The following is a 115,343-nucleotide window of genomic DNA, read 5'->3' as shown; positions in this document are numbered from 1 at the left end:
GTGGTCGACCTCCACGAGAACCCCGGGTCGACGCAGGCCGCGCTGGTAGAGCGCATGGGAATCGAGCAGCCCACGATCGCCAAGACCATCAGCCGAATGGAGCGTTCCGGCTTCGTGGAGCGGACCCACGACGATTCCGACCGGCGAGTCATTCGACTGCGCCTGTCCACAAAAGGAGAACAGGCAGTCGAGCCGGTGCGAGCCGCGTGGCGCGACGCCGAAACCGTGATAACGGGTCGGCTCAGCGCGGCCGAACGCCGGCAACTCATGAATCTGCTGCAAGGGATCGGTGAACCGTGATCACGGGAGAGCGTGGTCAGAACGGGGCGTCAGCGAATCGCATCAGCCGTCCAGGCGGGCCACCAAAGTCTTGGGCGCAACAGTGCGATAGGCCTCGATGACGATTTCGCCGATCTCCGACCAGTCGACCGGGACATCCAGATACACACCCAGCCAGCCACGGTGCCCGACATACGGCGGACGGAAGAACCGGTCCGGTTCGGCCGCGACCATCGCCTCCTGCGCCCCCGGCGGGGCCGCGCACCAGAAACCCAGCCGATCGTCGTGATGATGGTCGGAGTAGGTGACAAAGGTTTTCTTACCGCGAATGAACCAGGTGGGCTCACCGTGGCTGAGCCGTTCGGAGGTCTCCGGCAGTGCGGTGCACAACCGGCGCAATTGCGGCAGCGGATCCTGGGCCATACGGTCACGGTAGCGCGCAGAACCTCTTCGAGCGCCCGGCCGAGTACGGTGCGCCGGGGGCGGCCATGACACCTTCTCCGGGGTCCGTCCGATGCCCCAGCATTCGACCCGGACCGAGCCGGACGGAGACCGTCGTCTACTCCCCGGTGGCCGTAGCTATCGGAGAAGACTGCTCACCGATCGCTGAATCGCGAATGTTCCTTGCCTCCATCAACGCATCGAGTTGCCGTTCGGCGCGTTCGGCGCGCATCAGGATCTGGGCGCGCGCTTGATCGAGTGCTTCGATACGCTCCGCCGCCTCCGTACGTGCCTTATCCACCCGGGAATCCGCCTCGGTGCGGGCGGACACCAGGTCCGCGGCTGCCGACTGCCGGGTTTCGGCGAGTTCGCTGCGTATGGAGTCGTAGTCGGTTCGTAGCCGTTGCAGTTCCGACCGTGCCTCGCGGGCGGTCTCCGCGCGTTCCGCTGCCGACCGTTCAGCTCGCTCCAGGGCACGTTCGGTATCGGCCGCACGCTGCAGGGCCAGATCACGATCGGCAACGGCCGCCTTCACCTGTTGCGCGCAATCGCGTTCGGCCCGTTCTATATCGGACTGCGCGGCGCGGCGCGCACCGGCGATCTCCTCGGTGCACTGGGCGCGAATCCGTTCGATTTCCTCGGTGGTTTCACGCCGCGCGGAACGGATCTCTTCGTCGGCCGCGCACCGGGCCGCGAACACCTCGTCCGCGGCCCGGGTGGTGATCTTCTCCACCTCGCGCAATGCGTCGTCGCGCGCGGCTTCCGCGGTGGCGGTGTCCGCCTGGGCCTCCGCGATCCGGGCATCCGCGGTTTCCGCGGTTGCCACCGCGTCGTCCGCGGCTTCCTCCGCGCGCAGTCGCGCCTCCTGTGCCTCGCGACGAGCCTGTTCCGCGGCGGCGGCAGCCATTTCGGCTTCGGCGATCCGGCGTGCGGCGTCTGCTTGAACGGCCTGGACCTGTGCCTCGGCGACCGAGGGGTCGGCGAGGGTGGACATTTCACCTACCGCCGCGGTGAGCGTGGTACCCAGTTGCTCCGCCAAACTGCGGAATTGAGTGAGAAGTTCGTCCGCACGGAGCCGTGCCGCTGTTACCGGGCCGGTCTGCGTCACGGTGACGGAATCCGCCGGGGGTTCGGAGTCCTGCTGTAGCCGTTGCCGTTCCCGCCAGGCGCGCCACCGAGTGTGGTCGGGGCGTTCGCAGTATTCCGACGGCCGGCCCGGGCCCGTGGGGCGTGGGATCGGTTGAGTGCATCCGGGGTAGTTACAAGTGCTCGGCACCCGAGAATCGTAGCGTTGGTTTCGTCGTTTCAAACGTAACGACACGAAACGAAAAGGCGGGGTGGGTATTTACCTATCGGTGCCGGCACCGGATTTCTAACCTCCGATAAGTGAACATTATCGGAGGTTAGGGAAGTAGGCTGGCGGTAGATACGTTCCGGAACAATACGTTTCGTTACGTCGCGCCAAACCAAACGAATTGTGTGACTTAATTACCGAGGAGAGCGCCCGTGGCCGAACGCACCGTGGATCTGCCCGACACCGTCCGCACCGAACTCCGCCGCGGCGTCACCAGCGTCCTCGTCGACACCGCCGCCCTGCGCAGCGTGCGCGAACGGTTCGACAGCGAACAAGCCACCGCACTCGGCCGCTACCTCACCGCCTCCCAATCCCCCAACACACTGCGCGCCTACCGAACCGACTGGATCGCCTGGGCAGCCTGGTGCGCCGGCGAACACCGCCAGGCCCTCCCCGCCGACCCCCTCGACGTCGCCGTCTACCTCGCGGCCGCCGCCGACGCCCGCACCGCCGACGGACGCCACGCCTACAGCCCCGCCACCCTGGAACGTAAATCCGCAGCCATAGCCGCCGTCCACGCCGCCAACGGACTCCCGGCGCCCACTCGCAGCGACGTCGTCCGGCTCACCCTCCGCGGTATCCGCCGCACCCGCCGCACCAGGCCCGAACGGAAACGACCGATCCTGCTGCACACCCTCGGCGAATTACTCACCGGCCTACCCGCACCCGGCTGGCCCGGCGAACCCGCCCGCCGCCGCGACACCCTGCTGCTCCTGCTCGGATTCGCCGGCGCACTGCGCCGCAGCGAACTCGCCGGGCTGCGCATCACCGATATCCAATTCGGCACCGACCACAGCACCGGCGAGCCACTACTGCTCGTCCAATTACCCACCACCAAAACCGACCCGACCGGCATAACCGAACAACACGTCGCACTCCCCCGCGGCAAACAAGCACACACCTGCCCCGTCTGCGCCTGCGCCGAGTGGCTGCGGCTGCTGGCAGCACACACCGAGAACCCGCGCAACATCCGCGCCTGGATCGACGAAATCCCCCGGGGCGACACCCATATCCATCGCTGCCACGGCTACCTCCCGGACCCCCGGCTCGACCCGGACCAGCCCTTGTTCCCCGCGATCAACCGGCACGGCGGACTCGGCGATACCGCCCTGTCCGGGCGGGCCGTCGCCGAAATCGTCAAACGCTACGCCGCCCGGGCCGGACTCGACCCGGCACTGTTCTCCGGCCACTCCCTGCGCGCCGGGTTCGCCACCCAGGCCGCGCTCGGCGGCGCCGCGGACCGGGAGATCATGCGCCAGGGCCGGTGGAGCAACCCCCGCACGGTCCACCGCTACATCAGAACCGCCGACCCCCTCGCCGATAACGCCGTCACCAAACTCGGCCTCTGAATCAACCCCGTCCCGACGGACACGCTGAGTACGCCCTACTTCGGTGCCTGGAAGCCGCCGATCTTCTGCTCGAGCAGTTCGGCCAGCCGCAGCGGAGTGCGGTCCTCGAACATCGGACCGATGAGCTGCACTCCCACCGGCAGCCCCTCGGACGACCGGCCCGCGGGGACAGCGGTGGCAGGCAAACCGGGCATCGTGGCCACACCGGCCCAGACCAGCTGGTCGAAGTACGGGTACTCGACGCCGTCGATGTCGATATGCCGATCATCCAGACCGCCGCTGTGGTCGTGCGGGAAGGCGGGAGTGGGCGTGATGGGGCACACCACGGCATCGAACTCGGCGAAAAGCCGCCGCCAGCCGCGGCGGTGGAGTTCACGACGGTTGTTCGCCTCGACCCAGTCGCGGTGGCGCAGCACCATGCCGCGCAGCCGTGCCGCATCCAGACCCCCGTCGTCCGCACTCAGGGCGGCGGCCTGGACCCGCAGTTGTTCGTATACGTCGACGGGAAGACTTGCGGCGGCGTTCGACAACATCAGCAGCATGTACAGCGTCGCCGCTTCGGCAGGATCGGGCAGCAGCGGACTGCGCCGTTCGACGCGGGCGCCCTCGTCGACGAGCGCCTCGGCGACCCGGTTCACGCCCGCCCGCACCGCCGAACCGGTCGGAATGAGCGGATGGTCCTCCATGATCAGGACACGGAAGTCCGCCAGCCGCTCATGGCGCGCGGGCGGCAGTGCGATGTCGTAGGCGACGCCGTGGGTCAGCGGGTCCGGTCCGGCCATCACGTCCAGCAGCAGCGTGAGGTCGCGGGCGGTGCGCGCCATCGGACCGGCAACAGCGAGATCGAGGTCGACCGGCAACGCCGGTGCGGGCGGCGCGACCATACCGCGGGTCGGCGCCAGCCCGAGTGTCGGTTTATGCGCGTAGACACCGCAGAAATGCGCGGGCGTGCGCAGCGAGCCGGCGAGATCGGAGCCGATGGACAGCGCACCGAATCCGGACGCCAGGGCCGCCGCCGAACCGCCGGACGACCCACCCGACGTGCGGCCATGATCCCACGGATTGCTGGTGGTGCCGTAGATCTCGTTGAAACTCTGGATATCTCGCAGCATCAACGGCACATTGGTCTTACCCAGCACCACCGCGCCGGCCGCCTTCAGCCGCGACACCTGTACCGCGTCCTCGGCGGGCACATAGTCCCGCTGCGCCGGCATGCCCCAGGTGGTGGGCAGCCCGGCGATATCGTAGGACTCCTTGACCGTCACCGGAATGCCGAGCAGTGGCCGGTCCTCGCCGCGGGCGCGCGCCCGGTCGGCAGCGCGCGCGGCGACTCGCGCATTATCGAAGTCCGGCACACATATCGCGTTGATCGCCTTATCGTCCCGCTCGATACGGGCAATCGCCTCGTCGGTCAGTTCCACCGAGGTCACCGCACCGGCACGTAAGGCAGCTACGAGCCCTTCGGCCGACTCGAAATTCCACTCCATGAATTCGACGCTATTGACCTGCCGCAGAGGACATAAAATGCCGCGCTGCACAACGGGAAAGTCGGACCGACCACCGCACCGGTCAAGTCACGCACTCGTTCTGCCATCGAGGACGGATCGCCCCAGGTCACAGCGTCAGCAATGGGCCAACTCCCTCAGCACAGGACACGAAACACCGCGTCGCGCAACGGGACAGATATCTCAATCCTCAGCATGCTTTCGCCATGGTCGGCACAGCGAACTCCCGACAGTCGATTACGCGAGCTCACCAGTCCCCGGGTCATGCCGGTTCGAGGATGCCGAGTGTGCCCGGCAAGCGTGACGGTGCGATCTCGATCCGGCATCGCCCGGCACCGGGGGCGCACCCATCGGCCGCCCCCGCGCCGTGGTCGAGTCCGATAACCGCGAGTGGCGGCCCGACCAGCGGATATTCCGCCGAAAGCAGCCGAAATCCGAGGGGTTCACCGCGGCCGGATTGTGCGAGGATATGAGCGCTCCACGAGTCAGTCCGTTTCAAACCCCCCTTTGGAAGGATGCTCAGATGGCGCAAGACACCAGTACTGCTGCTACCCGCACCAGCAACGGCAGCAGTCAGGAAGTCCAGAGCTTCGAGATGTTGCGACGAGGCCTGGACGAGATCCGGCAAGAAGCACAGAGCTCACGGCAGTACGCCCAACAGGCACAGAACCTCGCCCGGCAGGTGCAACAGCAGGCCCGGCAGGTCCAGCACCAGTCCCAGGTTGCGCAGAGCCAGGCCAACCAGGCCGCCCAGCAGGCCCAACAGGCCCGCCAGCAGGCAATGCAAGCCCAGAACCAAGCTCAGCAGGCCCAGAGCGAAGCCGACCGGGCCCAGAGCCAGGCCCAGCAGGCGCAGAGCGAAGCCAACCAGGCCAACCAGCGCTGTCAGTCGGCGCAGGACCAGTCCGATCAGGCCGCTCAGCTCGCCCAGCAGGCCGAGGAACAGTCCAACCGGGCCCAGGACCGCGCGATGCAGTGGGAACTGCAACTGCACCAGGTGCGCCAGCAGGTGCGCCAGATGTAGTCGTAGCGAGCATTCGCGGGGCCGCGACCCCGCACGCTCCCGCGGGGCCCGGATGAACTCGTAAGAGTCACCGGGCCCCGCACCTATGTGAATACGAACCGAATACTCCGGAACGCCGACCGCGACAGAGATAAGCAGAGGCCGCCAGTTCTGGGAACTGGGCGGTGAACCGGTGCGCCGCCACCCCGATACCGTTACCGGGCCGCGGCATCGCCCCCCGCCATCGGGTCATGTTGCGCCGGTATGGACAAAACAAGCTGGTCTGCAGAGGCCACTCTATGTGCTCATGTGACGACCGGCGTCCGCGCAAGCTCACAGCCGCAGCCGCGCCGCGGATTCCGCTACGGACAATCCACGCAGCTCACAATTGCTCATTTGGTAATTGCCGCGTGTCGCGGTCGACCCCGGTCCTGCCGACGCCCAACCGTCCGGCGAACTACACTCGCCCAATGTACTTCCCTCAGATCTACCGCTGACACAGGCCGGCACCACACCCGACCGAAACCTGTCCGCCCGAGCCCACACCGCATACGGGCCGCGAGCCACTCGCCGTAGACCTGAAACGAGGCACCCATGTCCACTCGCCCAGCCCATATCGCGATGGCCGGAGTCCCCGCCGTCAGCCATATCCTGCCCAGCCTCGAGATCATCCGCGAACTCGTGGCCCGCGGCCACCGGGTCACCTACGCCAACACACCCGCCGTCGCCGACCTCATCACCGCCACCGGCGCCGAACTCGTCCCCTGTGATTCCACCCTGCCCACCGAGGACAACACCTGGCCCGACGACCCCATCGCCGCCATGAGCCTGTTCCTGGACAACGCGATACAGGCTTTACCGCAACTCCGGGCCGCATACGACCACGACCCTGCCGACCTCTACCTGTACGACATAGGCGCCTACGCCGCACGCGCCCTCGCCGAAACCCAGAACCGGCCCCTCCTGCAACTGTCCCCGACCTACGTCGCCTGGTCCGGCTACGACAGCGAAATCGCCGCACAACTATGGCAACTACCCGGCGCCGACACCTACCGCGAACGCTTCGCCCAATGGCTGACCGACACCGGCGCTACGACCACCGACGTCGATACCTTCTCCGGCAGACCCGCCCGCGTACTGGCCCTCATACCCCGCGCGATGCAACCACACGCCGAACAGGTCGACACCGGCGCCGTCACCTTCGTCGGACCCTGCTTCGGCGAACGTGCCGCCCGAGACACCTGGACCCGGCCCGACGGCGCCGGCAACGTGCTCCTCATCTCCCTCGGCTCCGCCTACACCCGGCAGCCCGAGTTCTACCGCCGCTGCCTGGCAGCATTCGGAAACCTTCCCGGCTGGCACGTGGTGCTCCAGATCGGGAAATACACCGACCGTGCGGAACTGGGCGATATCCCGGACAACGTCGAGGTGCACTCCTGGGTGCCGCAACTCGCGATCCTCGAACAGGCCGACGCGTTCGTCACCCACGCCGGCATGGGTGGTAGCAGCGAAGGACTGTTCACCGGTATGCCGATGATCGCCGTCCCGCAAGCCGCGGAACAGTTCGGCAACGCCGACCGGCTCGTCGAACTCGGTGTCGCCCAGCGCATCGACACCGGCGACGCAACACCCGAAACCCTGCGCACCGCGTTACTCGAGCTGGTATCCGACCCCGAAGTCGCCGCGAGGTCGGCACGGCTGCGCGCCGACGCCCGCGCCGAGGGCGGAACGCAGCGCGCCGCCGACCTCATCGAAGAAATGCTCACTGACCCGCACACGGGGTCCGGTCACGAGATCACGGCGAGCCGATACGCCCGAGAATGATTTGTGCCAGCGATTCCGGCGCTTCCTCCGGAATCCAGTGGCTCACGCCTTCCAGAACGACCAGGCGGTAGTCCGCGGTCACATGCTCCGCGGTGGCATCGACCCCCGACCGCGCGACGGCCAGATCCGCATCACTCCACACAAAAGTCGTCGGCACCCGCACATCGGGTACCGCACTCCAGGAGTCCCCGGCGGCCCGATACCAGTTCAAGGCCGCCGTCATCGCCCCCGGCTCGCTCAGCCGGGCGATATGCCGCGCAACCAGATCGGCCGGTATCGCGTCCCCGAAGCCCGCACGTAAACCCGCGCATCCGTCGGCCAGCAGCAACTCCTCCGGCGCGTCCGGCTGCTGGAAGAACGACATATATCCCGATCTCTCCGCCTGTACGGGATCGTGTTCCCGCGCCCAGGCGAAAGCCGCCGGATGCGGCACGGAAACCGCGGTCAGCGACGCCACTCGGGCTGGATACCGGGCCGCGACATCCCAGGCCACGATCGCGCCCCAATCGTGGCCGACCAGGTGGACCCGGTCCAACCCCAGCGCATCGCAGAGACCGACTATATCGGCGCGGAGTTCGGGGAGACGATACGACGCGATATCGCCCGGGCGAGCCCCCGGTGAATACCCGCGCTGTTCGGGAGCGAAGGAACGCACTCCGTGTGCGCCCAGCCGGTCCGATACCAATTCCCAGGACGCCGCGCTCTGCGGAAATCCGTGCAGCAAAAGCACATCGGCACCGCCCACAGTCCTGCCCGGGTGAACCCGCACCTCGAAATCGAACTCCCCGACGCGCGCTGTGTACACCTCGACCTCCGGCATGGCTGCATGCTAGCCAATCCCGAAGGAAGGTGCTAGACAGCCGTATAGATAAGTGTCCGGGCCGGCTCGGCCCGGACGAGTCCAATCACGGAGGAATCGATATGAGCACATCCACACAGGTCGCGGTCATCATCGGAGGCGCCTCCGGAATCGGCTGGGCCACCGCCCAGCTCATGGCGGACCGCGGCGATACGGTGATCATCGCCGACCTCGACGGCGCCGCCGCGAACGCCCGCGCCGCCGAACTCGGCGCACCGGCCACCGGCTACCGGGTGCAGGTCACCGACGAGATCGCGATGCGCACGCTCTTCGACACGATCAACGCCGAGTACGGCCCGATCGGCGCTGTAGTCGACTGCGCCGGCATCTCCCGCCCCGGAACCATTGCCGAGCTCTCGCTCGCCGACTGGCAAGCCACCGTGGACGTCTGCCTAACCGGAGCGTTCCTCTCGGTCAAGGAGGCCGCGCGGAGCCTGCGTGACGGCGGTTCCATCGTGTTGGTCGCCTCGCTCAACGGACGCCAGCCCGGTGTGGCGATGAGCGCGTACTGCTCCGCGAAAGCCGGGGTCCTCATGCTCGCCGAGGTCGCGGCCATGGAACTGGCGCCACGCGGGATCCGCGTCAACGCGGTCAATCCGGGCTTCGTACACACGCCTCTCACTCAGGGCGCGACACTCGTTCCGGGGCTCGTCGACGAATATGTCGAGAACACACCATTGGGCCGCGCGGGAACACCCGAGGACATCGGGCAGACGATCGCCTTCCTGACCTCCGACGCCGCCGGTTGGATGACCGGAGCCGCGATCGATCTCAACGGCGGAGCCCATACGATGCGGTACCCGAATATCGTCCAGCGGATAGCCGATATGACGACCACGAGTACTACGAACGAGGGGTGAAGGGAGGCGGATCCCTCCTTCTTTGCTGGTATTTGGGCTCTTGGGTGATGGGTCAGTGTGAGGGAGTTGAATATATTTAGATGCGCATATGACCGTAAGGCCATTACTTTCATTCAGGAACCGGGCCGGCCATCACATGCTCGGCGCGCCACCTACCGGGCCGAGGTTCGCTGCGCACCCATCGCTTCCCTTCTCGTCATAACCGCCCCCTGACTGCGGCCGCTCCCCTACCCCAGCGCACCGGACGTCTCGGGATTCCGTTCGGTACCGGCTCGCGGAGACCCCCTCCCCCGCACCTAGCGGTAGATGGTTTTGCGTGAGACGCCCGAGGTTCCGGCGATCTGGGCGACGTCGTCGGCGCCCTGGGATGTCTGGTCGTGATCGGCTGTGGATGCGATGTCGCGGGCGTGGTGCAGAAATGCGTCCAGGGCCGGCGAATCGGTTTCCGGTAGCCAAGCAAGGACCGAGGTGGTCGGTTCGGCGTCCGAGACGGGCAGACAGGGCAGGCTGCGTGGGATCTGACCCGCAGCGGAGGCGGGAAGTAGCGCTATTGCGCGGCGGGTGGCGGTGAGGTGGGTGAACTGGCCTATATCGCGGATCAAGGGTCTGTTATCGGTTCCCGGTCCGGAAGCTGTTTCCGGCCAGCGGGCGATCGGTTCGCCGATAAGGTCGGACATGGACAGGGCAGCCCGCGATGCCAGCGGATGGTCGGGTGCGAGGACCGCGATCTGAGTTTCGGTGATCAGGTCGAGGGTCTGTAGCCCGGTGAGGTCGTTGTTCGGGCGGTGCAGCAGCGCCACGTCGGCGCGACCGTCGCGCAGCATGACGATCCGCTGGTCGACACTGTGAACAACCTCGACAGGCACCGCGGCCGGATCGGAACGGAAGCCGCACAGGATCCGGTCGATCAACCCAGCATCGGTTCCAGCCTTCATGGCCACCACCAAGCGTGCGTCTACGCCGGCGCGCCGAGTGCGCAATGCGGCACCGGCTACCGCATCGAGCGCGCGGGCTCCCTCCCGCCACAGCGTTTTTCCGGCCGCGGTGAGTTCGACCTTCCGGCTGGTGCGGTACAGCAGGGTCACCCCTAGGCGCCGTTCCAGGCGCGCGATCGCGCGGGACAACGCCGGCTGGGCGATTCCCACTTTCTGGGCGGCCCTCCCGAAATGCAGCTCCTCGGCGACGGCCACAAAATAGACCAGGTCCCGAGTCTCGAGCAGATCCATTCCTTCAGGGTATCGACCCAGAACAACTCGGTCCTGGTGTCAACGGCCATCCGGTGCTGAGCTGGGGACATGGACACAGAACGTGCATCGATCGCACTGATCACCGGTGCCAATCGCGGAATCGGATACGAGATCGCTGGTGGACTGGGACGCCTCGGCATGACGGTCGTGGTGGGTACTCGCGACCTCGACCAGGGTAAACACGCTGCCGCCCGGTTGTGTGACGATGGCATCGACGCGCAAGCTGTCCAGCTGGATGTCACCAGCGGTGATGATCCGGCTGCGGCGGCCGCGTGGATCGATGCGGAGTACGGCCGCTTGGACGTGCTGGTGAACAACGCCGGCATTTCCGGCGCCCGCCTGGGCCAGCTGCCTGGATCGGTCGATCTCGACTCCCTTCGTGCAGTGTTCGCCACCAACGTCTTCGGCGCCGTCGCCGTCACCGAGGCGATACTGCCCCTACTGCGCCGTTCTCCACGGGCTCGCATCGTCAATGTCACATCCGGTCTCGGCTCGATGACCCGCATGACCGACCCGCAGGACTACTTCACCGGACTGCAAGCCAATCTCGGCTACGCGCCGTCGAAGTCTGCTCTCAACCACATCACCGTCCAATACGCCAAACACCTCGCCCCCGAAGCCATCCTGGTCAACGCTGCCGATCCCGGCCCCTGTGCGACCGACTTCACCAAGGATCTCCCCGGTGTGACCCGCACTGCCGCGGATGGCGCTCGCATCGTCGTGCACCTGGCCACCCTCGAGGAGAACGGGCCCACCGGCGGATACTTCAACGAGACCGGCCCGGTGCCGTGGTGAACACCGCCGAGACCGATTGCGGTGCTGGACGAATCACCTCGGCCGACAACAATTACTCACCCGCCGGCCGGAACAGCAGCGTCGGCGAATCGTGCTCCATCGCCCGTGCCGGCCGCTGCGCGTCTGCGACACCCTCTTCTGACCTCGGGCGCCGCCACCGCGGGAGCTCTGCGCGGTCGATCACGGACCGTGGCGAGGTCCTCCAGGCGGGTCAGGCGCTGGTCGAGCGTGCTCATCACAGGCTCGCCGCCGAGGGTCGGCGGGTCGTATCGTCTACCTGTGCCAGGGCTTGGGTCAGCGCCGTGGCAGGGTCTTCGGGGACCGCGACCTCGCGCCAGGCGATGTAGCCGTCGGGGCGAACCAGCGAGGCCCCGGTGCCGGAGAGTCCGTAGGCGGTGTCGAAGACGTCCGATTCCACTGTTTTGACATCGGTGCCGATCTCGACGAACCCGACCGTGGCATCGAGCTGCTGGGAGGCGGTGGCGGCGGCCGCGCGCCAACGGGCGTCCTCGGACACCACGACCCATCCACGGCCGAACAGGTCCAGCGTCGAGCTGCGGTCGCCCTCGGTGAGGGCCAGGTGCGGTGCACGGGTGCCGGGCTGACCGGCCCACTCGTCGGGTCGCCGTGCCGGCGGCAGGTCGGCGTCCGCGCCGAGGACCGCGGCCGAGCGGTAGAGCTGGCCGAGTTCGATCGCAGCGTCGTCGAGTACCGGTACGTCGGTGGTGGGGGCCGCCAGGTAGGCCTTGTAGTCGGCGCGGGCGAAGAGCTGATCATGGCGCAGGTCCGCAATCGGCCGTCGTTCGGCGTCGTAGGTGTCCAGCAGCGCCGGGCGGGATTCACCCGAGAGCACCGCGGCGAGTTTCCAGGCCAGGTTGTGCACGTCGTCGATACCGGTGTTGGCGCCGAAACCGCCACGGTTGGGCGGCAATTGGTGGGCGGCGTCGCCGGCGAGGAACACCCGGCCGTCGGAGAAACGGTCGGCGATCAGCCCGGCCAGGTCCCAGCGGCCGGTGGTCACCAACTCGATGGGGATGTCGGTGCGTCCGATCGCCTGCTGCACCACCCGGATCTGCTCATCGGTGTCGCGGTCGATATCGTCGCTGAGCATCAGCACCCACCGGCCGTCCGAATAGGTGGTCAGGAATGCCGTCAGGTCGGGCTGCTCGATCTCGAACTGGACCACGCCGTGCTTCAGGTACTCGTCCAAGGGGGCGCGGAACAGGATGCTGCGCTGCACCGACAGTGGACCCGCGCCGTGGCGGCCGATGCCCAACACCTCGCGCACCGCACTGGTGGCGCCGTCCGCGGCCACCATGTACCGGGCGCGCAGACGGTATTCGTGGCCGTCGTCGCGGTGGCGCAGTGTGGCGGTCACGCCGTCGTCGTCCTGTGCGAAGTCGAGTAGTTCGGTGCCCAGTCGCAGGTCCGCGCCCAACTCGGCGGCCCGGTCACGCAGGAGGGGTTCGAGCCGGTCCTGGGTGATCGCGATCGCGTGCACGGGTGAGTCCTCGGCTCCGTAGGAGCCCTTCCCGCCCGGAGTCCACGGGTATTCCTCGATCCACCTGCCGGTCAGGCTCTCCACTCGCGCCCGCCGCGGTGGCTTCATGCCCTGCAGCGATGGCGGAACCTCGATCCCGACCTGCCGGAAGTGTTCCACCGTGCGGGTGGTGAAGCCGATCGCCCGGGGATGCGGCGAGCTGCCGCGATGCTTGTCGACGACCACGACGGGCACACCGCGCCAAGCCGAAAACACCGCTGCGGACAGACCCGCCAGGCTGCCGCCGATGATGAGAACAGGGATCGAGTCGGGGGGGGTGGTTTCGTTGACGGTGTTCATGATCGCTCTCCTTCGCTGGTGTCGATTTCGGATGGTGAAGCAGGAGCCGGCACCGGTAGCGCGGTGGCCAGGATCCCGTTGAGCAAGACCGAAAGGGCCCAGCGCATGCGAGTGGTGCCGGTCCCGGACAGCAGCAGCTGTCCCAGGTCGCGGATCTGCGGGTAGCGCCCCACGTCGGCATTCTCGATTGCGGCGACCAGTGCGTCCCATTCGTCGCCGTCACGGGGGCTCTCTCGGCGAGTGGCCTGTTCAGCACCCGTGGCGGTGGCGACCTGCATCAGCAGATCCACCGCCCAGGCCGCCTTGTCCGCTTCGACGCCGCCTTCACGCAGCAGCGTCACCAGCGCCTCCACGAGGTCGAGATAGCAGGGCCCCGACGGGCGGGTCAGCAGGGCCGACCGGGCCAACGGCGGGTGCTGCATCAGGAGATCGACATAGGAAGACAGGACCGCTTCGAGGCGGTCACGCCAATCCCCGGGTGCGCTGACCGGACCGAGATCGACACCGGCGAGCAATTCGTCCAGCACCGCCGCATGCAGATCGGCCACGTTGCGGAAATACACATACAGCGACGCCGGGCCGGTATCGAGCTCGGTCGCCAGCCGACGCAGAGTCAGTTTCTCCAAGCCCTCCGATTCCATCACCGCCACCGCAGCGGCGACAACACGATCACGGGTCAACGCCGGCTTGCTGGGGCGCTCCCGGCGACTACGGACAACTCGATGCTCACTCACAAATCCAAGCGTAACGAACACGTTCGTTACGAACAAGTTCCTGACGAATATGTTCGTTATGCGATGCGACACTGACCAGCAGCTACGCCATATCCGCCCGAAATTCGGCCGATACTACGGCGACCCCGAGAGGCGCGACCGCACGCTCAGTTCACGGCAGCCCCGAACCACCTCGACAGCCCCCTCACCAGATCCTGCTGACTGTCGCCGACCCACGCCATGTAGCCGTCCGGACGCAACAGCACCGCGGGCACGTCCAGTTCCGCACTGACGTCGACGACGTGATCGACTCGGTCCGTCCAGCCCGCCACCGAGAGCCGGCCGGTCCGGTCGAGCAACAGACCACGGCCGCCGTGCATGAGCTCGTAGAGTCGCCCCCGCGTCAGCCCGATGTCCCGCAGTCTGCGGCCGACCATTTCGTGGTTCTCGCCGAGGTCGTACCGGACCCCGATTGCGGTGATCTTCTCGGTCAGATACCGGTTCACCTCTTCGAGGTCCATCAGTTCCGATAACAGCCGGCGCACGGACCGGGGGCCCGGCTCGGTGGATATCAGCTCGGATTGCACGCGGGTGTTGTTCAGCACTTCGTCGGCTACCGGGTGCCGTTCGGTGTGGTAGCTGTCCAGCAGACCCTCCGGCGCCCAGCCGTTGACCTCGGCGGCCAGCTTCCAGCCCAGATTGAACGCGTCCTGGATCCCGAGGTTGAGCCCCTGTCCACCCAGCGGTGGGTGCACATGTGCCGAGTCGCCGGCCAGCAACACCCGGCCGACCCGGTAGCGTTCGGCCAGCCTGGTGGCGTCACCGAATCGGGAAAGCCAACGCGGTGAGTGCACACCGAAATCGGTGCCGGCAAACGCCCGCAGCTGCTGCTTGAACTCCTCCAGGGTCGGCGGGACCACCCTGTCCTCGGTTAGCCCCGCGGCGGGGACTACCACGCGGTACAGCCCGTCCCCGGAGGGCCCGGCACCGAACCCTTTGTGCGTCTCGCGGACCTCCGCCACGACGGCGGCCAGTGTCTCCGGCGCGGCGGTTACCTCCATCTCGCCCAGCAGCGATTCGACCCGAGCAGGCTCGCCGGGGAAGCCGACACCCGACAGCTTGCGCACTGTGCTGCGGCCGCCGTCGCAACCGACGAGGTAGCGCGAGTTCAGCCGTGTGCCGTCGGCCAGTTCGGCAGTCACACTGTCCGCGTTCTGGCTCAGTCCGATCAGTTCGCAGCCACGCCTGATCTCGACGCCCAGTTCGATGGCGTGCTCGGTCAGCAGACGTTCGGTGACCGGTTGCGGGATACCGAGGATGTACGGATGCGCGGTGTCCAGCCCACCTGGCCGCGGCTTGCTGATACCGGCGAAGACACCGCCCAGCGGGTACTGCTTGCCGAGCGCTAGAAACCGCTCCAGCAGACCGCGCTGATCCATCACCTCGATACTGCGCACGTGCAGGCCGAGCGACCGGACATGCCCGGTCGGCTGGTTCTCCTTCTCCAGCACGAGCGTCTCCACGCCGTGCAGCCGCAATTCACTGGCCAGCATCATTCCGGTCGGTCCACCGCCGGCGACGATCACGTCGATCATGAAACCCTCTCGTCTGCCAAGGCCCACTTCCGGCCGCCGCTCCACCAGCAGGTTCTGGTGTCGGCTGGAGATTCTGCGGCATGACCCGGGTCTTGCCGCAAGGCCCCCGGTCCGCGATACATTGAATATGGAAGGGTCGGCCCGCAGCTATCTCATCGGTGGCCGGTCCTATGACCGACTCTTCGATCACTCCTTCGCAGACAAGAACGAGCCCAACTCGTCGAACCGGACCCGCACAAGATCGGCGTCCTGACTTTCGGCACCGAAACGGTCGCAGGTGCGGACGGCACCATCGCCGGACTGCTCGGCGCCTCCCCGGTGCCTCCACGGCCCCGGCGATCATGACCGACCTGGTGGCCCGCTGCTTCCCGCAGCACATCAACCGATGGCAGCCCGCGCCGAGCAGGCTTATGCCTGCCCTTGTTGTTCCGGTGGACACCGACCGGGGAACTGTGGATGACAACATCGTCCGGACCGGCCGAATGCTGGGATTGAACATACATGGTTAGATGCGCATATCAACGTATCAGCGTTATTCACATTCGCTCTGCGGTCGATCCTTCGGTGAGAACTGATCTCAATCGTCCGGGTTTCCCGTTGCCGATATCCGAAGTTGTCTGTTTCCGAGGGCTTTTCACCGATCTCCCCCGGCGTGCCGCCGTCTGCGCACCGGCTGTGCGTGCCCTGCTGAGGGGTTGCTGCCGTTAGGCTGTTGCGTCGGACCGGCACCGTTTCGGGCCGGCCGTGGCTGTGCAGAGACAGGAGGCCGAGTCGATGGGTCCGCTGAACCGTCGCAGATTTCTGACCACCAGCGCGCTGGCCACCGGCGCTCTCGCGCTGAGACCGGCCACGGCCGCCGCTCGCCCCGCTCCCCCACTGGAGGTCGCATCCCTCGGACGCGAATTCCTGTGGGGCGTCGCCTCCTCCGGATTCCAATCCGAAGGAGGGGCACCCGACAGCAACTGGAGCCGATACATTGCCGCGGGAAAAACCGAAGATCCCTACCGCGACTCCGTCGAGTTCTACTCGCGGTACCGATCCGATATCGCGCTCGCCGCGGAACTCGGTGTACGGGTGTACCGGATAGGTATCGAGTGGGCGCGGATCCAGCCTCGGCCGGATACCTGGGACGAGAACGGGCTCCGGTTCTACGACAATGTGATCGAGGCTATCCGCGCGGCGGGTATGCGGCCGATGCTGACCCTCGATCATTGGGTGTATCCGGGATGGCAGGTCGATCGCGGTGGGTGGCGGCGGGCCGGGATGGTCGACGACTGGCTGGCGAACGCCCGGACGGTTGTCGACCGGTACGCGGCCGCCGATCCGCTGTGGATCACCTTCAACGAGCCCGCGGCCTACCTGATGAACGAAGTGCGCCACGGCGGTATCGGGCCGGCCGATCTTCCGGCGATGCAGGAACGGATGGCGCTCGCCCACGATGCCGTCTACGACCATATCCACCGGGTGCAGCCAGGGGCGATGGTCAGCAGCAACGTCGCGTACATCCCGGCCGCCGAAGATGCCGTCAACGGCGCGTTCGTCGACCGCGTCGGCGCGAGACTCGACTATGTCGGGATCGATTACTACTACGGGTTCTCCCCGCACAGCGTGCTCACCCAGTTCCCCGACCCCGGCAAGCTGTGGACCCTGTCCCTGCAGTCCGAGGGGATCTATTACGCGCTCGACCACTACTCGCGCCGTTTTCCGGGGAAACCGCTGTACATCGTGGAGAACGGGATGCCGACCGAGAACGGCCGGCCAAGAGCCGACGGCTACACCCGTGCCGATCTGCTCCGCGACACCGTCTATTGGCTGCAACGCGCCGCGGCCGACGGGATGAACGTCATGGGCTACAACTATTGGAGCCTGACGGACAATTACGAATGGGGTTCCTACACCCCGCGATTCGGGCTCTACACCGTCGACGTACTCGGCGATCCGTCCCTCACCCGGCGGCCCACCGACGCGGTCGCCGCCTACGCCGCGATCACGCGTCACGGGGGTGTGCCCGGAAACTACCGCCCGACCCGGATGCCTGCCGCGTGCTCGATCGTGGACGGCACCTCCAGTTGCACCGATCCGGTGACTGTGCCGCGCTGACCCGCCACCACCGAACGTCCGCCGGGCCGGTGCACTGCTGGAGGGGGCGGGCCGTGCGAGACTGGCCGGGTGAACGGGGAGAAAGAGATCCGCGACGACAGCGCCGGCATATCCACGACCCCCCGGCTGGACCGGGGAGACGTGATGGGCTCCGGGGTCCTGTGGCTGGCGAAATGGGCACTGTGCGTAGTGGCCATCGCGGCCGGGGCATGGGTTCTGGGGTTCCTGGCGGCGAGATTGTGGGTGGTGCTGCTGCCGGTGCTGTTGGCGATCGTCGTCGCCACCGTGCTGTGGCCGCCCACCGGGTTGCTGATGAAAGTGGGTCTACCGCCGGCAGCCGCGGCGTCGTTGACCCTGATCGGCTTCATCGGGGTGCTGTCGGGCGGGATCGCGTTGATCGTGCCCTCGGTGGTGGATCAGGTGCCCGAACTCTCCGACAAAGCCACCACCGGTATCAACACCGTGCGGGACTGGCTGCAGGGGCCGCCGCTGAATATCCGCGACGAACAGCTGGATTCGGCGGTGGACGCGGTGGTCTCCCGGGTGCAGTCCAGCGCCGAGCAGATCGCCACCGGGGTGTTCACCGGAGTCAGCACGGCGACCTCGGTGCTGATCACCATCTTCCTGGTACTGGTGCTCTCGTTCTTCTTCATCAAGGACGGCCCCAAATTCCTGCCGTGGCTGCACAAGTTCGTGGGCGGGCGCAGCGGGCAGCATTTCGAGGAAGTGCTGGTGCGGGTGTGGCAGGTTCTCGGCGGGTTCATCCGCACCCAGGCGGTGGTCAGTTTCATCGACGCCTTCTTCATCGGCCTCGGGCTGGTGATTCTCGGGGTGCCGCTGTGGGGCGTGCTGACCGCATTGACTTTCCTCGGTGGTTTCATCCCGATGGTGGGCGCCTTCGTCGCCGGGGCGCTGGCGGTTCTGGTGGCGCTGGTCGGGAACGGATTCACCACAGCGCTGATCGTGCTCGCGATCATCATCGCGGTCCAGCAGCTCGAGGGCAATGTGCTGCAGCCGGTACTGCAGAGCCGGACCATGAAACTACACGCGGTGGTGGTGCTGCTGGCCGTCACCGGAGGCGGCACGCTGTATGGGATCACCGGTGCGTTCCTGGCGGTTCCGGTGGTCGCAGTGATGGCGGTGGTGGTCCGGTACATCAGCGAACAGATCGATGTGACCGTCGCCCGGTCGGGCGGGGATCCGGAAGACGGTGACGAACCACTGGACGTCGACAAGGATGCCGAGACCGCCGAGAAGTAGGTGCCGCTCAGCACCCGAGAAGCGACTCCAGGGCCGCGATATGCGCTTCGAACACCTGCGCCCGGTCGGTGAAGGTGCCGGCGCCGTACATATCGAAGACGTCGAAACTCACGGCACCGAACAGGGCACACCAGACGGTCAGTGCCCGGGCGAGGGCCCAATCCGGTAGCTCGAGGCCGAGTTCGTCGCGGATACGGGTGAAATCGCCGGCCAGGGCGGGCGGTACCGGGGGTTCCACGGCAGGGCGCGTCAGTAGCTGCCGCCGGTACGCCTCGGCGATGATCCGGACCAGGGTGACGATCACCCGTGTTCCCGGGGTGACGGTACGGTCGGCCGGCGCGGCGTAACCGGGTACCGGGGTGCCGAACAGTAGTCCGTACCAGGCCGGTTCGGCCAGTGCCCAGGTGCGTACGGCCCGGGCGGTGATCCGCAGCCGGTCGATCGGATCGTCGTCCGCCTCGGCCAGCGCGGTGTCGACGGCGTCGCCGAGGGCGTCGTACCCCTCGACCACGAGCAGGGTCAGCAGTTCGTCACGACTGCGGACGTAGCGGTACACGGCCGAGGAGACAACTCCGAGATCGCGTGCCACGGCGCGGAGTGAGAGGGCGGACGCACCGTCGGTGGCAAGATGTTCGCGCGCGATACGAACGATATCGGACATGGTCTGGGCGCGGGCGCGGGCACGAGGTGTTGTCACCGGCCCAGCCTGACCAGTTTCGAGAGCAGTGTCAACAACAGAGATCACCGCTTCCGCAACCCTGTGTTAATGTTACCGCGAGTCACTGCTGACCTTCCGAACCAAGGAGTAGGCCCATGTCCGAGGCGGCCACGGATTTCGATGTACTCGTCGTCGGCTCCGGATTCGGTGGCAGTGTCACCGCGCTGCGGCTGGTCGAGAAGGGCTACAGCGTCGGAGTGCTCGAGGCGGGCCGCCGATATACCGACGACCAACTCCCCAAGACCAGCTGGGACCTCCGCAAGTTCCTGTGGGCCCCGAAACTGGGCTGCTACGGAATCCAGCGCATCCACCCGTTGCGCAATGTGCTCATTCTCGGCGGTGCGGGAGTCGGCGGCGGATCGCTCAACTATGCGAACACCCTCTACGTCCCGCCGGAGCCTTTCTTCCAGGATCCGCAGTGGCGCGATATCACCGATTGGCGCGCCGAGCTCACGCCCTACTACGAGCAGGCGAAGCGAATGCTCGGGGTGGTGCAGAACCCCCATATGACCCCCGCGGACGAGGTGTTCCGTCAGGTCGCCGAGGATATGGGCGTGGGCGATACCTTCGTCCGAACACCGGTCGGGGTGTTCTTCGGCGAAGCCGGGGAAACGGTGGACGACCCGTATTTCGGCGGTGCCGGGCCCGCCCGCACCGGCTGCGTCGAATGTGGCGACTGTATGGTCGGCTGCAAATACGGTGCGAAGAACACACTGGTCAAGAACTATCTGTACCTCGCCGAACAGGCCGGGGCACACGTCGTGCCGATGACCACGGTCACCGAACTGCGCCCGCAGGCCGACGGGAGCTGGGTCGTCTCGGCCGAACGGACCGGCGCGTGGGTTCGTAAACAGCGCACCACCTACACCGCACGTCAGGTAGTGGTCGCCGCGGGAACACTGGGGACCCAGCGGCTGCTGCACGCCATGCGGGATCGCCGGGTGCTGCCGGAGCTGTCCGACCGGCTCGGACTGCTCACCCGGACCAACTCCGAATCGATTGTCGGCGCCGCCACCAAGAAACTCGCCCCGGGGCAGGATTTCACCCGCGGCGTCGCGATCACCTCATCGATCCACCCGACCCCCGACACCCATATCGAACCCGTCCGCTACGGCAAGGGGTCGAACGCGATGGGTCTGCTGCAGACGCTCATGGTCGACGGTGGTGGCCGGATCCCCCGCTGGCTGCGGTTTCTGGGGACCGCGCTGCGCCACCCGCTCCTGCTGATCAGTTTCCTCAGCGTCCGCAATTGGAGCGAGCGCACCATCATCTCGCTCGTGATGCAGCATCTCGACAACTCCATCACCACCTACACCACACGGGGTGTGTTCGGCCGGAAGCTGACCAGCCGGCAGGGGCACGGGCAACCGAATCCGACGTGGATCCCGGCCGGTAACGAGGCCACCCGCCGGGTCGCCGAACAGATCGGCGGAACCGCGGGCGGGACCTGGGGCGAAGTCTTCAATATCCCGCTCACCGCACATTTCCTCGGCGGAGCCGCCATCGGCGCCGACTCCGAATCCGGCGTGATCGACGCCTACCATCGGGTTTTCGGCTACCCGACCTTGAGTGTGGTCGACGGCGCGGCAGTATCGGCGAATCTGGGCGTGAATCCTTCGCTGACCATCACCGCTCAAGCCGAACGAGCCGCCGCCTACTGGCCGAACAAGGGCGAGCGCGATACCCGGCCCCCGCAGGACACACCGTATCGCCGGATCGCTCCGGTGGCCCCGAAAGCCCCGGTGGTACCGGAGTCCGCGCCGGCGGCACTACGGCTGCCGATCATCGCCGTCACCGACCCGGCCGCCGGCTGAACCGGCCGCCGGGACGTACCCTCAGCCCTTGAAGTAGACGAGCTGATGACTCGTCGCCAGCAGCGTCCCGTCGTGACCCCAGAGATGGGCGTTCTGGTCGAAATGGCCGTGTGCGAAACGGTTCGCGCGGGCGCTGCCCAGCAGATACTCCGAGCCCTGGGCGGCCAGTTCGGCTGTTGTGGCGTGGTAGTACACGCTGAGTGAGATGGTTCCCGCGGGGACGTACTGACCCCGGCGCAGGAAAACACGCGGATAGAAAGCATCCGACATCGCGGTGAGCGACGCGAAATCCAGGGGTCGCGCCGGCCGGTCGCGTAGCCACAGGGTGCTCACCGAATCCGGATTGCCGGGCTGCGGTTCGGCCGGCGCGACGTCCGGGACAGCACCGGCGACGAAACGCAGGTCGTAATTGCGACCCCAGGCGATGAAATCCGGGAACTCCTGCGGTTCGGCCTGTTCGGGGCCCGGCACCGCCGGCATCGTGAGTTCCAGATCCGACCAGGTATCGCGGCGGATCCCGAATACGGCCGTCGCGGTGGTGGTGATCACCCCGTCCTGCACGAGTTGCAGCTGCCAATGCTGATTCGTGCGGTTGGTACGTACGGGTCGCGCGGTGATCTCGAACGGCCCGTCAGCTATCGGACCCGCGTAGTTGACGGTGAGCGCCAGCGGGTCACCCAGCCGCTCCGGATGCTCTTCGACCGCCCGCAGCAACGCCGCCGCGGTGACACCGCCGAACGGGCCGACCATATTCGCGTAATCGGGGCAGGTCCGGCCGGTGAGACGATGCGCATCGACGTACTCGGTCGCGATGGCGGTATCGAACGGATGAGGTGGCGCGTCGATCCCGGTCACGGGTCCTCCTGCGAATTGTGCCGATGTTCGGGTGGTGAGACGAATATAAGTATGACAACATACATAGGAATGAGAGGCAACATGGAGTGCTGCGATGCCACGACGTAAGGATCCGGACGGGCCGCGCGCGGCGATGATCCGCAGCGCGATCTCGCTCATCCGCCGCAGGGGCGTCGCGGCGGTCTCGTTCGCCGATGTGCTCAACGCCAGCGGCGCGCCCCGCGGCTCGGTCTACCACCACTTCCCCGGCGGCCGGGCGCAACTGATCACCGAAGCCACGCAGGTCGCCGGGGAACGGATCACCGGCGAGCTCACCCGAGCGCTGGACACCCCGGAGACCGCGGCGGCACTGCGGGCCCTCGCCGACGCCCTCGCCCGCGGGCTCGACCGGGGCGATTACGCGGTCGGCTGCCCTATCGCCGCGGCGGCGCTGGGCAACGAACCCGGTGCCGTCACCGCCGCGGGGGTCGCCTTCGATACGTGGCGCGACCTGGTTACCAGGAAACTCGTCCAAGACGGCGCCACCCCGCGACGCGCCCGCTCGGTCGCCCTACTCGTGGTCAGCGCTTTGGAGGGCGCCCTCATCGTCGCGCGGACCGAACGCAATCCCGCCGCGCTGGACACGGTGGTCGAGGAACTGAACGTGCTGTGCCGCTCCGCGATCGACGCGGACCGCACCCGGCGGCCGGTTACCGCACCGGACGTGTCTTGATCGCGTCCCGGGATATGTAGACGTCGTACTCCCCCGGCATCGCGATCACCGCGTTGCCGTACGCGGAACGGACGAACGGTGAGGTGAACCAGCGGTCTTCGGTCATTTCCCGGAAGAAATCGCGATCACCGCCGTTGAGGAATATGTGGTTCTGCCGGGTGGCGACGCCGTCGAGGCGCTGACCGTACAGGCGTGACACCTTGTAGCCCGAATGGAAGCCGAGCGCGTTCACCCAGGGTTCCAGTTCGACGATCTGCGCTTGGAGCACCCACAGGTCGCCCTCCACCCGATGGGTACTGCGTTCGGTGGTGCCACCCTCGTCGTCGTACAGGGTCAATTCGACCTCGAGCTGGTGCTCCGCATCGGCGACCTCGGATACCACCACGTGAGCGGCACGGACTTCCCCCGTCAGACCCAGATAGGTCTGCACGAGGGTTGCGGTCCACAACACCAGCGCCGCCGCGAGCAGCAGTACGAAGCCGCTCCCACCACGTGCGATCGATGCCCGCGGCCCCTTCTTGCGCAGCGCGGCCAGCGCCGAGATCAGCAGGGCCACACCGAGAATGATCGCGACGATCGCACCGGCCTGCAGCACCCCGAGGTCCACCGGGTAACTCATGGGCCGGTTATACCCCGTCCTCGATCCACCGGCAGCGCGAATCACAATTCCCTCGTCGACACCCGAACTCCTCCGCGGGACCGGACCCGCTCCGGGCCGCCGCCACCAACACGCCCCACGCCTGGTCCGACTCTCGTATGTTTGCCGGACACGATGTCGAAAGGTGCGAAGGTGACAGAAGTCAGTGCGGACTACGTAATAGTCGGGTCGGGTTCGGCGGGCGCGGTGCTCGCCGACCGGCTCAGCGCGGATCCGGGACGTTCGGTGCTCCTGCTGGAGGCCGGCCCGGCCGATAAGGACAAGTTCATCCGGATCCCGGCCGGCTTCTCGAAACTCTTCCGCGGCCCCTACGACTGGGACTATCTGACCGAACCACAACCCGAACTCGGCAACCGGCAGATCTACTGGCCGCGCGGTAAGACCTTCGGCGGATCGTCCTCGCTCAACGCCCAGATGTGGGTCCGCGGTTTCCGGGCCGATTACGAGGAGTGGGCCGCGGCCGCCGGGCCCGAATGGGGTTTCGCCAGGGCAGTCGAACAGTTCCGCACCATCGAGGACGTCGAGGGTCCGGCGGGCGAGGATCACGGCACGGGCGGGCCACTGCATATCTCCCGTCAGCGCAGTCCGCGCGCGTCCACAGCCACCTACCTGCGGGCGGTCGCCGAACGCGGATTCCCTGTCGAAACCGCCAATCTCCCGGAACCGCAGGGATTCACCCAGACCATGGTGACGCAGCACCGGGGGCGCCGCTGGAGCACGGCGGACGCCTACCTGCGTCCCGCGATGAAACGCCGCAACCTCAGTGTGTACGCCGAAGCCACCGCCACCCGGGTGTTGTTCGACGGCGACCGCGCCGTGGGCGTCGAGTTCTCCCGGGCCGGACGCCTCGAGCAGGTGAAGGCCACCAAGGAAGTGATCCTCTGCGGTGGGGCGATCAACACCCCGCAGTTGCTCATGCTGTCCGGGATCGGCGATCGCGGCGAACTCGAACGGCACGGCATCGAGGTGCACCACCATGCCCCCGAAGTAGGTGCCAACCTGCAGGACCATCTCGTCGCGGGGCTCGGCTACTCCGTCGCCGCCGATTCCCTGTTCGACGCCGAGAAGCTGGGCCAGCTGGCCAACTATCTCCTGCGGCACCGCGGGATGCTCACCTCGAACGTCGGCGAAGCCTACGGTTTCGTGCGCAGCGCCCCCGAGCTCGAATACCCGGACCTCGAACTCGTCTACGCGCCCGCGCCCTTCTACCATGAGGGCCTGGTCGACCCGACCGCGCACGGTGTCATCCTGGCGACTGTCCTGCTGCGCCCGCAAAGCCGCGGCACTGTCACTCTGGCCTCGAAGGATCCGCTCGCCAAAGCCGTGATCGACCCGAAGTATCTCTCCGACCCCGGCGGCGCCGACCGCACCGCGATGATGGCCGGATTGCGTTACTGCGCCGAAATCGCGGATACCGAAGCCATGAAGGACGTCCTCGGCGCCCTGTGCTATCCACCGGACGCGCCCGGGGACGGATCATCGGAGCAGACCCGCACCGCGGCGCTCGACGGGTATTCGCACACGCTCTACCATCCCGCCGGCACGTGCCGGATGGGCTCGGACGACCGGAGCGTGGTGGACCCGCAACTGCGGGTACGCGGTGTCCAGGGGCTGCGGGTGGCGGACGCGTCGATCATGCCCGTACTGGTGCGCGGCCACACTCATGCGCCGAGCGTGTTCATCGGGGCCCAGGCCGCCGATTTCGTAACCCGAACCTGATGTGCGGGACTGCCGGCCCGGACGCGGTTCGGTGCCGGCAGTCCCGATAGGGCGCCACGCGCTCGCCCCGTGAACCCACCGGTGGCGGATGTGCGGTGACGCCACACGGTGGGCTCACTGCCGCCGGGCCGGTACGAACAGGACCAGATCTCCCGAACGCCGGATCAGCGACCGTGCGCGTACTGAGCGAAACAGCGGAGTCGGACTGTCCCACCGCGTACGCGCCCGCCTGCTACCGGATCACAGCTTCCCGCCGCATCCGGCCGGCCCGAGATGGTCGAATCATCCGGGACCCTTCCTACCGAAAATTGCCTTCCGATTCCCGTGCCGCGAAGTATGTTTCGCGGCACGGAAAGCTGTACCGAGGGTAGGACGCCGTATCGGTTTTCCGATGATTCACTCCGCAGAACTGGAGAGATCACCAAGCCCCGAAAAAGCCCCTGGTTCCGGTCACAGCGGTATCAGGATCTCGGATTCATAAAGTTCGTGCCGCCACGCCGGACCGCATCGTGCATGCACCAACAAGCCCTGCAAAACTCCGTGGATTATCCAGTAGATCAACAGATCACGAATCGATCACGCATTTCTGGCGGAATATGTAGTTGCCGATCTTCGACACCCGGCCGATTCGGCCCCACACCCTTCGGAGCACCGATGCCCGATTCCTATTCCGGCCACACCCGTCCCCATAGACGCCACCGTCGTAACAGCCGAACCCGGTCGCTACGCACGGGACTCACCACCGCCCTCACCGCCGCCGTGATCACCGCGGGCCTCTGCGGACAGGCCGGTGCCGCGCCCCCTCCCCCGGACCAGGTGGCCGCCGGCCTCACCGACCTCTTGTCCAGCCCGCTGGTCCGGGTCCACGGGCCCGGAACCGCTATCGTGATCCTCGGCTACGGACTCCTCCCCGATGGCTCCATGCGTCCCGAACTGGTCGATCGGCTGCGCGCCGGTTACGTGCAAGCGCTGGTCGCACCGCAGTCGCCGGTTATCGTCACCGGCGGTAACCCACGAAACGGCATCACCGAGGCCGCCGCGATGGCCGACTGGCTCATCGGCCACGGGCTCCCGGCGTATCGGGTACATCAGGAACCCGCGGCCGCCGATACCGTGCAGAACGCCCAGCGCAGCGCACCACTCATCCATTCCCTGGGCGCCCGCGACGTCGTGGTGGTCACGTCCGAGAACCATATCGGCCGCGCGGCAGCCAGTTTCGCCGCCGCGGGGGTGCCGGTGACGGCGACGCTCACCCCCGGCCAGATACCGGGATTCGTCACGGTATTCGGGCCGTGACGAACTGAATTGCCCGAGCACACGGGGTAATAGGGACAGCCCTGCCCTTGTGCCGCAAAATCCTTCGCAGGCGCGGTCTTCCACATTCTTACGGTCTGCATACCTCACGACTCCCGGGAATTACCCTGGCGCCGTATTCCATTGTGAGAAAATCCAGAGCCGGTCAGGGTATTCCCGTAATTTCGAGAGCTCTGCTGAGCGTCGGCCAGCTACGGTGTAATTGCACCTCGAAATCGGGCCACGAATGCATACCCTCGGGCAGATAATCGACCACCGCGGGAATATCCAAATCGGTCAGCCGGGTGGCGAGCCGCTCCGTACACAGCCGTGCGCCCTGCTCGAGTAACGATCCACCGCCGAGTAGCACGGCCATGATCTCCGGGCTGTCGCCGATCGACATCAACGCGGCACCACTCGGCGTACCGTTGGCCACCGATAGGTAGATCTCGGTCCCGCGCAACCGCTCCGCGCCCAGCAGGCTGTCGTGCTCGAGCCATTCCGGTGAGGCCGGCGGCCCGAACAGGTTCTCCGGATTGCCACCCCGCGAGGCCACTGTCATCACGGTGACCGCTCGGCCGAGCTGATCAGCGGTGGAATAGCATCCGCTCATCCCGGCGACGCCCCGATAGAAACCCTGATGCCGCTGGGTCAGCATCATCGCCGCCTGCGCGCCCATGGATACACCGGCAATGGCCCGTACCCCGGTGGATCCCAGGTACTTTTCGACGATAGGCGGCAGTTCCTCGGTGAGGAATGTTTCCCATCGGTTGAGTCCGAGGGCGGCGTCCGTCCGGATCCAGTCCGCGTACATACTCGCCGTACCGCCGGTGGTGAGCACGACATCGACCGGTTTGTCGGCGAAGAATTCCGCCGCGCCGCCCTCGGTCAGCCAGCCCGAGGTGGGGCCGCCGTCCACCCCGTCCAGCAGATACAGAGTGGGCCGCGGCGCCGGACCGGTGCCGATCAGCGTGTCGATCGCGATTTCCCGGCGCATCGCCACCGAGCGGATATGTAACCGGATCCGGCGATCCCCGACGACTTCCACCCGCAGCAGCCGCGGACCTGCCTGCTGAGTATCGCTTGTCGCCGGCGGGGCCGGAGCGCCGGGCGTCACACCGGGTGGCGCCGCACTCGCCGGAGTGGTGGTGGCAGCGATGCCCATCACTGCCAGTGCGGTCAGAACAGTCAGCCGGGATCTCATGTCACACCTCGCCGAAACGCTCGTATCCACCGTCACGCGGCCCCCGGTTTGCCCGGACGTGATCGCATCCCGGGGGCCACCAGCGGCAGCCGCCGCAGCCGCATCGCATCTGCCGCGAAACCGTCCGGCTCGAGTGCCGCGCCCTCGCTGATCCGGTACAGGCCGGGTGGCCGGCCGCCCGCGCACAGGCGGTCCAGCACCTCGTGCGCGCGGCCGGCCAGTTCCGGGATCTTCGCGGTCGGACCCGCGGCAACGGCCGCGGTCGGCGGAACCTCCGCGGCCTCGGCCACCAGTTGCAGGACGTCCGCGCTCATCACCCCGGCGCCGGGGCCGGCCCCGCTCTCGTGCGCCGATTCCAACGGAATCAGCACCGTGCCACCGTCGGCACGCAGCAGTGACAGTGAGCGGGACCCGAGCGGCTGCCCGAGCGCCGCCTGTACCCGGCGCAGTTTCCGGCGGGCGGCCGAGACCGCATCGGGGCCACCCCCGTATTCCTCCGAATTCGGTGGGATGGCCAGTGCCACCACCTGATACGCGGGAGCGACCCGGAGACCGGACTTCCTGGCGAGCGCACTGACTCCGTGCCCACTCAGCAGTGCCGCGACCAAAGTCTGCGCCGAGGTCTGATGCTCGCGCGCGACGACCCGATGCTCATCCAGGTACGCAGTAGCCGCCGCTGTGGTCACGACCTCCACGACCCGTACCAGCAGCCGGGCGGCATCGGCCACCGCCTCTCCCCGCGCGACCGCTTCGGCCGTTCGCGCGGCGAGATATTCGAAAGCGCCCCGCGCGCTGTCGTGACAGGCCGCGAGCACCGACTCCAGTGCGATACCTTCACGTGCCCACCGCGCGGCCGCGGCACTGATCGCGGCCTGCGCCGCGGCGGGCCGCGTGCCGAGATCCTGTACTGCCGCCGAGAAACAGTGCCGGACGGTGGTGACCATATCGGCCGCTTCCGAATCCGGTCCGGGGCACCGGAAATGTGCCACGAGCTCGGCCTCCAGGTCTGCGCTCCCGGAACCGGCTGCCTTACTGACCACCATAACTACTGGACAGTAACCTCGAGTTCGGGCGCGATGGCCCCTTCCACGGTTAGTCCGGACAGTTCATCAGGAGACCGACTACCTATTGGGTTCGATCACAAAGAGGTAACGGCACGGGGAACACTCGGGTCCGACGACGTGCCGGGCTGCACCGCTACGCCTCCACGGCGGCACGATCCACGGGATTCAGTGACCGCCGCGACCGGACTCGCGGCGCAGCGGCTGGTCCAGGATCCGCGGCTGCCGGCGCCGCAGCGCCGCGAGCAGGCCCGGCGTGTGTTCGGGCGGCGCGGCATGCACCGACAATTGGTTCGCCACCGACCGATAAGCGTCCAGATCGGCCTGTTTGTCCAGGTACAGGGCGCCGGTGAGCTGTTGCAGATAGACGATATCGGGCAGATCCGCCTCCGCGAACCGCAGATAGGTAAAGGCGCCGTCGGCCAATGCCGGACCACCGACATGGTCGGCCAGCACCTGCACCGTGACATGCGGCTGCCGGGCCGTGGCCAGCAACTGGTCGATCTGTGCCGACCAGATTCGCGAACCGCCGATCCGGCGGGTCAGCGCCGCCTCCTCGACGATCAGCCAGAGATGTGGGGGGTGCGCCCGGGTCAGAATATGCTGCCGGCGCATCCGCAACGCCACCCGCCGTTCGATGGCCTCCTCGGCTTCCGCCGGATGCGCGAGAGTCAGCAGCGCCCGCGCATAATCCGGGGTCTGTAGCAGTTCGGGTACCGTGCGCGGTTCGTAACAGCGGATCACCTGCGCGGCCTGCTCGAGGCCCAAGTACATATCGAACCACTTCGGGAGCCAATCGTTGTCCCGATGCCACCACCCCGAGGTGTTGGCCTGCCGGGCCAACTCCTGGAACGCCGCGAGTTCCTCGGGATCGGTGACCCCGTAGAGCCCGAGCAGATCGACCAGATCACGTTCGCGAATACTGGTGCGCCCGAGTTCCAGTCGGCTGATCTTCGAATCCGATCCGCGGATATGGTCACCCGCCTGCTCCCGGGAGAGCCCGCTGGCTTCCCGCAACCGGCGCAACCGGCCCCCGAGCACCATCCGCAGCACCGTCGGGCCTCCTTCCACCCCGGCACGTGCCGGGAACCCCGATCCGGTCGAGGCAGCCGTCTCCAACGCCGATCGCATCCCAGAAGCACCCATTATTCGAGTTTCGCATGGGAGCGGCACAGGGGACCAAACGAATCACCTGTGGCGTGAACGAGATTCGCGTATCCGTGCAGCTCAGCGTTACCACTGCGGCAACGGTCCGGCCACGTGCCGGTCATACAACACAAACGTGACTGCCGGCACCCACGCGGCCGCCCCCTCATTCGTGACCCAGCCCGAGACGATCGACGGCGGGCTGTGAATCGCCCAGACCCGATTCCGGAACATGTTCTCACCCATGGTGCGGACTTAGAGTTACACACAACGGCGTCAACGGTGACGCTGCCCGGAAGGAGGCTCGACAGTGGACGCCACGACATCGCCCACGGCCGATCGCGACAACAGTACTCGCGAGAACCTCACACGCCGGGTAACGGTCTACTTCGACGGACCCGCCCCGGACAATTCCCTCGTCCTGGAGTACGCGGCAACCAATACCGAAGCCTGGGAGTTCACCTCGGCGGCAGTCTACGCCGGACTCACGGTGACAGTGGACAGCAAGATCAGGCCCGGCCTGCGGCGGCTGCCGTGTCACAGCCTGTGGCGCTGATCGGAGCCACACCCCCCACTGCATCCCCCCAGCGGCGCCACACGCACCCGGGCAGCCGCACGATATCGACCGTTCCCTCTAAGCTCGGGGTAACCGGCACCGCCCCAGGTCGCCGGAACCCGACGCAGGAGCGTGTATGCCGACCGAATCCGCATCCCGTGCGGCCGGTGCGCTCGCCCTCCTGTCCGCGGTACTGATCGCCGGTTGCGGCACAGCCGATCCACCGGCACCGGATACATCGGCGGAACCCGGCACAACGGCGGATCTCCCGGTCACATCCTCCCTGCGGACGACCACGAGCCCCGTCACCCCGGTAATCGACCCGTATGCCGGTGTGCCGTTGATAGACCATCTGGAATGGACATCCAATATCGACGGTCCGCGTCTCATGGTTCATCCCACCCGCGCCGGCCGCGACACCACATTCCCCCGAGCAGACCTGCGCGCATGGCAGGAGATCCGCACCCTGGATCCGGCGGCCGAAACACCCGGAATGTGGGACCAGTTCCGCTGCCACTGGGAGTGGGCACGGCTCATCGCACCCGATAAACCGACCTGGAACCTGGAACCCTGGCGACCGCCCGTGGGCTACGACGCGACCGTCGACGCTGCCTGCAATCCCGGCGGACCCGAACGCTGAGAAACGAGAGGAGCCCGATATGCGTATCGTCATCGCCGGCGGACACGGCAAGATCGCCCTGCTGCTCGCCGCACAGCTCACCGGCCGTGGACACAGCGCCATTGCCCTGATCCGTAACCCGGCACACGCGCCCGAGGTCTACGCCACCGGCGCCGAACCCGTGGTCCTCGACCTGGAACAGGCAGTGGTGACCGACCTCGCCGCGACCGTCCAGGGCTCGGACGCAGTGGTTTTCGCGGCCGGAGCCGGTCCGGGTAGCGGCGCGACCCGGAAGTACACCGTCGATCGTGACGGGTCGGTACTACTCGCCGAGGCGGCCGAACGGGTGGGAACCCGCCGCTTCCTGCAGATCTCGGCCATGGGCACCGGCTTACCCCCGGCACCGGGTACCGATGAAGTCTGGGCCGCCTATATAGAGGCCAAAACGCAGGCCGAGGACGATCTGCGCAGCCGCGACCTGGACTGGACCATCCTCCGTCCGGGCCGCCTGACCGACGAACCCGGCACCGGATCGGTCACGCTCGCACCACCGCGGCTGGACCGCGGCGAAATCCCCCGCACCGATGTGGCCGCCGTGACTCTCGCACTACTCGACGCGCCACACACCGCTGCTCGGACGCTGGAACTCGTCTCGGGCAGTACGCCGATCGAAGCCGCGGTTGCCGCCCTGAGGACCTGACGAGACCGCCCGAAAACCGTTCGGACACAAAGAATCGATCGTGCAGATGTACTTGCATTTGAAAGCACTCCCGACCTAGACTCATCCCACACCGCTATACAGGGGATAACAAGGGGAGGCCGCGTGAGTGAGCCGACGACAACATTCGCCAGTGGTTTACTGCCACAGCTGCGGGACAGCCCAGCGGATCCGAACAGATTCGGTAGTAGTTCAGCCCGAATGGATCCCGCCCCGATCGGCAAGCCGGCGAACGGTATTGATATGAGTACATTCGGCGTCCGCGGCAGCCACCCGCGCACCGGTTCGACGCGTGAGACCGCGGTCGAATTCGTCATCGACGCAATCGAATCCACCGGCGCCGCAACACGTGACGATTTCGATATCGACCAGATCGTCACCACGGTCCACGCACTGGCCGACGACTGGGATTTCCGCGCGCTGCAACCGGATACGTTCTGGCGCGTGGCCTCGACCTTCATCAAGGCCTGACGCGGCGAATTCCACCGTCTCGGCGGCTCGGCGCCGGGGCGGTGTGATCTCTCTCGAATTCCAAATAATTCGGATCCGCACTGTTCGGATCCACGCTACGGGCCTGCTACGACAGACCCTTCGTGTAGTCGGCGATAATCGCCCGCGATGCCTCCGGAGTAGCGGCCTGCACACTCAATCGGTCCATCACCGAGAGGTACAGCGCCAAATCCTCACGCCGATCCAGATACAGCGCACTCGTAAGCTGTTCCAGATAGACGATATCGGGCAATTCCGCCTCGGCGAACCGGAGAATGGTGAATGAGCTTCCCGCCGCGGGATGTTCACCGGCGGAGAACGGGACCACCTGAATGGTCACATTGGGAAGCCGGGTCAGCTCGAGCAGATGTTCCATCTGCGCGCGGTGTACTTCGGCGCCTCCGACGGGCCGATGCAGAGCCGCCTCATCGATAACCGCCCAGACAATGGGCGGATCCGCCCGGTGCAGAATCTCTTGGCGGCGCTGCCGGAAGGCCACTCGCCGATCGGTATCGGCGTCCTCGTAGCCGAGAGTCACCACGGCCCGCGCGTAGTCCGGGGTCTGCAGAAGACCGGGGACCAAATGGGATTCGTAGGTGCGAATCTTGCTCGCGGCCTGTTCCAGGCCCAGATACGTACCGAACCAGGAGGGCAACAGATCGCCGAAGCGATGCCACCATCCCGGTTCGTTGGCTTTACGCGCGAGATCGAGGAAACTCTCTCTTTCCTCGGGGTCGGTGACGCCGTAGAGCGTCAGCAGATCCCGGATATCCCGCTCTTTGAAGCTTGTGCGGCCCAGCTCGAGCCGACTGATCTTGGCATGGGAACCGCGGATCGCGTCACCCGCGGCCTCGCGGGTGATCCTTTTGCTCTCACGCAGTTTACGTAACTGCCCACCCAATGCGATACGTAGAACAGTGGGGCCACGTTCCGCCTCGACGGATTGCCTGCCGCCACGATTCCCGGGCTCTGCGATCATGGAGTCGTCTCCGCTTTCGGGTTAACCCACGGTGCGCCACAGTGAATTCCGCGGCGCACCACGCCGACGGCCCATGCTACCTCTCAGACGGCCAGATCGTCGAACTCTCCCGCTTTCGCGCCCCGCAGGAACGCCTCGATCTCGGGGCGCGTATAGAAGAGGACACCCCCGTCGGGGAAGCGCGAATTACGCACGGCCACCTGGTTACCGGCGGCTTCGGCGAACTCGACACAGTTCCCGCTCGGATTGCTGAAGGTGCTCTTCCGCCAATCTCCGATCACCTGATTGATCATTTCCGACATAGGACCCACTCCTTGCTCATGGTCACTGACACCACAGTCGCATACGCCGGTCCTTACAGATGCACTCGCAGGTGTTCTTGCATCTGCACCGACATCAGGACGATAGCACGAAGTTCGCCGATGCGCGTTCACGGATTCCGCATACCACGCCGGAGCCCCGGCGACCCGGATTGCCGCGCCGGTTCGGGCCACACCGCGGGCGATAACCGCCTGTCGGCCCGGGCCGCGCGTCGCCCCGAGTGCGGACCGGCGAGTCTTGTACCGTCACAAGACGAGATCGGTTCCACCACGCCCCGGGAGCCGGCCGCGGCGCACCTCCGGCACGCTTCCGACCACGCACCGCCGAGGAGCCCGCCGTGTCCGATGATCACCATCGCGCCATCCGAACCGATATCCCCCACTACGCGCGCATCTGGAACTACTGGATGGGCGGTACCGATTACTACGAAGCCGACCGGATCGCCGGTGACGCGGGTATCGCCATCTACCCCGGGATCACCGCTATGGCCACCCAGTCACGGCGGTTCCTCATCCGGGCCGTCCGATTTCTGGCGGAGACGGAGGGAATCCGCCAGTTCCTCGATATCGGCACCGGTTTGCCCACCATGCAGAACACGCACGAGGTCGCACAGGGCGTCGCACCCGAATCCAAGATCGTCTATGTCGACAACGACCCTCTCGTACTCGCGCATGCCCGTATGCTGCTGACCAGCAGTACCGACGAGGGCGTCACCACCTATATCGACTCCGACTACCGGCACCCGGAACTCGTAGTCGCCGACGCCCGCCACATCCTGGATTTCACCCGGCCGCTGGCGGTGATGTTCATGGGCGTCCTCGGCCACGCACAGTCCTCCGACGAGATGCTGCGGATCGTGCACACCGTCCTGCGTGCGACACCCGCCGGGAGTTATCTGATCCTCTGGGACGGAACCGATGACACCGACGCCTATGTCCGGCTGTGCGCCGGTTACAGCGATACCGGCGGCGGTCCGTATACGCCCCGGCCACAAGCCGAGATTCGGGCCGTCTTCGACGGACTCGAACTGCTGGAGCCCGGCTTCGTATCGGTGCCCCGGTGGCGACCCGAAACCTCCGGCGCCGAAGACATCCAGCCGATCCCGGCATACGGAGGTGTGGCACGAAAGCCGTGACCGGGAATCGGCAGGTGCCGCGTGTCCGGCCCGGCCGGCCCGAGAAACCCAGTGCCACTGCGACGGCCGGGAGAGCCGGGCGCGTAACGCCACAGATGTTTTTTCGTCTGTTGTTTACAGATGTACTTGCATTTGCAAGCTACGGCAGCCTAGACTCGGACCACCGTAAGGAGCGATACGCAATGCTTTCCCAGTCGATTTCAGGGACTGGACCATCGCTCCCCGCAATATCGCACGTGAGGGGCAATCGAATGATCCAGCCATTCCGAAGTCCCCCCCGGAACGCCGTCGGCAGCGTCCCCGGCCCCCGCCCCCTGGGACTTCACGCGGAACCACCACACCGGGTCGCGGCACCCGAGGCCGGCTCCGATTGCAGCGCGGAACCACCGGTACTCACCTACCGCCAGGCCCGCGCCATCCTGCACATCCATGATGTACACGGGCCGCAGTGCCGGCAGTGGCTCGCGGCCGCCGCCTACCTTTCCGCGGGACTCGACGACGAATGACCGGCGAGCGGCCGGTGTTGCCCGAGCCGATATTCCGGTGCTCGGTCGATGCCGATTCGTGCTGGTATTCGGGGGTCGAACGCGGGATTCTGTAATCCCGCGCTCATGTGGATGGTGACCATGCGAATCGCCGAGATCCTCAATACCAAGGGCAGCGCCGTCGTGACCGTCGCGCAGGACACGGATATCCGTGCCCTGCTGGCACTATTGGCGGAACAGAACATCGGTGCCGCCGTCGTCTCACCCGACGGCAACGAAATCGCCGGAATCGTCTCCGAACGCGATATCGTCCGCGCCCTGCACCGGTACGGCACCTCCCTGCTCGAATCGCCCGTCGCACGGATAATGACGACCACGGTCCGGACCTGCACACCGGACGATCGCGTCGACGGGCTCCGCGGGATCATGACCGAACACCGGGTGCGCCATCTCCCGGTGGTCGACAACGGACGCCTGGCCGGCATCGTCAGCATCGGCGATGTGGTCAAGAGCGCGCTGTCGGAGCTCACGACCGAGCGCGAGCAGCTGGTGGGATACCTGCAGCGCGGGTACTGAACCCGATCAGCCCAGATCCGCCGAGAGCCATCGTTGCGGGCGCATGGAAACCATGACGTGCTCACCGAGTTCGGCAGCGGCATAGGCGAGGTAGCCCTCTATCTGTTCCGCCGGGAGATAGCGTGCGACCATCTCGCGATGCCGGGCATCCGATACCGGTCCGATACCGGTGACCGGCCCTTCCACGCTCACATAGCGAACCGACGGCTGTACCCGCTCCACCATCAGGCTGAATCGCCCCGCCGACCGGATCCGCCGCATTTTCTCCGATTCCGGGCCGGTGAGCACCCACAACTCGCCGCCCGGTGTGTACTGATACCAGATCGGCACGGTGAGCGGCCCACGGTCCAGGCCCGCGGATACCGACAGCGCACCGATATGCGGTTCGGCCAGAAACGACTGACGTTCTTCCGGAGTGAGGGGCATACGGGCACCGTAATACAACCCACCGACATATCCGGGGAACCTCGGCATGCGATCCGGGCGGTGGCCAAACTGATTGTGGGCCAAGCACACTGGGCGGGAGCCCGGACGATGGGTATCGTTGTCCGCAGTCCGGCGAATCGGCGGAAGGAGCGGTCACGATGGAATTCTCGCCATCTCGGCCGGACCACCCGGCTCCGGTGGTCACCCGATCGCCGGAATTCCCACCGGCCGGTCTGTTCCCGCCGCAGGTACGCGATTCCTTTCCCGCACTTGCCGAGGCCGGGGAGGTCTACCTCGACAGTGCGGCCACCACCCAGAAACCCCGGTCGGTGATCGATACCGTACGGAATTACCACGCGTCCGCGACGGCCAATGCCGCCCGCGGCACCTACCCGTGGGCCACGGCACTCACACAGCAGATCGCCGCGGTACGCGCCCGGACCGCGCGCTTCATCGGCGCCGGCGACCCCGGGGAAATAGTCTTCACCGCCGGGGCGACCGCCGCACTCAACGCCGTCGCGCTCTCCTGGGGTCTCACGGCGCTCCGCGACGGCGACGAGATTCTGTACAGTCCGGCGGATCACGCCGCGAATGTTCTCCCCTGGTACCTGTTACGGGATACGCTCGCCCGATTCGGCCGCAGGATCGAACTCGTCCCCTACCGGATGACACCGTCCGGCCGGGCCGACAGCGCCGATATCGCCGATAAGATCGGGCCGCGCACCAGACTCCTCACCGTCAGCCATCTACACCATGTTTTCGGCGGCCTGACCGCGCTGGACGATCTCCGCGACCGGATACCCGACCGGGTGCTGGTCTGCTACGACTGCAGCCAGAGCGGTGGCCACCTACCCGTCGACGTCGCGGCACTGGGCGCCGATTTCGCGGTTTTCGCGGGGCACAAAATGTTCGCGGCACCCGGCACCGGCGTCCTCTACTGCCATCGCCGCGTGCACCCCGACCTACGTCCGTTCCTGCCGGGCGGAGCGACCGATGCTCGGCTCACCACCGACGGCTTCGAAACCGGGCGGATGCCGGGGCTGCTGGAGGGCGGAACCCCGAACATCCCGGGCATCCTCGCGCTCGGCACGGCCCTCGAGGCCCTCGACTCCTACGGTATGCCCGCGGTCGCCGCCCACAACCGGATACTCACTCGGCGGCTGCTCGATGGACTACGCGATGTGCCCGGTGTGGATTTCCTACCCGGCCCCGGCCACGGCGCCGGCGATACGGGATACGGGATCGTCTCGTTCACGCTCGACGGAATCTCGGCGGCCGACCTGGGTTTCGTTCTCGCCGAATACGGCTTCCTGGTCCGCACCGGAACACATTGCGTTCCGGCCGCGGCTGACGCCGAAACCGGATCGGTGCGGGTAAGTACGCATATCTACACCGGTCTCGCCGATATCGACCACTTCACCGACCGCGTCCGTGCCCTGGCCGAGGAGTTCGTATGACCGCCGAGACCGGAACCACCGCCGAGGGCGCCCCCACAGCCCGCTACGACCGGCGGGCCACCGCGCAGATCCTGTCCCGGCTCGCCCGGCCCGGCCTGTTCGGTACCTCTCTACCGCGCCAGGTCCGGTGTTTCGAATACACGGCGACCGAACTGCGTCCTGAACCGGACAGCCACCTCACCGTCTCCCAGCGCCTGTATCTGGAACAGTTCATGCGTCCCTGCCGAGCCGATGAGGTCACCTCCGCCACCCACCGCATGACCTGGACCGACAGCGCCGGAATTCCCAACACCGGTTTCTATCGAGCGGACGGACTCGGCCCGCTGGTGCCGATCGCCACCCGGGAATCCGTGCTCCTGCTCTGGGAGGAGCTCGCAGCCGAAGAAGGTCTGGCCGAACGTATCGCCGGCCTCGGGCCCGGTGCACGCGCGGTGCTGGCAGCGACCACCACCGATCACGAGCCGATCGATATCTTCCGGGTCGGTATCGAATCCGCCGGACGGGCGCTGGCCCAGCACGCCCTGCTCGCGGGCCGGACCCCGTATCGGACCGCGTCCGAATTCGCTCGCGGGCTCCGCGATTCCGGAATCTTCACCGCAGTCGCGACCCGCTGGTTCTGGGAACTGCAGGCCTCCACCTACCGGCGCGGCATGATCCCGGTGACGCTGCGGGTGACCGACGCGGGCGCGATCCGGTATTCGGCCCGGACAATCGCGACCCTGCGTGCGATGAAGGACGCGACCATTACCGACGCCCACCGGATCATGCGGCGGGCAACCACCGAGGAGGGCTTGTCGGTCCCGGAAGCCATTGCCCATTATCACGACGACCTCGACCTGATATCCCGCCAGTACGCGTTGCTTCCCACGGGCGAACGACCGTCGTGCCCGGCCACGGCCTCGTATCGGTCCGGCGGTGTGAATTACAGCCTGCTGCCGCTGGTGGTCCAGCGGTTCGTCGAGGCGTTCACCGATTTCACGAGCCGGTGCGAAGCGGTGGCCGCGCCGGCACACGCCGACGGCCCCAGCGACGGACCCGTCGCCGCCGAGGACCGGGTTTTCTATGTACCCGATATGACCTGCAAGCACTGTGTTCGCACAATCGGCGGGGTGCTGGAATCCATGGCGATCCCGGTGGCCGATATCGATCTGGACAGCAAACGGGTGGTGGCGGAATTCCGGAGCCCGCGCAATCGGGTCCGGGCGTTCGAAGCGCTGCGCGACGGCGGGTACAACCCGATGAGCGAACGACCCGATCCCCCCGGCACGAGGCCGGCGCGATGAGCGCGGGGCGATATCCTCCGATCGCCACCGGCCGGGCCACTCCCACGGGAGCCGGTGAGCCGCCCGGGTTGCCGGCGCGCTGGGACCCGACGGTCCGCGCCTTCCTGGCCGACCGGACAGCGCTCGAGCACGTCGTCGACCGGTTCGGGACTCCGCTGCATATGCTGTTTCCGGAGGTGTTCGGCAGCAATCTCACCCGGTTGACCGGTGTTCTCGATGCGGCGCGGGTGGAGTATCGAATCTGCTACGCACACAAGGTCAATCGTTCCCAGGCGTTCGTCCGCACCGCCGCGGCCCTGGGTGCATCCGTGGACGTGGCGTCGGCCGGCGAGCTGGAGTCGGCCCGCCGGGCCGGGTTCCCGCCCGGCCGGATAGAGGTGACGGGCCCGAAAGGGGAGGCGTTCCTGCGCGTTCTGGCGGGCAGCGGCGTCACGGTCAATGTCGACAATCAATGGGAACTGCAGACCTTGGCCGGGCTCACCGAGGACGCGCGGATCCCGGTGCTGCTGCGGGTCAGCGGTTTCCCCGGATCCCAGGTCAGCCGATTCGGAATTCCGGTGGACGCGGTGGATCAGGCGTTCGCTGTGCTCGGCGACCACCGTGACCGGCTCGATTTCCGCGGTCTGGCCTTTCATCTCGATACCGGTGATACAGCGGAACGTGTACGCGCGGCCGATATCTGCTTCGAACTTCTCGAACAGGCCTACGCCCGGGATCTTCTGCCCTCGGTACTGAATATCGGTGGCGGGCTGCGGCAGGTTTTCACCGCCGACGCGGACCGATTCGACGACTATGTACAACGGCTGCGGGACGGGCTCGTCGGACGCGGTCCCCGGATGAGCTGGGGAACCAATACCTTCGGATACCACGTGGACGGCGCCTCGGTGCGCGGCACACCGGTATTCCACAAGTACGCCGACACCGTCGCGGCCGACGAGATGCTGGCGGAACTGCTCGCCGCTCCCCTCGAGCGCCAGGACGGGCGCAGTATCGGCCGGGTAGCCACGGACAACCTGCTGGAGATCTGGCTCGAACCCGGCAAGGCTCTGACCGATAACGCCGGGATCACCCTCGCCCGGGTGGAATTCGTGAAGGAGGCCGCGGACGGCAGTGTGCTCGTCCATCTCGATCTCAGCCGGGATACGGTGACACCGGCCGATCAAGAGGTGATGGCCGATCCGTTGCTGCTGCCGGGGCCCCGGCCGGCACCACCGGGCGACCCGATCGGTGTCTATCTGGCCGGCCGGCTCTGTCTCGAACGCGATCTCGTCACGGCCCACAAGATATGGCTACCGTGGTGCCCTCGGCCCGGCGATCTGATCGTGTTCCCGAACACCGCCGGTTATCACATGGACCTATCGGCCGGTCCGGCCGCGATGCATCCCCCGGCGCAAAAGGTGGCGATCGACTTCCGCGACGGATGTTTCCCGGCCGTCCCGGACGACGACTACCGCCCGATTCTTCCCGCTACCCGATCAGCATCCCCCGAGGTTCCGTGACGATCTACCAGCACATCACCGAACTGATCGGTGACACTCCCCTACTGCGCCTGGATCCGGCCGCGCACGGGCTCGACGGCGTCGATCTGTACGCGAAACTGGAATCGCACAATCCCTTCGGCTCGGTGAAGGACCGGGTCGCGTGGGGGATGTTGCGCGACGAGCTCGACACCCTGCGCGCCCAGGACCGGACCCTCATCGAGGCGTCCAGCGGAAACACGGCCAAGGCGCTGCGCATACTCGGGGCCGTACACGGGATCGGCCTGCGGGCCATGACCAACCGGATCAAGGTCGGGGAGGTACGCGATCTGCTGCGCCTGTTCGGTACCGATATCGTCGAGCTGCCCGGGCTGTCCGAGTGCCCCGATCCGACGACTCCGAACGATGTCTACTCCGCGATCGAACGCGCGCTGGCCGCCGAGCCGGACCGATTCCGGCATCTCTCGCAGTACACGAGCGAGAAGAATATCGACGCGCACCACGACGGCACCGGCCGGGAGATACATGAGGACCTCGCAGTGGCCGGAATCGACCGTATCGACTACTTGTTCGGCGGTTTGGGCACCACCGGGTCCAGCCGGGGCGCGGGCAGCTACCTGCGCAAATACCATCCCGACCTGCGGACAGTGGCGGTTGTTTCCGAACGGGGTGATTTCATCCCCGGTATCCGCTCCGAACGGGAGATGTGGGAGGTGGGACTTTTCCAGCCGGATTTCTACGACGAGATCGTCACCGTCGAATCCGGGTCCGCGATCGACGCCACATTGGAGCTCGCCACCGGTTGCGGGATTCTGGCCGGGCCCACCAGCGGCGCCGCCTACGCCGCCGCGCGCGAAGTCCTCGCGCGCCCACGCCACGACGGATCGCCACTCGTCGCGGTGGTCATCGTCTGCGATCGGCTGGAGCCCTACCTGTCGTACATCAAACAGCGGCGTCCCGAACTGTTCGGCCGTGATACCGCGAGCCGGGCACCGAGCCCCGCGGAAATCGCCGCGGCGGCGCTGATCGGCCCGGGCGAGCTCGCCGAGATGACCCGGGCGCAGCGTCCTGTCATCGTCGATACGCGCGGCGCGATGGCGTACCGCGTCGGGCATGTACCGGGCGCGATCAATATTCCCGACGACCGGCTCACGGATCTGTTCGCGCACGGAACACCGTTCTCCCGGGCGCACCCGGTGGTCTTCACCTGCCCGACCGGAGATATCTCGCGGCAGTTCGCCGCCACAGCCCAGCGGACGGGGCATACCGCGTACAGCCTCGACGGCGGGGTCGCAGGGTGGCGCGCGGCGGGCTTGGCGCTGGAACGGGATACCTGAGGCAGATCAGCCCAGCGAGGCGCCCGACGTGGCGGAGGCCGCCGGATGCGCAGCTTCCGCGGGTGACCGCCCTGCCTTCCACGCACCAGGGCCGCCCAGCCGGCGGCGTATCAGCACACCGAGAACCACCAGCAGTGCGCCGAGTGCCCAGCCGGCGAGTACATCCGTGGTCCAGTGCACACCGAGGTAGATCCGGGACAACCCCACCGAGGTCACGAACAAGACCGCGCACACCCCGCAGATCCGGGCCGCGATCCGGTGACGGGACCGCAGGTAGAAGAGCACGGCGAGCACACCGACCACGGCCGCCGCGCCGGCGCTGTGCCCGGAGGGGAACGCAGGCTCGCCGACCTCGACCAACCGGTCACCGACCGGTGGCCGCGGCCTGCCGACCAGATGTTTGAACACCCGAACCAGGACCGCCGAGGACAGGCCCACACCCGCGACGAGGGCCAGATCCCCCGTTTCACGACGCCACGCCAGTAGTCCGCATGCCAGTAACGCCAGCACCCACATCATCAGCGAGCCCCCGGCGTGGGTGATCACCGTCGCGGTGGTTGTGAAGGGCTCCTCCCGCCGGTCGAGCACCCATTCGTATACGGGCCGGTCCAACCCGGTCAGGGCATCACCGGCGAGCACGAATCCGGTCACCGTGGCGAACCCAGCGACCAGCAGCGCAGCGAGCAGGACCATACGGTTCACGATAGCCGCCACCGATTTGCCGGACTCGGGTCGATACGCGGCGCCCGGCCCCGGCCCAAAGTCCCGCCACCGTTCCGATGCGGCGGCCCGCGCCGGTCGGGCGCCGAGTCCGTGGCAGACCGCTATCGTGAATTCGTGGAACTACTCTTCCTCGGTGCCCCGGCTTTTATGCTGCTGCTCGGTGCCGCGGCGGCGATACGGTGGGTCCATTCGCGCTTCCCGAAAACCGGGCAGGCTCGAGCGACCCGGACGTCGACCCGGCTCGCCGCGGCCGGAGTCGAGGAGATCACCGCGTTCTGGTACGGAACCAAGCGCCGCGAACTGGATGATCGCGCGGCCCGGTCGATGCTCCGCGACGAGGACAGCGACGGTGCGCCACCCCGGGATCGGATCGATCTCGACCGCAGCCGTGCGGTCCTGATCGCCCGGCGGCCGGAAAGCGCGACCGGCCCCTGACCGCCCGGCCGGGCGCGGCCCCACCACCGGCGCGGTGGTGCGGACCCGGCCACTACTGTGGACGAGTGCGTGCGAACCAGCGATCGGATGACGGCGGGCCCCGGATCTGGGGTGGTACCACGCTTTCGGAGCGCAAGCAGGCCCGGCGCGGTGCCCTGCTCGAAGCCGCGCTGGACCTCATCGGTGAAGCCGGTGCGGCCGGAGTCACCATGCGCGCGGTATGCCGCCGGGCGAACCTGACCGACCGGTACTTCTACGAAAGTTTCGCCAGTCGCGACGAATTGCTCGATGTGCTGTACCGGCAGACCGCCGACGATTTCCTGGAGCCGATGACCGCTTTCGCGGTCGCCGACGATTCCTCCCGGGACCGGGCGCTCTCGGAGGCACTGGTGGACAAGGTGCTCGCCGATCCCCGGAAATCACGCCTGTTCCTGGTCGAACCCTATTCCAGCACCGGTCTCGGCCAGACCACGATATCGGTGATGCCCGCCTTCACCAGGCTCATCCAGGATCATCTGTTCGCCCGGATCGACGATCCGGTGCAGCGCCGCCTCGCGGCAGTCACCATGGCCAGCGGGAACGCGGGGATGTTCTCCGCGTGGTTGAACGGTTCGCTGCGGGCCACTCGCGAGGAGATCGTCGATCACCTGGTCGCCATGCTGGGCGCGTACCGCACGCTGTACCGGTAGCTCGCGCCGGCGGAAGCCGTGGCCGGGCAAGGAGGTTCGGGAAATTGCACGACGAAGTGGTCGGGTCGACGGGTAAGCTGAGCTCGCCGATCCGCGGCCCCGGAACGCTGGGAGAGGTTCTGGTGGCCGTACGAGGGGGAACCGAGGGGTACATCGCACGCGCTGCCGAAGCCATCCCGGCCGGTAGCACCGTGCTCGTGGTGGGGGTCGATTCCGGCCGTATCGCCGATGTGGTGCCCTGGATCCCGCTCCCGGACCCGGCGCCGTAGCAATATCGACGCGAGGAGTCATTTCGTGCTGGGTTATCACGTACCGGATCCCGATGAGGCGATGCTGGTCAGCGGTGCCAAGAGCCGCGATGCCACACCGTTCCGGGTGATCATCGGCCGCGGCACCTGGGTGATGCCGTTCTTCCGCAAGGTCCGGTATCTGTCCCTGGCCATGTTCGAAGCCGAGATCACCGAACGCTGCGTTACGAAACAGGCCATCGTGCTGCAGGTGCGTGCGGTGATCGCGTTCAAGGTCGCCAACGACACCGCCTCGATCGTGAACGCGGCGCAACGCTTCCTGTCCGAACAGGAGCAGGAGATGTCGGTGCTGACCGGGCGCATCTTCTCCGGTCATCTGCGTTCCATCGTCGGTTCGATGACCGTCGAGGAGATCATCCGGGAACGCCAGCGCCTGGCCGACGAGGTGCTGGTGGCCTCGAAGGTGGAGATGAGCAATATCGGGCTGTGGGTGGACTCGTTCCAGATCCAGTCCATCGACGACGGCGACCTCGGCTATATCTCGGCGCTCGCCGCTCCGCACAACGCCGCCGTGCACCGGGACGCCCAGATCGCGGAATCGCAGGCTGCGCAGCGGTCCGCCGAGGCCGAACAGGAATCGCTGCGCAAACAGGCCGAGTACTCGCGCGAGACATCGATCCTCAAGGCGAGTTACCAGCGCGATATCGATAAGGCCGAGGCGGAAGCGGCCGCGGCCGGGCCGCTGGCCGCGGCGCTCGCCCAGCAGGAAGTGCTCGGCGCCCAAGCCGCCCAGGCGCGGAGAGAAGCCGAACTGCGCGAACAGCAACTGCAAGCCGAAGTGGTGAAACCGGCGCAGGCCGAAGCCGATCGGGTGCGTATCCTGGCCGAGGCCGAAGCGGACCGCACCCGGATCCAGGCCGAGGCGGCCGCCTCGCACAATCGGATCGCACTCGACCAGATGCTGATCGAACAACTGCCGCTCATCGTGGAACAGGCCGCGCGCGGGCTGTCCAACGCGAATCTGACCGTCCTCAACGGACCGGACGGGGTCGGTGAACTGCTCAACGGTATGGTCGGACAGGGGCTGACCGTATTCAACTCCCTGCAAAAGGCGCTTATCGCCGACGGCGAGGAAAAACGGGATATAGAGTGACCGCGTAACTGCGGCGAGGAGCGGTGTGGTGGCCAGCGGGAAATTGGTGTCGTTCGACGGATCACGTGGATTCGGTTTCATCCGGCCCGAGGACGGTGGGCCCGATGTATTCGTCCATGTCAACGATATCGGCCTCGGCGAGGACGAACTCCGCCAGGGCCGAGTGTTCGAATTCGATATCACCGAGGGCGACCGTGGCCCGAAGGCGATCAATCTCCGATCGCCGCGCGGCAACGGTGCCCGGCACGAACCCGCCGACCGGGAAGGCGCCCGCCTCACCGCCGGCGAATACACCCGGCAGATCACCGAACTGCTCCTGGACGCCTCCCCGGCGCTCACCGCCGGGGAGATCGTGGTGATCCGGGAACGGCTCACCGACTTCGCCGCCGAACAGGGCTGGATCGCGGGCTGACGCGGCGGGTCCGACGGTCCGGCGATCTCGGCTCCTACTATCGGGGGCGATGAATCGGCGCCGGCCACGGCGTCGATACGGGTGAGGACCGACCCGAGGAGGACCACGTGGATCTGCCGGTGCTGCCACCCGTCCGGCCCATGCTGGCCAAAGCCGCACCCGATATCCCGCCCGGCCCCGGGCTCAGCTACGAACCCAAATGGGACGGTTTCCGCTGTGTGGTTTTCCGCGACGGCGACGAGGTGGAACTCGGATCCCGCAACGACCGGCCGCTGACCCGGTACTTCCCCGAGGTCGCCGAGTTGCTGAAAGCCGCGCTTCCGGCCCGGTGTGTGGTGGACGGGGAGATCGTCGTCGTCACCGAACACGGACTCGATTTCGACGTTCTCCAGCAGCGCCTGCATCCGGCGGCGTCACGGGTCGCGAAACTCGCCGCCGAGACCCCGGCCAGTTTCGTCGCCTTCGACCTGCTCGCGCTCGCCGACCGCGATCTCACCTCCGCGCCGTTCACCGAGCGCCGTGGATTGCTCGAGTCGATTCTGGACACCGCACCGGGCCGGGTCCACCTGACACCGCTCACCGGCGACCCGGCGGTGGCCCTCGACTGGTTCACCCGGTTCGAGGGCGCCGGTTTCGACGGCGTGATGGTCAAGGCCGACGACCAGCCGTATCAGCAGAACAAGCGCGTCATGCTCAAAGTCAAACACGAGCGCACAGCGGACTGCGTGGTCGCGGGGTTCCGGTGGCACAAAGACGGCGCCGGGGTCGGCTCACTGCTGCTCGGCCTGTTCGACGACCACGGGATTCTCCATCATGTGGGGGTGGCCAGCAGTTTCTCCGCCGCGCGCCGCAAAGAATTGGTCGGCGAGCTCGAGCCCTACCGCGAGCGCGCCCTGGAGAACCATCCGTGGCGGGAATGGGCCGATGCCGCGGCACAGGCGTCATCGGGCGGATCGATGCCGGGCGGGGTCAGCCGCTGGAGCGCGGGCAAGGATCTTTCCTGGGAGGCGGTGCGCACGGAGCTGATCGCCGAGGTCCGGTACGAGCATGTGCAGTCCGGCCGGTTCCGGCACGGCGCGCGGCTCGTCCGGTTCCGACCCGACCGCACACCCGAATCGTGTACCTACGCCCAGCTCGAGGAAGTCGCTCCCGCGGAACTGCACGAGATCTTCGGGAACCCGGTGGTGAAATGAGCGATTCGATCGAGATCGAAGCGGCCGGCCGGGTGCTGACCATCAGCAACCCCGGCAAGGTGTACTTCTCCCGCCGCGGCGAAACGAAACTGGATCTCGTCCACTACTATCAGAACGTCGCCGAGGCGTTCCTGCGCGTCAACGAGGGGCGGCCGCTACTGCTGGAACGCTACCCAGACGGCGCCTCGGGCAAATCCTGGTTCCAGAAGCGGGTCCCGAAAACGGCACCGGACTGGCTGCGAACCGTCGAGGTATCCACCCCGAACGGCACCACCAGCGACGCTCTGGTCGCGCACGATATGGCCCATGTCCTGTGGGCGGTGAACCAGGGCTGCCTGGGTTTCCATATCTGGCCGAACCACGCCGCGGATCTGCGGATCGCCGACGAACTGCGGATCGATCTCGACCCGTCGCCCGGTATCGGCTTCGACGAACTGCGCACGGCAGCGCTGCGTACCCGGGCACTGTGCGGCGAGCTGGGTATCGACAGCTGGGTGAAAACATCGGGGTCCCGCGGCCTGCACCTCTATATCGCACTCGAACCCCGGTGGGACGGTTACCAGGTACGCGCCGCGGCGGTCGCGCTGGCCCGCGAGCTGGAACGCCGGTATCCGGACGACATCACCGCCCACTGGTGGAAAGAGGAACGGGGACGGCGAGTGTTCGTGGACTACAACCAGAATGCGCCGCACAAAACCGTCTTCGGGGCGTGGTGCGTGCGACCCAAGGTCGGCGCGCAGGTATCCACCCCGGTGCGGTGGTCCGATCTGGCGACGATCGTTCCCGAGGAGCTGACCATCGCGACCGTACCGGCGCGGCTGGCCGAATCCGGCGATCCATGGGTGGATCGCCCACCGCAATCCATCCTGCCGCTGCTCGAGATGTCCGACCGCGATATGGCCGCCGGTCTCATGGATGCGCCCTGGCCGCCGCAATACCCGAAGATGCCGAACGAGCCACCGCGGGTACAGCCCAGTCGCGCTCGCAAACCGGACCCGGCCGGATAGCTCCCGCGATCACGAGGTCCACAGCACCCATACGCCGCCCTCGCAGACCAGCGCATAACCCGCCGGCGTGCGTGCCGTCGCGCCTCCGCCGGCCACACAGGTATCCCCCTCTTCCCCGATATCGCCGGCGATCCGGTGCGGGCCGGCCCATCGGTAGCCGGTCACCGATGCGGTGTCTGCCAGGCACACCAGCGTGTCGCCGGCGGCGGCCGCGCCCACCAAGGCCGGTTCGGGGCAGGGCCTATCCAGCTCGGCGGCGGCGGCGGGGGCGGCGAGCTGCGGCGTGGTACCCGGCGCCGTGGGTTGCGGCGAAGCCGGCCCGGTGGACGGTGCGGGGATCGATACAGCGGCGCTCTGCACCGCGCCGGGCGTCACCGGGGCACTGGGATCTCCCGCCGCGGTCTCGGAGCCCGCGACCGCGCCCACCGCATCGCCGACCTGCGAGAACACCTCCGAGACCCGGTCGTGGGGCAGCAGGATCAACGCCACCAGCAGTGCGGTCTCGAGCATGCCCAGCACGAACGCGCAGAATGCCATCAGCCGGCCGCGGGGGTGGGTGAACGCGATCAGCCCGAAGACGATCGCTACCGGAAACAACAGGAGCAGGGCCGCTACCAGCGCCACGATCGAGTACGGATTGACGATCGGCCGATCAGCGTAAATCGCCTCGTCGATGTCGTCGAGTTCGTCGGGCTCATCGAACCGCCGGCGGCCGGGTCGTGGCGGCTGGTCGTCCCGGTCCTGTGGTACTTCCGGCCAGCGCCGCTCACCCCAGCGCTGCGAATACGCCATGCACGATCCCCTTCGAACTGCTGCCGGAAGATCCGGGAGCAGAGGATCCCGTCCGGCATTTCGCCGAATATATGCCGGATCGTTGCGAAAGTCCCGGGAAACGGCAGATGTTCAGATCACAGGTATCGGCCCGGCGCGCAGTGATATCCCATAACGAGCCCGGTAGTGCCCGTCAATTCTCCCGGTGTACCCGGGGCAGAGATTCGGTGACGAGGGTGGTCAGCACATCGGCGAGGAGCGCGTGGACCTGCTCGCGGGTCATCGTGCCCCGGGTGAGCCATTCGCGTCCCGCGACCTTCACCAGACCTCCGTAGGCGCGCACCATCGCCCGGCGCGGCTCGGCCGCCTCGTTGCCGGACAGACCGATCATCGCCAGTAGGCGCTGCGCCGCCGCGTCGTCGGCGGCATCGAGAATCTGCTGCACCTCGGGATCGTCGCCGACCCCTTCGTGACTGGTCACCTTCACCCAGGTGCTGCCGTGTTCGGAGATAGTGTCCAGCAACCACCGGACACTGGCATCGATCCGTTCCCGCGTACTGCCCACCGGTACCGCGAGTTCGTCGGCCCGGGGCAGGGTCACCATCCGGCGCACCACCGCGAGATACAGATCGCGCTTATTGCCGAAATAGTGATTGATCAGCCCGCGGGCCACCCCGGCTCGTTGCGCCAGTTCCGCGGTGGACACCGCCGCGTAAGGGCGTTCGCCGAACATATCGATCGCCTCGGCCAGGATCTGGGCCCGGCGCTCGTCGGGTTCGAGCCGGCGTCGCCGCACCGGCGCCGCGGCCCCGCCACCGGCCTCATCCGCCGCGCCCGGGCCGGTGGCGCGTTCGAGGTCAGAGCCCACGTGCGATGAGATCTTTCATCACCTCGTTGCTGCCCGCGAGGATGCGCAGTACGCGTGCGCCCGTGTAGAGCTGCGAGATCGGGTATTCGGTCATGTACCCGTAGCCGCCGAAGAGCTGCAGGCAGCGGTCCACGACAACGCCGAGCTGATCGGTGGACCAGTACTTGGCCATTGCCGCCGACTGGATATCGAGTTCGCCCTTCAGATGGCGGGCGATGCAGTCGTCCAGGAAGACACGGTTGGTCCGCGCGATAGTCGCGCATTCGGCCAGTTCGAACTTGGTGTTCTGCATAGCGAACAGGGGCTTGCCGAAGGCCTCCCGGCCCTTGGTGTACTCGACGGTCAAATCGACCGCGCGTTCCATCATCGCCACCGCCATGATCGCGGTGACGAGCCGCTCCTGCGCCAGCAATTGCATCATCTGGTAGAAGCCCTGGCCTTCGGCGCCGCCCAGCAGATTGGCTGCCGGGACCCGCAGGCCGTCGAAGAACAACTCCGCGGTGTCCTGGCCCTTACCACCGATCTTGGACAGGATCCGCCCCCGGGTGAAACCGGGAGTATCGTCGCTGACCTCGGCGAACAGCAGCGAGACACCGGCTGCGCCCTTCTCGGGGTCGGTTTTCGCGGCGATGATGATGCCGTCGCACAGCCAGCCGTTGGAGATGAAGATCTTCGAACCGGTGATCACATACTCGTCGCCCTCGCGGACCGCGCGGGTTTTGATCGCCTGCAGATCCGAACCGGTGCCCGGTTCGGTCATGCCGATCGACAGCACCATCTCGCCGCTGCACGCCTTGGGCAAAATGCGCTTCTTCAGCTCATCGGACCCGAATTCGGCCAGATACGGCGCGATGATCGAACTGTGCACCGGGATACCGAGGGCACCGTCACCGGCCCGCACCTGCTCCTCGATGATGGCCGCTTCGTGGGCGAAGGTTCCGCCGCCGCCACCGAATTCCTCCGCGACCGCGGGGCAGAGCAGGCCGAGTTCACCGGCCCGGCGGTACAGCCCTTTGTCCGGATGGCCCTGTTCGACGAACTTCTCCTCGTGCGGCACCACTTCCTTCTCGAAGTAGCTGTGCGCGAGTTCCCGTACCGCCTCGACCTCGTCGTCGCTCCACACGGGGCGTGCCATATCCGCATCCTCGATTTCGTGATCACCCGGACCGGCACCACGGGCGCCGGATCGTCCGGGATCGACTTTCTCGCACTATTGGCGCTATGTCAACGAGCGGTTGCTGGTGACCCCGCCGCCCGGCGGTGGGCTCGCTCCCGCCACTTGCCACAATGGTGGGCACGCTTGCCCAGCTCACGAAGGAAATCCCCCGCACCGATGGCCGAGACCAGTATCGATCCGAACGACCTCGCCACCTGCCTGCGCGTACTCGAACACGCCGGACAGCTGGACCCCGGCCACCCGGATTCGATGATCGTTCAGCGCGCCGTCGGCGGCATGTTCAAAGAGCTCAAACGTCAGCGCCGCACAGCCGCCCGGCAGGCCAAAACGGCCGCCGATCGCGCGGTGGTCGCGGCCACGGCGACCGGGTCGCCGAACCGGATCGACGACGAAACCGCGGGTATTCCGATCAGCTCGGCAACCACCGGCGCCTCGGCCGGAACATTGCTACGGGCCCGTGGCTGCTACATCTGCAAGCAGAAGTACACCCGCGTCGACGCGTTCTACCACCAGCTGTGCCCCGAATGCGCGACGATGAGCCACGGCCGCCGCGACGCCCGCACGGATCTTTCCGGCCGCCGCGCCCTGCTCACCGGCGGCCGCGCCAAGATCGGAATGTATATCGCGTTGCGGTTGCTGCGCGACGGCGCGCACACCACAATCACCACCCGTTTCCCGAACGACGCGATCCGCCGCTTCGCCGCCCAGCCCGACAGCGCCGACTGGCTGCACCGGCTACGTATCGTCGGTATCGACCTGCGTGACCCCGCGCAGGTGGTGGCGCTGGCCGACGATATCGCGGCCGCGGGCCCACTCGATATCCTGATCAACAACGCGGCACAGACGGTCCGCCGCTCCCCCGGTTCCTACAGTGCACTGGCCGCGGCCGAATCCGATCCGCTGCCCGTCGGGGAACTCCCCGAAATGGTGACCTTCGGCCAGACGACCCGGGCCCATCCGACCGCCCTCACCGCCTCGCTCACACCCGATCTCACCGGCGCCGACGTTGCCGAGCTGGCCCTGGTGGCCGGTTCGGCGACACCGGATCGGATCGAGCGCGGTATCGCGATCGATGCCGGCGGACTGGTTCCCGATATCGCCCACACCAACAGCTGGGTGCATACCGTCGGCGAGGTCGACCCGACCGAACTGCTCGAAGTACAGCTGTGCAATTCGGTCGCGCCGTTCATCCTGGTGTCCCGGCTGCGACCGGCACTCGCCGCCGCCGCGGCCCGCCGCAAATACGTGGTGAACGTCTCGGCGATGGAGGGCCAGTTCTCCCGCGGCTACAAGGGCCCCGGGCATCCGCACACCAATATGGCCAAGGCGGCGCTGAACATGCTCACCCGCACCAGCGCCAAAGAGATGTTCGAGACCGATCGCATCCTGATGACCGCGGTGGATACCGGCTGGATCACCGACGAGCGGCCGCACTACACGAAGGTCCGGCTGGCCGATGAGGGGTTCCACGCCCCGCTGGACCTGGTGGACGGTGCCGCCCGGGTCTACGACCCGATCGTGCGCGGTGAGGCCGGCGACGATCTGTACGGCTGCTTCCTGAAGGACTACCAGGCATCAGCCTGGTAAATCCGGAGCCATCAAGGCAAACAGGACATACCCTGGAAGGGTGTGGTACCAGCTGCTCGCCGATCTGACAGCCGCCACGCACGTGCTGTTCATCGGCTACGTGGTGGCGGGTGGTTTTGTTGCCTGGCGTCTGCCGCGCACGATCTGGCTGCACGGCGGGGCGGCGGCCTGGGGTTTCGGAACGGTGCTGATCGGCTTCGACTGCCCGCTCACCTATGCCGAGAACTGGGCCCGGCAGCATGCCGGACAGCAGGGGCTGCCCCCGGAGGGGTTCATCGACCACTATCTGACCGGCGTCATCTACCCGGAGAGCATGCTGAACGAGGTGCGCATACTCGTGGCGGTATGTGTTCTGGTGTCGTGGGCGGGCTGGTGGTGGCGTGTCCACCACGATCCGGGCCGTTCCACCGCCCGGATCACCGGCTGACCGGGTGCACTCGCGGTGACAATGTGATGAAAATCGCTGTGCCGACGGGTAACTCGAGGATCGCCCGCTACTCCGGCCAGTACGCTCGGTGCAGTGGACGTCGGCGCACGGCTTGTTCGTGATTACGAGGACGGCGCGGGTATCGCCGGATCGGGCCCGGTGGACTGGCCCGACCCCGGAAATTATCTCGCCGCGACCCTGCCGGTTTGGGGTCTGGCCGCCGGATCCGTGCAGGCATTCCGGGCGGCAACCGACCGTTACCGCGCCGCCGCGGGCACAGCTCCCATCCGGCACCACCTCGAACCCGAACGTATCGCGGCCTCGTTCACCAGCGATCGACTGCTGCGAATCGACGGCGTGCCCGTCGGCGGCTTCGCCGATCTCTCCGGATTCTTCCCCACCTTCGACGGCTGGGTACGCACGCACGCGAACTATCCGCACCACCGCGCCCGCCTCCTGGCCGCGCTCGAATTACCCGCCGACGCACCCGTGGACCAGGCCGAGTCCCAGATCGCCATGATTCGCGCCGCGGATCTGGAAGAACTGGCGGCGGCGCGGGGGGCGATCGCGGTCCAGGTCCGCGACGAGGCACAGTGGCGGGCACATCCCCAGTCCGGTTCGGCCGCATCCGGGCCGCTCGTGGCTGTGGTCGAACGCACGGACCGCCGACGCTACACCTTGCCGGTCTCCGGTACCCCGTACCAGCCGCTGCAGGGTGTGCGGGTACTGGATCTGACCCGGGTGATCGCGGGTCCGGTAGCGACGCGGGCGCTTGCTCTGCTCGGCGCGGAAGTCGTACGGGTCGATCCACCGCACCTACCGGAGATTCCGTGGCAGTACACCGATACCGGCCAGGGGAAGCAATCCACAGTGCTGGACCTGCGGACGCCGAACGCCTCGTGGGAGGGGTTACTGGATTCCGCCGACGTCCTGGTCACCGGATACCGCCCGGGGGCGCTGGAACAACTGGGTTTGGCCGGCCGGCCCGGCCTGGTACATGCCCGGGTGAGTGCCTGGGGATTCTCCGGTCCGTGGGCGGGCCGCCGCGGTTTCGACAGTATCGTGCAGGCCGCCACGGGGATCGCGGTGATCGAAGGGGCCTCCGCGATACCCGGGGCACTACCCGCCCAGGCGCTCGACCATGCCTCCGGATATCTGCTCGCGGCCGGTATCGTCGACGCGCTCACCGCCCGGACTGCGGACGGATTCGGCCGCGATGTCCGGGTATCGCTGGCCCGGACCGCCATGTGGCTGCTGTCCGAACGCGGCCGCACGCCCGATCACCCCGTGCCGGCGGTCCCGGGCCCCCGTACCACCGTGACGCACGGCGCAGTCACCACCGCGGCACCCGCTCTGGCCGAATTTCCCGACTACCCGTTCCCGGCGAAGGACTACGGTCGCGCCGAGCCCCACTGGTCCGAGACGCCCGTGCAAGAATCAGGGTGGGCAGCCGAAGACCCGTGATGCTGCGTCATATCCCCGCACGGCGCCGGGCGCCTCGGGCACGCCGAGCCGGCGCCGGCTACCGCGACCGACAATGCAGCCCGACGGCCCGGCCCGATATATCGGCGGTCAGAGCCCGGTGGACAACTGCACGACGACCTTGTCCTGGGTGATCTCGCGAACTGTCAGGTCCAGGCCCTGCGCCTGTTCGGTCGACCCCATCGGTACGACGACCTCCTGACCCGCGACCTTGATCCGCGCGGTCTCCCCCTCGACCCCGGCGAGTTCGGCATCTACTCCCAAAACGCTGACCTTCGCGTTCACGCCCCGGTCGAAGGTCACCGTGCAGCCGCTGACCTCGCATTCGCTCGTCGCGCCCGAACCGGTGGCGGTACAGGCGGAAACTCCCAGGGCCGCGGCGGCTACGAGCAGAGCAGCGGCGGTCAGCCGTCGAACAAACATGCGACCAGTGTAAGGATCGAACGTAGTACCGGCACCGGGTTCGGTACCTGAACGATCACCACGGGGCGCGGGTGGCCCGGATCTCGGCCAGCGATACCCCGCGGCGCCTGCGGGCGAGCGCCCGCAATGCGCTCGCGTTGACGTAGCCGACCTCCCGTGCCACGGACTCCACCGTGAGGCCGGTCGTCCGGAGCAATCGGGTGGCCTTGTCCAACCGGATATCGTCGGCGAAATCCTTGGGCGACATTCCGAGCGCCGCGCGGGTGGCCCGCTGCAGGCTGCGCTCGGTGACACCGAGTTCCCGTGCGGCGGTCGTGATCAGGAACTGGTCGGAGATATGTTCGCGTACCCACCGCTCATAGCCGACTATCAGCGGATTACCCCGGGCGACCACTTCCGGGATGATGTAGGCCGCCTGACTGGGCCGGTCAGCGACCGTGAGGTAGCGCATCGCGCGTTCCGCCAGTACCGGACTCGTCCGGTAGACCAGGGACAGGGCCATATCCATATGCGATAACGAGGCACCGGCTGTGGTGATCCCGTCGGCGTGGCAGACGATGCGGCTCTCGTCCAGTTCCACCCCGGGATAGCGGCCGCGGAAGCTCGCCCCCAGCCACCAACTCGTCGTCGCCGGCGTTCCCTCGAGAACCCCGGATTCGGCCAGGAAGAACGTCGCGGTACACGCTGCCGCGAGATGTACGCCCTGGTCGCGCGCATACCGGATAGTGTCGAGAACCTCTGCGTGCGCGGGAGCCGAGACGAGTTCGACCAGTGGTCCGGGGTCCAGCACATCCACTGCGGCCACCGCGAGTGTGTCGAACGGCCGGGTGATCTCGTGTACGGGGGTGGTGGGCACGAGGTTCCCGCTCGCGGAGCGCACGGACTCACCGAGCGATACCGTGCGCACATTCCACGCGGCGGGCGGATGTTCCAGCTCTTTGCGGAGGGCGTTGACCGTGCTGAACGCACCGAGTAGTGCACCCAGACCGAAATCGGCTACACCGTCCACCACAAAAATGCCCACATCCACGCCCGCAGAATACGGAGCTACGACCCGCCTGTGAAACCGAGCGGTCTATTAAGTCGCGCGCGGCCGGTTCGGGCCGAATGTCGCAAATGGATCGTTTCCTGTCGCGTCTGCCCCTCGGCCGGGGCCGATATGCCCCGTAACGTCAGGGCACGGCGGTGCCGTCGCGACCGAGCGGAGGCGCCGTCTTTCGTATGAGCGTAGGAGATCGAGGGTGAACGGCCGGCCATGACCATTGCGCGACCCGGGACCGATACGGTTCGCGAATCCGGCCCACTCCGCCGAATCTCTCGCATCCCGCACTCGTCCGGCGAATCGACCGTCCGCCGCGGCTGATACGGGCCAGTCGATATCGGGGCCCGCCGACAGTCCGCGGCGCGCCCCATTCCGCCGGACGCGGTGTACGAATGCGCAGTTGCGGCGCTGCGGGGTGCGCCGCAACGCGACTGCCGTACGCCCGCTGTGCTCGGGAACGGTTCTCGTTCCCGAGCACAGGTCGCGGGCAGTACCCGGGTCAGAAGCCGGGTGTGTCGACGTCGATATCGGGGGTGAGGATCCCGCAGACCTTCCAGCCGCCGTCCTCCTTGACCAAATCGTAGGTCGCTTTCGAGGTGGTCTGTTCACCGAGCATTTCCATGGTCATCGTCATGGTGAATGTCCCGGTATCGCTGCCCGAGGGCACGTCCACGCTCTCGAGCGACGTCTCCGGCTCCGGCATATCCGAGGGCACACCGCTGGGGGCCGCGGCGGGGTTCTGGTTCTCGTACTGTTCGATCTGGTCCAGGCCCGCCTGGCACACCAGATCTTTCGGATCGCCCTGCTGGTCCACCCAGGCCTGCGCTACCCCGTTCGGGTCGTCGTAGCCGCCGCCCACGGCCGACCCGCTACCACCGAAGACGAAATAGGCGCCCACCCCGACCGCGATCAGGACGACGGCCACACCGCCGATGATGAGCGCGATCTTGCCGCCGCTCCCTCCGGACGAGCGTGGCGGCTGACCGTAGCCGCCCGGCCCCCCGAATTGCGGCTGCCCCGGGGGGTACGGCTGCTGACCGTACTGGGGCTGACCGGGATACGGCTGCCCCGGCATGGGCTGACCGGGGTACGGCTGGCCCGGTATGGCTTGCCCACCCATCGGCTGGCCCGGCATGGGCTGGCCCGGATACGGCTGCCCCGGAGGGACTGGCTGACCAGGCTGGTTCTGGTACGGATTGGGTGGTTGCGGGTGACCCATTCGGAAAGTCCTGTTTCCCTTGTTTCCTGCGCGGAACCGGAACGGCGCCGCGTCCTCACACTGATTTCCCCACGGCCCCGTGGCGTTAACACTGAATTCCTGGTCACACTGTACGCACGATCGAACCGGTTGCGCCGCGCAGGACTTCGCGTGCGGCGTTGCCGCTGCCCCCACCATGCGTTTACCCTGCTCGCCGCGTCGGCCACACCTTCGGCTCCGCGAAGTCGGAGGTCACCCGATAGCATCGTGGCCGTGCGGCCGGCGAAACCGATCGGGAGCCCCGCCACTGCCTTTCCGATGATGCGGACGGTCCCGCGCGCGGATATTGCCGGCGCGGACCGATGAGAAATTCCGGGCTCCCGCGTCTACCCCAGCAAGACCGATAACGATCCTCGGAGCCGCCGGACAGACCCGGAAGCCCTGGGATCACAGCCCGAGGGCTGATGGAAGGACAAAATCATGGGAACCATCGCCGTCCACGAATTCATTTCCCTCGACGGGGTCTACGAGGATCCGTCGTGGACCTTCGAGTTCGGATTCGACCCGCAGATGGGCGAGACACTCGCCGCGATCACCGGTGCCGCGAAGGCCATCCTGCTCGGTCGCTCCACCTTCGAAATGTTCGCCCCGGCCTGGTCCACCCGCACCGCCGAGGACGACCCGGGCGCGCCCTTCTTCAACGACACGGTCAAATATGTCGTAGGGAAGCATGAGCCGCAGGCCGAGTGGGCCAACAGCCGCCGGCTCGGCAGCTACGATCCCAGGGCGATCCGCGAGCTGAAGAACGATACCGACGGCACCATCTACATCAGCGGTAGCGGCACCTTGGTCCGGGGTCTGTTCGCGGACGGGCTCGTCGACGATCTGCATCTGTTCGTCTACCCGATCGCGCTGGGCAAGGGCGAGAAACTCTTCGCCGACGGGGTCGATGCCACCAAGCTCGAGCTCAAAGCACACGACGTCTACGCCAATGGTGTGGTGCACCTGGACTACGGTTCCGCGCGATCCTGAGCCGCCGGTCGAGCCGGGTGGCCCGTGTATCACCCGGTTGCGGGTCCGCCACCGACTATGTTCGACACCAGTGCCGAAACAACCAGGAGGAGCCGTATGCCGGACCCGGTCCACACCACCGCCGACGACCTGATCACCGGGCTCTCGGACGAACAGCGCGCCGGGCTGGGCAGCGGACGGGACTTCTGGTCCACCGAACCGGCCGGGGATATCCCGTCGATCTCGTTGTCCGACGGGCCCCACGGCCTGCGACACCAGGATCCGGCCCACAGTGGTGATGCGCTGGGGATCGGACCGAGTATCCCGGCCACGTGTTTTCCACCGGCGGTCGGATTGAGTCAGAGCTGGGATCCCGAGATCGCCGCCCGGGTCGGCGCGGCGGTCGGCCGGGAAGCACAGGCGGCCGGGGTGCAGATCGTGCTGGGGCCCGGAATCAACATCAAACGAGACCCGCGCTGCGGCCGGAACTTCGAGTACTACTCCGAGGATCCGCATCTCACCGCGGCCCTGGCGACCGGCTGGGTACGTGGACTGCAAGAGCAGGGTGTCGGCGCCTCGCTGAAACATTTCGCGGCCAACAACGCCGAGTTCGACCGGATGCGGTCCAGTTCGGATATCGATCCGCGGCCACTGCGGGAGATCTATCTGCGCGCCTTCCAGCGGGTTGTCACGGACGCGGCGCCGTGGACCGTGATGTGCTCGTACAACAAGATCAACGGCGTGTATGCCTCGCAGAACCGCTGGTTGCTCACCGACGTGCTGCGCGGCGAATGGGGTTTCGACGGGGTGGTGGTGAGCGACTGGGGTGCGGTCGACGACCGGGTCGCCGCGGTGGCGGCCGGACTGGATCTGGCGATGCCCGGCCCGGACAACGCCGGTGACCAGCGCGTTGTCGCCGCGGCGGGTGACGGAACCCTTCCCGCCGGCGCCCTGTCCGAGGCGGCTCGCCGGACGGCGGCCCTGGCGATTCATGCCGCCGGCGAGGCGCGCCCCGATACCGAGTGGGATATCGACGAGCATCACGCGATGGCCCGCGCGGTCGCCGCCCGCTGCGCCGTTCTGTTGAAGAACGACAACGGCCTGCTCCCGCTCGCACCGACCGGGAGTATCGCGGTGATCGGGGAATTCGCCACCGAACCCCGCTATCAAGGCGGTGGATCGTCCCATGTCAACGCCACCCGGGTGGATATCGCGCTGGACGAGATCCGGGCGCTCGCCGGGTCCGCGACCGTCACTCATGCCCGGGGGTTCGATACCGCGAACGAATCGGCGGCACCGGAACTGCGTGCGCAGGCAGTCGAGGCCGCCGAGGGCGCCGATACCGCCGTCCTGTTCCTGGGCCTGGCCGCCGCACAGGAGTCGGAGGGGTTCGACCGGGACCATATCGAACTACCGGCCGACCAGATCGAACTCCTGCACGCTGTGCGCGCGGTGCAGTCACGCGTGGTCGTCGTGCTGGCACACGGCGGTGTGCTGCGCCTGGCTCCGATCGCCGGCGCCGCCGATGCCGTCCTCGACGCGGCCCTCCTCGGGCAGGCGGCCGGTGGCGCGATCGCGGATCTACTGTTCGGCGTCGCCGATCCGTCCGGCAGGCTCACCGAAACGGTCCCGACCCGCCTCACCGATGTGCCCGCCTACGACAATTTCCCGGGCGAGCACGGGCATATCCGGTACGGCGAGGGGATTTTCGTCGGCTACCGCTGGTACGACCGGCGCGAACTCGAGGTGACCTACCCGTTCGGCCACGGCCTGTCCTATACGACATTCGAGTACGCCGACGCGCGTGCGGTCGCCGGGCAGGAGACCGTCACGATCACGGTCCGGGTGACCAATACCGGCACACGACCGGGCCGAGAGGTCGTGCAGGTATACCGCGGCCTGGCATCGTCCGCGGTGCTGCGCGCACCCCGGGAGCTGTGTGGATTCGCCACAGTGGAACTGGAACCCGGTGCCGCGCAGGAGGTCACCGTGACGATTCCGCGCGATGAATTCGCCTATTGGGACGACCGCATCGGCCGCCGGGTCGTGGAGGGCGGCGAATACAGGCTGTATATCGGTGCCTCCAGCCGCGACCTGCGGGCACAGGCCGAGGTAACGATCAGCGGTGACCGGGTCGCCGTGGCACTGACCCGGGAATCGAGCCTCGCCGAGGTCCTGGCGCACCCGGTCGCCGGACCGGAACTGGGCGAGCGGCTACAACCGCTGCTCGGAGATTCCGGCGCCGCGGCCGGTGCCGATCTGGGTATCGATATGGCGCGCATGGTCGGATCGATACCGATCGGACGCCTCGCGCTCACCTTCGGTGGCCTGATGACCGCCGAACAACTCGACGACTTCCTCGCCCGCGCCAACACCGCCGCGGCGGACCACTGAGCCCGTGGTGCGGACCGGCCCCGGTCAGCCCAGTGCCGCGACCCGTGCCCGGGCGCCGCGGTACTCGTCGAGGAGGCGATCCACCACAGCGGCGGTCGGGCGCACCTCGTCCACGGAGCCGATACCGTGCCCGGCACCCCAGATATCGCGCCACGCCTTAGGCTCGTCGGAGCTCAGGAACTCCAGCGACCCCGTCTCATCTTGCGCCCCCAGCGCGTCCGGGTCGAGACCCGCGGCGGTGATACTCGGGCGCAGATAATTACCCTTCACCCCGGTGAAGTAGTCGGTGTAGACGATATCGTCGGCGCTGCCGGTCACGATCATCTTCTTGTACTCGGGTTCCGCGTCGGCTTCGTCGGTGGCGATGAACATCGAACCGATATAGGCGAAATCGGCTCCGGCGGCCAGGGCGGCCAGCACGCTGTCGCCGTGCGCGATCGCACCCGAGAGCGCCACCGGGCCGTCGAACCATTCGCGGATCTCACGGATCAGCGCGAAAGGCGAGATGGTCCCGCCGTGGCCGCCGGCGCCGGCCGCCACCGCGACCAGTCCGTCGGCTCCCTTCTCGATCGCCTTGCGTGCGTGGACGTTGTTGATCACATCGTGCAGCACCACACCCCCGTAGGCGTGGATGCGCTCGTTCAATTCGGGGCGGGCACCGAGCGAGGTGATCACGATCGGAACCCGGAACTCCTCCAGGATCGCCAGATCCTCGAGCAGGCGGCCGTTGCTCTTGTGCGCGATCAGGTTCACCGCATAGGGGGCGGCATCGGGAGCCGCACCGAGTTCGGTGGTGATCCGAGTGAGCCATTCGCGCAGTTGATCCGTGGTGCGCGCGTTGAGCGCCGGGAAGGATCCGATGATGCCGGCCCTCGCCTGGGCCACGACCAGTTCGGGGCCGGACACGATGAACAGCGGGGCGGCGATAACGGGCAGGCGCAGGTTCGCGCGCAAGATCGCGGGTAGTCGCTCGGTCACGAAACCGACACTAACAGACGGCGCATGCCATCAGTTATCGCTCGGGCAGTGAGGGATACGCCACACAGACCGGCTGACAAGCGCTTCCGGTACTACTTCCGCGGAAGTCCCAGCACGAACGTCGAGATGGTGTTGAGCTGGATTTCGAGGGTTCCGCCGCCGATGACCCAGGTCGGGATATCGAGTTCGTGGTGCACCGGCTCCGATACCGCTTCCCCGAGCGCGGCCGCGGGGCCGATGAGTCCGAGCGCCGCGGCCGCGGCGTCGGTATGCAAGATGGACGCGGCGGCCTTGGCGACACTGGTGGCCGGCCCGACACTGTGGCCGTCCAGCCGCCGGATCGTTTCTCGCAGATTCATCGCCGAGATCGCGGCGCCCCGCGCACTGATCCGGCCGAGAGTACGCACCGCGTCGTCCCGGGTACCGGCGTACTCACCGCGTTCGATAATGCCGCGAATCCGCTTGTTGTGGCCCGGATCCCGCACCCCGCCGATGAACAAGCGTTCCTGCGCCAGCGTTTCCAGGGTCAGCGCCCAGCCCTGACCGGGCTCACCGAGCACCATCTCGTCCGGGACGAACGCATCGTCGAAGAACACCTCGTTGAATTCGGCGTCACCGCTGGCCTGCACGATCGGCCGCACCTGGACACCGTCGGCGTGCATATCGACCAGGAACATGGTCAGCCCGGCATGCCGGCCCGCGTCCGGGTCGGTGCGCGCCAGCAGCAGCCCCCAATCGGAACGGTGCGCGAGAGTGGTCCAGATCTTCTGTCCCTGCAGCCGCCAGCCGCCGTCCACCCGGGTCGCCCGCAGGCTCAGCGACGCCACATCGGACCCCGCCTCCGGTTCGCTGAACAGCTGACACCAGATCTCCTCACCACGCAGCGCCGGTCCGGCCAGCCGGGCGAGCTGGTCAGGTGTGCCGCGGTGCAGCACGATCGGCACCACCCACTGCCCGATTCCCATCGACGGCTGGGCGATCCCGTGCCGGTCGTATTCGTCCTGCAGGATCAGTTGTTCCAGCGGACCCGCCTCGATCCCATAGGGCTGGGCCATCGGCGGCGATACCAGACCACTCTCGGCGAGCAGGGCGCGCCGGGGGCCGGTATTCACCGAATCGTCGTCCCCGATCTTCGACGGGTTCGTATTGTCCAGTTGCGCCGCCCGGTCCAGGATCTCCGAAACCCATTCGCGGAAGGACGAATCCGTTTCCGGCAGCGGGACGGCGAAATTACGGGGACCGTGCAGAGCGGCCTCACCGAGCCGCAGTTCCCACGACTCCACGGGACCGGCCAGACCCGCCAGGGCCATCGCGCGCCGCCAGTACAGGTGCAGATCGTGCTCCCAGGTGAAGCCGATGGCACCGTGCAGGGCGAGGCATTCCACCGCGGCGTGCACCGCGTTTCCGAGGGTGCTGAGCACCGCACCAGCGACGGCGTGGGTCCGCTGCCCGGCCTCGTCACCGAGACCGCGAACAGCGTCCCAGGCGGCCGCCGTGGCCAGCTCACTGGTGATCAGCAGCTGGGCGGTGCGATGCTGCACCGCCTGGAAGGCGCCGATCGGCCGGCCGAACTGTACGCGCGATTTGACGTATTCGGTCGCGGTATCGCAGCACCAGCGGATGACCCCGGACGCCTCCACCGCCAGGAACGCGACCGCGACAGCGACCGCCCGATCCGTATCGAGTTCGACCGGTACGGCCACGGATACGTCCCGGAAGCGGACCACGCCGATATCGCGGCCCAGATCTGCGCCGTCTTTCGCCTCCACCTCGACACCCGCGGCATCGCGTTCGACCAGGAACCACCGGGTCTCCGCGCCCGCGGCCGCTGCCACCAGGAAGAGTTCGGCGGACGCGGCGCCGAGAATCAGACCGGTTTCGCCGCTGAGTCCCGATCCGGTGCGATCGTCCGCGATTCCGGTGACGACGGCATGTTCCGGCCCGATCAGCGCACCGGTGGCGCCGTCGGCGAATCGCCGCAACACGGCTTCGGCTGCGGAGTCCTCCCCCACTGCTTCGCGCAGCACCGTGCTCGCGACAACCGTCGGCAGCAACGGGCCGGGCAGCAGTGCACGGCCAGACTCGGCGAGTACGACGGCCAGGTCGTCGAGCGTTCCGCCCTGACCGCCCACTGTTTCCGGCAGATGCACGCCGGTGAGCCCGAGCGCGACCAGGTCCGGCCAGAACTCCGGTCGGAGGCCCTGTTTCAGGCGATCGGTGTTCTTGCGTGTGTATTCCCGGCCCGCGTATCGGTCGGCGAATCCGGTGACGGTTTCGGCCAACGCCGTCTGGTCGGCAGTCAGGGCTACAGGCACGGCTATCACTCCGGTAGAGGGGGTCGAACCAACGATCCCGGTTCGGTGCGGGACAACCAGATTAGAACACGTTCTACTCGACGTGTGGCAAATCCGCGCTATTGCAGGGTCCCGCATCCACGACCGGAACACCGTCAGATAATCGACCCCACATCCTGCGCGACCAGCTTGTCCATGGCTCGCTCGGCAACAGCGGCGATGGTCATCGAGGGGTTGCAGGCGGCGGCATTTCCGGGGAGCAGGGCACCGTCCAGAACATAAAGTCCGCGCTGTCCCAGCACCCGCCCCTCGAGATCACAGACCGAACCCATGCACGCGCCGCCGAGCGGATGCCAGGTGGACGGGAAGGCCCGGTTGGTATCTCCCACCACGGACGCCGGACCGGCCACCTTGTGCACGGTTTTCTCGATCTGCCCGTACTGGATCGCCGCGTCACCGTCGGCGGGCCAGGACAACCGGGCACTGTCGGTGGCCGAATCGTAGACGAAGCGGCCGCGCGCATCACTGACGCCGTATCCGACCAGCATCGTCGTCCGGGCATCCGTCCCCAGCGGCGGTATCGATGCCTGGATCACGGTATGCGCCGTGGCGGGATCGTTCCAGTTCAGGCTGCCGTAGACGACCGGTCCACCCTGCTCGGCGCCGAAATCCTCGGCCAGGTTCGTCCAGGTATAGATCCGGTCGGCATTCGTGCCCCATCCGGTGCCCAGGCCGTCGGACATATCCGGGATCAGGCCCTTTCCGGCTGCCCGCATGAGCAGCTCGGTCGTATTGAGACTGCCCGCTGCCATGATGAGCGCTTCGGCGCTGAGCACCTTCTGCTCCAGCACGCGCGCGTTCTCGTCGGTCTTGTCCACGTGCACGATCCAGCGTCCGTCCGCGCCGCGCTCCACCTCGGTCACGTTGTGCATGACCCGCACGTCGACCAGTCCGGTGGCTTCGGCCGCCGCGATGTAGGTGACGTCGACCGAATGCTTTCCGCCGTTGTTCACGCCGAATGCTCCCGCCCCGTTGGAGTAGGCGGCCTTCATCTCACCGCGCGTCTCGGCGAGCGCGTAGTTCCAGTCGATGGGCATCGGAATCTTGGATACCGGCAGACCGGCTGCCGAAGCATTACGCGCGAATACCCGGGCTGCCTTGTAGTTCGGATGCGCGATCAGCTCATCCGGGGCGACCGCCAGCTGCAGCATGGACGCGACGCGTGGATAGTGGACCCGGTCCATCGACCGCCAGTCGAGTTCCTGCGGGAAATGGGTGTTGAAAACCGCCTCGGTGGGCTGGAGCGACATCCCTTGGTAGAGCAGCGAACCGCCGCCGAGGCCGGCGGCGCACAGCGCGGTCATGTTCTCGCCGGCCACCGCATCGAGCAAGCCCGTGTAGGGGTCGAAAACGGCAGGCTTGCCGAACAACTGCGGATCGGAGCCGTGCCACAGGAGCCGTTTATCGGGCTCGAGCGGGTTGCCGAAAGTGTTCGCGTTCGGTCCGGTGGCCCACCGTTTCCCGCGCTCGAGCAGCAGGACCGGAACGCCGGCCTGGGCCAGGCGCAGTGCGGCGATCCCACCGCCGAAGCCCGACCCGATCACGATCACCCGGTGTTGCTCACGTACCACCGGGGTTCGCCGGCGCGGGAGCCGAAGTGTGCTGTCCGCCGCGGCGACTCCCGAACCTGCCGCCGCGATACCTGCCGCCGCGGCGGCACCCCCCAGGAAAGTGCGCCGAGAAATTGCGGACAAGACCGACCTCCGTACCTGCTGTGCACACGACTCCGCGCGTGGGCGCGCCGTCGCTGCACCGCCGGCGCGCGCAGCGGCCGGGACAGCCGACAAGCGGAGTGCCCGCGACGGGTTCCGCGAGCGGGCTCAAAAGTAGATACATGTCACACAGAGTGTCAAGAACCTATCGGTCGATTGCCCAACTGCGTCCAATCGATCTCGAGGAGCCTTATCACACCAGCTCAGCAGTAATTTACCTGGTTCACCCATAGTGACCTGGACAACTGTCCAGCGCAGGTACGAGCGGGTACGGTCATTCAGCGAGCGCTTTCGAGTTCCACTTTCAGCCGATCCAGCGTCCGGCGGATATTGCCTTCCTGGAATTCGGCGAACCCCCGCCGGCCGGTGGCCACCCGGTCGAACCACAGGGCGGGAGTATCCGGCCAGCGGGTCCGGTCGTCGTACCAGATCTCGGTGATCCGGGTTCCGCCGGAAACTTCTTCGAAGCGGTACTCCCAGGTGGCCACAGCCACCCGCAGCATCGGTTTCCACAGCCCCCACCGGCGTACCCGGAAAGCGAACCGGCTCGGCCGTTCGGCCACGGTCACCGTGCATTCGGTATGCCACCGCATCGGACCACGCCGATTCGCCCCCACGAACGTCATACCCGGATACGCGGGCCGGCCGGGTTCGGCGACCACCGCACCGGTGTTCTCCGGACTCCACCGGCCCATCTGCGTCACATCACTCACCGCGTCGTATGCGGTATCCGGATCCGTATCCACCACAATGCTGCCGGACACCTCGGTGGTCCGGGTTATCTTCACCACGGCTCTGACTCCTTGTCGGCCTTCGTCGTTGTCGATCTCGCGCACTCCGCCGAAGTATCGGCTTCCGCGTCACACCCGGACCGGATGCCGTATTTCATCAGCGGCACGATAACGGTCCGGATGAAGGACCGAGCCGTATCCTCGTCGTCGAAATCCACGCCCGCGGTCGGCGTCAGCATCAGCGAATGTGCCATCCGGGCAACCAGTTCCGCTATCGGCCGCGGATCGTAACGGGCCAGCACACCCAGCTCCTGCCCGGCCGTCAGCACACCGGCGATGTATTCGATCCCCTGAGACACCATCTCCTGACCGCGGACCGTGTAGAACCCCAGCGCCTCCTCCGGCGCCACCGCGAGCAACCGGGTGACCAGCGGATGGGTCCGGGTGAGCCGGAGGACGAACAGTACGGTCTCCTCGATCTGGGCATCGGTTCCCTCGGTCGTGGACGCGATCGTCGTCGCCTCCGCGAGTATCCGCCCGATCTCCCGGGACAGGGCCGCTTCGATCAAGGCGTCCTTGCTGGAGAAGCGGCGATAGATGGTCACCCGGTTTATCCCGCAGCGGCGCGCGATATCGTCCAGACTGCTCCGCCGGACGCCGACCTGCAGAATCCGATTCAGGGTGGCGTCGAGAATCCGTTCGTCGACCTCGTCATAGCTACGGAACATGCGGCGGAATTATAGACCGCGTTTCATTGTCTCATCGCCGCCCGGCGTTCGAGGCGTACTCGAGGAGCGCCTGTACCGCCCGCTCCGCGCTCTGTGCGGCGCTCTCCATCGTGGCCGACCAGTCGGTCCGGGTCCAATCACCGGCCAGCATCAGATTCGGCACCGAGGTCCGCTGATCCGGGCGCAGACCGTCGGTGCCCACAACCTGCGAAAAGGTCGCCTTGGGCATTTTCACGACCTGCGCGTGGACCAGTTCGGCCGCCTCGGCTTCCGGATAGTAGCGGCGGATCAGCGCCAGCTGTTCCTCGACGATCTCGTCGTTGCTCTTGTGGATCTGCTCGTAGGCGCCACTGGTGGTGAGGCAGTAGAGCCAGGCGCCGTCCGGAGTTCGGCGATGCATCCGCTGCCGGTCGAATACCTCGTCGATCACGCCCGTCCCACCGATCAGGGCCTCCATGGCCGATTTCGTCTGCAACGGGCGGTCCAGGTACAGGTTGGTGCTGACGATCGGCGTAACACCCAGTTTATCGGCGGCGGCGTAGATTTCGGCGTGCTCGGGCAGATCGTCGAGCAGACCGTGGATCCGGGAATTGGGTACGGCGCACACGACCGCATCGGCCGGGATCTCGGTGCCGTCCATGAGCTGCACCCCGGTCACCAGGCCGTCGGTGACAACGATCCGGCGGGCCACCGTCCGGTAACGCACGTCCACGCCGTATTTCTCGAATGCCCGTTCGGCGCCGGTGATGTAGAGGGTGTCCAGGTCAACGGTGGGATAGCCGATGGTGACCCCGACCCGGTCCTGCGCCCCGATCCGGATACCGGTGGCCAGCACATCGGCGAATACTTTGGCCGATTCGCGCTGCACCGGTTCGGCCGCGATCCCCAGCGCCAGCCAATCCCACAGCGCCTCGCGGGCTTTGGTGGGCATACCGACGCGCTCGAACCACTGCTCGGTGGTGATATCGGCCAGGTCGGCGGGCTGGAACAGCGCCTGGCGGCCGAGCCGCGCGGTGGCCCGCAGCGCCCGCAGCCGCTCGAGGACTCCCGCATCGGGATGCGCGCCGAGTAGCGTCCGGAAAGCACGAAAACCCTTGGTGTGCAGCCGCACTGCCCGTCCGCCGGGCCAGCGCAGTGTCCCGCCGCCCGGGAACTCCACATGTTCGCGGGTGCCCACGCTGTCGAGGTACCGGAACAGGCTGCGGTAGCCGCTGGCCACCACGTGCTGACCGTTGTCCGGGATATCCCCGACCTCCGGAACCCGCATGGCCTGGGTCCGTCCGCCGAGCCGGGCCCGCCGCTCGAGCAGTGTCACCTGCTTCCCGGCCTCCGCCAGCCATACGGCCGCGGCGAGCCCGGCCAGCCCACCGCCTATTACGACATACCGGCGGGAATCGTTCATGTTCTTCTCCAAGACCTCGTCGAGCCCGTCATTGACACAATGTAACGCAATCAATACATTCGTTTCATGGGTTCCGACAACACTGGTTTCGCCGTCCCCACGCGACACCCCGGCGGCCCGGTCGCCGTCCCCGGGCTGAAACCGTTCGCCATGATGATGGGTATCGGCGCCCCCGACGCCGCCCGCTGGGAGGCCATGGGCCGATCACTACTCGTCGGCGACGAGCCGATGGACACACTGGTCGACTGGATGATCGCGACCGGGATGGATACCACCCGGCCGCTCTTCGAGCAGGCCCTGGCCCGCGGTATCGACTCCGTTCCGGACGCACCGCAACCGCTGCGGGACTTCTTCACCGCTGTGGAAACTCCCCCGGCCTGGCTGGACCCCGAACTGGTGCGCCGCGGCGAGCAGGCACTGCGGCGCGGCGGCTACGACGGCCTCTACCTAGCCCGCGACGTCTCCTTCCTCGGTGGCTACCTCGCGTCCGGTTTCAACAAGACGCTGCTGCGCACCGGCGCCCTCGAGAAGGGCCCCGCCCAGCGTTTCGCCGAAACCATGCAATGGGCGATCGATGTGCAGAACGGGATGGAGAAGTTCGGCCCCGGCTACCGGTCCACCCTGCACGTACGTTTCGTTCATTCGCTGGTCCGCCGCCACGTCGCCGCCATGCCGGACTGGGACGAGCAGGCCTGGGGGCTGCCGATCAACCAGACGGATATGGCCGCCACCCTGGTCGGCGCGCTCATCGCACCGTTCATCGGCGGCCTGGCCATCGGCATCGTGCCCTCGCGCGGCGACCGGGAGGCCGCCGCCCACCTCGCCCGGTACGTGGGCTGGCTCATGGGGGTCGCCGACGAGTGGCTACCCACCGGATACCGCGACAGTGTGCGCATCCTCTATCACACGATGACCGCCATCACCAATCCGGACGACACCACCCGCCAGCTCGCCCTGCCGATGGCAAACGACCCACTGACCTGGAACTATCCGAATATGCCCTGGCTGCGCGGCCGGATCGCCCGGGCTCAGCATCTCTCTATCTCCAGCATGTATCTCGGCCCGGGCGCCATGCGCAAACTCGGCCTCTGGCCGTACATGCCGCCGTGGTATCCGATGCTCCGACTGCCGGTGAACCTCGCGCGTAGCGCGGCCACCAGATTCAGCTCCACGGCCCGGGACCGCGCCGAGGAACGCGGGCAGCGGGAGCAAGCGGAGTTCAAACGCCGGCTCGTCGGGACCGGTCCCGCGGAGGTGGGCAGGTCGGCACAGCATCTCCAGGCCACGGCCTGAACTTCGCGCGCTTCTGAGCCCGGCCAGCGCGCCCGACGCGGAGTGGCGGCGCGCCGTGCGGCCGAGGTCGCGCCGACTGCCTCGAGCTCGGCTGTCCACGACCGCCGGATCCCCTGGTGCCGCGAAACCCGTTGTGCCGGAACAGTTCGGCTGAGAGGATCGCTGACCGTGCACGATTACGAGACGCTGGTGGACAAACTTCGGGGAACGCTGGTGGGTGGTGCGGTCGGGGATGCTCTGGGCTGGCCGATCGAATTCCGGTCATTGGCGAATATCCGGGAGGGATACGGCCCTGCCGGTATCACCGATTTCCTCCCCGGCCCGGTGCCGGGCGGGCCGGCGGACATCACGGATGACACGCAGATGACCCTGTTCACGGCCGAAGGGTTGCTGCGCTGCCCGCCCGGCACCGATGCCGTTCCGGTACTCCGTCACGCATACCTGCGCTGGCTGGCGACCCAGCAGAATCCGGAACCCTCGCCCGATCCCGACGGATGGCTGGCCGGGCTGAAGTTCCTCTACGCGGTTCGGGCGCCGGGCAACGCCTGTATGACCGGCCTTCGACGCCAGGCCGCCGGGTATATGCCACCGCGGCCGTTCGGCGAACCCGGCCCGGTGAACGCGCACTCCAAGGGCTGCGGGACGGTTATGCGCTCGGCTCCGTTCGGCCTCACCGGGGCGGGTCCCGGCGACGCATTCGACCTCGCCGCCCGATGTGGCCAGCTGACCCACGGCCATCCGACCGGATACCTGGCCGCCGGTGCGTTCGCTGCCCTCGTCGACCACCTCGTCGGGGGCACCGCACTCCGTACCGCTCTCGACGATGTCACGGCCCGGCTCCGTGCGATTCCGGGCGGCGAGGAGGCCACCGCGGCACTGGATCACGCTGTCGCGCTGGCCGATTCCGGTCCCGCGACTCCGGAAGGCGTGGAACAGGTCGGCGAGGGATGGATCGCCGAGGAATGTCTCGCCGTCGCCGTGTACTGCGCCCTGTACGCGCAGCGGTCCGGCGATGTGCGCGGCGCGCTGTTGCTGGCCGTGAACCATTCCGGCGATTCCGATTCCACCGGGGCCGTCGCCGGAAACCTCCTCGGTGCCGGGCACGGGCTGTCCGCACTGCCGGTGGAATGGGTCGGTGCGGTTGAGGGTCGCGATGTACTCATCCAGGTCGCCGACGATCTGGTGACCGGCTTCCACTACGCCGACCGGTCGCGGGCGGGCGGCCGATACCCGCTGGATCAGGCCGTGGGTAGCTGAGCGGGTGACCAGCACTTTCACCGACACTTCTACGAAACACTCGGCATAGCCCCGCTGGGCAGCTATAAACGTAAGCCGGGCCCCATCGACGATCGCGGGCCGACCCGAAACCGAGGAAGACAGGACATATGGAGATTCAGGGAGCACGGGCAATCGTGGTCGGAGGCGCCTCTGGCATGGGCCGGGCCAGCGCCGAACAGCTCGCCGCGCGCGGGGCGAAGGTCGTCGTCGTCGACCGGACAGCCAGTGAGGGCAGTAAGGTCGCCGCTGATCTCGGGGGTTCCTTCTTCGAAGCCGACGTCACCGATCACGCCGGCGTCGAATCGGTACTCGCCGAAGCTGTCGAACAGCTGGGTGGGCTCGATATCGCGGTCAACACCGCCGGCGGCGGGATCGCCAAGCGCACACTGTCCAAAACCGGGCCGCACGATCTGGAATCGTTCACTCAGATCATCAACCTCAACCTGATCTCCACATTCAATCTCAACCGGTTGCAGGCATGGCATATGAGCCAGGGCGAGCCGAATGCCGACGGCGAGCGTGGCGTTATCGTCAACACCGCCTCCATCGCGGCCTTCGAAGGACAGATCGGGCAGGTCGCCTACACCGCGGCCAAGGCCGGGATCGCCGGGATGGCCCTGACCATGGCACGCGACCTGGGCTCTGTCGGCGTGCGGGTCCTCGCCATCGCACCCTCGTTGTTCGACACCGGAATCCTGGCCGGCGTACCGGAAGAGATGGTCACCCCGCTGGTCGCGGGTAACGCGTTCCCGAAGCGAATGGGGCGGCCGGAGGAATACGCGAAACTGGCCTGCGCCATCGTGGACAACCCGATGCTCAACGGTCAGTGCCTGCGGCTCGACGCCGGTATGCGATTCGCCCCCAAGTGAACCGGTGGGCCCGGCGGCGGCAGACCCCGAGCGGGCGCCGCCGCCGGTTCCGTTTCCAGGGGCACCGCGGGACTCCCGGCGGCGGCACACCATAATGGTCTCGACGGTTGCTCGAACACCCGCGGCTCATGGCCGCACGTCGCACCACTGGAGGTGGCCATGAGCCCGGAAGCCGTGCGAGCCGCGGAGTCGGTGGCCGATCGGCTCACCCTCGAACGCGTCGGAGAGTACCGGTTCCGGGGGCGTATCCACGACGGACCCTCGCGGCGCAGCTACGGCGGCGAGGTCGCGGGCCAGGCGGTACTGGCAGCCGGCCACACCGCACCGGCGGATCGCCCGATCCATTCCGCACAGACCTACTTCCTGTTGCCCGGGGACACCACGGTACCCACCGAGTTCGCGGTCGAACCGGTACGCGACGGTGGCTCGTTCTCGACTCGCCGGGTGGAGGCGATCCAGAACGACAGGGTGATCTTCACGATGCTCGCGTCGTTCCACCGCCCCGAAGAGGGCCTCACCCACCAGATCGCCACTCTCGATACACCGGGACCCGACGAGGTACCCGACCTCGACGCGGTTTTCGCGGGCCACCCCGCCGCCCTGCAATGGACCACGACGTTCCTCGACGCCCTCGGTATCGACGCCCGGTTCCCGGATCCACCGGCCCGCGCGCACGCCATGCGAGGTGAGGCATCATCGGCCCGGCAACGGGTGTGGCTGCGCACCCGGCAACCGCTACCCGACACGCAGCTCGAACAAGCGGCCTGCCTGATGTACCTGAGCGATCTGCTGCTGCTCTCGGCGACCACCGGACCGCACGGAGAGGCCCTGCGGGATCAGGATCTCCAGGTCGCGACCGTCAACCACTCCATCTGGTTCCATGCCCCGCTCCGGGTCGACGACTGGTTCCTGCACGATCAGTACGGCCGGTGGTCGGGCGGGGCCCGCGGACTCGCACACGGCGAGATCCTCGACCGCTCCGGCCGGCTGTGCGCGACCACCATGCAGGAGGGGCTGATCCGGCGGCGCTGAATCCGCCGCGGACGCCTCGTCGCGGCCACACGAGGGCTGTTCGCGGCCCCGCACTACCCGCTACGCGCCGTCACCGGCCGCTTCCGGGGCCGCCGCGACGTGGCCACGATCAGCCGATACGTCCCGGCGCGGTGCTCGGTCACCAGCTCCGACAGCGAATTCCATGCCGGTCAGCTCCTCGGCCACAGCCCACAACCGACGCCCGGTCTCCGGATCCTGAGTCAGGGGCGAGGCGGGCACCGCGACCGGTGGCCCCACCAGCCCCCAGCGTTTCGCGGGCCCGTAGAAGCCGCCACCGGCCACCGCGGGATCGAGCGCGGCCCGCAGGATGGGTTGTGCCCCCTGCTCCGGGGTCTGGGTGACCAGGCGCGCCAGGGTCATCACCACATCGCTGTAGGCGATCCGGACGAGCAGGCTCTCACCCCGCAGGATGGTCGACCGCACGCCACCGGGATGCGCGCCCACCGACAGCGCCCGGGCGCCGGCCGCCCCGAGGCGGCGCTGCAGTTCGACCATGAACGTTGTGGAGGCCATCTTCGACCGCGAGTAGGTACTCAACCGGCCGAAGCTGTGTTCGGATTGCAGATCGTCGAAATCCAGTGCCGCGTTGCGGCGGCCGTGGCTGAGACTCCCGACGCTGACCACCCGGCCGGCCGGTGCGGCGGTGATCAGATCGATCAATTGTGCGGTCAGCGCGAAATGCCCCAGGAAGTTGATCCCGAAATCGCTTTCGAACCCGTCGGCGGTCAGCGTGCGGGTACCGGCCACGACACCCGCGTTGTTGATCAGCAGGTCGATTCCGGGCAGTTCGGCGTGCAACCGGCGGGCGCATTCGGCGATCGAGGTCAGGCTCCCGATATCGATATGCGCTGTGCGGATATCCGCGCCCGGTACCGAATCCTCGATATCCTGCTTCGCTCGCGCGGCCGCGGTGTCGTTACGACAGGCCAGTACCACGGTCGCACCCCGACGGGCCAGGCCGCGCGCCACTTCCAGCCCGATACCGGTGTTCGATCCGGTCACCACCGCGGTGCGGCCCGACTGATCGGGCGCATCTGCCACTGTCCACAATTCGTTCGAAGAGCTCACGGCATCTATCCAGTTCCAGCGGGTTCACGCCACCCTCGGTCGAGGTCCGTCATACGCCGACGGGTAGCCGGTCCAGCCCGAAGTATAAGATAATTCTCCGAACACGAGAATATGATTTCCGATGGGAATCGCCGAGAAACCGCCGCGCGGCCCGGTGCCCTACCGGCGCGCCGACCCCACGGCCGGACCGCCGCCTTTCCGGCCGACACCACCCAGGATCAACCGTTCCTCGGCAGTGCCCGGCGCGCATACCGGCCCCGACGGCCACCAATCGTGCAACGACACCACGCCCGGCTCGACCAGCTCCAGACCGGTGAAATAGCCGACGATCTCCTCCCGGCTCCGGTACCAGCCGGACCCCAGCCCCTTCTCCACGAAACGCCGCTCCACTTCCCGCGCGAGCTCATGATCGGGCGATCCGTCGGCCGGGTCCCAGAAATGCGAAATCGCCACATAAGAGCCGGGACTCAGCGCCTCCACGCAGCGGGCCACAATGCCCGCCGGATCCGCCGCGTCCGGGATGTGATGAAGCACCGCGCCCAAGATCACCGCCACCGGACGTTCGCGATCCAGGTACCGCCAGACCACCGAATCACCCGTCAGCACAGCGGGATCGGTGAGATCGCCGGGAAGGTAGACGGTGTCCTCGTTCGTCTCCAGCAGCACCCGGCCGTGCGCGCTGCACATCGGGTCGTTGTCCAGGTAGACGACCCGAGCCCACGGATTCACCAGCTGAGCGATCTCGTGAGTGTTACCCATCGTGGGCAATCCGGCTCCGGCATCCAGGAATTGCTCCACACCCACAACTCCGGCCAGATAGCGGACGACCCGGCGCCGCCAGGCCCGATTCCGGCGCGAGACCTCACGCATTCCGGGCGCGATCTCCAGGACCGCATCGAGTGCGCGGCGGTCGGCCTCGAAATTGTCCTTACCTCCGAGGCTGGCGTCCTGGACCCGGGCGATACTCGCCCGCGAGGTATCGACCCCGGCCGGGCGGCGCCCGGGGTCCGGCGAGGGGAACGGCGAATCTGGCATCGGCTTCTCACTATCGGGTTGTGGCCGGGCTCGGCATCGACAAATAGGGCTCGACCGATGTGACGGGGATCCGGTGGCGAATTCATCGCTGTCCGAGCAGATCTGCCGAAAGATTCTTCTTCCCCACCGTGTTCTCGCAGTTCGCGCCGGGATTCGCTGTGCTCCCCCGGATAATTCGCTCGCCGCCGCACCCGCGCAACAAAGATGATGAGGCGGACCCGGCCGGATGGCATACCCGCGACAGCCCCGCATGCCCCGGGGAACAGGAGGACCGCGCGATGGAGAGCACCGATCAGCTTCTGCTGGAAGGAGTCGTCGGTTCGACGGCGTACGGCCTGGCCGGACCCACCAGCGATATCGACTACGCCGGAATCTTCGTGGAACCGACCCGCAACCTGCTGGGCCTGCACCCGCCCACGCGGCTGACCCGGCAGGGACGCGACGGCGCCGACGCGACCTACCACGAAATCGGCAAGGCCATGCGGCTCATGCTGTCGTGCAATCCCACCGCGACCGAGATCCTGTGGCTGGACGACTACACCGCGACATCCACTTTCGGCCGCGAACTCGTGGAGCTCCGGCGCTGCTTCCTGTCCGCGGACCGGGTGCGCGACGCGTTCGTCGGGTACGCCACCAGCCAGTTCCGGCGGCTGCTCGCCGGCGGCCGGACGCCGGACCGCCGGGCCAAACAGGCCCGCCACACCCTGCGACTGCTGTGGCAGGGCTATGAGCTCTACACCACCGGCCGGCTGCCCATCCGGGTACCGGACCCTGATCGCTACCACGCTCTGGGTGCCGCGGCCCGGGAGGATCCCGCGGCGGATGCGGTGGCCCGGCTCATGGCCGAATACGAGGCACGTTTCGACCGCGCGGTCACGGTTCTGCCGCACGCTCCGGACGAGGCGCCGCTCGACGACCTCTTACAGCGCGTGCGGCGGGCGAATCTCGATTCTCCGGAAGCCGCCGCCCAGAAGGGAACAGCGTTCTAGAGTATTCCTACAACTCGCGCGCGGCCGGCCTGTTCCCTGACGCGCGCACCATGGAATCGCCGAGCTCGGAGTCGCTCATGAGCCCTATCGACAGCGCGCCCGCCGAATCACGCCGCTACCACCGGCTCGATATCTCGCAACCCGAATTCTGGACCCGGGATTTCCGGACCCGTGACGAGGTGTTCGCTCAGTTGCGGGCCGAACCCGGGCTCACCTGGCACGCACCGCCGCCCGCGGTGTTTCCGCACGAGGAACCCGGTTATTGGGCGGTGACCCGGCACCACGATATCGCTCATATCAGCCGTCATCCCGAACTGTTCACCTCGACGCTCGGGATCAGCATGGACCCGATGCCCATCGAAGTGCAGCGGCCGACGACATTCTTTCTCACCATGGATCCGCCGCAGCACACCCGGTACCGGCGGCTGATCAGTTCGGCGTTCACACCGAAACAGGTGCGCCGCATCGAATCCCAGATCCGGGCCAATGCCGCCGAGATCGTCGGCGAATTCGTCGCACAGTTGTCCTCGGGTGAACCGGTCGATCTGGTCGAGAGCCTCTCCCGCAAACTTCCGATGCGCACGATTTCGGACATGATCGGTATCGACCCCGCCGATCAGGACGCGGTCGCCTATGCGGCCGAAGCGATGTTCGGTTCCAGCGACGAGGAATACGCCGGCCTCGAGGAACGCGCGACATTCTTCATGACGCAGTTCGGGATCCTGCACCGGGCGGGCACCGATCTGGCCCGCCGCCGGCGCGAGGATCCCCGGGACGACCTCATGTCGGCCATCGTGGCCGCCGAGGTGGACGGCCACCGGCTCACCGACGAGGAAGTCGGCGCGTTCATGGTGCTACTGGCCTCCGCCGGGAACGACACCACCAAACAGACCACATCCCATGCGTTCAAGGCGCTGGTGGAGCGTCCGGCACAGCGCGAATGGCTACTCGAGGACTTCGATGCCCGTATCGGCGGGGCGGTCGAGGAATTCGTCCGCTGGGCGACACCGGTCATCCATTTCGCCCGGCACGCGGTAACGGATACCGAGGTGGCGGGCACCCGGATACGGGCCGGCGAAAAGCTGGTGCTGTTCTACTGTTCCGCCAACCGCGACGCGACCGCACTCGACGATCCGCAGATCTTCGATATCACCCGCACACAGAATCCGCATTCCGGATTCGGCGGTGGCGGGGCGCATTTCTGTCTGGGGTCGTGGCTGGCCAGGATGCAGTTGCGCCTGCTGTTCGGGGAACTGCTGACCCGGGTGCCCGAGGTGGTGCTCGGCGAACCGGAGTACGTGCACAGCGATTTCGTACACGGCATCAAGCGGATGCCGGTACGTCTCGCCTGAGCGTTTTTCTATCCGGCCGAAATCCGGGTACCACCGCGGCGGTCGGCCCGTGTACGGATCAGCGCGGATCGGTTTTATCCACCCGCCGGCCTGTCCACCAGCACCGACGGTCTCGGCGCGCGCAGGCGTCGGATGGGCCGGTCCCGATCGGTCGGCGTCGCGCCGCCCCGGCTATTACGCTGATCCCGTTGTCTCCCCCCTTGACGAAAGGACAACCGATGAAGACCCAGTTGAACTGCCCGTGCGGCGAACACCTCACCGGCGCGACCGAAGACGAACTCGTCGATGCCGTACGCAAACACCTGACCGAGAACCACCCCGGCCACGACTACACCCGGGACCAGATCCTCTTCATGGCCTACTGACCACGCCCGGGCCCGGTACCGGCCGCCGATTCGCGGCCGGACACGGCCCGGTGCCGCCGCCGGCCGGGTGCACCGGCGAACCGCGCGACGAGAACACCCGACCCACCGTGGTATATGGATTCGGACGCTTCGGCCCGCCAGAAGGGATCCACCATGGACGACCACACACTCGCCGCGACCCTGGCCGGAGAAGCGGGTGATCTTCTCCTGTCCATCCGGGAACTCGGCGGAAGGGTCGGTGACCAGCGGTCCAACCAGCTGCTCCTCGAGCGATTGGCCCGGGAGCGGCCGGCCGACGCTGTGCTGTCGGAGGAATCGCCCGATAACGGGGAGCGCACCACCCGGTCGCGCGTGTGGATCGTCGATCCGCTCGACGGTACCCGCGAATACGGTGAACCGGCGCGCACCGACTGGGCGGTCCACGTGGCCCTCGCCGTCGACGGCGAACCCGTCGCGGGTGCCGTGGCATTACCCGCCGCCGGCCTGGTTCTGCATACCGGCCGCCCTCCTGTGCTCGCACCCCCGCCGCCACCGGGCACCGTACGAATCGCCCTGTCGCGTACTCGCCCCTCTCCCGAAGTCCGGCAGCTGGTAGCCCGGTTGTCGGCGACCGAGGTGCCGATGGGATCGGCCGGGGCGAAGGCGATGGCGGTCGTGCGCGGCGACGCCGATATCTACGCCCACTCGGGCGGGCAATACGAGTGGGATTCCTGTGCGCCGGTCGCTGTCGCGGCCGCGACCGGACTGCACGTCTCCCGGCTGGACGGTTCCCCGTTGCGCTACAACCGGACCGACCCGTACCTGCCCGATCTGCTGATCTGCCGGCCGGAGCTGGCCGAACTCGCCCTCAAAGCACTGTCGGAGTAGACCGGCCGGGCCCCGGGACCCGGTTCGGTGACCGGGCTGCCGAGCCCGGCCCCCGGGGTCGCCCGTGCGCGCCGGGGACCGATCGGCCCACAATGGCCGGAGGTTTCCGATACGACAGGAGTAGTACAAGTGAGCGGTCGACTATCCGGCAAAGTAGCTTTCGTCACCGGGGCGGCGCGCGGCCAGGGCCGCGCCCACGCGCTGCGGCTGGCCGCGGAGGGCGCCGATATCATCGCGGTCGACCTGTGCGGGCCGCTGCCCGACGCGGTGCCCTACGACTCCGCGACTCCGGACGATCTCGACGAAACGGTCCGCCTGGTGGAGGGCTCCGGGGGCAAGATCTTCGCCGCTGTCGCGGATACGCGCGAGCTCCCCGCGTTACGCGCCGCCGTCGACGAGGGGGTCGCCCGGTTCGGCCGCCTCGATGTGATCGTTGCCAACGCCGGAATCTGTATCCCCGAACCGTGGGACACCATTACCCCCGAATCGTTCCGGGCAGTCCTCGACACCAACGTCACCGGCACCTGGAACACCGTGATGGCGGGCGCGCACCGAATCGTCGAGGGTGAGCGGGGCGGTTCGATCATCCTGATCAGCTCGGCCTCGGGGGTGTCGATGCAGCCGTTCATGGTCCACTACACCGCCAGCAAACATGCCGTGACGGGTATGGCCCGCGCATTCGCCGCCGAACTCGGCAAACATTCCATCCGGGTCAACAGCGTCGCACCCGGTCCGGTGGCCACGCCGATGGGTTCGGGCGATATGGTCGGCGCCCTCACGCGTGCGGGCGAGACCAACGGTCTGCTGGCCGGGATGAACACTCCGTTGCTACCCGAGGGGATCGCCATGCCGGAGGACATCTCGGAGGCGGTGCTCTGGCTGGCCGGTGACGAATCCCGGTTCGTCACCGCCACCAGTATCTCGGTGGATCTGGGTTCGGCGCAGTACTGACACCGGCCGGCCGCGGCCGGCGTCCCGGGCGCCGCGGCACGCCGCCCGGGACGGGGCCGCTGGGGAAAACCCGAGGAAATTCGATATAACACTTTCCGAGAACGGCATTATCAGGCAACCTGGGTACTGCCGTGAACCACGTGCGACACCGTCACGACAGTTAGGGAAGCCGATGAAGTCCAAGGGTGCATTGATCTGGGATTACGCGCAGCCGTGGTCGGTCGAGGAGATCGAGATCGGCGATCCGCAGCTGGGTGAGGTGAAGGTCCGCGTCGAAACGGCCGGACTGTGCCAGTTCGACCAGCGACTGTCCAGCGGCGACGTCCCCACCGCCGAGTTCCCGATTCTCGGCGGGCACGAGGGTGCCGGTGTGATCGTCGAAGTGGGCGTCGGCGTGGATCATCTCGCCGTGGGTGATCACGTGGTCTTCTCGTTCATCCCGGCCTGCGGTATGTGCCAATCCTGCCTATCCGGGCATCACAACCTATGCGATCGCGGACAGGACCTACTCACCCGCGGCGCGGTCTCCGACGGCACCTTCCGGATCCGCGCCCGCGGCCACAATGTCCACCCCACCTCACTGATCGGCGCCTTCGCCCCGTACGCGGTGGTGCACAAGAGTTCGGTGGTCAAGATCGACCCGAGCATCCCGTTCGATATCGCCTGCCTCGCCAGCTGCAGTGTCACCACCGGTTACGGCGCCGTGGTCAATACGGCCACCGTCCGGCCCGGCGAAGATGTCGCGGTGATCGGCGCCGGCGCGGTCGGCACCGCCGCGGTCCAGGCAGCGGTGATCTCGGGAGCCCGGCGTATCTTCGCCGTCGATCCGGTCGAGGCCAAATGCACACAGGCCGCGAAGTTCGGCGCCACCCATACCTATTCCGATATCGATACCGCGATCGGCGCCATCGAGGAGGTCACCGGCGGCCAGATGTGCCGGACGGTGATCGTGGCAGTCGGCCGCTGCGACGGTAAAGACCTGGCCAAATGGATGCGGATCACCGCCAAGGCCGGCAGCTGCGTTCTCGCGGCCACCGGCGATGCCGCGGAAACCAATCCTCGGATGAACCTGTCGGCCCTGACCTTCCAGCAGAAGAGCCTGTGCGGCACGCTGTTCGGCGGCGGGAATCCGCAGCTGCTGATCCCGGAGGTCCTCGCGCTCTACAAACTGGGCGACCTCGGACTCGGCGATATGATCACCCGCGAATACTCCCTCGAGCAGATCAACGAGGGGGTCGCCGATATGCTCGAGGGCCGCAATATTCGCGGGGTCATCCGCTTCACCGACGCCGACCGCTGAGCCGCGGCCGGGCCGGGTCAGAACACGACCCGGCTCACCGCCTCGGCGATCAGCGCCGGTTTGGTCCCGCCCTCGATCTCCACGGTGTGCTGCACCACCAGCTGCAACGCGCCACCGGACACCTCGCTCGCGTCGGCGAGGACAGCGGTCGAGCGGACCTTCGCGCCCACCGGAACCGGACTCGGGAACCGGACCTTGTTGGAGCCGTAATTGATTCCGAGCTTCGAGTTCTCGAAACCGAAGATCTGCGATCCGAGGAGCGGCAGTAGGGACAGAGTCAGGTAACCGTGCGCGATCGGGCCCCCGAACGGGCTCTCCCGCTTCGCCCGCTCCGGATCGACGTGGATCCACTGGTGGTCGCCGGTGGCCTCCGCGAACTGATCGACCATCCGCTGGGTGACCTCTACCCAGTCGCTCGTGCCCAGGGTCTCCCCCACTGCGCCGAGAACCTGATCCTTACCGGTGAATGTGCGCACAGTTGTCTCCTTCGATCCCGTGCCGCGCGCTGTCGCGACATCGCAACTCACCTAATAGGTATTCCGCACTTCGCCTCCGAGATCAACCCCGAAATGAGACATTTTTCAACTTCGTCGCAAATAGCGTCGGGCGACCGCGTCGGTACATGACACCTGCCCCACCGGTACCCGCAGTCCTTCGAGGAACAAATCCGTACGACCGTTATGCTCCGGCTGGTCGGCACGGACACGTATACCGGTCCGTCGAGCGACCGGGGCAACGACGCCCAGCCCGCGCGGCGGCACGATCGCCGGACCCGTTCCCCAGGAGACCTACACCTTGACCGTGCTCACCTTCGGCCTTGTCACGGTCGCCGGTTTCTTCGCCGGGCTCGTCGGCTACGTCACGGGTATCGCCTCGCTGATCTCCTACCCAGCCCTCCTCGCCGCCGGGCTGTCGCCGGTCTCCGCCAACGTGACCAATACCGTCGCCATGGTCGCCGTCGGTGCGGGCTCCACCGCCAAGGCCGGCGCGGCCGTCGCCGATAACGCCCGGGCACTGATCCTGCACGCGGTCTGCGCCGCTCTCGGCGGGCTCGGTGGCGCTGCCCTGCTGCTCACCACTCCTGCCGAGGTGTTCGACGCGATCGTCCCCGTGCTCATAGCTCTCGCGGCCGGTAGTCTGCTGCTACAGCCCAAGCTCCGCAAACTCGCCGGCAACCGGACATTCCCCCGGCTCTACCCGCTGGCCACCGCGGTCGTGGCACTCTACGGCGGGTACTTCGGGGCGGGAGTCGGGGTGATGTTCCTGGCACTCATCATGGTCTGTACCTCCGAGACGGTCTGGCGCGCCAGCATCCTGAAGAGCGTGCTGACCGGGGTCGCCAACCTCGTCGCCGCGATCGGCTTCGCCGTCTTCGGCCCGGTCCACTGGCTCGCCGCGGCCGCCATGGGGCTCGGTGCCTTCGCCGGAGGCTGGTTCGGCCCCTCACTCGTGTCCCGGCTGCCACCGGCCGCCATGCGGATCGGCGTCGCGATCTGCGGGCTGGGACTGGCCGGTTACCTGGCGATCACCTGACCGCGACGGCTTCGATCGTCCGGACCCGGGCAACCGCGAGTCGTCCGGTATGCCCTGGGTACCTTGCGGATACGACTCGCTACCCCGGTCCGAGGAAATCCCGCAGCCGGCCTATTTCGGCGTCCAGGGCGGTCGCGAAAGCTCGCCCTCTCGGTGCACCGTCCACGTATCCCACCTCGACCTCGCTGCCCGCACGCGCGCAGGTCGCCCAGCCGATCACCCGGTCGCGCCACAGCAGTGGCATCGCGTAGTAGCCGCGGACTCGTTTCGCGACCGGGGTGTAGGCCTCGAAACGGTAATCCCAGCCCCAGATTCGCCCGAACCGTTTCCGGTCCCACACCAGCGGATCGAACGGTGCCAGTATGCGCACCCGCGCCGGTGGTTCCCGATCCGTGGGTTCCAGATCGGCCGGCCACAGATATCGCATACCGTCGACGGTGACCGCACAGAGCTCACCACGGGCGCGGAGTTCCCGGATGGTCGCCGAACCGGTGATACCGCCGACCGGGCGCACCACGCGGTTGATTGTCGCGGCGAGGGTCGATTCCGTCGCGGGGGCGAGCGTCCGCGCGATACGCAGTGCGAGGGCCCGGGCGCGTACGGCGGGGTCCAGGGCTGATTCCACCGGGGCCCGGGCCACCTCGTACCGCCGGATTCCGGATACCCGGTCGGCCACCCGCAGCAGGCCGTAACGATGCATCTCCTCGAGCAGCACGGTGGTCGCGGATGATGTGCCGCCCCAGGCGTTCACCACACCACGATGACCGAAATGGGACTGCACCTCCCGCGGGTGCACCACCCCGCGTTCCCGGACGAAATCCAGTACATCGGCCGAACGGGCGTCGTGCGGGTAGGTTCCGTTCGTTCCGCGCGGGTGATGACGTGGGTGCAGCAGGGGGCGCAGGCGTGGAACCGTGTACCCGTAGGCGTAGAGGATGTCCTCGTCGATACCCAGTTCCCGGTATCGCCGGTCCAGATCACCGGCCCGGTAGCCGCGGACGCGCTGACGCAGGATCAAATCCTGGGCCCGCGCCGGCGCCCGGATAGGGTCGGCCTGGACGAATTCCATATCGGCCAGGGCAGCGCCGAGCGAAACCCGCGTGCGGGGCAGCGACCAGGACACCGCGTGGGAACGCAACCATGCCAGCGACATGCCGCGAGGGTATCGAGGGACTACGACAGCTCGTCGCCCCTATCGCCGTTCGCGGCCTCCGCCGCCCCGGTGATATTGCGCGTCATACCACCGAAGATCACCGCGTGAAACGGTGCGATCGACTTCCAGTACAGATGCCCGGCCAGCCCGCGAGGTTCGAAAACCGCCCGCTGCCGGTACACGGCACCGCTTTCCGCGCTGTCCACGCACAGTTCGAGCCACGCGTTCCCGGGCAACCTCATCTCGGCCCGCAATCTCAGCAGCGAGGGCCGTTCGATCCGCTCCACGCGCCACCAGTCCAGCGCCTCGCCTTCGTGCAGCCGATGCGGATCACGACGGCCCCGGCGCAGGCCGGCCCCGCCGGCCAGCCGGTCCAGCCAGCCGCGCAGCGACCAGGCCAGCGGGAATGAGTACCAGCCGTGTTCTCCGCCGATGGCCTCGATAACCGCCCACAGCGCGGCCGGATCGGCGGACGTCGGGCGTTCCCGCACATCCTGATACAGGGAGCCGCCCGACCATTCCGGATCGGTGGGCAGGGGTTCCGAGGGCTCCGGCTCCCACGGACCCGCGTCCGACCAGCGGGTCGGCACATCCCGATCCCGGATCCTGGTCAGCGCGAGTTCGACAGCCCGGCGATATCCGGTCGGGCCCGGATCCGGGTCGGGGATATAGCGCGCGATATCGTGCTCACCGCATACGACATCGTTCACCAGCGATTCCATCAGCGGGACAGCGATCGCCTTCGGTACCGGTGTCACCAGATTCACCCATTGCGCCGACAACCACAGTGTCAGCACCGGTACCGGCAGGATCAGCCGTCGCGGCAACTCGGCCACGGCTGCGTACCCGCGCATCATCTGTTCGTAGGTGACCACATCCGGTCCCCCGATATCGAAGACGCCGGCCACCGTGGCGGGCAGGTCCGCGGCCCGTGTCAGATAGTGCAGGACATCACGCACGGCGATCGGCTGGATACGGGAGCGCACCCAGCGCGGCGTCACCATCACCGGCAACCGCTCGGTGAGGTAGCGGAGCATTTCGAAACTGGCCGAACCGGAACCGATCACCACCGCCGCCCGCAACACCAGGACGGGAACCGCACCGTCGAGCAGGATGCGCCCCACCTCGGCGCGCGAGGACAGGTGCCGGGACAGCTGTTGCCCCGCCGGAGCGATTCCACCGAGGTATACGATCCGCTGCACACCGGCCGATTCGGCCGACCGCGCCACAATGGTGGCGGCCCGCCGATCGACCTCGTCGAAATCCGGCCGTGTCAGCGAATGCACCAGGTAGTACAGGACCTGCTGATCGGCGAGGGCCGCGCCGACATCACGCTCGACTGTCGCGTCTCCACGCACGATCTCCACTCGGTCATGCCAGGGGGTATCCGCCAGCTTGCCCGGCGTCCGCGCGAACACCCGCACTGTATGGCCCGCTCGCAACAGTTCGGGTACCAGGCGCCCACCGAGGTAGCCCGTGGCTCCGAACACGACACAACGCATCGGATACTCCTCACTTCGGCATTGCGCTGCCGTACGCGGATCGCGCCGGTGTTCGTTCGCCCTTCCTCCGCAGGCTAGCGCCGAATGGGTCCACCATCCGTATGCACGCGCGCATCGGAAATCGCCCCGTTACACGGCGCGGACCGGGCACCGAAACCGTGTTCGACGCGTTTGCATTCGCGGACGCCGGGTAGCGCGTCCGGTATGTCCCCCACCGTGCTGTCTCCTCGCTTGATCACCGCACCTGTCGCCGCTGTCACCGAGGCGGTGCGCGCCGGGACGCAACGCGCGGTCGATACGGGCGTCCAGGTGGCCGGGAAACCGCTGCGGACCGCGGAGAAGGTGGCCGGCGCGGTGGCTACCGGGATCGCGCCGCTGCTCCCGGACCAGAACAGCAGCCTGCGCGACGACCTGGCCACTCTGCTCGATCCGCGTGACCGGCGCGCCCAGCGCCGGGTCGCGGTCTCCGAGGATACGGCGACGATCGAGGTCCACGGTCTCGACGATAAGCACCGCGGGGCGGTCACGCGGGGCCTGGACCAGCGTCTGGGCCGTTTGCGCGGGGTCGAGTGGTGGCGGGTCAACGCGGTCACCGGGCGCGTCGTCACCGCGCTGTCCACCGGTGCCGATCTGGACCGGCTGCTGGCGGTCATCGAAGAGGTCGAACGGGAATCGGAGGTCGCGGGGGGCGGCTGGAGCCGGGCGGCGGAGTTCCCGGCCGACCGGGAACCGGTGCTCGCGGCCGCCATCGAAGTGGCCGGCGATATCTGCGCGATCGCGATCTCCGCCGCCGGAACGGTTCCGCCACTGCGCGGCCTGATGCACGGGGTCCGCGCCGTCGCGGCGTTCACCGACGCCCAGCCGCGGCTGCGCGGCCATCTGGAGGACAGACTCGGTGGCACCCGCGCCGATCTCCTTCTGGCCGTCGCGAACGCCGCGGGCGCGGCTCTCGGCGAGGGCGCGGCCGGTGGAGTGACCAATCTGCTGGCCGATACCGTCCAGCGCGGGTTCGCCCTCACCGAGGCGGTCGCCCGGCAGGCCCAGTGGCGGGAGTGGCAGGCCGATATCGTCGACGCCGAGCATTTCGGGGTCGACAAACCGTTGCCCCGCCACACCCGGCCCGCCGACCTGCCCCGCGGACCTGTCGAACGCGTCGCGGACGAGACAGCGGCCGCCTCACTGGCCGGTGCCGCGGCGCTCGCCGGGCTGGGCCGGGTCGGCGACGTTCCGGATGCGCTGTTGCTGGGCGCACCCAAGGCGGCCCGCTCCGGCCGTGAGGTCTTCGCCGCCACGGTGGCCACCACACTCGCCGCCGCCGGTGTCCTGACCCTGCACCCCGCCGCCTGGCGGCGCTTCGACCGATTGACGGCCTTGGTCGTCGACGCGGAAGCGCTGGCAACGAACCGCCGGGTAGTTCTCGAGGCGGAGACCACCGATGAGAACTGGTCGGCCGCGCGTGTCTGGAGCACCGCGCAGCGACTGCTGTGGGACCAGAACGACAACAGCACGGAGCCCGGCCGCGACGGACACCCGCCCCGCCTCGTGCATCCGCAGTCCGGAACCCCGGACCGCGGCGATACGACGACCCGCCCGGTGCACCGCGAACTGCGCGAAGGCGACCGCACCGTCGGCAGCGTGCTGGTGGGCCGCGAACTGGACCCGCGAGCGCACGGTGTCCTGAACACCGCCCGGCGCGCCGGTCTGCGCGTACTACTCGCCGGTCACCGCGATGCCGGCGAATTACGCGGGCTCGCCGACGAGTTCGTCTCCGCCCGGGGTTCGCTCAGCGCGCACGTGGAGCGATTGCAGCGTGACGGCCACGTGGTCGCGGTTCTCAGCATGCGTGCGCACAAAGCACTCGACCACGCCGATGTGGCGATCGGCATCGTCGGCTGCGAAGGCGACGGTATCCATGTGCCGTGGTCGGCGGACCTCCTGTGCCGGGACCTGCGGCAGGTACAGCGAACCCTGGCCGCTGTCGGGCCCGCGCGGGAGGTCAGCGAACGCGGTCGCACCCTGGCACTGTCGGCGTGCAGTCTCACCGGATTGCTCCTGGCCGCGGCGCCGGCCGCCCGCTCACGCACCGCGCCCATGATCGCCGCGAACTTCGCGGGTCTGCTCAACGGTGCGCTGACCGGTGCGCGTTCCGGCCGGAATGTATCCGCCGCCGTGCCCGCCCCGCTCCTGCCCTGGCACGCCCTCGAACCCGATGAGGTGCTGTCCCGGCTACCGGAGCCGGAAGACCCCGGCAGCAGGGGAACTGGCGAACACGCCGACCGCGGCCGTGTCTCGACTGCGACGGCACCGCTGCGCGCCTACCTCGGGCATATGCGCCGGGAACTGGCCGATCCGCTGACCCCGGTTCTCGGTGTGGGCGCGGCCGCCACCGCGATCCTCGGTTCTCCCTCCGATGCCCTGCTGTTGTCCTCGGTGCTGACGGTCAACGCGATGATCTCCGCACGCCAGCGCCAAGCCGCCGAGAACGAATTGCACGAACTCCTCGAAGGCGAACGACTCACCGGCCAGGTGATCGGCCGGCCGGATATCGATGCCGGCGAGCCGTCCGCCACCGCTCTCCCGGCCGACCGGCTGCGGGTCGGCGACGTTGTCGTCGTCCGCGCCGGCGAGGTGGTTCCCGCCGACGCTCGTCTGTTGCGCGCCGACGATCTGGAAATGGACGAATCGGGGCTCACCGGTGAATCGGTGACGGTGCCGAAGGCCGTCGAAGCGACGCCCGGCGCGGCCCTGGGCGACCGCGCCTGCCTCGTTTTCGAGGGCACCACCGTGGTCAGCGGCTCCGCCGTGGCGGTGATCATCGCGGTCGGCACCGATACCCAGGCCGGGCGGGCAACGGCGGGCGCCGTACCGCCCGAGAAGGGCGGGGTGCAAGCGCAACTGCGCTCGCTCACCGATCGCGCGCTGCCGTTGACGCTGACCGGCGGCGGTATCGTCGCCGCCCTGGGCGGTCTCCGGGGGCGCACCCTGCGCGCCGCGATCGCCGACGGGGTGGGCGTGGCGGTGGCCGCGGTACCGGAGGGATTACCGCTGGTGGCCACCGTGGCCCAGCTCGCCGCGGCCCGGCGGTTGTCCCGCTACGGCGTCCTCGTCCGCGCCAACCGTGCGGTGGAGGCGCTCGGACGGGTGGACGAATTATGTTTCGACAAAACCGGCACCCTCACCGAAGGCAGGCTGCGGCTGACCGCCCTCGCGGATCTCGACGAGCAATGGGAGCCCGATAGCGATTCCGGCAGCGCCCGGCGGTTGCTGCGGGCCGCCGCCCGCGCCTGCCCGGAACCCGATGAGGGTCCGGTATTGCACGCCACGGACCGCGCCGTGCTCGACGCCGCCGCGGAAACCCTGGGTTCCGATGCGCACAGCTGGGATCCGCTCGACGAGATCCCGTTCGAATCCAACCGTGGATACGCCGCGGCTTTCGGACAGACCGCCCATAAACTGCGGTTGCTCGTCAAAGGCGCACCGGAGGTCGTACTGCCCCGCTGCACCAGAGTGCGCACCGGCACGAAACCCGATCCCGCGCTCTCGGACGGACTTCGCGACCGCGCCGGTGCGATGGTCCACGATCTGGCCGAGCAGGGCCTGCGGGTACTCGTAGTGGCCCGCCGCGATCTCCCGGAACACCCCGACGATATGGAAGAAGCGGTCGAGGAACTCACCCTGCTCGGTTTTCTGGGTATCGCCGATACGCCCCGGCCGCAGACCCCCTATCTCGTACGAGCCCTGCAGGACAACGGGGTCGGCGTCCGGATGATCACGGGCGATCACCCGGTGACAGCGGCCGCGGTCGCTCGTCAGCTCGGTATCACCGTGGAGACCGTCACCACCGGCGCGGATCTCGACGATCTGGACGACAGCGAGCAAACCGATCTGATCGAGCGCAGCTCGGTTTTCGCGAGGGTCGACCCCGAGCAGAAGGTACGTATCGTCGCGGCCCTGGGCCGCCGCGGCCACGTGGTGGGTATGACCGGGGACGGCAGCAACGATGCCGCCGCGATCCGCACCGCCGATATCGGGATCGGGATAGCGGCACACGGTTCGGCCGCCGCGCGCAACGCCGCCGATCTGGTGCTCACCGAACCGGATCCACGAGCGCTCCTGCACGCGCTGGTCGAGGGTCGCAGTATGTGGCAGCGGGTCGCCGACGCCGTCGCGGTACTGGTCGGCGGCAATGCGGGCGAGATCGCGTACACACTGTTCGGGACCGCTGTCGGCGGCCGGGCCCCACTCGGCACACGCCAGTTCCTGCTGGTCAACCTGCTGACCGATATGTTCCCGGCCCTGGCGCTCGCGCTGGCCGGTGATCAGGAACAACCGGAACCGCAGGACAGCCCGGAGTGGGTCGAGCAGCGGGCCCGGCAACTCGCCGCGATCCCACCGGCCCGGCTGGGCACGGATCTGATCCGCACTATCGCCGTCCGAGGTGTCGCCACGGCCACCGGTGCGTCGGCCGCGTGGGTCGTCGGCCGCTACACCGGGACCCAGCGGCGCGCCGACACCATCGGATTGGTCGCGCTGATCGGCACCCAGCTCGGGCAGACCCTGGTCGCCGGTTACCGTAGCCCGCTGGTCTGGCTCACCACCGCGGCCAGCGGTGCTGTACTCGGGTTCGTCGTGATGACGCCCGGGGTCGGCACGTACTTCGGTTGCACTCCGCTGGGCCCGATCGCCTGGACGATCGCGAGTGCCGCCGCGGCGGGTGCCACGGCGGGCTCGACATTGTTGCCCCGCCTGCTGCCGGCCGTGGAACCGGCGGGTTCGGGTACCGATGCGCTGCCCGCCGGCGCGGAGCCGGCTCTACCCGGTTCCGGGGACTCCGAACAGTACGCATGAGGTAGGAGGCGCCGCACCGGTCACCGCGTCACTCTGCTCACCGGGGTCGATGACACATCGAAAGAAGGAGATCCCGGGTCGACCACCCGGGATCTCCTCTTCGGAGAGAATCAGCGGCGGTTGTCGTCGCGGTCGATGTCCTCCGTGCTCGTCTGTCCCCTGCGGACCGTGTCGGAGAAGGTTTGTTCTTCTTCGACCCCGTCGGCCGACGAACGGACCCGCTCGACCGAAACGGACTCCTCGTCCCATCCGGCCTCCTGCCGTTCACTGCCGATGTTCCGCTCCTGTTCCGGGCGCCGCACAATGGGCTCGGGCTCCGTCCGTGGTTCCGGCATACCGCCCGCGCCCGCCGCCGCACCGCCCGCGGCCATCGCGCCGCCACCGGGCTGCGCTGCGTGCCGCCCGTAGTCGTCGCGGCCGGCGCCGCCGGGATCGAACCCGTAGTGGACGAACAGCTCGTCCTCGGATTCCTGACTGATCAGGCCGTCATGTTCCAGATGCGGCGCGGTGCGCACCGCTTCCTTGTGGACACGGACCTGCAGCTCGCCCGAGTCCTGATACAGCTGCGCACCAGCCAGCGGTACCAGCGAATCGTCGCGGAAGAACCCGGTGCTCACCGATGCCCAGGTCGCCGCGCCGGAAACATTGTCGACGTAGACCCGCTTCACCTTGCCGATCTTGTCGCCGCCCACGTCGTAGACGGCGTCTCCGATCAGATCTCCCACCTGCTGAGCCATATCTCCTCCTCGCTTCTCGTCCGATACGTGATCGGCGAACCGAGTGGCGTTGCCCGGTGTCGTCGACTGCCGGGCACCCGGTGCGGAGTGCCGATCGGCTACATCACCGGCAACTACCCGGCACATCGGCGTGCAAACACCTGGGTGCGCACTGCCATCACAGTCCACCAGCCGTGGATGGCGGTTTCATAACTCCTGGGCAATCGATCGGCAACAAAACGCGGCGGCCGTATCCGTGACATGGACCTCGGCCGGGTGTCCGGCGGTGCCCGCGACCTCCCACGACACCGCGTCTGCGGGCATACTCGACCAGTGAGCTCCCCGACTGTCTCCAAGCCCGCCATTCTGAGCGTCGACGACGACCCCGGAGTGTCGCGGGCGGTCGTCCGCGACCTGCGCCGCCGCTACGGCGCCGACTATCGCATCCTGCGCGCCGAATCCGGGCCGCAGGCACTCGAAGCACTGCGGGAGCTGAAGCTGCGCGGGCAGCCGGTGGCGGTGCTCATCGCCGACTTCCGCATGCCGGGTATGGACGGCATCGAGTTCCTAGAACAGGCCATGGACCTGCATCCGCACGCCCGGCGCGTATTGCTCACCGCATACGCCGATACGAGCGCCGCGATCGATGCGATCAATGTCGTGGATCTCGACCACTATCTGCTCAAACCCTGGGACCCGCCGGAGGAGAAGCTCTATCCCGTCCTGGACACGCTCCTCGACGCGTGGCGAAGTAGTGATCACCGGCCGGTGCACGGAACCAAGGTCATCGGCAACCGATGGTCGCCCCGGTCCTCCCAGGTCAGGGAGTTCCTGGCGCGGAACCAGCTTCCGTACCGCTGGTTCCTGGCCGAGGAACCCGAGGGCGCGCGACTGCTGGAGGCCGCCGGTGCCGATCCGCGCCGATGTCCGGTGGTGATCACCGAGAGCGGCCGGGCGCTCGTCCAGCCCAGCGACGGCGAACTCGCGGAGAGCGTCGGATTGAGCACCGAACCGGCCGGCGATTTCTACGATCTGATCGTTGTCGGCGGCGGACCCGCCGGGCTGGGCGCCGCCGTGTACGGCGCCTCGGAGGGACTGCGAACGCTCCTGGTCGAGCGCACCGCCACCGGGGGTCAGGCGGGGCAGAGTTCACGGATCGAGAACTACCTCGGATTCCCGGACGGCCTGTCCGGCGCGCAACTGGCCGACCGGGCCCGCCGTCAGGCCGCGAAGTTCGGTGCCGAGGTGATCACCACGCGGGAGGTCACCGGGCTCGAAGTGAACGGTTCGGCCCGGACCGTGCGCTTCGCCGACGGCGGCGCCCTGTCCGGGCATACGGTCATCATCGCCACCGGTGTCGATTACCGCCGCCATACCGGGCACGGCGTGGACGACTACACCGGCCGTGGCGTCTACTACGGCTCGGCGATGACCGAAGCCGCGGAATGCGCCGGCCACGACGTCTATATCGTCGGCGGCGCGAACTCGGCCGGTCAGGCGGCGATGTTCCTGTCCCGGAACGCCCGCACGGTCCATCTCGTGGTCCGGGCCGAATCGCTGGAGAAATCCATGTCCCACTACCTGGTCCAGCAGATAGCCCAGGTTCCCAGCATTCGGGTACACACCGAGACCGAGGTCGTCGCGGTGGACGGCGCCGACCATCTGCACACCGTCGTCCTGCGCGACAACCGGACGGGTGTCGAGGAGAAAACTCCCGCCGAGCGGCTTTTCCTGTTCATCGGGGCCGCACCGCAGACGGAATGGCTCGACGGGGTGGTGCACCGCGACGCCGGCGGTTACGTACTGGCCGGCCCCGATCTGCTCGTGGATGGTGACCGGCCGGTGGGCTGGGAGCTGCCCCGCCCGCCCCATCATCTGGAGACCAGCGTGCCCGGGGTGTTCGTCGCCGGCGATGTCCACGCCGAATCCGCCAAGCGGGTCGCGTCCGCGGTCGGTGAAGGCGCCATGGCGGTCATGCTCGTACACAGGTACCTGGCATAGGAGGGTGAGGGATGAGTATCTGCGATCCCGCCGAACTGCGGACACTGTTCCTGTTCGAGAAGCTCGACGACGACCAGCTGGCGTGGCTGTGCGCCGACGGCCGTATCGAATATCTCGACCCCGGGCCCGTATACCGCGAAGGCGATCCGGCGACATGTTTCTACGTGCTGATGGACGGCGAAGTACGCCTCACCAAGCTCTCGGCGGGCCGGGAGATCGAAATGGTGCACACCGGCCACCGCGGATCGTATGCCGGTGCCTGGACGGCGTACCTCGGTGAACGCGCCGAAACCCATTACGCCTCTTCGCTGTATGTCACCAGGCCCTCGCGGTTCTTCGTACTCGACGCGCAGATCTTCGCCCGCATGATGCACGACTGGTTCCCGATGGCCGTTCATCTGCTGGAAGGGGCATTCTTCGGTAACCGCAACACCAATGCCCGGATCGCCCAGCGGGAACGACTGCTCGCACTCGGCTCACTGTCGGCGGGGCTGACCCACGAACTCAACAACCCGGCCGCGGCCGCGGTACGGGCGACCTCCGGCCTGCGCGATCGGGTGGCCGGGATGCGGCACAAGCTGGCGATGATGGCCCAGGGCAAGTTCGATACCGCTGTCCTGGAAACACTGGTGCGGTTACAGGAGGAGGCGGCCGCGCAGGTCGCCAAGGCGCCGGAGCTGTCCCCGCTCGAGGCCGCCGACCGCGAGGATGTGCTCGGCGACTGGCTCGACGATCACGGCATCCGGGACGGCTGGGATATCGCCCCGAATTTCGTGCAGGCCGGGTTCGACACCGATTGGCTGGAGCGGGTATCCGCCACCCTCGAAGGCTGCCCACCCCAGGTGGTCGAGGGCGCGTTTCGATGGCTGAACTACACCATCGAAACCGAACTCCTGATGAACGAGATCGCGGATTCGACCACCCGTATCTCCACCCTGGTGGGCGCGGCCAAACAGTATTCGCAGATGGACCGGGCCCCGTTCCAGGTAGTGGATCTGCACGAATTGCTCGACAGCACGCTGGTGATGCTCAGCCGCAAGATCGGCGACACGATCGAGGTGGTCAAGGATTACGACCGCGCCCTGCCCGCGGTGCCCTGCTACGCCGCGGAACTGAATCAGGTGTGGACCAACCTGATCGATAACGCCGTGTACTCGATGGCCGGCCGCGGAACTCTCACCGTCCGCACCCGGCACGAGGACGATTGCGCGGTCGTCGAGATCGCCGACACCGGCCCCGGTATTCCGGAGGATGCGCAAGGCCGCATCTTCGAACCGTTCTTCACCACCAAACCGGTCGGTGAGGGCACGGGCCTCGGCCTGGATATCTCGTTCCGGATCGTGGTGCACAAGCACGGCGGGGATATCCGGGTCGAATCACGCCCGGGTGATACGTGTTTCACCGTATGGCTACCGCTCACCCGGCCCGGCCCCGATGAATCCTCGGTCAGCGCAGTCGCCGGTACATGATCGGCTGGGCGGAGATTTCGCCGGCCGCGAAGTATGCCTCGGTGCGTCCCTGACGGGAAAAGGTACCCGCCTCAGCGGCGGTCGAGGCCGGACAGGCGGAGGGCGACCCGGCGGCGTACCGCGGGCACCTTCCCCACCAGGCCGAGAGCGGTGTTGCGGATCGGCCGCGTCGCGGCGGGAGCCGTTCCCAGATCGGTCAACCGGCTCGTGGTGGAGACGACGGTCCGCGCGGCCCGGCGACGGGCTGCCACGTGCTCGTCCAGCAGGCTGTCCGGTTCTCCGGCGAATACCCGCGCGAGGACCCGGCCGGTGGTCACCGCGTCTTCGATACCCAGATTCATTCCCTGGCCCCCGGCCGGCGAATGGACGTGAGCGGAATCGCCGGCCAGCAGGATCCGGCCGTTTCGGAAGCTGTCGGCGATGCGGTGGTGCACGCGGAAACGGGACCCCCACACGACATCCGAGACCACGGCGCGCTCCGACCGCGGGCCGCGGTCGTCCAGTAGCCGCTGTACGAAGGCGGTATCCGGTTCATGCGGCGCCTCGTCGACCGTGGCAACGATGCGGTACCTGTTGTCGGGCAGCGGCGCGATGACCACCAGACCGGCCGGCGAGAAGTACAGGATGACCTCTTCGCTCGGCACGCCGCCGGAGATGTGCACGTCGGCGAGAGTGAACGATTCGGCGTAGCTACCGCCCGCGAATCCGATTCCGGCCCGGTCACGCACGAGGCTGCGCATCCCGTCGGCGCCGATGAGATACCGGGCCCGCAGCTGTGTGCCGTCGGAGAGTGTCGCGGTGACCAGATCCGCTTCCTGGGCGACGGCGCGCACTGTCGCCGGGCGGAGCACCGAAGTACCGAGGTCGGTGAGCCGCCGCAACAGGAACTGTTCGGTATCGGCCTGCGAGATCATCAGAGTGTAGGGATAGGCGGTCGGCAGAGCTTCGAAGCCGACCTCCATCAGGACCCTGTCGCGGTCACGGACCGTGAAGGTCGAGGCGTGCACGCCGCGCCGCACCAGACTCGTGGTCACCCCGTAGGGCTCGAGCAGTTCGAGGGTGCGTGAGTGCACTGCCGCGGCGCGCGAAGTGTTGGCGCCCGCGCTCTGGCTGTCGACGATCACCACCTGGTGGCCGAGCTGCCGCAGTACGACCGCGGCACTCAGACCGACCGGACCGGCCCCGACCACCAGGACGTCTGCGATTGCGTTCGTCATTGCCCGTTACCTGCTCTCCGCGAGGTCAACACTTGTTGGCATCGACGATAATCCGCCCCGGACACGAAGTCAACGACTGTTGGCCTACACTTGTTGACATGAGAAGGACTTCGGGCGAAACGAAGGCCGGCATCCTCGCCGCGGCGCGCGAACGATTCGCTGCCGACGGCTACGACCGCGCCACCATCCGATCCATCGCGGCCGACGCCGGGATCGACCCGGCCATGGTGATGCGGTACTACGGCAACAAGGAACGGCTGTTCGCGGCCGCGGCCGAATTCGATCTGGAGCTACCCGCCCTCATGGACCACCCCCGGGAGGAGATCGGCAACGCGCTGGTCGCCCACTTCCTCGAGCGCTGGGAGCGCGACGAAGGCCTGCTCATTCTGCTGCGGGCCGGAGTCACCAACGAAGCCGTCGCCGAACGGATGCGGGATATCTTCGCAACCCAGCTCGCGCCGGTGGTCGCGGCCGCGGGTATCGACCCCCGCGAGGGGCCGACCCGCGCCGGCCTGGCGGCCTCACAGATCCTGGGCATGGCCCTGTGCCGATTCATCCTGGCCTTTCCGCCACTCGCGGAGTTGTCGCGTCAGGAGGTCGTCGACTGGCTCGGGCCGACGATTCAGCGCTATCTCACCGGCACACCCGGCTCGGACCTCACCGCGGCGGCGCCGGCGCCGCCGCGCCCGACGCCGCCATGATCTGGTCCTCGTATCGTTCGACGAACGGCAGCACCTGCTGCGCGATCACCTTGTTGTATTCGGACGGGCGCTGGCGCGGATTCGCGTGCCCGGTACCGTACGGCTTCACCACGAGCAGATTCCCGTCGATACCGCCGACCTGATCGACCAGGACCTGATGGGTGTACGCGACGTCGACGACACGGTCCCGGGTCGCGTCGTGCGGCCGGATGAAGACGATGGCGGGGCGGGGTTTGCCACGCTCCGCACGGGACAGCGCACGCAGATCGTTGGTCGCGCCACCGGCCACGATCGCCAGGAACTGCGCTTCGATAAGGCCGTTGCTCGCGGCATCGTCGTTGAATATCTTGTCCCGCAAGACCTGCTCGACCGCACGGCGGAACTCGGCGAACCGGATACCGGGCACACCGCTGTCGTCGAGGAACGACTCACGGCGGGAATAGGTCTCCACCGCGGTCCGCAGCCCGCGACTCTCCCGCGCACCGGGCAACCAGCCCATCCAGCGGACCATATCCTCACCGAGACCGCGGCTTTCGGGCCGGACAGCGTCCAGGTCGAGCGGCGTGCAATCCAGGAGCACCCCGACCAGCCGCCGGTCGCTTCCGGTGTGGATATGCCGGGCCACCTCCAGCGCGATCACCCCGCCCATACTGTGTCCCGTCAGCACGATATTGCGTACACCCGACATGACCGCGGCACGAACGACCAGATCGGCGATCACCTGGGTATCGATACCGCGGTTGTCATAACGGATCGCCCAGACCCCGCCCATCTCCCGCAGTGAAGGCAATGCGGCAGCGGTGGCGCTGGCGTTCAAACCACCCAGACCGACCAGATCGACAACAGCGGTATCCCGATCAGCGGGATCGAACGGCGCGGCGACCGGCAACAGCGCGGGTTCGGTCCGTGCCAGCCGCGCGCGTTCCGGCGCCACATCGTGCTCCCAGTACTGCGCGAACGCGACAAGTGCGATCATCAGTAGTACGGCAACCCGCAACAACGCCAGCCTGGTGCGACGCAACGCCTTCCACCGGTAGCCGATACGCGTCTCGCGCCACCGGGCTCTACGGCGTTCGTCGCTCCAGTCACCGACGGTGGACGGATGCCATTCGTCCATCGGCGACATGAACTCCACTGTATGCGTTCACCCGGCGATCGCTCGGCGATCGCGGCGCGTTCGTACCGCCCGTCAGCCCTTCGCGACCCCGTCGACCAGCAATCGGCGAATCGCCTCGTTCAAGGCTGTGATGGAGTTCTCGTCCGGATCACGCAGTCCGTGCACGACCCCGGCGAGCAACATCCCGGTGACCGCGCGCGCGGTGTTGCGGGTATCGAGATCCGCGCGCAGATAGCCGCGCTCCACCCCGTGTTCGAGGTATCCGGTGGTCAGGGCATCGGCGGTATCGAGCAGACCGTAGAGGCGCCGGGTGAGCTCGTCGTCGATACCGGTGGCGTGGAAGAGCAGCAACTGTGCCACGCGACGGTCCTCGATCAGGATCCCGGTGAGCGCGACGCCGATTCGTTCGATCTGTTCCCGGTACTCGTCCAGTGTGCTCGCGGCGTCGGGAGCGTTGTCGGTGCCCAGGGCGCCGACGATGCGGGCGGCCAGATCGTCGATCACATGGTCGATGATGTCGCGCTTATTGCTGAAGTACCGGTAGAAGGTGCCGTGCCCGATTCCCAGCGCAGCCGCGATATCGGCGATACCGGTCGAGTGATAGCCCTTCTCCGCGAAACAGACGAAGGCGGTATCGATGATCTCCTGTCGCAGCTCCGCCTTCCGGCGTTCGGCCCGCGTCGATGGCTTCGTCACGCGCTCGATGATACTGTCATCAGGAACGGAATGATGTGTCATTCTGTGACGAGTGGTTCAGATCGCTGGGAGGTTCGACGTGGCACCTCGATACGACGCCGTCGTGATCGGTGCGGGATTCGGCGGAATGGGGGCCGGTATCCAGCTCGACCGCCTCGGCCTCGGCAATTTCGTCATCCTCGAACGCGAGTCCGATCTGGGCGGAACCTGGTTCGTCAACCGCTATCCGGGCCTCGCCGTCGATATCGCCTCGGTGACCTACTCGTACTCCTTCGAACCCAATCCGTTCTGGTCGCGGCTGTTCGCACCCGGTGCCGAACTGAAGAAATACGCCGACCATGTCGCGGACAAGTACCGCTTGCGCGACCGGATGCGTTTCGATACGACGGTCGAGAGCGCCCACTGGGATGCCGGGCAGCAGTGCTGGGTGGTCACGCTCGCGGGCGGGGAAACACTCACCGCGCGCTATCTGCTGACCGCGACGGGTTTCCTGTCCCAGCCCTACACGCCGGCCTTCCCCGGGATCGACTCCTTCGCGGGCAAGATAATCCACACCACGGCGTGGGACGACACCTACGATCTCACCGGCCGCCGGGTCGCGATCATCGGCACCGGCGCCACCGGTGTGCAACTGGTTCCCGAGATCGCCTCCCGGGCCGGTGAACTCACCGTATTCCAGCGCACACCGATCTGGGTTGTTCCCAAGATCGATATGCCGATACCGTCCGCGGTGCAGCGGCTCTTCGCGCGCGTACCGCTCACCCAGAAGGCCGCCCGCATGGCCAATACGACCATGCTCGAAGCCCTCATGGTCATCGGAGTTCTGCACTACAAGCAGGCACGACCCTTGAACAAGGCGGCCGCCCTGCTGGCAAAGGCACATCTGCGCGCCCAGGTCCACGACGAACGTCTCCGGGAGCAGTTGACGCCCCACTACGATTTCGGCTGCAAACGACCCACGTTCTCCAACCACTACTTCGTGACGTTCAACAAACCCCACGTCCGGTTGGAGACCAACGCGATCGAACGCGTCGAATCCGACGGGATCGTCACCGCGGACGGTACGAAAACCGCTGCCGACACCCTCGTCCTGGCCACCGGGTTCAACCTCTGGGACGTCAACTTCCCGGCCCTCGAGATCATCGGCCGCGACGGCGTGAACCTCGGAAAATTCTGGCGCGAGAACCGATTCCAGGCCTATGAGGGAATAACTGTGCCGAAATTCCCCAATTTTCTGAGCCTCAACAGCCCGTATTCCTACAGCGGTTTGTCGTACTTCACCACCATCGAGGCGCAGATGAAACATATGGGACGGCTCTTCGGCGAGTTGTTCCGCCGGAACGAGACGACCTTCGAGGTCACCGAACGCGCCAATACCGAATTCCTGGAGCGGGTGACCGAGAAGCTCGATTCCTCGGTGTTCTACGGCGGCGACTGCACCACCGCCCGCAGCTACTATTTCAACCAGCACGGCGAAGCGGCACTACTGCGGCCCACCAGTACCGTCAACGCCCACCGTGAGGCCGTGCGGTTCCCGCTCGACGATTACTCCTACGGCCCGATCCGCTGACCGGGCGTCGGCGGAAGCGCTCCGCCCGAGCCGGCATCGCAAGCGCCGCCGGCCACCTCCACCGGCCGCCGAGGGCACGGACTTGTGACCCGTGGAGAAGGCTCCGATCGTTCCTTGTGAGGTCCCGCAGAATCATCCGTGTACGCGGCTCGAGCCGACCGCTAGGATCAGTGCGCGTCGTAAAGTAAGCCGCCACGCGCGGAACTGAGCCACGGCCACAAGCCAACGGAGACAGTTCGTTCGAGCGATCACCACGCTCACTGCCTCCGGGTCACACCGGCCGGCCGTGCCGCGGCGGCCGCCGTCGACCGCGCGAGTTTCGCCTTTCACCCCTCGGCGACTGGCACCACGGCACTACGAGTGCCGCGTCCATCACCGCCGGGTCGCTTCCTGCTGTCCGAAAGAAGATCGTGTTCAGAGTTTCCACCCGATTCCTGATCTTGCTGCTGTCCCTCGTATCGGTGGGGTTGTTCGGCGTCGAGGCGAAAGCCGAACCGCTGTATCCCCAGCCCGATCCGGACCCCTTCTACACCGCACCCGACAACCTGGGCGACCTCCGGCCCGGCGACGTGGTTCGTACCCGGAAAATCGATACCGGCCTCTACGTCGGCACCGAGGGGCACCAGGTCGCGTTCCGGTCGACCAACTCCCAGGGCGAGCCGATCATGGGTATGACGACCGTCCTCATGCCGATCGGTGTCGCCCACCCGCCACTGGTCTCCTACCAGGCGTTGATCAATTCGCTCGGCACCCGATGCAATCCTTCGCGTTCCCTGTTCAACGGCGAGCTCCAGGACGCTGTCGGGGCGATGCTGCCGATCGGCCGCGGCTGGGCGATCTCGGTACCCGACTATCTGGGGCCCAATGTCGCCTACGCCGCCGGCCGGCTCAGCGGGATGGTGACTCTCGACAGCGTGCGCGCTGTCCAGCGGGTCGCCGAACTGGGCTTGGCGGACGCACCGGTCGCTGTCGCCGGATACTCCGGAGGTGGGCTCGCCACCGGATGGGCCGCGGCACTGCAGCCGTCCTACGCCCCGGAACTGAAGATCGACGCCGTGGTCGCGGGCGGGATCCCGGCGGATCTGGAAGAGATGGCGCTGGGACTCGGTTTCGCACCGCACCCGGGTTTCGGTCTCGCCTTCGCCGCCGCCATGGGCCTCGAACGCGAATACCCGCATCGGCTGCCGATCTCGGATCAGCTCAACGAGAACGGCCTGTGGTTCCGCGAATTCACCCATGACGCGTGCCGCCGGTTCCTGCTGTTCCACGGCGCTTTCCGCAGTGCCGAGCAGATGGCGGCCTCGAAAAGCCTGATGGACAGTCCGGAGGCGCGCGAGGTGTTGCACGAGAACAGTCTGCGATATTTCGACGATTATCCGGCGATGCCCACCTATCTCTGGCACGGCCGATTCGACACTCTCACGCCATACGACGGGGTGGCCGAATACGCCGGCCGCGCCTGCGCCGCCGGCGCACCGGTGAAACTGACCACCTACGATATCGCCGAGCATATGACCGCGGCAGTGGCGGGTTTCGGTGACGCGTGGAACTTCGTGGAGGCTCGCTTCCGCGGTGATCCGGTGCCCACGGGCTGCTGACAGTATGGACCGGCGAGGCGGGCAGAAATGCTCGTCTCGCCAGTAGGTCGGTCGGAAGTCGCCGAGCAGGCCTGGCCGCGGCCGCGGTCTTACTGCTCCGCACCGTTCCGGCGGGACCCACTATCGCGAATCGGAGCATTCCGCCCCGCGATCACCCTCGTAAATCATTGCCCACAAAGGCAATCGCACGACGATACAGATCCCTCGCCTGCCTTTCCTCCTCGATATCGTTGCCCCGCCGGGACGAGAACGACTGCGCAATGGTTCAATTCTCCAGCAAGTGCTCGGAGTTCAGGAGGCAAAGGGATGGCAGTGCGTTACTCGAAGCGGGATCAGACCAAACTCGTCAACCGGGTGAAAAAACTTGTCACCCAGGGCAAAACACTCAACGCGGCGTGCACTGCCGTCTCCGAACGCGAAGGGGGGCAGCCGTCGACGAACACACTCGCCAATTGGGTCAAGGCCGCGGGGCTTCCCGAGCCCGCCGCAACTCCGGACCCCGCTCCGGCACCACAGAAACGCCGGCGCCGTACCCGGACCGGCGATACTCCCGTCGCCGCGGCGGCCGCTACCGTGACCCCGGCGGTGGAACCGGAGCAGGAACCGACCGCGCGGCCCGAGCAGGAAACGGCTCCCGAGAACACCGGGTCCCAGGCGACCGATACCGGCGCCGATGAGAGCCCGCGTCTGGTTCCCGAACCCGAAACGGCACCCGCCGCGGAACTGGTTCACGTCCGATCCGCCGATACGGCAATGGATTCGAACGGTAACCTCGACGATCTCCTCGACGAGAACCTCCGCCTCCGGACGGCCCTGAGCGAGGCGAATCGAGAAATCCGCGCCATGCGTGATCTCCTCGTCGTATACGCGAGCCGGTGAAGGAACGCCCCGTCCGCATCTCGATGGTGCGGACGGGCGAACAAACCACCCGGGCCGGCACGGGCGACGTATCCGCCGGAACGGATTCCCCATTCCGGCGGAATTCCGATCACCGTTCGCCACGTGCGGTACCCGGTTTTCCGGCGAGTTCGGCTGCCGCCGTCTCGAGTACTCGCCGGAACGCATAGGTCAGCAGCGGGCGCGCTACCCGCCGCGTCAGCAGGGGACCGATGAGCGGAAAACGCAGTTCGACGGTTGTCGTCCACACCACCCGGGTACCAGCGGCGGTCTCGGTGAAATCCACCCGGCCCATCTCGTGCCGGGACGGTGGAATGCTGCGATAGACGTGATATTCGAACGAGCGGGGCGGATCATACGCGGTAATCCGCTCCCAGAAGATCCCCACGACCCAGACCAGGAAACGTACCGCGCCGCGCCCGTAGGGCGCCTCGGCACCGGGCACACGCAACCGCTCGTACAGGACCAGCGGAATTCGAGTGTAGTTGTGCGCGTTGCTGATCCATTCGAAGACCGCGGAAGCGGGCGCGGCGACGGTGCGCTCGACGGTGATCGTCTCCATGATGAACCTCCCGGCCGGATTCCGGCTGTTGCGGCATCGACAGCGTCTACTACACCCCATAGTAGACGCTGTCGCGCAATACCGGCAGCTATCCGCTCACCGGACTCGAGCGCCCGATACCCGGCCCGGAACAGCCACCGTTCCGGCAGGCGATCAGGCGGCCGAAGCCCGGCCGGTGATCAACGGCGCGATATGTGAGTACGCGAATTCGGCCAGCCGGTCCTCGGTTTCGAGACCGACAGCACCGACGGGCTGCAGGATCAGCGAGTGGACCACCCGGGCGGCCACTTCGACACGAATGCCGAGGTCGGGAATATCCGGCAGCCGCCGCTCCCGGAAAGCCCGGCCCAGAAGGGTTGTCGTCGCGGTGATCGCCATCGTGAAGAACGCTCCACCCTCGATCGTCAGCTGCGGCAGCAACCGGCCCGGTTCGACGGCCAGGACACGGTTGACCAGCCGATGCTCACGCCAGCGCGTGATCACCGTGACGAAGAGATCCACGATCACCGCGTCGATCTTCTCGTGCCGGGCGGGAATGGCCTCCAGTTCGTCGAGCAGGTTGCGCACTTCCCGCGCGGTGACCGCACGCACCAGATCGTCACGCGACCCGATGCGCCGATAGATGGTGCCGCGGTCGACGGCCGCCTGGCGGGCGATATCCCCGATGGTCGTCTTCTTGACGCCCAGACGTTCGAACTGCAGACGCGCCGCGTCGAGGATGCGCTCCTCGATCTCGTCGGGAAACGGGTCTTTCGAGGTAGGGGCGGGGGCGGACACGCGACCACGCTAGCAGCGAAGCCGCCTGTTGCAACAAATCGATAGATTTCGTTGCAACCACATTGCAAGGGAATATGTTGCATTGTACGGTCAGGGTATGGCTGATGACAGCGCACCGACCCGCCCCTACCGGGAAGAAGCGCACGCGATCCACGCGCGGGACGTCCACTTCGATTTCTCGACCGTGCCGATGCACTACATCCCGGGGGAAGTCCTGGCGACCCATGTCACCAACGTCATGCACCTGGTGCTGCCCGAAGGGGAACGCGCCATGGCCACCTGCCTGGCCGAGGCGTTGCCGTTCATCTCCGACGAGCGACTCCGCGAAGAGGTAACCGGTTTCATCGGCCAGGAGTCCATGCACGCCGGCAGTCACGAGGGTGCCCGCAACCATCTGCAGTCGATCGGCTTGGACGTCGAGTCCTATGTCGCGAAAATCGGCTGGCTCGTCGACCGGGTGCTGGGCGATCACGGACTGGCCGGCCGGGCCGAACAGGAGTGGCTCAAGGAACGCTTGGGACTCTTCGCCGGAATGGAGCATTTCACCGCGGTGATCGGTGAGTGGCTGCTCGAATCGGAAGTCCTCGCGGAACTCGGTATGCACCCGACGATGCTGGATCTGGTGCGCTGGCACGGTGCCGAGGAGGTCGAGCACCGGAGCGTGGTATTCGACGCCTATATGCATGTCGACGGCGGTTACGCGCGCCGGCTCCGCACCGGCCTGCTCGCCAGTGGGATGCTGTTGCCGCTGTTCGTCATCTCCACCGCCTACCTCTACCGCAAGGATCCGAGCCCGGCCAAGGGCCGCTTCTGGGGTCAGCAGTTCATCAGCGCTACCCTGCGGGGCGTCATTCCGAGCTTCACGACGTTCTTCACCGAGATGCCACGGTACCTGCGGCCGAGCTTCCATCCCTCACAACTGGGATCGATGGACAACGCCCTGCGCTATCTCGCGCACTCCCCCGCGGCCCGCGGATGAACACCACCGAGAAGGCTCCCTCGCCGGGCCTGCGCCTGCTCGGGGCCGCCGTGGACGTCTACAAAAAGATTTTCACCAATCCGGCCCTCTCGCCGCCCAGCCCGGTGCGGCGCAGCGGGTTCGACCTGGACGTCACGATCGAGACGGTGCGTACCGAGGCCGAGGATGTGGTCTCGCTGACGCTGGTCCGCACCGACGGACAGCAACTGCCCGCCTGGCGCCCCGGTTCGCATATCGACGTATTCCTGCCCTCGGGCCGGCAGCGCCAGTATTCGCTGTGCGGCGATCCGCGGGACCTCTCCCGGTATCGCATCGCCGTGCGGCGGCTTCCCGGCGGTGGCGGCGGATCGCTGGAGGTCCACGAACTCCGGCCCGGTGTCGCACTCCGGATCCGGGGGCCCCGCAACGCCTTCACCTTCGTGGACTCCGCCCCGCGGTACCTGTTCGTCGCCGCCGGGATCGGCATCACACCGATCCTGCCGATGGCACAGGTCGCCGGCGCCCGGGGGCGGCTGGTCTATCTGGGCCGCTCCCGGGCGACCATGCCCTTCCTCGACGAGTTGCCCGACGGCGCCGAGATCCGGCCGGACGACGAGTACGGCACACCCGATATTCCCGGGATACTGGCCGGAGCGCCGCCGGGGTCGGCAGTCTATGTCTGCGGGCCCCCGCCGGTTCTGGAAGCCGCCCAGCGTTGCCATTTCACGGTGAATCCGAGCGGATCGCTGCACACCGAACGTTTCTCGGCACCACCGGTGATCGACGGCCACGAATTCGACCTCACGCTGGCTTCCTCCGGCCTGCACGTGCGGGTGGACGCCGCGGAAACCGCGCTCGACGCGATCCGCCGGGTGCGGCCCGATACCGCCTTCTCCTGCCGCCAAGGGTTCTGCGGTACCTGCAAGACCAAGGTCCTGGCCGGGGATATCGACCACCGCGACCGCTCGCTGCCCGATACCGAACGCCCCGATCACATGCTCGTCTGTGTGTCCCGGTCCGCGGGCGGGCCGTTGGTTCTCGATCTCTGAATGCGAAAGGCCTGCAGCACCATGCGTACCCGATTCCCGCTCGTCGCCGCCGACGACACATTCCTCGATACCGCGGCCCGGCGCTACACCCATATCGTCGATATCCGGGCCTCGGCACAGCAGGTCTGGGACGCTCTGACCGCCGACGACGCCCTGGTGTCGTGGGCGCCGGTCGTCACCGATGCCCGGTGGACCGCACCACGCCCGTTCGGTATCGGCACCACTCGCGAGGTGACCCTGGGCGGCTTTCTGTGCCTCGAGGAGCGTTTCTACCGCTGGGACGAGAATTCGCGGATGACCTTCACCGCCGACAACGCCTCGATTCCGGGTCTGCGCCGTTTCGCGGAAGATCTCACGCTGCTGCCCCTGGCCACAGGCACCCGGTTGGTCTGGACATTCGCGCTGGAGGGCAATCCGCTGCTACAGCCGTTGCTCGCCGCGGCGAGCCCGGTCAACCGCCTGGTCACCAAAACCATCGCCGAGGGCACCACCCGGCGGGTGCGCGCGGAATCCGCGAGGATCCGCCGATGACGCGATACCTCCGCAAACGCTGCGGCCTCCGCCGACCGCTGATATCTATCCCGAGGGAGACTCGATGATCGAGCACCACAACGTCGTTGTCATGGGTGCCGGGTTCGGCGGTATCGGGCTGGCGATCGCCCTGCGACAGGCCGGTTTCGACGATATCGTCCTGCTCGAACGCGCCGCTGATCTCGGCGGTACCTGGCAGGCCAACACCTACCCGGGTTGCGCCTGCGATGTGCCGTCCCAGCTGTACAGCTACTCCTTCGCACCGAATCCGGACTGGTCCCGGATGTACGGGCGGCAGCGCGAGATCCTCGAGTACATCCGCACCGTCGCCACCGAACACGATGTGGTGCGCCATATCCGGTTGAACACCGAACTCACCGGCGCGCGGTGGGACGAGCAGAACGCGCTGTGGCGGATCGAGACCTCCCGCGGCTCTCTTACCGCAGATTTCTTCGTCTCCGCGGCCGGGGTTTTCGCCGAGGCCAAGTACCCCGCCCTGCCCGGTATCGAGACCTTCGAGGGCAAGTCCTTCCATTCGCTGCACTGGGACCACGACCACGATCTGACCGGTGAACGCGTCGCGGTGATCGGCACCGGAGCATCCGCGGTGCAGTTCGTACCCGAGATCCAGCCGAAGGTGGCCGCGCTCACGGTGTTCCAGCGGTCGGCGCCGTGGATCGTGCCGCGGATGGACCGGCCGACGCTCGGTCTCGAGCGCAGTCTGCTGCGCCGTCTCCCGCTGGCGCAGAAGGCGATCCGCGGCACCTGGTACACCCTGATCGAAGGGTTCGGGCTGGTCGGCTTCGTCGACAATCGTTTCCGGCACCCCTACGAGATGCTCGGCCGCCTCCAGTTGCGCCGCCAGATCCGCGATCCGCAGCTGCGCAAGAAAGCCACCCCCGACTACGTCATCGGCTGTAAGCGCGCCATCTTCTCCGACGCGTATCTGCCGGCGTTGGATCAGGACAACGTCGAGGTTGTCACCGATGGAATCGCCGAGGTCCGGCCCCGGTCCGTCGTCACTCGGGAGGGTGTGGAGATCCCGGTGGACACCATCATCTACGGCACCGGGTTCACCCCCATCCCGACGGCCTTCGAGCGGATCGTCGGCCGTGACGATCTCTCGATCGCCGACCATTACCACAAGGAACCGCAGACCTACCTGGGCACCGCGATGGCGGGGTTCCCGAACTTCTTCTGCACCCTCGGCCCGTTCGGCGCGGCCGGTAACCAGTCCGCGATATTCATGCTCGAATCGCAGATCGCGTATATCGTCGATGCCCTGACCACCCTGCGCGACCGTGGCGCCCGCCGCGTCGAGGTCCGCCGGGAAACGCAGGATGCCTTCGTCGAGGAGATGGCCCGGCGCAGCGCCGATACGGTGTGGTTGACGGGTGGCTGCCAGAGTTACTACACCACCCCCGACGGGCAGAACGCCGGGCTCTATCCGAGCTGGAGTTTCGAATATCGCCGCCGTACCAGGCAGTTCGATGCCGAGTCCTATGAGGTGACCCGATGAGAGCACCGCTACCCGGTCCACTGGACCGCCTGACCGCACCGGTGTACAACGTGCGGGGCAAGGTGGTGCTCGTCACCGGGGCGGGCCAGGGCATCGGCCGCGAACTCGTCTCGATCCTGTACCGGCGCGGCGCCACGATCGTGGCGGTCGATATCGACGAGGCCGCCGCACAGCGGGCCGCGGCCGAGCTGGGGTCCCGGGCGCACGGGATCGGCGCCGATGTCACCGACCGGGGCCGGATGGAGAAGGCGATCGCCGAGATCACCGAGCGGTTCGGCCGGCTGGATATCGTGGTGGCCAATGCCGGGGTGACACCGGTACCGGCGACGCTGCGCACCATGGAACCGGGCGATTTCGATCGGGTGCTGGATATCAACCTCACCGGTGTGTTCAATACCGTGCATCCGGCGCTCGACCACATCGTGCGCACCGGCGGTCATGTGGTCGTGGTGTCCTCCTGTGCCGCGTTCGCCCCGGGTATGGGCGGTTCCCCGTACATGATCAGCAAGGCCGCCGTCGAACAGCTGGGCCGGGCACTGCGGGTGGAACTGGCCGCTTCCGGCGCCACTGCCGGAATCGCCTATTTCGGTCTCGTCGAAACCCCGATGACCCATGCCATGCTCGATGCCGACGATCTCGGCCGTCGGATCAACGAACTGCTGCCCTGGCCGTTGAGCGTGCGGATCACTGCCGCGCAGGCCGCGCGGACCATCGCCGACGGGATCGCCCGGCGCGCACCGCGCACCATCGCGCCGAGCGGCTGGCAGCCCTACGCGCTGCTCCGCGGTGTGATCAATACCGTTCTCGACAGTCGCCTCGCCGCGGATTCGTCGGTGCACGATATCGTCCGCGCGATCGAGAGACGCCGATGACGTCGCCGGTGCGCGGCTCGTGGCAGTAGTCGCGCACCCCGGCCCCCTTCGAATTGCCGCCCGTCCGTGGCAAGCCCGTGCCACCGGCACTGATCCATGCCGGCGATAGGCGGCGAGCCGATAGTACCGCCGGTCATCGTCGGTGTGACGCGGGATTGCCGCGCAGGCGTTGTTCCAGCAGTGCTTGTTCGGCCGGGTTACGGGTCAGCGCCAGTGCCCGGCGGTCCGCGCCGGCCGCCTCCTCGCTGCGGCCGAGCTGCCGGAGCAGTTCTGCCCGGGTCGCGTGCAGCAGGTGATAACCGGCGAGCTGTCCGGTGAGTTCGTCCACGGTGGTCAGCGCCGATTCCGGGCCTTCCACCTGCGCTCGGGCTATAGCCTGGTGCAGCCGGATCACCGGGGAGGGAGCCATCGCCGACAGCAGCTCGTAGAGGACGACGATCTGCGGCCAGTCGGTCGTCGCCCAGTCCGCCGCCTCGGCATGGCAGGCGACGATCGCCGCCTGCACCTGGTACGGGCCGGGCTGCCGGATCCGCGCGGCCGCGACCAGCAACTCGATCGCACGTCCGATCAGGGCATGATCCCAGCGTGAACGGTCCTGATCGCGCAGCAGCACGATACGACCGGCACCGTCGAAGCGCGCCGCCGCACGCGCGCGATGCAGCCGGATCAGTGCCAGCAGGCCCATCACCTCCGGTTCGCCCGGCAGCAGCCTGTCGAGCAGACCCGCCAGCCATTCGGCATCGGCGGCGAGATCGAGATCACCGGGGACCCCGGTCGCCAGATACCCCTCGTTGAACAGCAGGTAGATGACGGCGAGTACCTCATGGAGACGTTCGGCGAGCTCGCTGTCCGACGGGGTCCGGTACGGGATACCGGCCTGCGATATCTTCCGCTTGGCACGGGTTATCCGTTGTGCGACAGCACTTTCGGATACCAGGAACGCCTTGGCCAGCTGCCCGGTGTCCAGTCCGCACACCATGCGCAGGGTCAAGGCCACCTGTGCCTCGCGGGAGAGCGCGGGGTGGCAGCAGATGAACATCAGCCGCAGCCGGTCATCGGCTTCCGCCCGGCCCGGCCGGCGCAACTCCCGGAGCTTGTCGCGATAGTTGGTTTCCCGGCGCAGCAGGTCCAGGCCGCGGCGGCGTGCCACGGTGAACAGCCACGCCTGCGGGTCGTCCGGAATACCGTCCCGCGGCCAGGTGCGCAACGCCTTCTCCACCGCGTCGGATACCAGATCCTCCGCGGCGGCGAAATCCCCGAGCAGTGCCATGAGCGCCGACGCCAGCCGGCTGCCGTGCTCCCGGAGTACTCCGGCCAGGACCCGGCCGGGGTCGGCGCCGGTCACATCAGGACCGGGCGGATCTCCACCAGCGGGCACCCGGGCCAGGTCCGGGCCATGGCGATCGCCTCGTCGAGATCGGCGACCTCCACCTCGACATAGCCGCTGACTATCTCCTTGCCCTCGACGAACGGCCCGTCGGTGATGATGGGCCCGCTGTCACCCTCGAGCCGGACCGTGGTCGCGGTATCGCCCCCGGTGAGTTTGCGGTTGTGCAGGATCTTGTCGCTGTGCCCGGCCAACCAGGCCTGGACCTGGCCGATCCCCTGTTCGCGGGCGGACGCGTCCATGGCCTCCCACGCCTTTTCCCACTGCTCGGTCTCGCAGAACATCAGCACGTATTTCATGCTCGAACACCTCCTTCACCCATTAGACGATCGGCGCACCCGCAAATCCGACACCGCGGCCGAAAAGAGAACACCCGGCCATCCCGTGCCGGCCCGCCGGCCGATCACATCGGGCGGCCGGTAATCGAGAACGGCCTGCCCTTGCGGTGCCGGCCGGTGGCCGGGCGCCGCCGGACGGTATCCGCGCGGCCTAATCCGGGTGGGCGTCCGGCTCGAGTCCCAGGTGGGAGGTGAGTTCGGCCGCGGCCGTGCGGCCCGCCCGGTTCGCACCGATGGTGCTGGCCGAGGGTCCGTACCCGATCAGGTGTATCCGCGGATCGACCGCGACCTGTGTCGCGGATCGGCCGGTCATGGTGATACCACCACCCGGGCCCCGTAACCGCAGCGGTGCCAGATGGTCCAGGGCGCTGCGAAACCCCGTGGCCCACAGGATCACCTGCGCCGGCTGGAAATCACCGTCGGCCCAGCGCACTCCGCCGGGCTCGATATGGTCGAACATCGGGCGCCGGCGCAGTACGCCCCGATCGCGGGCCGCGCGGAGACCATCGGTCAGCGGCAAGCCGGTCACCGACACCACCGACCCCGGCGGCAACCCGTGCCGCACCCGGTCCTCGACGATCGCCACCGCACGCCGGCCCGCGCCTTCGTCGAACGGCACCTCCCGGAACTCGGGTTCGGACCGGGTCACCCAGGTGGTGGTCGTCACCCGGGAGATCTCGTCGAGCAACTGCACGGCGGAGATACCGCCGCCGACCACCACGACGTGCTGTCCGGCGAACTCTTCCGGTTCCCGGTAGTCACGGGTGTGCAGCTGGCGGCCGGTGAAGACTTCGGCTCCGCGATAGTGCGGTACGAAGGGGTGTTCCCAGGTCCCGGTGCCGTTGATCAGTCCGCGGACGCGGAGGGTGCCGGCGGTATCGGTTTCGGCGTGCAGCAGCCCGTCGCGTTCGCTGCGATCGCAGACCACGCGCACTGTTACGGGCCTGCGCACACGCAGCTCGAACTGCTCCTCGTATCGCCCGTAGTAGTACGGCACCGCTGTCGCGGCGGGAACTTCGGCGCCGCCGGTCCCGGCGGTCGCGGGCGGCAGATTCTCGGTGAACGACATCCCCGGCAGATCGTGCACCCGGTTGACGGTGCTCAGGGTCAGCGACGGCCAGCGGAACTGCCATGCGCCACCGGGCCCGGGAGCGTGATCGACGATGAGAAAATCGCGCCCGGGAACCAGCCCGCGCCGCCGCAGGTGATACCCGGCCGACAGCCCCGACTGCCCGGCACCGATCACCAGGATCTCGAAATCCGGCCGTACCGGATCCGCCGATTCGGGCACCATGATCGACGATGCTAGCTCGACCGGCCGCCCGGCGAACGGGCCGTCCGGTTGATCGCGGACGATATTCTCCGGAAACCGGCCCAGGCAGATCACGCAGCGGCGAGCACCCCGTCCGATGGGCTGTCGATACCGATCACACCGGCCCGAACCGCTTCGGAGAGAAGAGCTCTCATCTGACGCACACGTTCGGCGAAGAGCCGGCCGGGATCCGAGGTGTCCGGCGGCACTCTTGCGCCGCCCCGGCGATCACCCCGCTCGGGCGACGTACTATTCTTCCTTCTCCGGAAGGCCTGCGAGCTGATCGCGGGCGGCTGTCCGGCGGCCTGCCGCCACCTCCTCGATGTGCAAAACGCCACACTACCGCTCTGCCCGGCAGGCCCCCATTTATTTGATTAGCGAAAGCAACTGCTCTAAAGTTGATTAGCGAAAGAAACTATCCACCTCTTGGAGTCCCCGTGCCCATCTCATCGGATACAGCGCAGAACCTCCTCGGTGAGATGTTCCATATCGGTCGCGCTCTCCGGATCGCCCTGGCCTTCTCCGACGCAGGTCAGCTCCCACCCGGCGGGCTCGGCGTACTCACCACCCTCGATGTGGCCGGTCCCTGCCGGCAGGTCGACCTCGCGGCCGACCTCCGCATCACCCAGTCGGCGATGAGCCGGCACATAACAGAATTGGTCGGCGCCGGATATATCAGCCGGCAGGCCGACCCCAGCGACGGTCGCGCGGCCCTCGTTCAGCTCACCGGCGAGGGCCGGGACCTCCTGTACCGAGCACGGGAGATCCACACCCGGCACTTGCAGGAAACCCTGAACGACTGGTCCGAAGACGACGCCGAACAGGCGTTCCTGGCCGTACGCCGGCTCCGTAATTCCCTCAACTCTCGCGCTCGCTGTGCCCCAGCGGACGAGAACCCGCAGGTTTCGAAAGAGAGAACCGATGTCTGACACCGAGGCGCCAGCCTCCCGCGATCCGCTCGCCATGAGCCATCGCCAGATCCTGGAAGCGATGACCGGTCTGCTGGCCGCGCTGTTCACCGCGCTGCTCAGCACCACCATCGTCGCCAACGCCCTACCCACCATCATCGCCGACCTGGAAGCTTCACAGACGGCGTATGCCTGGGTGATCACGACGGCCCTGCTCACCAACGCAGCGTCGACGCCGATCTGGGGCAAACTCGCCGATCTGTTCAACAAGAAGACCCTGGTCCAATCGGCCATCGTCATCTTCGTCGTCGGATCGGTGATCGCCGGCCTCGCACACAACGTCGGCCTGCTGCTCGCCGCCCGCGCACTGCAGGGCGTCGGGATGGGTGGCCTGACCGCGCTGGTGGTCGCGATCATCGGCAGTATCGTTCCGCCCCGCGAACGCGGTCGCTACTCCGGCTATATGGGTGCGGTGATGGCGGTCTCCATGACCGGTGGGCCGATCCTCGGCGGCGTTATCGTCGACAGCGCGCTGGGCTGGCGCTGGTGCTTCTACATCTGCATCCCGCTCGCGGTGATCGCCCTGTTCCTTCTGCAGCACACGCTGAAACTGCCCACCGTTCGCAAGGACAACGTCTCCATCGACTGGCTCGGCGCCACCCTGCTGACCGCCGGGGTGTCCGTACTGCTGATCTGGGTCTCGTTCGCCGGTAAAGCCGGCTACTACGACTGGTGGTCCACCGAGTCCGCGCTCTACGTGGGCGGCGGCGTGCTGTTGCTGCTCGCTACCGTGCTGGTCGAAGCCAAGGTGAAGAATCCGGTCATCCCGCTGAAGATCGTCACCGAGCGCACTACCGCATTGGCCATCATCGCCTCGATCGCCGTCGGTGTGGGCATGTTCGGCGCCACCACCTTCCTCGGCCAGTACCTGCAGACTGCACGCGGGTACTCCCCCACGGCCGCCGGCTTGCTGTCCTCGCCGATGGTCGCCGGAATGCTGGTCGCCTCGGTCTCCTCCGGCGCGCTGATCACCCGGTTCGGCAAATGGAAGCCGTTCGTGGTCTCCGGCGCCGCACTGCTGGTCATCGGCTTCTCGCTGCTGTCGACCGTCGACCACGCCACCAATATGTGGCTCATCGGTGGTTTCATCACCATCACCGGCGCCGGTGTCGGCATGATGATGCAGAATCTCGTGCTGGCCGTGCAGAACACCGTCAGCGTGCACAATATCGGCGCCGCCTCCAGCAGCGTCGCGTTCTTCCGCACCTTCGGCGGTGCCATCGGAGTCTCGGTACTCGGTTCGGTACTGGCCACCCGCGTCAGCGATCTGTCCACCGCTCGCTTCGCCGAGATGGGGATCAACACCACCTCGTCCGGTAGCGGCAACCTCGATATCAAGGCCCTGCCCGCTCCGATCGCCGAGATCGTGCGCTTCGCCTACGGCGACGCCACCGGTCGGATCTTCCTGATCGCGGCGGGGGCAACAGTGGTGGCGTTCATCGCCGCGGTTCTGCTGCCGAATCGGCCGCTGCGGCGGACGATCGATATCGAGCAGCCTGTCGATCCCGCCACGGCCACCGATATGGAGCCGAAAACCGAAATCCCGGACGATCTCGCCGAACTCGACACCGCGGCCTATGCCGTCGCCGAACCCGCCGCCCGCGCCGGCGCGGACGCAGCGGATCCGGATGTGGCACCGCGACCCGACCGGACGCCGGTGGCTGTCGGTGCGGCGGCCGGGCCGGTCCCGGTCGCGCAGAACGGACACGGCGTGTACGCGGCCGCCGCGCCCACGGCCAAGAACCTGTCGGCTGCCGGATTCGCCGCGGGCGAACCCGTGCGGGCCTCGGTCGACGGCCGCATCACCCGGGACGACGGCCGGCCCGTCCCCGGCGCCGCACTCACCCTGATCGATGCGCGTGGACAGCAGGTCGCCCGGGCGATCGGGACCTCCGACGGCGGCTATTCGATCACCGCGCCCGGGTCCGGGAACTATGTGCTGATCGCCTCGGCGGCAGGGCATGGGCCGACCGCGGTCAATGTGACCGTCACCGACCATCCCATCCGCGCGGATCTCGTCCTCAACGGTCTCGGCGAACTGTCGGGTATCGTCCGCTGCGCCCCGACCGGGGAGCCCCTGGCCGGCGCGACCGTCACCGTGACCGATCAGCGCGGGGAGGTCGTGGCATCGGCCGCCTCCGACGTCAAAGGCGCCTACCTCTGCCACGGCGTGGTTCCGGGCAGCTACACGCTGGTCGCGGTCGCCGACCATATGCGACCCAGCGCAACCGCCCTGACAGTCCCGGACAGCGGCCTGCTGCGCCACGATATAGAACTGGCGCCGATGGCGGTGCTCACCGGGTCGGCACGGGCCGAGAGCGGACGACTGCTGGAAGATGTCCAGATCACCGTGCTCGACGCCGCCGGTGAGGTGAACGCCACGGTGCGAACGGATGAAAACGGCCGCTACGTCGTGACCGATCTGCCCGAGGGGCAGTACACGGTCGTTGCCCGCGGCTATCCTCCGGTCACCGGGCAGGTCTCGGTGAACGGGGCGGAAGCGGACTTCGACGTGCGGCTCGGCTACGAAACCGAGGAAAATTCATGATGCGGTCCCTACGCCTGCGCTCCGGGCTCCGCCGACCGGATGCAACGCTTGGGAAGGAGTACTCATGACCGGGCTGACCGCTCGTATCCGCAACGCCGACAACTGGCCGGTACCGGAGGCGGTACTGACCGTCACCGACAGCACCGGCCGCCAGATCGGACGCGCGGTCGCTGACGGGACCGGGACGGTGGCCACCGGGTCACTGCCACCGGGTCTGCACACCGCGGTACTCACCGCACCGGGATTCCAGCCGCTGGCGCGGACCGCCCAGATCTCTTCCACGGGTACGGGTTCGCTCGGCGATATCACGCTGGTCGCGGTGGCCGAGGCGGTCGCGGTGCCGCCCCCGGGGCCGTGGACGATCGACCCCGTGCACTCGACGGTGATCGCCACCGCCCGCCACCTCGGCATATCGAGTATCAAAGCCCGGTTCGCCGAAGTGGGCGGCCGGATCGATATCGCCGAATCGTTCGAGCGTTCCCGCGGGTACGCCGAGATCAAGGCGTCGAGTATCGATACCGGTATCGGAATGCGGGACGACCACCTGCGTTCCGCCGATTTCCTCGATGCCGAGCGTTATCCGCTGATCTCCTTCACCGGCAACGGGCTACGCCGCACGGGTAGCGATACGTGGGTGATGGCCGGTGAGCTGAACCTGCACGGACAGCGTCGCCCGGTCGATCTCGATGTGACCTACGGCGGCTTCGGGCCGGACCCGTGGGGCGGGGTGCGCGCGGCCTTCCACGCCGAGACGGTGCTGCGCCGCGATGATTTCGCGATCGACTACAACGCGATGGTGCGTGCCGGTGTGGCCGCCGTCGGTACCACGGTGAAGCTCGACCTCGATATTCAAGTGGTCCAGGGCGAGCAACTTCC

General features: G+C 67.4%; 105 protein-coding genes and 2 pseudogenes (2 of these 107 running past the window's edge). 63 read left to right on the top strand and 44 right to left on the bottom strand.

Going from position 1 to position 115,343, the window contains the following annotated elements; genetic code table 11:
• Nucleotides 1-300 carry the 3' portion of a MarR family transcriptional regulator gene (locus ABZ827_RS05760; protein WP_357233181.1) on the top strand. Its footprint begins 150 nt before the window's first position, so only the last 300 of its 450 coding nucleotides appear in the window; its start codon lies off the left edge, out of view; it ends in the stop codon at nt 298-300.
• A 42-nt stretch (nt 301-342) separates the two neighbouring features.
• Here the strand turns inward: ABZ827_RS05760 and ABZ827_RS05755 are convergent, their stop codons facing one another.
• Both ABZ827_RS05755 and ABZ827_RS05750 read right to left on the bottom strand, forming a co-directional pair.
• Nucleotides 343-702 carry an MmcQ/YjbR family DNA-binding protein gene (locus ABZ827_RS05755; RefSeq protein WP_357233179.1) on the bottom strand — a complete coding sequence of 120 codons (360 nt, stop codon included), beginning with the start codon at nt 700-702 and terminating at the stop codon, nt 343-345.
• Nucleotides 703-838: 136 nt separating this feature from the next.
• A complete protein-coding gene (locus ABZ827_RS05750) occupies nt 839-1,996 on the bottom strand; it encodes a hypothetical protein (protein WP_357233178.1) in 1,158 nt (385 codons plus the stop codon).
• A 230-nt stretch (nt 1,997-2,226) separates the two neighbouring features.
• Here ABZ827_RS05750 and ABZ827_RS05745 point away from each other — a divergent pair, with 230 nt between their 5' ends.
• Nucleotides 2,227-3,423 carry a site-specific integrase gene (locus ABZ827_RS05745; RefSeq protein WP_357233174.1) on the top strand — a complete coding sequence of 399 codons (1,197 nt, stop codon included), beginning with the start codon at nt 2,227-2,229 and terminating at the stop codon, nt 3,421-3,423.
• A 35-nt stretch (nt 3,424-3,458) separates the two neighbouring features.
• Here the strand turns inward: ABZ827_RS05745 and ABZ827_RS05740 are convergent, their stop codons facing one another.
• Nucleotides 3,459-4,910: an amidase gene (locus ABZ827_RS05740; RefSeq protein ID WP_357233172.1), complete on the bottom strand. Its 1,452-nt coding sequence runs from the start codon at nt 4,908-4,910 to the stop codon at nt 3,459-3,461.
• 541 nt (nt 4,911-5,451) lie between these two features.
• Between ABZ827_RS05740 and ABZ827_RS05735 the strand changes: the two genes are divergently transcribed.
• Both ABZ827_RS05735 and ABZ827_RS05730 read left to right on the top strand, forming a co-directional pair.
• Complete coding sequence (locus ABZ827_RS05735; protein WP_357233170.1) at nt 5,452-5,952, top strand: hypothetical protein; 501 nt, start codon at nt 5,452-5,454, stop codon at nt 5,950-5,952.
• A 573-nt stretch (nt 5,953-6,525) separates the two neighbouring features.
• Entirely contained in the window at nt 6,526-7,755 is a 1,230-nt protein-coding gene (locus tag ABZ827_RS05730) for a macrolide family glycosyltransferase (protein WP_357233168.1), read from the top strand.
• Here the strand turns inward: ABZ827_RS05730 and ABZ827_RS05725 are convergent.
• Nucleotides 7,727-8,575 carry an alpha/beta hydrolase gene (locus tag ABZ827_RS05725; protein ID WP_357233166.1) on the bottom strand — a complete coding sequence of 283 codons (849 nt, stop codon included), beginning with the start codon at nt 8,573-8,575 and terminating at the stop codon, nt 7,727-7,729. The two genes, ABZ827_RS05730 and ABZ827_RS05725, sit on opposite strands and share 29 nt — an antisense overlap.
• Nucleotides 8,576-8,676: 101 nt before the next feature.
• Between ABZ827_RS05725 and ABZ827_RS05720 the strand changes: the two genes are divergently transcribed.
• Entirely contained in the window at nt 8,677-9,474 is a 798-nt protein-coding gene (locus tag ABZ827_RS05720; RefSeq protein WP_357233164.1) for an SDR family NAD(P)-dependent oxidoreductase, read from the top strand.
• Between the two features lie 296 nt (nt 9,475-9,770).
• On the opposite strand, the gene ABZ827_RS05715 is transcribed toward ABZ827_RS05720, so the two are convergent.
• A complete protein-coding gene (locus tag ABZ827_RS05715; RefSeq protein ID WP_357233162.1) occupies nt 9,771-10,700 on the bottom strand; it encodes a LysR family transcriptional regulator in 930 nt (309 codons plus the stop codon).
• A gap of 69 nt (nt 10,701-10,769) precedes the next feature.
• Here ABZ827_RS05715 and ABZ827_RS05710 point away from each other — a divergent pair, with 69 nt between their 5' ends.
• Entirely contained in the window at nt 10,770-11,516 is a 747-nt protein-coding gene (locus ABZ827_RS05710) for an SDR family NAD(P)-dependent oxidoreductase (protein WP_357233160.1), read from the top strand.
• 235 nt (nt 11,517-11,751) lie between these two features.
• Here ABZ827_RS05710 and ABZ827_RS05705 read toward each other — a convergent pair whose 3' ends face one another.
• The 3 genes from ABZ827_RS05705 to rox all read right to left on the bottom strand — a co-directional run bounded on the left by ABZ827_RS05705 (nt 11,752) and on the right by rox (nt 15,664).
• A complete protein-coding gene (locus ABZ827_RS05705; protein ID WP_357233158.1) occupies nt 11,752-13,356 on the bottom strand; it encodes an FAD-dependent monooxygenase in 1,605 nt (534 codons plus the stop codon).
• Entirely contained in the window at nt 13,353-14,090 is a 738-nt protein-coding gene (locus ABZ827_RS05700; protein WP_357233156.1) for a TetR/AcrR family transcriptional regulator C-terminal domain-containing protein, read from the bottom strand. Before ABZ827_RS05700 ends, ABZ827_RS05705 begins: the two co-directional genes overlap by 4 nt.
• 146 nt (nt 14,091-14,236) lie before the next feature.
• Nucleotides 14,237-15,664 carry a rifampin monooxygenase gene (gene rox / locus ABZ827_RS05695; RefSeq protein ID WP_357233154.1) on the bottom strand — a complete coding sequence of 476 codons (1,428 nt, stop codon included), beginning with the start codon at nt 15,662-15,664 and terminating at the stop codon, nt 14,237-14,239.
• Nucleotides 15,665-15,868: 204 nt separating this feature from the next.
• Between rox and ABZ827_RS05690 the strand changes: the two are divergent.
• From ABZ827_RS05690 to ABZ827_RS05680, 3 genes and pseudogenes are all read left to right on the top strand, one after another.
• A pseudogene (locus tag ABZ827_RS05690) lies at nt 15,869-16,173 on the top strand (malate:quinone oxidoreductase); the annotation flags it as partial.
• 265 nt (nt 16,174-16,438) lie between these two features.
• Nucleotides 16,439-17,764, top strand: coding sequence for a family 1 glycosylhydrolase (locus ABZ827_RS05685; protein WP_357233152.1), 1,326 nt, complete (start codon nt 16,439-16,441; stop codon nt 17,762-17,764).
• 144 nt (nt 17,765-17,908) lie between these two features.
• The gene (locus ABZ827_RS05680) at nt 17,909-19,024 is read left to right on the top strand and encodes an AI-2E family transporter (RefSeq protein WP_357234531.1); all 1,116 of its coding nucleotides are present in this window, start codon (nt 17,909-17,911) and stop codon (nt 19,022-19,024) included.
• Between the two features lie 7 nt (nt 19,025-19,031).
• Here the strand turns inward: ABZ827_RS05680 and ABZ827_RS05675 are convergent, their stop codons facing one another.
• Entirely contained in the window at nt 19,032-19,685 is a 654-nt protein-coding gene (locus ABZ827_RS05675) for a WHG domain-containing protein (protein ID WP_357234528.1), read from the bottom strand.
• A gap of 152 nt (nt 19,686-19,837) precedes the next feature.
• Between ABZ827_RS05675 and ABZ827_RS05670 the strand changes: the two genes are divergently transcribed.
• Nucleotides 19,838-21,556, top strand: a complete 1,719-nt coding sequence (locus tag ABZ827_RS05670) for a GMC family oxidoreductase (protein ID WP_357233150.1) — start codon at nt 19,838-19,840, stop codon at nt 21,554-21,556.
• 21 nt (nt 21,557-21,577) lie between these two features.
• Here the strand turns inward: ABZ827_RS05670 and ABZ827_RS05665 are convergent, their stop codons facing one another.
• Nucleotides 21,578-22,411, bottom strand: coding sequence for a thioesterase family protein (locus ABZ827_RS05665; protein ID WP_357233148.1), 834 nt, complete (start codon nt 22,409-22,411; stop codon nt 21,578-21,580).
• Between the two features lie 94 nt (nt 22,412-22,505).
• Between ABZ827_RS05665 and ABZ827_RS05660 the strand changes: the two genes are divergently transcribed.
• Nucleotides 22,506-23,123, top strand: coding sequence for a TetR/AcrR family transcriptional regulator (locus ABZ827_RS05660; RefSeq protein ID WP_357233147.1), 618 nt, complete (start codon nt 22,506-22,508; stop codon nt 23,121-23,123).
• Here ABZ827_RS05660 and ABZ827_RS05655 read toward each other — a convergent pair.
• Complete coding sequence (locus ABZ827_RS05655) at nt 23,101-23,742, bottom strand: hypothetical protein (RefSeq protein ID WP_357233145.1); 642 nt, start codon at nt 23,740-23,742, stop codon at nt 23,101-23,103. The two genes, ABZ827_RS05660 and ABZ827_RS05655, sit on opposite strands and share 23 nt — an antisense overlap.
• Nucleotides 23,743-23,895: 153 nt before the next feature.
• Between ABZ827_RS05655 and ABZ827_RS05650 the strand changes: the two genes are divergently transcribed.
• Together ABZ827_RS05650 and ABZ827_RS05645 are read left to right on the top strand one after the other, a co-directional pair.
• Nucleotides 23,896-25,500, top strand: coding sequence for a GMC family oxidoreductase N-terminal domain-containing protein (locus ABZ827_RS05650; protein WP_357234525.1), 1,605 nt, complete (start codon nt 23,896-23,898; stop codon nt 25,498-25,500).
• 654 nt (nt 25,501-26,154) lie between these two features.
• Nucleotides 26,155-26,796 (top strand): YdcF family protein, encoded by a 642-nt coding sequence (locus ABZ827_RS05645; RefSeq protein WP_357233144.1) that lies wholly within the window; start codon nt 26,155-26,157, stop codon nt 26,794-26,796.
• A 163-nt stretch (nt 26,797-26,959) separates the two neighbouring features.
• On the opposite strand, the gene ABZ827_RS05640 is transcribed toward ABZ827_RS05645, so the two are convergent.
• The 3 genes from ABZ827_RS05640 to ABZ827_RS05630 all read right to left on the bottom strand — a co-directional run bounded on the left by ABZ827_RS05640 (nt 26,960) and on the right by ABZ827_RS05630 (nt 30,102).
• Nucleotides 26,960-27,997: an alpha/beta hydrolase family protein gene (locus ABZ827_RS05640; RefSeq protein WP_357233142.1), complete on the bottom strand. Its 1,038-nt coding sequence runs from the start codon at nt 27,995-27,997 to the stop codon at nt 26,960-26,962.
• 32 nt (nt 27,998-28,029) lie between these two features.
• Complete coding sequence (locus ABZ827_RS05635; RefSeq protein WP_357233140.1) at nt 28,030-29,037, bottom strand: transcriptional regulator; 1,008 nt, start codon at nt 29,035-29,037, stop codon at nt 28,030-28,032.
• Between the two features lie 189 nt (nt 29,038-29,226).
• Nucleotides 29,227-30,102 (bottom strand): helix-turn-helix transcriptional regulator, encoded by an 876-nt coding sequence (locus ABZ827_RS05630; protein WP_357234522.1) that lies wholly within the window; start codon nt 30,100-30,102, stop codon nt 29,227-29,229.
• A gap of 412 nt (nt 30,103-30,514) precedes the next feature.
• On the opposite strand from ABZ827_RS05630, the gene ABZ827_RS05625 reads away from it, so the two are divergent.
• The 4 genes from ABZ827_RS05625 to ABZ827_RS05610 all read left to right on the top strand — a co-directional run bounded on the left by ABZ827_RS05625 (nt 30,515) and on the right by ABZ827_RS05610 (nt 32,568).
• The gene (locus ABZ827_RS05625; RefSeq protein ID WP_357233138.1) at nt 30,515-30,760 is read left to right on the top strand and encodes a hypothetical protein; all 246 of its coding nucleotides are present in this window, start codon (nt 30,515-30,517) and stop codon (nt 30,758-30,760) included.
• Between the two features lie 136 nt (nt 30,761-30,896).
• Complete coding sequence (locus tag ABZ827_RS05620; RefSeq protein ID WP_357233136.1) at nt 30,897-31,400, top strand: DUF2599 domain-containing protein; 504 nt, start codon at nt 30,897-30,899, stop codon at nt 31,398-31,400.
• Nucleotides 31,401-31,419: 19 nt separating this feature from the next.
• The gene (locus ABZ827_RS05615) at nt 31,420-32,079 is read left to right on the top strand and encodes an SDR family oxidoreductase (RefSeq protein WP_357233134.1); all 660 of its coding nucleotides are present in this window, start codon (nt 31,420-31,422) and stop codon (nt 32,077-32,079) included.
• A 261-nt stretch (nt 32,080-32,340) separates the two neighbouring features.
• On the top strand, nt 32,341-32,568 hold the full coding sequence (locus tag ABZ827_RS05610; RefSeq protein WP_357233132.1) for a hypothetical protein: 228 nt from the start codon (nt 32,341-32,343) through the stop codon (nt 32,566-32,568).
• A gap of 106 nt (nt 32,569-32,674) precedes the next feature.
• Here the strand turns inward: ABZ827_RS05610 and ABZ827_RS05605 are convergent, their stop codons facing one another.
• A complete protein-coding gene (locus tag ABZ827_RS05605) occupies nt 32,675-33,565 on the bottom strand; it encodes a helix-turn-helix transcriptional regulator (protein ID WP_357233130.1) in 891 nt (296 codons plus the stop codon).
• 83 nt (nt 33,566-33,648) lie between these two features.
• On the bottom strand, nt 33,649-33,867 hold the full coding sequence (locus tag ABZ827_RS05600) for a DUF397 domain-containing protein (protein ID WP_357233128.1): 219 nt from the start codon (nt 33,865-33,867) through the stop codon (nt 33,649-33,651).
• A gap of 356 nt (nt 33,868-34,223) precedes the next feature.
• On the opposite strand from ABZ827_RS05600, the gene ABZ827_RS05595 reads away from it, so the two are divergent.
• From ABZ827_RS05595 to ABZ827_RS05585, 3 genes are all read left to right on the top strand, one after another.
• On the top strand, nt 34,224-35,021 hold the full coding sequence (locus ABZ827_RS05595) for an SAM-dependent methyltransferase (protein WP_357233126.1): 798 nt from the start codon (nt 34,224-34,226) through the stop codon (nt 35,019-35,021).
• A gap of 251 nt (nt 35,022-35,272) precedes the next feature.
• Nucleotides 35,273-35,527, top strand: coding sequence for a hypothetical protein (locus ABZ827_RS05590; RefSeq protein ID WP_357233124.1), 255 nt, complete (start codon nt 35,273-35,275; stop codon nt 35,525-35,527).
• A gap of 120 nt (nt 35,528-35,647) precedes the next feature.
• Nucleotides 35,648-36,082, top strand: a complete 435-nt coding sequence (locus ABZ827_RS05585) for a CBS domain-containing protein (protein ID WP_357234519.1) — start codon at nt 35,648-35,650, stop codon at nt 36,080-36,082.
• A gap of 6 nt (nt 36,083-36,088) precedes the next feature.
• On the opposite strand, the gene ABZ827_RS05580 is transcribed toward ABZ827_RS05585, so the two are convergent.
• Nucleotides 36,089-36,508, bottom strand: a complete 420-nt coding sequence (locus ABZ827_RS05580; RefSeq protein ID WP_357233122.1) for a pyridoxamine 5'-phosphate oxidase family protein — start codon at nt 36,506-36,508, stop codon at nt 36,089-36,091.
• A gap of 158 nt (nt 36,509-36,666) precedes the next feature.
• On the opposite strand from ABZ827_RS05580, the gene ABZ827_RS05575 reads away from it, so the two are divergent.
• The 4 genes from ABZ827_RS05575 to ABZ827_RS05560 are packed head-to-tail and all read left to right on the top strand — an operon-like array spanning nt 36,667 to nt 42,063.
• Nucleotides 36,667-37,965 carry an aminotransferase class V-fold PLP-dependent enzyme gene (locus tag ABZ827_RS05575; RefSeq protein ID WP_357233120.1) on the top strand — a complete coding sequence of 433 codons (1,299 nt, stop codon included), beginning with the start codon at nt 36,667-36,669 and terminating at the stop codon, nt 37,963-37,965.
• Nucleotides 37,962-39,248, top strand: coding sequence for a heavy-metal-associated domain-containing protein (locus ABZ827_RS05570; protein ID WP_357233118.1), 1,287 nt, complete (start codon nt 37,962-37,964; stop codon nt 39,246-39,248). Before ABZ827_RS05575 ends, ABZ827_RS05570 begins: the two co-directional genes overlap by 4 nt.
• The gene (locus ABZ827_RS05565) at nt 39,245-40,747 is read left to right on the top strand and encodes a decarboxylase (RefSeq protein ID WP_357233116.1); all 1,503 of its coding nucleotides are present in this window, start codon (nt 39,245-39,247) and stop codon (nt 40,745-40,747) included. Before ABZ827_RS05570 ends, ABZ827_RS05565 begins: the two co-directional genes overlap by 4 nt.
• A complete protein-coding gene (locus ABZ827_RS05560; RefSeq protein WP_357233114.1) occupies nt 40,744-42,063 on the top strand; it encodes a pyridoxal-phosphate dependent enzyme in 1,320 nt (439 codons plus the stop codon). Before ABZ827_RS05565 ends, ABZ827_RS05560 begins: the two co-directional genes overlap by 4 nt.
• A gap of 6 nt (nt 42,064-42,069) precedes the next feature.
• Here ABZ827_RS05560 and ABZ827_RS05555 read toward each other — a convergent pair whose 3' ends face one another.
• Nucleotides 42,070-42,756, bottom strand: a complete 687-nt coding sequence (locus ABZ827_RS05555) for a phosphatase PAP2 family protein (RefSeq protein WP_357233112.1) — start codon at nt 42,754-42,756, stop codon at nt 42,070-42,072.
• Nucleotides 42,757-42,900: 144 nt separating this feature from the next.
• Between ABZ827_RS05555 and ABZ827_RS05550 the strand changes: the two genes are divergently transcribed.
• The 7 genes from ABZ827_RS05550 to ligD all read left to right on the top strand — a co-directional run bounded on the left by ABZ827_RS05550 (nt 42,901) and on the right by ligD (nt 47,923).
• On the top strand, nt 42,901-43,221 hold the full coding sequence (locus tag ABZ827_RS05550) for a DUF6191 domain-containing protein (protein ID WP_357233110.1): 321 nt from the start codon (nt 42,901-42,903) through the stop codon (nt 43,219-43,221).
• A gap of 65 nt (nt 43,222-43,286) precedes the next feature.
• Nucleotides 43,287-43,910, top strand: a complete 624-nt coding sequence (locus ABZ827_RS05545; RefSeq protein WP_357233108.1) for a TetR/AcrR family transcriptional regulator — start codon at nt 43,287-43,289, stop codon at nt 43,908-43,910.
• Between the two features lie 44 nt (nt 43,911-43,954).
• Entirely contained in the window at nt 43,955-44,179 is a 225-nt protein-coding gene (locus ABZ827_RS05540; RefSeq protein ID WP_357233107.1) for a hypothetical protein, read from the top strand.
• 25 nt (nt 44,180-44,204) lie between these two features.
• On the top strand, nt 44,205-45,311 hold the full coding sequence (locus tag ABZ827_RS05535; RefSeq protein ID WP_357233105.1) for an SPFH domain-containing protein: 1,107 nt from the start codon (nt 44,205-44,207) through the stop codon (nt 45,309-45,311).
• A gap of 25 nt (nt 45,312-45,336) precedes the next feature.
• A complete protein-coding gene (locus ABZ827_RS05530; RefSeq protein ID WP_357233103.1) occupies nt 45,337-45,723 on the top strand; it encodes a cold shock domain-containing protein in 387 nt (128 codons plus the stop codon).
• A gap of 107 nt (nt 45,724-45,830) precedes the next feature.
• The gene (locus tag ABZ827_RS05525) at nt 45,831-46,916 is read left to right on the top strand and encodes an ATP-dependent DNA ligase (RefSeq protein WP_357233101.1); all 1,086 of its coding nucleotides are present in this window, start codon (nt 45,831-45,833) and stop codon (nt 46,914-46,916) included.
• Entirely contained in the window at nt 46,913-47,923 is a 1,011-nt protein-coding gene (gene ligD, locus ABZ827_RS05520; protein ID WP_357233100.1) for a non-homologous end-joining DNA ligase, read from the top strand. The genes ABZ827_RS05525 and ligD overlap by 4 nt, the downstream gene beginning before the upstream one ends.
• A 9-nt stretch (nt 47,924-47,932) precedes the next feature.
• On the opposite strand, the gene ABZ827_RS05515 is transcribed toward ligD, so the two are convergent.
• The 3 genes from ABZ827_RS05515 to ABZ827_RS05505 form a co-directional block, all read right to left on the bottom strand.
• The gene (locus ABZ827_RS05515) at nt 47,933-48,715 is read right to left on the bottom strand and encodes a hypothetical protein (RefSeq protein ID WP_357233098.1); all 783 of its coding nucleotides are present in this window, start codon (nt 48,713-48,715) and stop codon (nt 47,933-47,935) included.
• A gap of 172 nt (nt 48,716-48,887) precedes the next feature.
• On the bottom strand, nt 48,888-49,490 hold the full coding sequence (locus ABZ827_RS05510) for a TetR/AcrR family transcriptional regulator (protein WP_357234516.1): 603 nt from the start codon (nt 49,488-49,490) through the stop codon (nt 48,888-48,890).
• Nucleotides 49,491-49,551: 61 nt separating this feature from the next.
• Complete coding sequence (locus tag ABZ827_RS05505; RefSeq protein ID WP_357233096.1) at nt 49,552-50,697, bottom strand: acyl-CoA dehydrogenase family protein; 1,146 nt, start codon at nt 50,695-50,697, stop codon at nt 49,552-49,554.
• Nucleotides 50,698-50,895: 198 nt separating this feature from the next.
• Between ABZ827_RS05505 and ABZ827_RS05500 the strand changes: the two genes are divergently transcribed.
• From ABZ827_RS05500 to ABZ827_RS05490, 3 genes are all read left to right on the top strand, one after another.
• Nucleotides 50,896-52,326, top strand: coding sequence for an SDR family NAD(P)-dependent oxidoreductase (locus ABZ827_RS05500; protein ID WP_357233094.1), 1,431 nt, complete (start codon nt 50,896-50,898; stop codon nt 52,324-52,326).
• Between the two features lie 40 nt (nt 52,327-52,366).
• A complete protein-coding gene (locus ABZ827_RS05495) occupies nt 52,367-52,753 on the top strand; it encodes a DUF2784 domain-containing protein (RefSeq protein ID WP_357233092.1) in 387 nt (128 codons plus the stop codon).
• Between the two features lie 93 nt (nt 52,754-52,846).
• On the top strand, nt 52,847-54,217 hold the full coding sequence (locus ABZ827_RS05490) for a CoA transferase (RefSeq protein WP_357233090.1): 1,371 nt from the start codon (nt 52,847-52,849) through the stop codon (nt 54,215-54,217).
• A 108-nt stretch (nt 54,218-54,325) separates the two neighbouring features.
• Here the strand turns inward: ABZ827_RS05490 and ABZ827_RS05485 are convergent, their stop codons facing one another.
• The 3 genes from ABZ827_RS05485 to ABZ827_RS05475 all read right to left on the bottom strand — a co-directional run bounded on the left by ABZ827_RS05485 (nt 54,326) and on the right by ABZ827_RS05475 (nt 56,775).
• Nucleotides 54,326-54,658, bottom strand: coding sequence for a hypothetical protein (locus ABZ827_RS05485; protein ID WP_357233088.1), 333 nt, complete (start codon nt 54,656-54,658; stop codon nt 54,326-54,328).
• Between the two features lie 55 nt (nt 54,659-54,713).
• Nucleotides 54,714-55,688: a helix-turn-helix domain-containing protein gene (locus ABZ827_RS05480; RefSeq protein WP_357233087.1), complete on the bottom strand. Its 975-nt coding sequence runs from the start codon at nt 55,686-55,688 to the stop codon at nt 54,714-54,716.
• Nucleotides 55,689-56,199: 511 nt separating this feature from the next.
• Nucleotides 56,200-56,775 carry a hypothetical protein gene (locus ABZ827_RS05475; protein ID WP_357233085.1) on the bottom strand — a complete coding sequence of 192 codons (576 nt, stop codon included), beginning with the start codon at nt 56,773-56,775 and terminating at the stop codon, nt 56,200-56,202.
• Between the two features lie 603 nt (nt 56,776-57,378).
• Here ABZ827_RS05475 and ABZ827_RS05470 point away from each other — a divergent pair.
• Together ABZ827_RS05470 and ABZ827_RS05465 are read left to right on the top strand one after the other, a co-directional pair.
• On the top strand, nt 57,379-57,930 hold the full coding sequence (locus ABZ827_RS05470; RefSeq protein ID WP_357233083.1) for a dihydrofolate reductase family protein: 552 nt from the start codon (nt 57,379-57,381) through the stop codon (nt 57,928-57,930).
• 96 nt (nt 57,931-58,026) lie between these two features.
• The gene (locus ABZ827_RS05465; protein ID WP_357233081.1) at nt 58,027-60,303 is read left to right on the top strand and encodes a glycoside hydrolase family 3 C-terminal domain-containing protein; all 2,277 of its coding nucleotides are present in this window, start codon (nt 58,027-58,029) and stop codon (nt 60,301-60,303) included.
• Nucleotides 60,304-60,327: 24 nt separating this feature from the next.
• Here the strand turns inward: ABZ827_RS05465 and ABZ827_RS05460 are convergent, their stop codons facing one another.
• The 6 genes from ABZ827_RS05460 to hpnE all read right to left on the bottom strand — a co-directional run bounded on the left by ABZ827_RS05460 (nt 60,328) and on the right by hpnE (nt 68,208).
• The gene (locus ABZ827_RS05460) at nt 60,328-61,281 is read right to left on the bottom strand and encodes a nitronate monooxygenase family protein (RefSeq protein WP_357233079.1); all 954 of its coding nucleotides are present in this window, start codon (nt 61,279-61,281) and stop codon (nt 60,328-60,330) included.
• Between the two features lie 92 nt (nt 61,282-61,373).
• Nucleotides 61,374-63,596 (bottom strand): acyl-CoA dehydrogenase, encoded by a 2,223-nt coding sequence (locus ABZ827_RS05455; protein WP_357233077.1) that lies wholly within the window; start codon nt 63,594-63,596, stop codon nt 61,374-61,376.
• A 134-nt stretch (nt 63,597-63,730) separates the two neighbouring features.
• A complete protein-coding gene (locus ABZ827_RS05450) occupies nt 63,731-65,329 on the bottom strand; it encodes a GMC oxidoreductase (protein ID WP_357233076.1) in 1,599 nt (532 codons plus the stop codon).
• Between the two features lie 296 nt (nt 65,330-65,625).
• Nucleotides 65,626-66,138: an SRPBCC family protein gene (locus tag ABZ827_RS05445; RefSeq protein WP_357233074.1), complete on the bottom strand. Its 513-nt coding sequence runs from the start codon at nt 66,136-66,138 to the stop codon at nt 65,626-65,628.
• Nucleotides 66,132-66,806: a TetR/AcrR family transcriptional regulator gene (locus tag ABZ827_RS05440; protein WP_357233073.1), complete on the bottom strand. Its 675-nt coding sequence runs from the start codon at nt 66,804-66,806 to the stop codon at nt 66,132-66,134. Before ABZ827_RS05440 ends, ABZ827_RS05445 begins: the two co-directional genes overlap by 7 nt.
• Nucleotides 66,807-66,837: 31 nt before the next feature.
• On the bottom strand, nt 66,838-68,208 hold the full coding sequence (gene hpnE, locus ABZ827_RS05435; RefSeq protein ID WP_357233071.1) for a hydroxysqualene dehydroxylase HpnE: 1,371 nt from the start codon (nt 68,206-68,208) through the stop codon (nt 66,838-66,840).
• 66 nt (nt 68,209-68,274) lie between these two features.
• Here hpnE and ABZ827_RS05430 point away from each other — a divergent pair, with 66 nt between their 5' ends.
• The 4 genes from ABZ827_RS05430 (at nt 68,275) to ABZ827_RS05415 (ending at nt 72,680) form a co-directional block, all read left to right on the top strand.
• Nucleotides 68,275-69,501, top strand: coding sequence for an oxygenase MpaB family protein (locus tag ABZ827_RS05430; RefSeq protein ID WP_357233069.1), 1,227 nt, complete (start codon nt 68,275-68,277; stop codon nt 69,499-69,501).
• A 168-nt stretch (nt 69,502-69,669) separates the two neighbouring features.
• Nucleotides 69,670-70,758, top strand: a complete 1,089-nt coding sequence (locus ABZ827_RS05425) for an ADP-ribosylglycohydrolase family protein (RefSeq protein WP_357233067.1) — start codon at nt 69,670-69,672, stop codon at nt 70,756-70,758.
• A gap of 128 nt (nt 70,759-70,886) precedes the next feature.
• Nucleotides 70,887-71,648 carry an SDR family NAD(P)-dependent oxidoreductase gene (locus ABZ827_RS05420; RefSeq protein WP_357233065.1) on the top strand — a complete coding sequence of 254 codons (762 nt, stop codon included), beginning with the start codon at nt 70,887-70,889 and terminating at the stop codon, nt 71,646-71,648.
• A gap of 159 nt (nt 71,649-71,807) precedes the next feature.
• Nucleotides 71,808-72,680: an acyl-CoA thioesterase domain-containing protein gene (locus ABZ827_RS05415; RefSeq protein WP_357233063.1), complete on the top strand. Its 873-nt coding sequence runs from the start codon at nt 71,808-71,810 to the stop codon at nt 72,678-72,680.
• A gap of 60 nt (nt 72,681-72,740) precedes the next feature.
• Here ABZ827_RS05415 and ABZ827_RS05410 read toward each other — a convergent pair whose 3' ends face one another.
• Nucleotides 72,741-73,769: an oxidoreductase gene (locus ABZ827_RS05410; protein ID WP_357233061.1), complete on the bottom strand. Its 1,029-nt coding sequence runs from the start codon at nt 73,767-73,769 to the stop codon at nt 72,741-72,743.
• A 159-nt stretch (nt 73,770-73,928) separates the two neighbouring features.
• Nucleotides 73,929-74,804, bottom strand: coding sequence for an SAM-dependent methyltransferase (locus ABZ827_RS05405; protein WP_357233059.1), 876 nt, complete (start codon nt 74,802-74,804; stop codon nt 73,929-73,931).
• Between the two features lie 278 nt (nt 74,805-75,082).
• Here ABZ827_RS05405 and ABZ827_RS05400 point away from each other — a divergent pair, with 278 nt between their 5' ends.
• The 6 genes from ABZ827_RS05400 (at nt 75,083) to ABZ827_RS05375 (ending at nt 80,628) form a co-directional block, all read left to right on the top strand.
• Nucleotides 75,083-75,793, top strand: a complete 711-nt coding sequence (locus tag ABZ827_RS05400) for a nucleotidyltransferase domain-containing protein (RefSeq protein WP_357233057.1) — start codon at nt 75,083-75,085, stop codon at nt 75,791-75,793.
• A gap of 77 nt (nt 75,794-75,870) precedes the next feature.
• Nucleotides 75,871-77,145, top strand: coding sequence for a cytochrome P450 (locus ABZ827_RS05395; RefSeq protein ID WP_357233056.1), 1,275 nt, complete (start codon nt 75,871-75,873; stop codon nt 77,143-77,145).
• 218 nt (nt 77,146-77,363) lie between these two features.
• On the top strand, nt 77,364-77,510 hold the full coding sequence (locus ABZ827_RS05390; protein WP_357233054.1) for a DUF1059 domain-containing protein: 147 nt from the start codon (nt 77,364-77,366) through the stop codon (nt 77,508-77,510).
• 153 nt (nt 77,511-77,663) lie between these two features.
• Nucleotides 77,664-78,377 (top strand): 3'(2'),5'-bisphosphate nucleotidase CysQ, encoded by a 714-nt coding sequence (locus ABZ827_RS05385; RefSeq protein WP_357233052.1) that lies wholly within the window; start codon nt 77,664-77,666, stop codon nt 78,375-78,377.
• 129 nt (nt 78,378-78,506) lie between these two features.
• On the top strand, nt 78,507-79,328 hold the full coding sequence (locus ABZ827_RS05380; RefSeq protein ID WP_357233051.1) for a mycofactocin-coupled SDR family oxidoreductase: 822 nt from the start codon (nt 78,507-78,509) through the stop codon (nt 79,326-79,328).
• A gap of 172 nt (nt 79,329-79,500) precedes the next feature.
• The gene (locus tag ABZ827_RS05375) at nt 79,501-80,628 is read left to right on the top strand and encodes an NDMA-dependent alcohol dehydrogenase (protein ID WP_357233049.1); all 1,128 of its coding nucleotides are present in this window, start codon (nt 79,501-79,503) and stop codon (nt 80,626-80,628) included.
• Between the two features lie 17 nt (nt 80,629-80,645).
• On the opposite strand, the gene ABZ827_RS05370 is transcribed toward ABZ827_RS05375, so the two are convergent.
• The gene (locus tag ABZ827_RS05370; RefSeq protein WP_357233047.1) at nt 80,646-81,104 is read right to left on the bottom strand and encodes a MaoC family dehydratase; all 459 of its coding nucleotides are present in this window, start codon (nt 81,102-81,104) and stop codon (nt 80,646-80,648) included.
• A gap of 319 nt (nt 81,105-81,423) precedes the next feature.
• Between ABZ827_RS05370 and ABZ827_RS05365 the strand changes: the two genes are divergently transcribed.
• Nucleotides 81,424-82,161, top strand: a complete 738-nt coding sequence (locus ABZ827_RS05365; RefSeq protein WP_357233045.1) for a sulfite exporter TauE/SafE family protein — start codon at nt 81,424-81,426, stop codon at nt 82,159-82,161.
• Nucleotides 82,162-82,240: 79 nt separating this feature from the next.
• On the opposite strand, the gene ABZ827_RS05360 is transcribed toward ABZ827_RS05365, so the two are convergent.
• Nucleotides 82,241-83,314, bottom strand: a complete 1,074-nt coding sequence (locus ABZ827_RS05360) for a crosslink repair DNA glycosylase YcaQ family protein (RefSeq protein WP_357233043.1) — start codon at nt 83,312-83,314, stop codon at nt 82,241-82,243.
• Nucleotides 83,315-83,334: 20 nt separating this feature from the next.
• Nucleotides 83,335-84,816: an SDR family oxidoreductase gene (locus ABZ827_RS05355; RefSeq protein WP_357233041.1), complete on the bottom strand. Its 1,482-nt coding sequence runs from the start codon at nt 84,814-84,816 to the stop codon at nt 83,335-83,337.
• A 204-nt stretch (nt 84,817-85,020) separates the two neighbouring features.
• Here ABZ827_RS05355 and ABZ827_RS05350 point away from each other — a divergent pair, with 204 nt between their 5' ends.
• Nucleotides 85,021-89,664 (top strand): cation-translocating P-type ATPase, encoded by a 4,644-nt coding sequence (locus tag ABZ827_RS05350; protein WP_357233039.1) that lies wholly within the window; start codon nt 85,021-85,023, stop codon nt 89,662-89,664.
• A gap of 110 nt (nt 89,665-89,774) precedes the next feature.
• On the opposite strand, the gene ABZ827_RS05345 is transcribed toward ABZ827_RS05350, so the two are convergent.
• Nucleotides 89,775-90,401 (bottom strand): PRC-barrel domain-containing protein, encoded by a 627-nt coding sequence (locus ABZ827_RS05345; protein ID WP_357233037.1) that lies wholly within the window; start codon nt 90,399-90,401, stop codon nt 89,775-89,777.
• Between the two features lie 312 nt (nt 90,402-90,713).
• On the opposite strand from ABZ827_RS05345, the gene ABZ827_RS05340 reads away from it, so the two are divergent.
• Complete coding sequence (locus ABZ827_RS05340) at nt 90,714-92,381, top strand: FAD-dependent oxidoreductase (protein WP_357233035.1); 1,668 nt, start codon at nt 90,714-90,716, stop codon at nt 92,379-92,381.
• An 11-nt stretch (nt 92,382-92,392) separates the two neighbouring features.
• The gene (locus ABZ827_RS05335) at nt 92,393-93,850 is read left to right on the top strand and encodes an ATP-binding protein (protein ID WP_357233033.1); all 1,458 of its coding nucleotides are present in this window, start codon (nt 92,393-92,395) and stop codon (nt 93,848-93,850) included.
• 71 nt (nt 93,851-93,921) lie between these two features.
• On the opposite strand, the gene ABZ827_RS05330 is transcribed toward ABZ827_RS05335, so the two are convergent.
• Complete coding sequence (locus tag ABZ827_RS05330; RefSeq protein ID WP_357233031.1) at nt 93,922-95,067, bottom strand: FAD-dependent oxidoreductase; 1,146 nt, start codon at nt 95,065-95,067, stop codon at nt 93,922-93,924.
• A gap of 98 nt (nt 95,068-95,165) precedes the next feature.
• On the opposite strand from ABZ827_RS05330, the gene ABZ827_RS05325 reads away from it, so the two are divergent.
• Entirely contained in the window at nt 95,166-95,768 is a 603-nt protein-coding gene (locus ABZ827_RS05325) for a TetR family transcriptional regulator (RefSeq protein ID WP_357233029.1), read from the top strand.
• On the opposite strand, the gene ABZ827_RS05320 is transcribed toward ABZ827_RS05325, so the two are convergent.
• On the bottom strand, nt 95,725-96,894 hold the full coding sequence (locus ABZ827_RS05320; protein WP_357233027.1) for an alpha/beta hydrolase: 1,170 nt from the start codon (nt 96,892-96,894) through the stop codon (nt 95,725-95,727). The genes ABZ827_RS05325 and ABZ827_RS05320 overlap by 44 nt on opposite strands.
• Before the next feature lie 63 nt (nt 96,895-96,957).
• Nucleotides 96,958-97,623, bottom strand: a complete 666-nt coding sequence (locus ABZ827_RS05315; RefSeq protein WP_357233026.1) for a TetR/AcrR family transcriptional regulator — start codon at nt 97,621-97,623, stop codon at nt 96,958-96,960.
• 37 nt (nt 97,624-97,660) lie between these two features.
• Here ABZ827_RS05315 and ABZ827_RS05310 point away from each other — a divergent pair, with 37 nt between their 5' ends.
• The 3 genes from ABZ827_RS05310 (at nt 97,661) to ABZ827_RS05300 (ending at nt 101,628) form a co-directional block, all read left to right on the top strand.
• On the top strand, nt 97,661-99,151 hold the full coding sequence (locus ABZ827_RS05310; RefSeq protein ID WP_357234513.1) for an NAD(P)/FAD-dependent oxidoreductase: 1,491 nt from the start codon (nt 97,661-97,663) through the stop codon (nt 99,149-99,151).
• A gap of 434 nt (nt 99,152-99,585) precedes the next feature.
• A complete protein-coding gene (locus ABZ827_RS05305; RefSeq protein ID WP_357234510.1) occupies nt 99,586-100,749 on the top strand; it encodes a lipase family protein in 1,164 nt (387 codons plus the stop codon).
• Nucleotides 100,750-101,055: 306 nt separating this feature from the next.
• A complete protein-coding gene (locus ABZ827_RS05300; RefSeq protein ID WP_357233024.1) occupies nt 101,056-101,628 on the top strand; it encodes a hypothetical protein in 573 nt (190 codons plus the stop codon).
• 109 nt (nt 101,629-101,737) lie between these two features.
• On the opposite strand, the gene ABZ827_RS05295 is transcribed toward ABZ827_RS05300, so the two are convergent.
• Both ABZ827_RS05295 and ABZ827_RS05290 read right to left on the bottom strand, forming a co-directional pair.
• Nucleotides 101,738-102,208 (bottom strand): SRPBCC family protein, encoded by a 471-nt coding sequence (locus ABZ827_RS05295; RefSeq protein ID WP_357233022.1) that lies wholly within the window; start codon nt 102,206-102,208, stop codon nt 101,738-101,740.
• 153 nt (nt 102,209-102,361) lie between these two features.
• The gene (locus tag ABZ827_RS05290) at nt 102,362-102,985 is read right to left on the bottom strand and encodes a helix-turn-helix domain-containing protein (protein WP_357233020.1); all 624 of its coding nucleotides are present in this window, start codon (nt 102,983-102,985) and stop codon (nt 102,362-102,364) included.
• A gap of 97 nt (nt 102,986-103,082) precedes the next feature.
• On the opposite strand from ABZ827_RS05290, the gene ABZ827_RS05285 reads away from it, so the two are divergent.
• From ABZ827_RS05285 to ABZ827_RS05265, 5 genes are all read left to right on the top strand, one after another.
• Entirely contained in the window at nt 103,083-103,964 is an 882-nt protein-coding gene (locus tag ABZ827_RS05285; protein WP_357233018.1) for a metal-dependent hydrolase, read from the top strand.
• A complete protein-coding gene (locus tag ABZ827_RS05280) occupies nt 103,961-104,992 on the top strand; it encodes a PDR/VanB family oxidoreductase (RefSeq protein WP_357233016.1) in 1,032 nt (343 codons plus the stop codon). The genes ABZ827_RS05285 and ABZ827_RS05280 overlap by 4 nt, the downstream gene beginning before the upstream one ends.
• A 21-nt stretch (nt 104,993-105,013) precedes the next feature.
• Nucleotides 105,014-105,523 (top strand): SRPBCC family protein, encoded by a 510-nt coding sequence (locus ABZ827_RS05275; protein ID WP_357233015.1) that lies wholly within the window; start codon nt 105,014-105,016, stop codon nt 105,521-105,523.
• Between the two features lie 64 nt (nt 105,524-105,587).
• The gene (locus ABZ827_RS05270) at nt 105,588-107,042 is read left to right on the top strand and encodes an NAD(P)/FAD-dependent oxidoreductase (RefSeq protein ID WP_357233013.1); all 1,455 of its coding nucleotides are present in this window, start codon (nt 105,588-105,590) and stop codon (nt 107,040-107,042) included.
• Complete coding sequence (locus ABZ827_RS05265) at nt 107,039-107,914, top strand: short-chain dehydrogenase/reductase (protein ID WP_357233011.1); 876 nt, start codon at nt 107,039-107,041, stop codon at nt 107,912-107,914. The genes ABZ827_RS05270 and ABZ827_RS05265 overlap by 4 nt, the downstream gene beginning before the upstream one ends.
• A gap of 133 nt (nt 107,915-108,047) precedes the next feature.
• On the opposite strand, the gene ABZ827_RS05260 is transcribed toward ABZ827_RS05265, so the two are convergent.
• From ABZ827_RS05260 to ABZ827_RS05250, 3 genes are all read right to left on the bottom strand, one after another.
• Nucleotides 108,048-109,259, bottom strand: a complete 1,212-nt coding sequence (locus tag ABZ827_RS05260) for a sigma-70 family RNA polymerase sigma factor (RefSeq protein ID WP_357233009.1) — start codon at nt 109,257-109,259, stop codon at nt 108,048-108,050.
• Nucleotides 109,256-109,600, bottom strand: coding sequence for a YciI family protein (locus ABZ827_RS05255; RefSeq protein ID WP_357233007.1), 345 nt, complete (start codon nt 109,598-109,600; stop codon nt 109,256-109,258). The genes ABZ827_RS05260 and ABZ827_RS05255 overlap by 4 nt, the downstream gene beginning before the upstream one ends.
• Before the next feature lie 190 nt (nt 109,601-109,790).
• Nucleotides 109,791-110,933, bottom strand: coding sequence for an NAD(P)-binding domain-containing protein (locus ABZ827_RS05250; protein ID WP_357233005.1), 1,143 nt, complete (start codon nt 110,931-110,933; stop codon nt 109,791-109,793).
• Between the two features lie 455 nt (nt 110,934-111,388).
• On the opposite strand from ABZ827_RS05250, the gene ABZ827_RS05245 reads away from it, so the two are divergent.
• The 4 genes and pseudogenes from ABZ827_RS05245 to ABZ827_RS05230 form a co-directional block, all read left to right on the top strand.
• Nucleotides 111,389-111,880, top strand: coding sequence for a MarR family transcriptional regulator (locus ABZ827_RS05245; protein ID WP_357233003.1), 492 nt, complete (start codon nt 111,389-111,391; stop codon nt 111,878-111,880).
• Between the two features lie 34 nt (nt 111,881-111,914).
• Nucleotides 111,915-113,408 (top strand): annotated as a pseudogene (locus ABZ827_RS05240) (MDR family MFS transporter); the annotation flags it as partial.
• Nucleotides 113,409-113,441: 33 nt separating this feature from the next.
• Complete coding sequence (locus tag ABZ827_RS05235; protein WP_357234507.1) at nt 113,442-114,467, top strand: carboxypeptidase-like regulatory domain-containing protein; 1,026 nt, start codon at nt 113,442-113,444, stop codon at nt 114,465-114,467.
• A gap of 64 nt (nt 114,468-114,531) precedes the next feature.
• Nucleotides 114,532-115,343 carry the 5' portion of a YceI family protein gene (locus tag ABZ827_RS05230; protein ID WP_357233001.1) on the top strand. It continues 10 nt past the right edge of the window, so only the first 812 of its 822 coding nucleotides appear in the window; its start codon is at nt 114,532-114,534; the stop codon falls past the right edge of the window.

The organism is Nocardia sp. NPDC019395 (assembly GCF_040632335.1).
In the GTDB taxonomy this organism is placed as follows: domain Bacteria; phylum Actinomycetota; class Actinomycetes; order Mycobacteriales; family Mycobacteriaceae; genus Nocardia.
This window is presented reverse-complemented; position numbering and strand designations above follow the sequence as displayed.

Coding starts and splice junctions, on each gene's coding strand:
- ABZ827_RS05755 (WP_357233179.1), bottom strand. CDS start 702: ATGGCCCAGGATCCGCTGCCGCAATTGCGCCGGTTGTGCACCGCACTG.
- ABZ827_RS05740 (WP_357233172.1), bottom strand. CDS start 4,910: ATGGAGTGGAATTTCGAGTCGGCCGAAGGGCTCGTAGCTGCCTTACGT.
- ABZ827_RS05735 (WP_357233170.1), top strand. CDS start 5,452: ATGGCGCAAGACACCAGTACTGCTGCTACCCGCACCAGCAACGGCAGC.
- ABZ827_RS05730 (WP_357233168.1), top strand. CDS start 6,526: ATGTCCACTCGCCCAGCCCATATCGCGATGGCCGGAGTCCCCGCCGTC.
- ABZ827_RS05725 (WP_357233166.1), bottom strand. CDS start 8,575: ATGCCGGAGGTCGAGGTGTACACAGCGCGCGTCGGGGAGTTCGATTTC.
- ABZ827_RS05720 (WP_357233164.1), top strand. CDS start 8,677: ATGAGCACATCCACACAGGTCGCGGTCATCATCGGAGGCGCCTCCGGA.
- ABZ827_RS05715 (WP_357233162.1), bottom strand. CDS start 10,700: ATGGATCTGCTCGAGACTCGGGACCTGGTCTATTTTGTGGCCGTCGCC.
- ABZ827_RS05710 (WP_357233160.1), top strand. CDS start 10,770: ATGGACACAGAACGTGCATCGATCGCACTGATCACCGGTGCCAATCGC.
- ABZ827_RS05705 (WP_357233158.1), bottom strand. CDS start 13,356: ATGAACACCGTCAACGAAACCACCCCCCCCGACTCGATCCCTGTTCTC.
- rox (WP_357233154.1), bottom strand. CDS start 15,664: ATGATCGACGTGATCGTCGCCGGCGGTGGACCGACCGGAATGATGCTG.
- ABZ827_RS05685 (WP_357233152.1), top strand. CDS start 16,439: ATGGGTCCGCTGAACCGTCGCAGATTTCTGACCACCAGCGCGCTGGCC.
- ABZ827_RS05680 (WP_357234531.1), top strand. CDS start 17,909: ATGGGCTCCGGGGTCCTGTGGCTGGCGAAATGGGCACTGTGCGTAGTG.
- ABZ827_RS05675 (WP_357234528.1), bottom strand. CDS start 19,685: ATGTCCGATATCGTTCGTATCGCGCGCGAACATCTTGCCACCGACGGT.
- ABZ827_RS05670 (WP_357233150.1), top strand. CDS start 19,838: ATGTCCGAGGCGGCCACGGATTTCGATGTACTCGTCGTCGGCTCCGGA.
- ABZ827_RS05660 (WP_357233147.1), top strand. CDS start 22,506: ATGCCACGACGTAAGGATCCGGACGGGCCGCGCGCGGCGATGATCCGC.
- ABZ827_RS05655 (WP_357233145.1), bottom strand. CDS start 23,742: ATGAGTTACCCGGTGGACCTCGGGGTGCTGCAGGCCGGTGCGATCGTC.
- ABZ827_RS05650 (WP_357234525.1), top strand. CDS start 23,896: ATGTCGAAAGGTGCGAAGGTGACAGAAGTCAGTGCGGACTACGTAATA.
- ABZ827_RS05645 (WP_357233144.1), top strand. CDS start 26,155: ATGCCCGATTCCTATTCCGGCCACACCCGTCCCCATAGACGCCACCGT.
- ABZ827_RS05640 (WP_357233142.1), bottom strand. CDS start 27,997: ATGAGATCCCGGCTGACTGTTCTGACCGCACTGGCAGTGATGGGCATC.
- ABZ827_RS05630 (WP_357234522.1), bottom strand. CDS start 30,102: ATGGTGCTCGGGGGCCGGTTGCGCCGGTTGCGGGAAGCCAGCGGGCTC.
- ABZ827_RS05620 (WP_357233136.1), top strand. CDS start 30,897: ATGCCGACCGAATCCGCATCCCGTGCGGCCGGTGCGCTCGCCCTCCTG.
- ABZ827_RS05615 (WP_357233134.1), top strand. CDS start 31,420: ATGCGTATCGTCATCGCCGGCGGACACGGCAAGATCGCCCTGCTGCTC.
- ABZ827_RS05610 (WP_357233132.1), top strand. CDS start 32,341: ATGAGTACATTCGGCGTCCGCGGCAGCCACCCGCGCACCGGTTCGACG.
- ABZ827_RS05605 (WP_357233130.1), bottom strand. CDS start 33,565: ATGATCGCAGAGCCCGGGAATCGTGGCGGCAGGCAATCCGTCGAGGCG.
- ABZ827_RS05600 (WP_357233128.1), bottom strand. CDS start 33,867: ATGTCGGAAATGATCAATCAGGTGATCGGAGATTGGCGGAAGAGCACC.
- ABZ827_RS05590 (WP_357233124.1), top strand. CDS start 35,273: ATGATCCAGCCATTCCGAAGTCCCCCCCGGAACGCCGTCGGCAGCGTC.
- ABZ827_RS05585 (WP_357234519.1), top strand. CDS start 35,648: ATGCGAATCGCCGAGATCCTCAATACCAAGGGCAGCGCCGTCGTGACC.
- ABZ827_RS05580 (WP_357233122.1), bottom strand. CDS start 36,508: ATGCCCCTCACTCCGGAAGAACGTCAGTCGTTTCTGGCCGAACCGCAT.
- ABZ827_RS05575 (WP_357233120.1), top strand. CDS start 36,667: ATGGAATTCTCGCCATCTCGGCCGGACCACCCGGCTCCGGTGGTCACC.
- ABZ827_RS05570 (WP_357233118.1), top strand. CDS start 37,962: ATGACCGCCGAGACCGGAACCACCGCCGAGGGCGCCCCCACAGCCCGC.
- ABZ827_RS05565 (WP_357233116.1), top strand. CDS start 39,245: ATGAGCGCGGGGCGATATCCTCCGATCGCCACCGGCCGGGCCACTCCC.
- ABZ827_RS05555 (WP_357233112.1), bottom strand. CDS start 42,756: ATGGTCCTGCTCGCTGCGCTGCTGGTCGCTGGGTTCGCCACGGTGACC.
- ligD (WP_357233100.1), top strand. CDS start 46,913: ATGAGCGATTCGATCGAGATCGAAGCGGCCGGCCGGGTGCTGACCATC.
- ABZ827_RS05515 (WP_357233098.1), bottom strand. CDS start 48,715: ATGGCGTATTCGCAGCGCTGGGGTGAGCGGCGCTGGCCGGAAGTACCA.
- ABZ827_RS05505 (WP_357233096.1), bottom strand. CDS start 50,697: ATGGCACGCCCCGTGTGGAGCGACGACGAGGTCGAGGCGGTACGGGAA.
- ABZ827_RS05500 (WP_357233094.1), top strand. CDS start 50,896: ATGGCCGAGACCAGTATCGATCCGAACGACCTCGCCACCTGCCTGCGC.
- ABZ827_RS05485 (WP_357233088.1), bottom strand. CDS start 54,658: ATGTTTGTTCGACGGCTGACCGCCGCTGCTCTGCTCGTAGCCGCCGCG.
- ABZ827_RS05475 (WP_357233085.1), bottom strand. CDS start 56,775: ATGCCGGGGCAGCCGTATCCCGGTCAGCCCCAGTACGGTCAGCAGCCG.
- ABZ827_RS05470 (WP_357233083.1), top strand. CDS start 57,379: ATGGGAACCATCGCCGTCCACGAATTCATTTCCCTCGACGGGGTCTAC.
- ABZ827_RS05465 (WP_357233081.1), top strand. CDS start 58,027: ATGCCGGACCCGGTCCACACCACCGCCGACGACCTGATCACCGGGCTC.
- ABZ827_RS05440 (WP_357233073.1), bottom strand. CDS start 66,806: ATGTTCCGTAGCTATGACGAGGTCGACGAACGGATTCTCGACGCCACC.
- hpnE (WP_357233071.1), bottom strand. CDS start 68,208: ATGAACGATTCCCGCCGGTATGTCGTAATAGGCGGTGGGCTGGCCGGG.
- ABZ827_RS05430 (WP_357233069.1), top strand. CDS start 68,275: ATGGGTTCCGACAACACTGGTTTCGCCGTCCCCACGCGACACCCCGGC.
- ABZ827_RS05420 (WP_357233065.1), top strand. CDS start 70,887: ATGGAGATTCAGGGAGCACGGGCAATCGTGGTCGGAGGCGCCTCTGGC.
- ABZ827_RS05415 (WP_357233063.1), top strand. CDS start 71,808: ATGAGCCCGGAAGCCGTGCGAGCCGCGGAGTCGGTGGCCGATCGGCTC.
- ABZ827_RS05405 (WP_357233059.1), bottom strand. CDS start 74,804: ATGCCAGATTCGCCGTTCCCCTCGCCGGACCCCGGGCGCCGCCCGGCC.
- ABZ827_RS05400 (WP_357233057.1), top strand. CDS start 75,083: ATGGAGAGCACCGATCAGCTTCTGCTGGAAGGAGTCGTCGGTTCGACG.
- ABZ827_RS05395 (WP_357233056.1), top strand. CDS start 75,871: ATGAGCCCTATCGACAGCGCGCCCGCCGAATCACGCCGCTACCACCGG.
- ABZ827_RS05390 (WP_357233054.1), top strand. CDS start 77,364: ATGAAGACCCAGTTGAACTGCCCGTGCGGCGAACACCTCACCGGCGCG.
- ABZ827_RS05385 (WP_357233052.1), top strand. CDS start 77,664: ATGGACGACCACACACTCGCCGCGACCCTGGCCGGAGAAGCGGGTGAT.
- ABZ827_RS05375 (WP_357233049.1), top strand. CDS start 79,501: ATGAAGTCCAAGGGTGCATTGATCTGGGATTACGCGCAGCCGTGGTCG.
- ABZ827_RS05360 (WP_357233043.1), bottom strand. CDS start 83,314: ATGTCGCTGGCATGGTTGCGTTCCCACGCGGTGTCCTGGTCGCTGCCC.
- ABZ827_RS05355 (WP_357233041.1), bottom strand. CDS start 84,816: ATGCGTTGTGTCGTGTTCGGAGCCACGGGCTACCTCGGTGGGCGCCTG.
- ABZ827_RS05350 (WP_357233039.1), top strand. CDS start 85,021: ATGTCCCCCACCGTGCTGTCTCCTCGCTTGATCACCGCACCTGTCGCC.
- ABZ827_RS05345 (WP_357233037.1), bottom strand. CDS start 90,401: ATGGCTCAGCAGGTGGGAGATCTGATCGGAGACGCCGTCTACGACGTG.
- ABZ827_RS05335 (WP_357233033.1), top strand. CDS start 92,393: ATGAGTATCTGCGATCCCGCCGAACTGCGGACACTGTTCCTGTTCGAG.
- ABZ827_RS05330 (WP_357233031.1), bottom strand. CDS start 95,067: ATGACGAACGCAATCGCAGACGTCCTGGTGGTCGGGGCCGGTCCGGTC.
- ABZ827_RS05325 (WP_357233029.1), top strand. CDS start 95,166: ATGAGAAGGACTTCGGGCGAAACGAAGGCCGGCATCCTCGCCGCGGCG.
- ABZ827_RS05320 (WP_357233027.1), bottom strand. CDS start 96,894: ATGTCGCCGATGGACGAATGGCATCCGTCCACCGTCGGTGACTGGAGC.
- ABZ827_RS05315 (WP_357233026.1), bottom strand. CDS start 97,623: ATGACACATCATTCCGTTCCTGATGACAGTATCATCGAGCGCGTGACG.
- ABZ827_RS05300 (WP_357233024.1), top strand. CDS start 101,056: ATGGCAGTGCGTTACTCGAAGCGGGATCAGACCAAACTCGTCAACCGG.
- ABZ827_RS05295 (WP_357233022.1), bottom strand. CDS start 102,208: ATGGAGACGATCACCGTCGAGCGCACCGTCGCCGCGCCCGCTTCCGCG.
- ABZ827_RS05285 (WP_357233018.1), top strand. CDS start 103,083: ATGGCTGATGACAGCGCACCGACCCGCCCCTACCGGGAAGAAGCGCAC.
- ABZ827_RS05280 (WP_357233016.1), top strand. CDS start 103,961: ATGAACACCACCGAGAAGGCTCCCTCGCCGGGCCTGCGCCTGCTCGGG.
- ABZ827_RS05275 (WP_357233015.1), top strand. CDS start 105,014: ATGCGTACCCGATTCCCGCTCGTCGCCGCCGACGACACATTCCTCGAT.
- ABZ827_RS05270 (WP_357233013.1), top strand. CDS start 105,588: ATGATCGAGCACCACAACGTCGTTGTCATGGGTGCCGGGTTCGGCGGT.
- ABZ827_RS05265 (WP_357233011.1), top strand. CDS start 107,039: ATGAGAGCACCGCTACCCGGTCCACTGGACCGCCTGACCGCACCGGTG.
- ABZ827_RS05255 (WP_357233007.1), bottom strand. CDS start 109,600: ATGAAATACGTGCTGATGTTCTGCGAGACCGAGCAGTGGGAAAAGGCG.
- ABZ827_RS05250 (WP_357233005.1), bottom strand. CDS start 110,933: ATGGTGCCCGAATCGGCGGATCCGGTACGGCCGGATTTCGAGATCCTG.
- ABZ827_RS05235 (WP_357234507.1), top strand. CDS start 113,442: ATGGAGCCGAAAACCGAAATCCCGGACGATCTCGCCGAACTCGACACC.